Source organism: Aequorivita aquimaris (genome assembly GCF_001573155.1).
GTDB classification, from domain to species: domain Bacteria; phylum Bacteroidota; class Bacteroidia; order Flavobacteriales; family Flavobacteriaceae; genus Aequorivita; species Aequorivita aquimaris.
The window spans coordinates 288,358-403,700 of record NZ_JRWG01000001.1 but is presented as its reverse complement, the minus strand read 5'-3'; the positions used below and the strand labels follow the sequence as shown (position 1 = coordinate 403,700).

Below are 115,343 nucleotides of genomic sequence, written 5' to 3'. Positions count from 1 at the left end.
GGGTACCAGTGGTCAAATGGAAAATATCGATCTAAATGCAACCCTGCAAAAAATAAAGGACGATTTCGACACCGTAATCGAGGAACGCAGAATTATTCTTGAATATGAAACCCTTCCCGTCATTACGGGTTATAGAATGGAAATTAAGCAGTTATTCCAAAATCTTATTTCCAATGCCATAAAATTTACCGAACCACAAACCCAGCCCCATATTGTCATAACTTTTGAGGAAACCACTAATTATTATAACTTTCACATAAGCGATAACGGCATAGGGATTCCAGAAAAGGATTTTTCCAAGGTTTTTGATATGTTCAGCAGGCTTCACAGTACAAAAGATTATGAAGGCCAGGGCATAGGGCTTGCATTCTGCAAGAAAATAGTGGAACTCCATTTGGGTAATATCTGGGTAAGTTCTAAATTTGGAAAAGGAACTACCGTTCACTTCACCTTAAAAAAATAATAATGAAGAAATTAAAAAATGTACTCCTGATCGATGATTCGGAAAGTGATAATTTTTACCATGCCCGAAAAATAAAAAAATTGGGAATTACCGATAATATTCATATTTGTTTCAGTGGAGAGGAAGCATTGTCCTATCTTAAAAGTGAATTGGATGGTATCCATCCACAACCCACACTTATTTTTTTGGATATTAATATGCCCGGAATGAATGGCTGGGAGTTTTTGGAGGAATATGAAAAATTGGAACTCTCCCAACAGGGTGAGGTCGTGCTAACCATGTTGAGTAATTCCATTGACGAAAGGGATCGGTTGCGGGCACAACAATTCAAAAGTGTACATGGGTTTTATAGTAAACCATTAAACGAAAATTATCTTAACAATATTCTTGAAAGTCACTTTAAAAACTACTTATTGTAATTATTAAAGAATATAAAAAAAATATTAGAGGACCATTATTGGGCGGGATCATAGCTGCCGTTGTCATAGCGGGGGGCGTTTTTCTGTTGGGAAAGATTTCCAACTACGAGGCAAAAATATTGATTGCCATGTCAGTTGAGGGCATAAATATTTTATGTAATACCATAGTTCTTGCATCCGCTACAATTTTAGGCCTATTATTGACCTTATTGGGAATCAGTTCGGGAAGTGGGTCAAAATTAAAAAGCCAATATTATTATCAAATAGTAGTAATAGCTAAGTTAATTACCGTTCTCTTTGTGGCGACATTACTACTTTTTCAAATGCTTAATATTCCATTGACGCAAGCAGACAATGTTCCCGCCCATTGGTTTCCATATATTTATTGGTCAACCATATTGTTGTCTTCACTTCTAAGTGGTACCTTGATTACAGCTATATTAATGCTATATAAAACTGTTTTAGGTATAATCTGGATTATGGGAATATCAAAAAAACATCCGTTGGCGGTGAATGAAAAAGAAAATGAGGAATAGTATGTGCAATGGGGTGGTGAATAAAACGGTAATAATAAATCCTTATGGTTAAATTTATTTGTGCCTGGTTACTCTCCGTTACTACAATGACTTTGTTCAGTGGTATTGTCAATTTTTTTTCCAAAAAAGAGGTTCGTGAATATGTGCTTTTAAAATGGTTTGTGGATAAACACTCCAAGTTTCCAATTGCTCCCTTACTGATAGGTTGGTTATTACACTTCGGCTTTGGGCTAATATTTATGGCATTATTTGAGGTCCTGTGGTCAATTGTTAATATTAACAAATCACTTTTTTGGGGTTTGGGGGTTGGAAGTATAATGGGATTTTTAGGAATATGGGGATGGCAATTGTTGTTTTATTTACATCCGCAAAGACCCAATATAAATTATACGGTGTTTTACATCCAACTTTTTTTTGCCCATATTGTTTTTGGATTAACCGCGTTTGGAATATATATGTTATATTAAAAATTAAAATTATACCCTAATGTGCTACCATACCAAATTAACGACCCCCAAAGAAGAAATTCAAAAAGAGTTTAATGCCGAATTTTATGAACCGGAATTGTATGTTCCCAAAGAGGCCATCAATGGCTTTTCATTTTCTAAAAATCCCGTCATATTAGACGAGGATAAGGGGCATATAAGTATGGCTAATTGGGGTCTTATTCCTTTTTGGGCAAAAGATGATGGCATAAAAAAAATGACGTTGAATTCGCGTATTGAAACAGCAGCCACAAAACCCGCATTTCGAAATTCAGTAAAAAATCGTTGTCTTGTTATTGCCGATGCCTTTTATGAATGGCAATGGCTCGATGCCAAAGGAAAAAACAAACAGAAATATATTATTAAACCGACCGATCAGGAAATATTCGGTTTTGCGGGATTCTATAGTGAATGGACCAATCCAGCTAGCGGCGCGAATATCACCACCTATACTATCGCAACTACCGAGGCAAATGAACTTATGGCCGAGATTCATAACAATAAAAAACGAATGCCGATAATTGTAAAAAAGGAAGATAGAAATAAATGGTTGAACGGAGATGCCATCGAAAATTTTCGGTTTCCATATAGTGTAAATTTAACCGCCGCCCCCTTATAATAAAAATAACGCCCGATATTTCAGGCGTTATTCTAAATAAGAGTAAAATTTTTATTCCTTATAATTGACCATCCAATTTATTCCGTACTTATCCGTACATCTTCCATAATAGGCACCCCAGGAAGTTTTTTGAAAATTGGTGTGTACCTGCCCCCCTTTGGACAATTCCGTGAATGCAAACTTTGCACTCCCCTCAGTATCCATATCTACACCTAAATGCATATTGGTCCCGTCAGTTAACGGGGTGTCAGGAGCGGCATCGTATCCAAGTAGTGTAAAATTTTTCCCTATTAATTCCGCATGTTGCCACTTGGTCCTGTAATTTTCAGGAATATCAATTTCCTTGTCTTCGTATGTTTCAATATTTTGGATTTTTCCGCCAAAAATTTCCTTGTAAAAATTAAAGGCTTCCTGGCATTGACCCCTATATGATAAATATGCTTCAATTCTCATAATTGCTGTTTTAGATAATTTTAGTGGTGTTTCGATTTATCTTCTAAATAGGCGCGACAGTAACCCCAATACCAATAAAACCAAAAAGATGTAAAAAATAATTTGGGCTATATCCGTTGCCCCTTCCGCTATTCCTCCAAATCCGAAAATTGCAGCGATAATAGCAATTACAAGAAAAATAATAATCCATCGTATCATAATAAAAAGTTTTTTTGTTAATTAATTAATATGTATCCAAGATACCTATGTTATTAATTCTAGAAAATTTTTTATAGGTAGTTTAACGACGGTTGTTAATTATTTTAAAATTTCAACTTCCAATAAGTTCGCCGCCATTAATATGAATAAATTGCCCTGTCATATAACTACTGTCCTCACTGGCTAAAAAAACATAGGCAGGTCCCACCTCACTGGGTTGTCCTGCTCTTCCCATCGGGGTATCTTGACCAAAATCGGTTACATCATCAAATGTTGCGGGAATAAGGGGCGTCCAGATGGGACCCGGTGCCACCCCATTTACACGTATTCCCTTGGCAGCAAGATTGCTTGAAAGGGAGCGGGTAAAACTTACAATAGCGCCTTTTGTACTGGCGTAATCCATTAAATGATCACTGCCCCTATAGGCGGTTACCGAACTGGTATTAATTATAACATCTCCATCCTTTAAATGGGGAAGGGCCGCCTTGGCTATATAAAAATAAGCAAATATATTGGTGCGAAAAGTTTCCGCCAATTGTTGATCCGAAATTTGTTCCAGCTTGTCCTTTGGAAACTGTACGGCCGCATTATTGACCAAAACATTTAATTTTCCGTAGTGCTTTATACACGCAGCTATACTCTTTTTGCAAAATGTAGCATCCTTTAAATCTCCTGCCAATATTATACAATTGCTCCCTTCCTTTTCAACCAACCGTTTGGTTTCCTTTGCATCTTTGTTTTCCTCTAAATATACAATTGCCACCGAAGCGCCCTCCCTTGCAAAGTGAACGGCTACACTTCTTCCAATTCCACTATCTCCACCGGTAATAAAAGCGACCTTCCCTTTTAATTTATCACTGCCCTTATAATTATCTCTAATAATTTCAGGTTGTGGTTTCATCTTTCTTTCCTCCCCCGGTTGCGATTGCGATTGGGAAGGAAATTTTTTTGGTTTGGATTTGTCTGTTCCCATAGTATTTTTTGTTTTAAAATTATTAAACCCATAGCTATTAAAAACATAGTTTAAAATTGTTTTAACGAATATGTATTAAACCCAAAGCGAAAAAATCATTTCTTAAATACATTTTTAGTTAATTATTTTAAAAATAGATGCCAATGGAATGTTATAAGGTATTTACAATTAGAAATTTGACGCTACTTTTAATAAAAAAAGTTTAACTAAAATTGTATTGCTATGAAAAATGAAAGAAATCAAACAGGCAAGGAGAACAATCCACAATTTGCTGGAAATAATCCTTCACAAAATGACAGAAACCAAGATCCCACAAGAAAACAAGGGGATAATTGGAATCAAGAAGAAGAGTAGGTGATTAACTTGCTTATTTGAAGTGGCCTCCATCGTTGTGATGGGGGTTTTTTTATTATCAAAACAATATATCGATATCATTTCTTCTCGACATTTCATTTATTTTCTGAATTTCCATTTATATAAATTCTTTACAAATCTTATAGGTGTTTATAAATTTCCTATTGGAGTAATTCCAAAATAATGGAAATATTCCATAGTTTTGTAAAGATGAAAAAATCAATTCTCCATCTCGATCTTGATACTTTCTTTGTATCTGTAGAACGTTTACTGAACAGTGAATTGCTGAAAAAACCTGTCTTGGTAGGGGGAACGGGAAGCAGGGGCGTGGTAGCTGCCTGCAGCTATGAAACCCGAAAATACGGGGTTCGCTCGGGCATGGCAATGAAAATTGCCAAACAACTTTGTCCACAAGCAATTATCATTCGAGGCAATGCGGGTACCTATATGAAATACTCAAACCTTATCACCGATATTATTCGTGATTCAGTGCCCCTCTTTGAAAAAACAAGCGTGGATGAATTTTATGTGGACCTTACTGGAATGGATCGCTTTTTTGGCAATTATAAATTTGCTTCAGAGCTTCGAAAACGCATAATCAAGGAATCGGGTTTGCCAATATCTTTTGGGCTTTCCCAAAATAAAATTGTCAGTAAGGTGGCAACGGGAGAGGCTAAACCCAATAACCAGCTAAAGATTGATTACGGTTTTGAAAAGGCTTTTTTGGCGCCATTGCCAATCCGAAAAATACCGATGATTGGAAAGGCTTCTGCCCAAACTTTAATCCATCTTGGGATTGATCGCGTAAAACTGATACAGGAAATGCCTGTGGAAATGCTTACCTCCGTTATGGGAAAGAACGGCCAGATTATCTGGAACCGAGCCAATGGCATTGATAATACCCCTGTGGTTCCCTATTGTGAACGTAAATCCATTTCCAACGAACGCACTTTCAATTTAGATACCATAGATGTCCAAAAACTTCGCGATACCCTTACCGCTATGGCTGATACGCTTTGTTACCAGCTCCGGCTTGGCAATAAAATGACGGGTTGTGTTTCTGTAAAAATCAGATATTCCGATTTTCAGACTTATAACAAACAAATCCGCATTCCCTATACAAGTGCAGACCATATCCTGGTGCCTACAGTTATGGAACTTTTTAATAAACTTTATGAAAGAAGAATTTTAGTTAGGTTAATTGGAGTAAAGTTTTCCCATTTGGTAGGTGGGCATTATCAGATAAATCTTTTTGACGATAATGAAAAGACATTGAACCTCTATAAATCCTTAGATCATATCCGCAACCGTTTTGGGGCAGGCAGTGTTATGAAAGCGTCTATGCTCGATGTGCGGACTGTAATTTCTGGCCGTAACCCCTTTGATGGTGAACCACCAATTTTATTGGCGCATAGAAATCAATAATGTATATCAATTGCCATACATATTACTCCTTGCGCTACGGTGTACTTTCTGTACCGCAACTCTTGGAATTGGCAAAAAAATATACTATTAAATCTGTAGCAATTACCGATATTAACAGTACATCGGCCTGCTTGGAATTTAGTAGGGAAGCAGCAAAAGAAAAACTTAAGCCCGTGGTGGGAGCCGATATTCGTAACGGAAACAACAGATGCTATGTGTGCTTGGCAAAAAACAATAAAGGCTACTTGGAAATCAACCAATTTCTGTCCACCCATCTACATACAAAGAAGGACTTCCCTGAAATCCCTCCCTCTTTTTTAAATGTTATAACCATTTTTCCTTTCGAAAAAGTACTGGAATATGAACTGGAATCCTTTGCGCCCGATTGGTACATCGGAATTGCGGTAAATGATCTTAATAAACTAAAATTCTCCCATCTAAAACAATATACTGAAAAATTGGTGTTGTTACAGCCTGTAACTTTCTGCAGTCAGACGCATATAAATATACATCGTTTATTGCGATGTATAGACCTCAATATAGTTTTGAGTAAACTCCCGGAGGCTGAACAGGGTACTGCCAACGATAAAATGTATTCGCTAACCAAACTCAAAGACTTGTTTGAGGATTTTGAGCATATATTGTCCAACACCCAAGCTCTTTTAAATTCCTGTTCCATCGATTTTAAATTTGATGATATCCGAGAAAACCAAAATCAAACCACCTACCTCTCCAATGCACAAGATGATTATGGATATTTGGTTTCTTTGGTAAAACAAAATATACCCTCCCGATATAAAACGGTCAATTCCAAAATTACAGAACGTATTGAAAAGGAACTTAACGCCATTCGGCAAATGGATTTTGTATCCTACTTTCTCATTAATTACGATATTGTTCAATATGCCATAAAAAATAATTACCCATATATAGGGCGGGGCAGTGGGGCCAATAGTGTCGTAGCCTATATCTTAGGTATTACCAATGTTGACCCGATTGAATTGGATCTGTATTTTGAACGGTTCATCAACCTGTATCGTTCCTCACCGCCTGATTTTGATATAGATTTTTCTTGGAAGGATAGGGACGATGTTACCCGCTATATTTTTGAACGTTTCCCAAATACCGCCCTTATGGGTACTTATGTAACGTTTCAATTCAAAGCAGTTGTTCGGGAGCTTGCCAAAGTATTTGGACTGCCAAAAGCTGAAATTGATGCTTTTTTAAATGGCAATAGAGAGAACAAAAAAAACGATCATTATTTTAAATTGGTAATAAAATATAGTCATCTTATCCATGGTTTTCCAAATTACCTAAGTGTACATTCTGGAGGCATTGTTATAACAAAAAATCCTGTACAAGCTTATTGTGGCACTTTTATGCCCCCGAAAGGGTTTCAAACCTTGCAAATTGATATGCACATAGCAGAAGCTGTGGGTATTTTTAAATTTGATATTCTTGCCCAACGCGGTCTTTCAAAAATTAAGGATGCAATTCAATTGATCAGGGAAAATCAACCCAATGCACATATAAAAAATATAGACGATACTACATCTTTTAAAAATGATCCTGCAATTAACAATCTATTAAAAGTAGGGGATTGTATGGGCGTGTTCTATGTCGAATCCCCTGCAATGCGTACTTTGATGACACGCCTGCAAACACAGGACTATTTGGGATTAGTCGCTGCTAGCTCCATTATACGTCCCGGTGTAACCAATGGAGGAATGAAAAATGCCTATATAGAGCGCCATAGATTTCCCGAAAAAAAGGCAGAGGCACATCCCGTTCTTTTGAAGATTATGCCCGATACCTATGGTGTTATGGTTTATCAGGAAGACGTTTTAAAAGTGGCACACTATTTTGCAGGATTAAGTCTGGCCGAAGCAGACGTGTTGCGAAGGGGTATGAGTGGCAAGGGTAGGAGCAAAGAACAATTTGATGCCCTGGAAAGGAAATTCTATGAAAACTGTAAAGAAAAGGGCTACACCCAAAAAGTGATAGCGGAAGTCTGGGATCAGATCAAAGCTTTTGCGGGCTATGCGTTTGCCAAGGGACATTCCGCAAGTTATGCCGTGGAAAGCTATCAAAGCCTTTACCTTAAAAAATACTTCCCATTGGAATTTATGACCGCTGTTCTTAACAATGGGGGGGGCTTTTACAACCTGGATACCTATATCAATGAAATTTTTAAATGTGGTGGTGTAGTTGAAAATCCCTGTATCAACAATAGCGATCACAGTAATTATATTAAGGATAAAACTGTTTTTTTGGGCTTTGGGATGATAAAGGATTTAGAACATAGAAGCATTCAGAAAATTCTCACTGAGAGACAGCTTTTTGGCCCATTTAATAGCTTTGACGATTTTTTGGATAGATGTAAGCTCGGATTGGAACAACTGCTACTATTAATTCGTTTAAAGGCTTTTAGGACATTTGAATCAAATAAACATAAATTAATGTGGCTTGCCCATCTCAATACCCACGCAATTAAAAATCTAAATAACCAACCCCAATTATTTAAACCTAAACGGGTAAATTATAGCTTACCATCCTTAAAGAGCGAACAGATTATTGACGCCTATGACAATCTGGAGCTCTTGGGCTTTACGCTTCACAACGATTTTAATCTTATAAAACCGGGCAAGTATCCAATTACAATAGCAAGTGATTTAAGTACCTATGAGGGTAAGGAAATTACAATCCTCGGAAAATTGGTAACCTCCAAAACCACAAAAACATCTAAAGGCGATTATATGGCATTCTCAACATTCCTCGATAAAGACGGAAAATGTTTTGATACGGTACAATTCCCAAAAATAATGGTAAAATACCCTTTAACAGGTATTGGAATTTATTTTATAAAAGGAACGGTAACCGAAGATCTAGGCTATTACGCCATAACTACAACCCAATTGTTAAAAGTACCAAGACTTCCCGATCCCCGCTTTTCCGAAGAACAGAAAACACATAAGTCAATTGTGTGAGTACAATAATCACAAACCCACAACCGTCAACCATCAACCATCAACCATCAACCATCAACCATCAACCATCAACCCACCACCCACAACCATCAACCATCAACCACCAACCATCAACCATCAACCATCAACCCACAACTGAATATCGAAATCTACCAATCTACTCCTACATACCCCATTCAAAGCCATAGCAAAGCCATAGCAAAGCCATAGCAAAGCCATAGCAAAGCCATAGCAAGTTCATTAAAATGTAAGAAAAACAGTCATTTTTCCTACAAATTTATTTTTATCAATTACAACTTGTGTTCAACTTGGGAAAATCCATAAACTATTTCTCATTTTATAACTACAAGAATCCCTTAATATATAATGCTTCCCCCATTTATTTAAATAATATAAAGAGGATCAAAGTTTCTTTTCCTCATTTTTAAAAGTGCCTTTTCGCTCTTTTTTTAAGTCTTCCTCTTTCAAACGCATAAAATCTAAGATGCGTTATCCATTGCCCTAATTGTTATCGCGTTAATTCCTAAAAATAATCATACCCAAGTTGCTCCCCACTTGTGAATATTGGCTTATACCAGAACGCATCTTTGCAGCTCACTTTAAATCTTTTTATTATGGCTAAACAAGCTGGAATTATCAAGTTAAAAGGTACTATTGATGATATTGCCTTTTACAAAACGGCAGACGGTCACCTCGCTCGTGCAAAAGGCGGGGTAGATCGCGACAAGATCCTTCACAGTGCTGCATTTGCACGTACTCGTGAAAACAACTCTGAATTTGGTCGGGCAGGCCAAGGTGGTAAGCTTATCCGTAGTGCTGTTCGGTCTTTAATGCAAAATGCAAAGGATCGAAGGGTGGTTAGCAGATTAACAACCCAATTGCTTGCTATTATCAAAACCGATCCCGTTAATCCGCGTGGTAAGCGAAACATTGATGAAGGCAATATCAACCTTTTGGAAGGCTTTGACTTCAATATCAATGGTAAACTAGATGCTACTTTCTTTGGTCTTTTTACTACAGCTTTTGATCGGGTTAGTGGCGATGCGACCATCGCAGTGGATGCTTTTAGCGCTACAGAGCGTATTGCAGCTCCCTCGGGAACAACCCATTACAAATTAGCAATGGGGGCGACGGAACTTGATTTTGTAAACAAAACTTTTGTTTACAGTGAAATGGACATGGGTGTACTTCCCTACGATAATACTCAAGTTGCAGCTTCAACGTTAACCGCCGCGGTAACACCAAATTCTCCCTATCCAATTCTTAGTGTATTGGGTATTGAATTCTACCAGGAGGTAAATGGGGAGTTTTACTCCCTGAAGAACGGAGCTTACAATGCCTTAGGTATCGTAAATGTTGATGATGTATAAGTAGTTTTAAAGGGGGGGTATTCACCCTCCCTTTCTATAATGATAAAATTTATCCAAATGAATATTTTAGAAAGATATAGAAAACCGACCCCAAAATTTTTTAGGGTTCTTCGCAATATAGGAATAGCTATGGCCACAATCGGTGGTACCATATTATCCCTTCCCATCACTATCCCACAGCTATTAATAAACTTAGGGACAATTTTAACAATAGCAGGCTCCGTAGCTTCTGCAGTTAGTCAGGCAGTAGTGGAAAGTGTTGAGACATAAGTAAACTTTTAAAATCTATACCATGAGTTATAAAGAATTTCCAATCGCCATAGGTACTGTAAGTGGTACCGCACTGTCTGCTTTCGCGGTACTACCAGTTGAAAATATTGTCACTTCGGCTATTCTTGCTGTAATAGGTGCAATTATTAGCTTTTTAATGTCTTGTCTTTTAAACCTCTTTTTAAAACCAAGATTAAAAAAATTTAAAAAAAAGAAGGATAGAAAATAGAATTCTCGGCTGGCGCGCATTTGCAACACGTGACCAAATCAATTACCCATAAAACATATTAATCTCCGCAACAACCTGATCCCATAATCCCCCAAAAATCCGTATCTTAAACCTTCAATTTTAAAATCTACGGACTATGAAAAAACTTATGACTCTTTTCGTTTTGGCAGTGGCGTTCTCGGCTTTTGCCCAAAACAAGATCCTTCCAAAGGACATACAGATTAAGACCGCGGTCCTGGCCGCCCCCGAAATGTACCGCGAAGATGCCACGGTTCTGGGCTATAACCAAGAAGGAAAGCTCATTACCCTGCGCGAGGGCAACAATGGCATGGTATGCCTGGCAGACGACCCTAACAAGGCGGGCATTAGCGTAGCCTGTTACGGCGCCGAACTGGAACCCTTTATGGCCCGCGGCCGTGAGTTGGTGGCTGAGGGTAAATCAAACGAAGAAAAACGGGAGGTGCCCCTAGTTACCGCTAGCATTCCGTTTCTGTTTAAATTAGAGAGCTAAATTTTAAAATGCATATTTTTTGAAATTTTTAAAACATAAATTATGGCTAAATTTTTAAAAGGGAATGAATTGAATTCCGAACTGGAAAAAATATTTGATGACGCCAAAGGGGATATTATTTTGATTTCCCCTTATATAAAACTTCTCGATAGGTATAAAGCTTCCCTACTTACCAAACTTCAAGCCCACGATTTAAAAATTACGGTGCTGTTTGGAAAAAATGAAGATGATATGTCAAAAAGCATGAAGCAGGAAGATTTCGATTTCTTTAAACAATTTCCGAATATTGAAATTCGGTTTGAAAATAGACTTCACGCTAAATATTATGCAAATGAGAGTAAAGCAATTTTAACCTCAATGAATCTGTACGGTTTCTCTCATGACAACAATATAGAAGCTGGTATTTTAATGGAAAAAAGCACAATGGCAGCCTTTACTGGAAGTAAAAATTTAGAGGATGATACTTGGAAATATTTTACCACTGTTTTAGACCAGGCAGAACTCTTATTTGAAAAAAAACCTATTTATGAAAAAAGGAACATCTTGAGTTCTACCAAATACGTAAACTCAGAAATAACAGTAGATAAACTTTCTGATTTTTTTAATAATAAAGCCTACAGCAAAGTATTTAAAAAAAGTGCTTCAATAAAAAATGATCGCCCTGTGGAAGTCTTAAGAGAGAAAACCGGCTATTGCATTAGAACGGGAAAAAAAATACCCTTCAATTTAGAAAAACCTATGGATTATGAAGCTTTTAAAATGTGGAACAAATATAAAAACCCTGATTTTCCTGAGAAATACTGTCATTTTTCGGGGGAGGAATCTAATGGGGAAACCTCAGTGAAAAAACCAATTTTAAATAAAAATTGGAAGGCCGCAAAAGAAAAGTTTAATCTATAAAGCTATACTAGCCATTTTTTATAAATGCCACATAAGCCTTATCCAAAAACTCCCCTTCCTCGAAGGGAAGCAGTTTTGCCGCGAGTTCTAAGGTTTTTCTAATGTCGCGCTCGTGTTCCTTGATATGTGGGGGACAAAAGCCATCTCCTTGGGTTGCCAGTATACATACATTGAGAAGGGATTCGATGGTGGTAAATAAATCCAGATATCCTTCAAAATACAGAAAGCTGGCTCTAAATTTTTTAGAATTATCCCTTGCCGGCTGGAGAGTTACCAGCGAGTCCCTTGCAGATTTCCTTAAATGCTTTAATTGGGTTTTCTTGCTTTTCATAATAGCGGTTTTAAGTATTTGCCTTACAAGATGCTAAAGGGGAGGGGGATAAAAAATTCTTTGAAGCGGTAAATTAGGGGACGTACTAATTACCGTAGTTCTTTGCCTCGACGGTAGTAGCTCGTGCCAAAAGGAGAAAAGGCTGGAGGATAGAAGATGTGCAGATTATGCAAAGGAAAAAGGATTATTGGATGGTATTGTGGTATTTCGCTATTATGGTTGAGACGGAAAGGAACGCGATACAATCGCGCACTAGCGGGGGATAAAAAATTCTTGGAAGTGGTAAATTAGGGACGAGCCTCATATTCGTTCTGCGCATTTAGCCCCTCATACTTCGTCTATCGTACTTCGTCGTTCTATTGAGTTGTGGAGCAATAAAGTTATTTGGAAGCAAAATTAGTTATGTTCATAATAATCCTGTGGCTGCAGGTTTAGTCTATAAAGCTCACGATTATGTTTATGGCAATGCATCAGATTATGCAGATGAAAAAGGACTATTGGACGGTATGTAGTATTTCGCTATTATGGTTGAGTCGGAATGGAACGCGATGCTCCCGAAGTCTCGGGAGCGCACTAGTGAGGCACGCCTTTCAAAAGCGCGCCAGGAGGTATTATATATTCAAAATAATTTTTTCTTTCAAAGCCTTACAGGCTAGCTTATTCCTGCTTTATAAACTTCTTCGTACTACTGTTCTGGTCCAAATCTGTCAACTTCACAAAATACATCCCAGCGCTTAGTTGCTCAATATTTAGAAACTGAACACCTTTAGGATTTGCTACAGTAAAGAGCAATTGCCCCAAATTATTAAACACCTTCACGTCCACGATGGGTAGCGTGCTTTTTATATTTAAGATATCACTGCTAGGTACAGGGTAAAGCGCAATGGAATTTGTAGCGTTCTCTTCCACACCCAAATTGTCAATTACAGTTGTGATAACAGTATTAGTTATTACCGGCGGATTAAAGTCGAAGTAAATTGCTGCGCTGTTCAGCATAAAGTCGCCTACAGCTATATTATTTTTTGGTTTAATTTTATATTGAATATAACCGTGGGACTCGGGCTCATTGCTCGAGGCATCTGGTAGGTTGATATTGTTGAAAATAAATTCCACTTGATTGCCGTCGGTAATTTCTACCCTGTTTGTGTGGCTAATATTTTCAATCTGCAAGGTATTCCAATCCAAATTTGGATCAAGTTCATTGCTCACACTTACATTAATTGCCGATGCCGTACCCGTATTTTGAAAGCGGATGATGTAGTGCAAGTACTCCTCGGCTTCCTCTATAAAAATGCTTTCGCCTTCTAAAACTTGAATATCATTGGGATCGTGGGAGCCTATAACTGTTTGATTTAATGTGAAGGTATTATCAGCTTCCGTTATATCCCCGCTCACAGGTTCTATAATTGCATTATAAACCAATACATCATCAATCTGGGTGGTGGGAGGAATTGCAACTTGAAAATTAATATCTATGCTTCTTGTCTCAAAAGGCTTGAAGTTACTGTAATCAAAAGTTATCGTACTGTTAGTTTGTGAGCTAAGGGGTTCGCTTGCGCTTAAAAAGTCAAGGCGCACATCATCAAAATTAACGGTTATAGCGCCATCAAGAACAGTAGTTCCCACATTGTTATATACAATTTGATATTCGGCCTCAAAGCCCGGACGTGCATCACCCAAAGGGTAAAATGTAATATTTAGATCGTTGATTACAGCTGTAGGTTCAACACAAAAATCTGCTAAATCGCTATTGTTTTGACCCATAAACGTTGATGTATGAAAGGATGGGTTGGGGGAGTAGTAATTGGGCATTTCTGAATCCAGCGAAGTGATAAAGGTGCCTTCATTGGTATAAAGTTGGTAATCTCCGTTGGTTTGTGTAAACGTTGCAAAACTATGGGTACCGTTATCGGAAATAACCATAACCTGTTTCATGGGAGCATCATTGCTTGTACATCCATTGCTGTCCAGATCGAGGGTTACCGTACCTGAAATATTATTTCCCAAACGGCCGAAGTTTTCATACCACTTCATATTATCGCCCAAATAGGAGCTTGCAAATAGATCTGGAGTTCCATCATTATTAATATCTGCTACTGCCATTCCTTGAACGCCATTCATATGCAAATCAATAATCTGTTGTGGTCCAAAGGTTCCCAAACCATTGGTGTTTTCATACCACGAAATTGTATCAGCGCTATAATCGGAAACAATCACGTCCATATCGCCATCTTGATCGGCATCCATTGCTCTTATCAGCCATGGAGAGAGACAGGTGTCGGCAATAATGATTCGTGGGCCAAAAGTTCCAGCCCCGTCTGTGTTTTCATACCACATAACTATATTTTCCGAAATCGAAGTGCCCAGAATATCCATATCGCCATCACCGTCCAAATCAGAATAATAAATGTCTATCGCATTCAAAGGATCATTATCTATTATATTCTGGGAGCCAAAATTTCCTTGACCATCCATATTTTCATACCATCCCAAAAGTTGACTGCCATATGCAGCGACAATAATATCTTTATCACCATCGCCATCTAAATCAACAGTGTGGATAGATTCTGTGTAGCCCATATTTTCTTCAATTGTTCGCGCTGGACCAAAAGAGCCCAGTCCATTTATATTTTCAAACCATACTATTCCCAAATTAAAGTCAAAAACAACAACGTCCATATCGCCATCGGCATCCAAATCAGCCGCATTCACGACCATTGAACCACTAAGATCAATAGAAAAAGGCTGCTGTTCTATAAAATTTCCCTGTCCATCTGTATTTTTATACCAAGTAGCTTGATTATCGTCATTTGAAGATGACAAAATATCCATATCGCCATCGCCATCAAGATCGGCTGCAAAAACCGATTGCACTGAAGATAGTGTTTCCGCTACAATTCTTGGAGAGCTATAACTGCCCTGTCCATCTAGATTTTTAAACCAAGTAATGCTTCCTATATGTGAATTTGCCGAAACTACATCTATATTTCCATCCCCATCAAAATCGGCAGCCTGAAGACTGTAAGAGCCTTGCACACCATCAATGATGCTTATAATGACTTCACCGCCATAGCTGCCCAAACCTGTACTTGGATACCAAGCTATTTTATCAAAACCATTATTATAAGCAATGAGGTCAAAATTTCCATTTCCGTTTATATCTGCCAAATTAATTGCAACGTATGTTTCAGTAGTAGTAAGTGTCTGTCCACTACTAAAAGTTCCTTGTCCATTTATATTCTCAAACCATACAATTTCGTGATTCACATTGCCTATTATGTCCATATCACCGTCTTGGTCAAAATCTGCTGTAGCAAAATAAGTTACACCCGCTGTTATAATAGTTTGTGCGGTTGAAAAGTTTCCTTGGCCGTTTAAATTTTCATAATAAATAAGCTCACTATTCTTATTTGTTATAATGTCGTTATCTCCGTCGTTATCAAGGTCAAATTCATAAAGTCCATAAGTGGCTGATATATTGTCATCTATTATTTGTTTTGAACCAAAGGTTCCTTGTCCATTCATGTTTTCAAACCAGACAGTTTCATCACTATAAATAGTGGAAGCTACTAAATCAAAATCGCCATCTCCATCTAGATCGGAAGCAGAAATTTTATTGGGTCTATCTAATGATGTGGCTATTAAATTTTCTTGCCCAAATTGCCCTTGCCCATTTGTATTTTCAAACCAAGCTATTTTATTGTCGTCTGTAGAAGTAACCACCACATCCAAATCGCCATCCCCGTCAATATCTTCAGGTATGCAGTTAGTAATTCCATCTACATTATCTGTAATCAATCTTGGGGATCCAAAATGGGCAGTGCCATCATTCCGAAACCAAACTACTTTACTGTTTTCGGCAGAAGAAACCAAAAGGTCTTTATTTCCATCGTTATCAAAATCGGCAGCGTGTGCTGCTTTAGGGGCTAAAACATCCAAAGAAATAATTTGCTGTAATCCCAAGTTTTCAAGGCCATCATTTTTATACCATGCAAGCTTATTGTCATGTTCTGAAATTGAAACTAGATCTAAATGCCCATCGCCGTCAAGGTCGGCAGCAAAGGCAGCACTAGGGCTATTGGTGCTTCCTTGGTCAATTATAGTATGGGGTTGAAAGCCAACTTGGGCAGTTGTTTTAATAAAAATACCTATCAGTAAGCTATTGAAGAGTAAAGACTTTTTCATTCAATGATTTTTTTGAAACGCAATATATTAAAATTTTGTTAAGGGAAATAAATTATGGTAATCGCAATTGTGAGCGCAGCTTGGCAAATCGAAGATTCAAAGTAGTTAATCTCATGAAACTTCTTGCTATTAAACTTCTCACTTCGTACTTCGCACCTCCAATGTCCGGTCGAGCGCAGTCGAGACCTCCTTAATAATTCAAATAGCTATCCTAACCCAAATTTTTTGTTTGATATGGTTTTCCGTAAAGTATTCAACTCCGTTCGTGTTAGCTTTGTCTGGCGTATGGAATATTTGGAAGGGGCTCAAGTGAAACACTTATAATTAATTGGGTCGCATTGCAAATGCTATACGTAAAAGTATAAGCTTTGCAAAAGCGCGCTAGAGGGGGCACTCTATTTATAGATGGTATAAGATAGATAATGGAAACTGGTTTACAGAAACGATATTTATTCTGAAGAAGCAGAAAAAGAAAACCGGGAACGTAACTCTTACTCCCTAATAGGAATGTATCTTTTTGATGACAATTTTGAAAATGATGCTAAAGTGAAACCACTATTGGATGCATTGCTTGCATCTGACAAAGAGGATATAGAAAAACTTTACGGTTATCTATATTTAGGGGAATATTGGTTGTTGCAAAACGATCTTGTACAGGCTGAAGCAGCCCTTGAAAAACTGAAGGAACTTTTAAAGAATAGTAAAACCATTCCTAAAGGGTATTCATTAATTGCAAATATGGCGGCTACAGAATTAAATGATGAAAAGATTCAATAACTAGCACAAACCGGCTGATATAAAGATATATACTTTGCTTCTATTGGCGGGGGATAAAAAATTCTTTGAAGCGGTAAATTAGGGGACTTACTAATTACCGTAGTTCTTTGCCTCGACGGTAGTAGCTCGTGCCAAAAGGAGAAAAGTCTGGAGGATAGAAAGATGTGCAGATTATGCAAAGGAAAAAGGATTATTGGATGGTATTGTGGTATTTCGCTATTATGATTGAGACGGAAAGGAACACGATACAATCGCGCACTAGCGGGGGGATTTAAGTATTGGCATACAAGATGCTAAAGGGGAGGGGGATAAAAAATTCTTTGAAGCGGTAAATTAGGGGACGTACTAATTACCGTAGTTCTTTGCCTCGATGGTAGTAGCTCGTGCCAAAAGGAGAAAAGGCTGGAGGATAGAAAGATGTGCAGATTATGCAAAGGAAAAAGGATTATTGGATGGTATTGTGGTATTTCGTTATTATGGTTGAGACGGAAAGGAACGCGATACAATCGCGCACTAGCGGGAGACAGGGGAAGTGTCAAGGTAAGCAGGATGTCAGGGTGAGCCCTTCGCCTGCGCTCAGAATAAACTAAAGTCGAACCCCTCGGTTATAACGATATTGTTTTGGACTTCAAAGCACTTCGACTGCCCTTCCCTTCGGTAAACTCAGGGCAAGCTACCGCTCAGGACAGGCTGCTCAGTGTGACAGCAGTATGTTGATTTGGACTTCAAAGCACTGTTATTTGTAAATCGTATATCCCCACTTTCAAAATAGCCAAATATCATTATATTTGGCCTTTTGCTCAATGGAAATAAAACCTTTTAAGATTTTGGGAAATAGCCATAACGCTTATAGGCATAGTTGAAAATACTATTGGGTTTTAAAACAAACAAGCTAACCATTCATAGAATAAACCATACCCCAAATGAAAAAACCAATCAGCATAAGAACCAAGGCGCTTATTTATCTTGTTTTAATGATTCAGCTAGTAAGTGTGCAGGCCCAGGAATTTAACTGGGCAACCCCAGTAAGCGGAGATGGCTATGAATACGGTATAAAAATAGCAAAGGATGCGTTGGGAAACACTTTTATTTTAGGCTATACCACTGAGCACTTTTTTGAGTATGAGGGAGTAACCTATGCGTCAAATGGTGACGGGGACGCATTTTTTGCCAAACTAGACCCTAACAAACAATTGGTTTGGATGCGACCGCTGGGTGCAAATGACGCCATTTATTATGATGAGGCGCAAGATTTGCATATTGACCCTTTTGGGGATATCTACCTAAGCATTAGGGCAACGGGTAGCAGCTTTAGATATAACGGAATGGTTTTAAGTGGCATAAATTCTATTGGCCAATATGGTGGGGAAGCGGTACTGATTAAAGTTAATGGGGATGGGGAATATCTATGGCACGACTCGGGCACTGTAGGCAGTTCCTTTCGTGGCATTACCACAGATGTGGATGGCAATGTGTATATAACGGGGTACTTTCGCCAAACGATAACGCTTGGTGGTAGCATTACCTTAACAAATCCTTCTAGCGGTACTACCACCGACTATCTTTTAGCAAAATACCAACCCGATGGAACTATTATGTGGGGCAAACGTGCTGGGGGGCTTCCGCACAATACCTTTGCCTATGGGCATGATTTAGAAATTAACCCCCAAACCAATGAGCTTATTGTTTTGGCACTGGGGGAGGGCGAGGTGTTTTTTGACGGGGTGCCAATGCCCAGTAACGGCCTCACCGATAATGCTGCCTTACTTATTTCCTATGAGCTGGATGGAATTCAGAATTGGATGCAGCTAGTGCTGGTCGAGGACAATTATGGTTATTCAAGTTGTACTTCATTAGCTATCAGTGACTCGGGAATTATGGGAGTGTGTGGCACTACCGTGGGTATGGATCCCGAAGGATTGGTTGGTTTTTATAACAGTGACGGTTCGGTTATTTCCGAACATACCTATCCTGCACCCTATGACCTTAGGCTTTACTCCATAACTTTTAATGAATATGATATTGCATATGTATCAGGGTGGTGTCTAGATGGTGGTACCTTGGGGATAGCACCTGGAACGGTAACCCTTAACAACACCACAGGTTTTATAGTACGAATGGATAAGCACCAACAAGTGCGCTGGGTTACGGAATTTGCAGGATCTCATTTTACAAATTATATAGATTATAGCAATGGGGAGTTATTATATGCAGGTAGATTTGATGAGGAATTTATCTACAACTCAGGGCAAAACGTTCTTGTAAATAACTTAGGAGATGCTGTATATGCACAAATGATAGATGATTTTTTAGGTGTAGCAGAATATATAGCAGATGAAATTGCTGTGTACCCAAATCCTACTTCAGGGCTTTTAATGATTAAAAGCACTGCCTTACAAAAAATTGAAATTTATAATGTGAATGGCGTTTGTGTAAAAACCACCGATAAAAACGAAATTGATCTAAGCAGCAATTCCCCCGGAATTTATTTATTAAAGATTATTACAGACAAGGGAGTAGCTACAAAAAAAATAGTCCTAAAATAAACAACAAATATGTAGCCTTCCAACATTAGGGCTTCTGTAAATAACGCTTATACTTCCATCTAATCTACTTGGCACCCGTTTGCAAAGTGTCTGCAAATAGGGCATTTAACAGCATAGCTTTATTAACCTGTATAGTTATTTTAGAACGGGTAACACGATCACGATTCTCGAATAACAATTCACGATTCACGAATAACCATTAACCGTATAAAAGCATAAATAGGCCATGCCAAAGCCATAGTGTCTTTATAAACCAATGGGCATATAATTTCCAAGGGCAACCCACTCCCATAATCCCCCAAAAAATCCGTATCTTAAGCCTTCACTTTTAAAATCTACGGACTATGAAAAAACTAATGACTCTTTTCGTTTTGGCAGTGGCGTTCTCCACCTTCGCCCAAAACAAGATCCTTCCAAAAGACATACAGATTAAGACCGCCGTCCTGGCTGCCCCCGAAATGTATCGAGAAGATGCCACGGTTCTGGGCTATAATCAAGAAGGAAAACTCGTCACCCTGCGCGAGGGCAACAACGGCATGGTATGCCTGGCAGACGACCCTAACAAGGCGGGCATTAGCGTAGCCTGTTACGGCGCCGAACTGGAACCCTTTATGGCCCGTGGCCGTGAGTTGGTGGCCGAAGGAAAATCAAACGAGGAAAAGCAGCAGATCAGAAAGGCCGAAATAGAGGCGGGCATGCTTAAAATGCCCGAGGAACCCGCAATGGTCTATGTGCTGGCCGGCGAGGAAGGCGACTATAGCGCCGAAACGGGCGAACTTCTTAAAAGCAAGATACGCTACGTAATCTACAAACCTTATATGACAGGCGAAAGCACTGGCCTACCCACCAAACCCCAAGCCCCCGGCATGCCCTGGCTGATGGATGCGGGCACGCACCGGTCGCATATTATGATTACCCCGGCGAATTGAGGTTAGATGTTAGATTTGAGAGGTGAGACGTGAGACGTGAGACTTGAGACGGGAGATGTTAAATTTGAAATGTGAGTGTCTTGAAACAATACAATAGGTCTTAAGACGTAGGACTCGCTTTACCTATGAGAAATATAGAAAGAATCCATTTCGGCCCAAGTCCTACGTCCTACGTCCTATAGTCCTACGTCAAGAAAAGTTTACGTTGAACTTCCAAGACATCCTTAATAGGATTTATTCAACAAACAATTAAAAATCTTCGGTTGTGTAATCTTTGTTACAGAACTTCCCAAACAGCAATCTTACCTTTGTACCAGATTGTTCAAATAAATTAAATAATCTAAAGCTATGAGTTATTACATCAGTACAACATTAAAAAACACCACTTTTAAGGAGGCCATTGACAAGACAACGGCAGCTTTAAAGGAGGAAGGTTTCGGCGTGTTGACCGAAATAGATATAAAGGCCACCCTAAAAAAGAAGTTGGATGCCGATTTTTACAATTACACCATCCTCGGCGCCTGCAACCCACAAATGGCACATCAGGCATTACAGGCCGAAAACAAGATTGGCACTATGCTGCCCTGCAACGTGATAGTGCAGGAACGCGAGCCTGGCATTGTTGAGGTTTCGGCGGTAGATCCCGCGGCTTCCATGATGGCGGTGGAAAATGACTCCTTGGCGGAAATAGCCAAGGACGTACAAAAAAAATTGACCAAGGTTATTAAAAGTATTTAGGGACGTTTCGTGGTTGGTTCGTTCCTAATAAGTGCAGATTTATTTGGTTAGTGAAGAGGCTGTCTTAATAGGCAGTCTCTTTTTGATATAATAGGGTAGGGTTGAGAGATTAATTTTTAATATTCAATTATCAATTTTCAACATTCACTACCTACCACCTAATACCTAATACCTAATACCCACTACCCACTATCAATACTTCTTTGGTAACATTAGTTACTGACCAAGCTCGATTTCTAACGTATGTTTGCACCAAATTAATTATTAAAATGAAGATTAAAAATATAGTTACACTAATCGGGTTGCTGCCAGCGATGGTTTTTGCGCAGCAAACCGTTCCCATTTCCAAGGCCGAAGTGCTGGAAAAGGTGGTCCAACAAAACAACAAACTGAAGATAGGCGAACAGCAGGTGCTTGCCGCCAAGGGCGATTTCAACCAGACGAACGCCGTGTTCCTTCCCAATATTACAGCCTCGCACAGCGGAATGGCCACCACCAATCCGTTGATGGCCTTTGGGTTTAAACTGAACCAGGAAATAGTGACCCAAGCCGATTTTGACCCGAACAAACTGAATGATCCCTCCCAGATCAATATGTTTACCACAAAGCTTGAGGTGCAGCAGCCGCTGATAAATATGGATGGTATCTTCCAGCGAAAAGCCGCAAAGGCAAAATGGGAAGCTACCCAGATGCAGTTGGCGCGCACGGGCGATTACCTTGCCCTGGAAACCGAAAAGGCCTATATGCAGTTGCAGTTGGCGTATAAGAGCGTAGCCGTTTTGGAGACCGCTCTAAATGCGGCGAATGAAAACCTGCGCTTGGCAAACAACAGTTTTAAGCAGGGTTATCTGCAACAAAGCGATGTGCTTGCGGTGCAAGTACGAGTTACCGAAGTGGAAAATCAATTGCAATACGCCAAGAGCAACGTGATAAACGCTTCGGAATATCTTGCCGTACTTATGAACGAGGAAGTTGGGGGAGTTTTAAAACCAACGGATTCCTTAATGGTTGCTTCGGAATTGAATGCTGCGGAAACCCTATCCGATTCCAGGGCCGATATTCAGGCGATGGAATTTGCCGCCGAAGCCTACAAACAAAATTACAAGGCCGATAAAATGACGTTTTTGCCAAGACTGAATGCTTTTGGAAGTTATGAGCTTTATGATGATGAAATATTTCAGGCCGATGCCAATGGTTATTTATTTGGCGCATCCCTTAGCTGGAATCTCTTTGAAGGCTCAAAACGCTTCGGAAAGACCCAAAAAAGCAAGGCCGAATTCTATAAGGCAAATCTGGAATTGGAGCAATATAAGGCCGAAAGCCAATTGGAGTTGAACAAGGCCAAGCGGATGTTCCAAGATGCGCAAAACAATTTAAAATTGACCGAACTGGCATTGGAGCAATCAAAAGAAGCACTTAGAATCCGCACCAACAGATTTAAGGAAGGTCTGGAGAAAACCACAGATCTGTTAATGGCCGAGACGCAGTATTCGCAAAAACAACTGGAGTATTTCAATACCGTATTTCAGCATAATTACGCCTTGGCATACCTTCAATTTTTAACTAAAAACTAATGAAATTGATCCCGATAGCAATCGGAAGGAAATTAAAAATAATTTACATATGTACCCGAATAAAATTCCCCCTTTGGGGGCTAGGGGGACAGACGAAATCGAAACCCAAAAATCAAAATTAAATACAGTATCAAAAAAGATTTAAAAAATATTTATATGAAGTCACTATACACAAGTTTGTTTTTCCTCGGAGTTTTAAGCCTAGCCAGTTGCGGCAATGCTTCCGAAGAAAAAAATATAGATAATACTCCTGCAGTGTCGGTAACTGTAAGTTCGGTAGCTGCGGAAAATAATTCGCCGTTTTTAACCGCCAGCGGCAAGATTGAGGCCGCCAATAGCGCTACCCTCAGCACCCGGATGATGGGCTTTGTGGATAATGTGCACGTAAATGTGGGCGACAAGGTGGCAAAAGGACAATTGTTGGTCAGCATCAACAATTCAGACCTTTCTGCAAAACAAGCACAGACCAGTGCCGGGATTACCGAAGCGCAAGCTGCTTTTAACAATGCCCAAAAGGATTACCAACGTTTCCAAAACCTATTTGCTGAAAACAGCGCAAGCCAAAAGGAACTCGACGACCAACGCGCCCGATACGAAATGGCAAAGGCCAGATTGGAAGGCGCAAAACAGATGAAGAACGAAGTGCAATCGCAGTTTGCCTATGTAAACCTTCGCGCTCCTTTTAGCGGCGTGGTTACCAATAAATTCATTGAGGCAGGCGATATGGCAAATCCCGGGGTGCCATTGATTTCAGTGGAAGGACCAGGGAATTTTGAAGTAACGGCTTCGGTGCCAGAGAGTGAGATTTCAAAAATAAAATCTGGAACGGAAGTGCAAGTAATTGTAAAATCTTCAGATAAAACATTACCAGGAACGGTTACCGAGGTCAGCACTTCCGCTAAAAACACGGGCGGGCAGTACTTGGTGAAAGTGGTATTGGACAAAACCGATGCCGATATTCTTTCAGGTATGTACGCTACGGTTCAGTTTCCCATAGAAAAGAAAACAGATGTTACCACGGTTATGGTGCCAAAGGAGGCCTTGGTAAAACGCGGACAATTGACGGGCATTTACACGGTGAGCCAAAGCAATACCGCCTTACTGCGCTGGTTGCGCCTTGGTCGCACGTTTGGCGATAATGTGGAAGTGCTTTCGGGCCTTGCCGCTGATGAAAACTATATTATTTCTTCCGAAGGAAAACTTTTTAACGGAGCGAAAGTAACCATTAAACAATAACGATGAAGGACGGATTAGCAGGCAAAATTGCCAAGTTATTTATAGGCTCAAAGCTTACGGTACTGTTGATGATTGTGTTTATGGTCATTGGCGTTTACAGTTCGTTTTTGATACCGCGCGAGGAAGAACCGCAGATTGATGTGGCCATGGCCGACATCTTCGTGGGCTACCCCGGCGCCTCCCCGACCGAAGTGGAATCGAGGGTGGTAAAACCTTTGGAGAAATTGGTGTCCAACATTCCCGGGGTGGAGTATGTGTATTCCACTTCTTCCAAGGAAGGGGCGATGGTAATTGTACAGTTTTATGTGGGCGAGGATATTGAGCGCTCCTTCGTAAAACTTTACAACGAAATGAACAAGCATATGGACCTAATGCCTCCAGGCGTTACCATGCCGCTTGTAAAACCGCGTGCCATAGATGATGTGCCGATGCTCGGGATAACGCTGTGGAGCGAGAATTACGACGATTTCCAGCTTAAGCAGCTTGCCGATGAACTTACCCAAGAAATTGAAAAGGTAAATGAAGTTTCCCTGACCGATAAAATTGGCGGTAGAAACAGGCAGTTGCGCGTAGTGTTGGATAAGGACAAACTGGCTGCCAGCGGTCTCGACTTTTTGGGCGTTGCCGAAATGATAAAGGCAAACAACCAGCAACTGGGCTCGGGCAGTTTTGATAAGAACGATACGGAGTTTTTGGTTACAACGGGAAATTTCCTAAAATCCGCAACCGATGTTGAAAACTTGGTAGTGGGCGTACAGCAGAACCAACCCATTTATCTAAAACAAGTCGCGGCTATTTTTGATGGCCCCGAAATCCCAAGACAATATGTTTCGTTTGGGTTTGGAGGCGCTGGTGAAAATGCTTCAAAGTATCCTTCCGAATATCCCGCCATAACCATTTCGGTAGCAAAGCGGAAAGGTGCCGATGCAATGAAAATTGCCGATGTGATTATCGACAAGGTTGACCATCTGCGAAGCAACCTAATCCCCGACGACGTTCACGTAGAAATTACGAGAAATTACGGGGAAACCGCTTCCCAAAAAGTTTCGGAATTGTTGATGCACCTGATAGGCGCAATCCTTGCCGTTACCTTGATTGTAATGCTCGCAATGGGCTGGCGCGGTGGTTTGGTAGTATTTCTTTCAGTACCAATTACGTTTGCCTTGACACTTTTGAGTTATTATTTGCTTGATTATACGCTGAACCGGATCACACTTTTCGCTTTGGTGTTTGTAACGGGAATCGTGGTGGACGACTCCATCATCATAGCCGAAAACATGCACCGGCATTTTAAGATGAAACGCTTGCCGTTTAAGCAGGCCGCTATTTATGCGATAAATGAGGTAGGAAACCCGACCATTTTGGCAACCTTTACCGTAATCGCTTCCGTCTTGCCTATGGCTTTCGTTTCTGGGTTGATGGGGCCGTATATGTCGCCAATGCCAATTGGGGCTTCCATTGCAATGATACTTTCGTTGTTTGTGGCTTTAACGATAACACCTTATTTGGGCTACATTTTCCTAAGAGAAAAAGAAAAGCCTGCCCGCCGTGGTGGGAAAGGAAAAGCGCCAAAAGAAGAAAAACCTTTGGAAAGCACGCTTATCTACCGCATCTATTCAAAACTTGAAACCCCTTTGATTGAAAACAAAAAGACGCGCTGGCTGTTTTTGGGAGTTACCGTGCTGTTGCTGTTGGGGTCTGTGGCAATGTTCTTTACCAAATCGGTTGCCGTAAAAATGCTGCCTTTCGACAATAAAAACGAAATGCAGGTAGTGATCGATATGCCGGAGGGAACTACTTTGGAAAGAACAGCAGTGGTTGCCCGCGAAATTGGACAATACCTTTCCACACAGCCCTTGGTTGTAAATTATCAAAACTACGTGGGCACTTCGGCTCCGATAACCTTTAACGGTTTGGTCCGCCATTACGACCTTCGTGGGGGTAGCAATATGGCCGATATCCAAGTGAATTTGGTAGGCAAGGAAGACCGCAGCGACCAAAGCCACGACATTGCCAAACAACTGCGACCCGGTATTCAGAAAATTGGAAAGAAGTTTGGCGCCAATGTGAAGATCGTGGAAGTACCGCCCGGACCACCCGTGCTATCAACTATCGTAGCAGAAATTTATGGTCCTGACTACGACCAGCAGATTGCCGTGGCCAAAAAGGTAGAAAACATCTTGAACGAAACCCAGGATGTGGTTGATGTGGACTGGATGGTAGAAGCCGACCAAATGGAGTACGAATTTATCATTGACAAGGAAAAAGCCATGCGCTACGGCGTGGCACCACAGCAGATTGTCCATACGATGAATATGGCGCTTTCGGATAGGCCAGTAACCCATCTGTACGATGAAAACGCCACCAATCAGGTGGGAATATTGCTTGCTTTGGATGAAAAGGAAAAATCCACCATCCAGGATATTTCGCAGTTGAAGATTGCTTCCAAACAGGGCAATATGCTTTCTGTGGGCGATTTGGTTTCTGTTCAAGAAAGCACACGCGCCAAGAGTATTTATCGCAAAAACCAAAAACGGGTGGTTTATGTGTTGGCGGATATGGCGGGAGAACTCGAGAGTCCTGTTTACGCCATATTGGGAATGACGGACAAGCTTAATGAAATTGAGTTGCCCACGGGTTACAAAATGAACGAACTGTATTTACAGCAACCCGAACATGAAGACGATTTCACCGTAAAGTGGGATGGGGAATGGCAGATTACACTGGAAGTATTCCGCGATTTGGGGATTGCCTTTTTGGGTGTAATCATCATCATTTACATATTGATTGTAGGTTGGTTCCAAAACTTTAAGGCACCTGTTGTTATGATGGTTGCCATTCCACTTTCGTTGATAGGAATCGTGCTAGGCCACTGGATTATGGGCGCGTTCTTTACGGCCACCTCCTTTATCGGGATGATTGCACTGGCGGGAATTATGGTGCGGAACTCGGTGCTGCTGATAGACTTCGTTAACCTGCGAACCGCAGAGGGAATTCCGTTAAAACAAGCCGTAATAGAAGCGGGCGCCGTACGGACAACCCCAATTTTATTGACTGCGGGAACGGTGGTAATTGGCGCTTTTGTAATTCTTTTTGACCCAATTTTCCAAGGACTTGCCATTTCGCTGATGGGCGGAACTATTGTTTCTACAGTACTGACTTTGCTTGTAGTGCCGTTGGTTTATTATATGATTGAAAATAGACGGGAGAGGTGAGATTTGAGAGGTGAGATTTGAGATTTAAATAAGAAATAAAGAAAAAAGACTTAAGACATAAGACGTAGGACGTAAGACGTAAGACAGTCAGGTTTGTATGACTTTGAATAAATAATAACAATAAACAATAACAATAAACAATAACAATAAAAAATAGAAAATAACCCAATGAAACTACTAATAGTAACCGTTGTGGACGAATTTCAGAAAGACGTGCTGCGACTTTTTAAACAAGCGAATATTGAGAGCTATAGCGGTTCCGATATTGAGGGCTATAAAAATGCGTCTTCCTTTATGATGAATTCCAGTTGGTTTCCATCGGAAAAAGGAGGCGCGGACAGCAGTATGTTTTTCTCCTTCACTGAAGATGAAAAGATTGATTCTTTTTTCAGTTTGGTAAAAGAATTCAATAAAAATCTTGAAACCAACAACCCGATCCATGCGGTGGTAGTACCCATAGAACGGAGTATTTAATCAATTAGCAATTTACAATTAGCAATTAACAATTATGAGTTAGGGGTTCAGGCTTTTTCTTTTACGAATCCCGATTCACTAATCACTAAAATTCAATAGTATGATAAACAGGTATATCAGGGCAATTGCCGGAACTTTCATTTTAATCAGCCTTTTGTTGGCTGTATATGTAAACATAAACTGGTTGTGGTTTACAGGTTTTGTGGGCGTCAACCTCTTGCAATCGTCATTTACAAAATGGTGTTTGATGGAAAAAATCCTTAAAAAACTTGGCGTGAAGGACGAAGGGGATAGCTGCTGCGCTTAAAGTTTCGCTTTAAATTCAATAAATCCAAATCCCGCTGCAGAAAATTGTAAGCGGGTTTTTTTGTGAATACAGGTACAATATGACTTTGGTCATTTTAAAACCCGCAAATTCTGGATATATTTGAGATGAATAAAAAAATCAGAGTATCATGACTATAAACATTCAGTATGTGAAAATGCCCACCAGCGAGGCAATGAACGATTATGTTGAAAAAAAACTTCAAAAACTTGCTGAAAAGTATGATTGGCTAATTAGGGCCGACGTAAGCTTTAAGTTGGAAAACAACGTTTACGGCAAAGGCAATATTTGCGAAATGGAATTGAGCCTTCCGGGACCGAAAATTTTTGCAACATCAAAAGAGGCTACGTTTGAGGCAGCCGCAAAAGAAACAATTTCGGACCTTGAAAAACAGCTTAAAAAACGCAAGGCTAAATTCTCAACCCACTAAAAGATCAAAAACATGAAAAAAATATTAGTTCCCGTAGATTTTTCCGAACATTCAGACTATGCATTGGAAGTTGCAGCAAATATTGCGAAAAAACAAAATGCTGAAATTGTTGCGGTTCATATGATGGGTCTTAGCGACGCAGTCTTAACACGCGATGAAAGCAAGGAAGCTTTTGAGGCGATGTTTTACATGAAATTGGCAGAAAAGCGTTTTGCCGAATTTCTCGATAAAGATTATTTAAAAGACGTAACCGTAACCGATGCCGTCCACAATTATAAAATTTTTAGTGAATTGAACGATGTGGCCCGCGAGTTTGGAGCAGATTTAATTATCATGGGCTCGCACGGCAGTTCTGGTCTTAAGGAGGTTTTTGTGGGAAGCAATACCGAAAAAGTAGTCCGCACTTCCGAAATCCCCGTTTTGGTGATAAAGCACCGTCATGAATATTTCAACCCGGAAGTTGGGGTTTTTGCCTGCGACTTTTTGGAAAACTCAATTGGTCCCTACCAGCGCGCCCAAAAAATGTTTGAAGATTTGGGAATTGAAATGCAAATGCTCTATGTGAACCTGGCGGGCGATTTCCGCAGTACCCGCGAAATAGAAAAACGCATCCTCAACTTTTTAAAGAGCGCGGGCGAAGAGAACCCACTGGAAACTTTAAACAAGGTGGTACAGTATAACGAATATTCTGTGGAAGCGGGAATTTTCGGCTACAGCCAAGTGAGCAATGCCGATATTATCGCCCTGCCCACACAGGGCCGCCAAGGGCTGGCGCACTTCTTCTCAGGCAGCATAGGTGAGGATGTGGTAAACCATTCCGACTTGCCGGTAATGACCTTTAAAGTATAGTTAATTTAGTTAATTGCTATCGACAACAATTAACGATTTAAAACAGGAACTCTAATTTTGGGTTCCTGTTTTTTATTTTTTAAAGAACGGTATTCAAGGCAATTTCAATCATTTTTGAAAAACTGCCCTCGCGTTCATCGGCTGTGGTGCTTTCCCCCGTTACCAGACTATCTGATATGGTCAAAATGGCCAAGGCCTTCACATTGAATTTTGCCGCTATGGTGTAAAGTCCGGCAGCTTCCATTTCTACGCAAAGCACGCCGAACTCGGCCCATTTCTTATAATTGTTGAAGTCATCCTCATAAAACTGGTCGCTGGAAAGTATGTTTCCGGCCTTAATGGGAATGTTTTTTTCCCGTGCGTAAAGCGCGGCTTTCATAAACAGGTCAAAATCGGCGGTGGGCGAGTAGTCGCAGTTTACAAAGCGGGTGTTGTTGATGCCCGAAGTGGAGGATGCCGCCATCGCAATCACAATATCGCGAATATTGATATCTTTTTGATAGCTTCCCGCCGAACCAACGCGTATCAGGTTTTTTACGCCGTAATCGTTTATAAGTTCGTGACAGTAAATCAAAGCCGAAGGAATACCCATGCCCGTTCCCTGTACTGAAATAGGTTTTCCCTTAAAAGTTCCGGTATAGCCCAACATACCGCGCACGTCATTGTAACATTTGGGGTTTTCGAGAAAGGTTTCCGCAATCCATTTGGCGCGCAACGGGTCGCCGGGCAGCAGAACGGATTCTGCAATTTCTCCGGGCTTGGCTTCAATATGTGTGCTCATCTGTGTCTTTTTTGGTGGCCGTTACAATCTCGATTCCCGAGGAAGTGCCGATTCTGCTCACGCCCAATTTTATATATTTCTTGGCGGTGGCAGCATCTTTTATTCCGCCGGAGGCTTTTACTTTTAAACTATCGCCTACTTCGGCAACCATTATTTTCACGGCCTCTTCCGTGGCACCGCCGGATCCGAAGCCTGTGGAGGTTTTTACAAAATCGGCACCTGCCTTTTTTGAAATATGGCAGGCTGTCCGTATTTCGGCATCGGTTAAATAGCAGGTTTCCAGAATTACCTTTAAGGTTCGGTCGCCAATGGCTTTTTTTACACCGGCGATTTCATTCTGCACCTCGTCGTACCTTTCGGCTTTTAAAAAACCGATGTTCAGCACCATATCAATTTCATCGGCACCGTCCTTTATAGTTTGTTCGACCTCGCAAACCTTGGCGTGAAGGCTGCTTGCACCCAAAGGAAAACCCACGACCGAAGCTACTTTTACGTCGCTATTTTTTAATTTTTCTGCAGCTAAGGATACGTAACAACTGTTTACGCAAACCGCATAAAAGTTGTGTTCTTTTGCTTCATTGCAAAGGTTTATAATGTCTTCGGGCGTAGCAGTGGCTTTTAGTAGGGTGTGGTCTATATATTGGCTCAGTTCCATCAATTTTTATGTTGATTGATGATGGAAACCAGTTCGTTTTTCTGCAGGACGCCGCTCTGTCGCCAAAGTTGCTTGCCGTTTTTAAAAAGAATCATCGTGGGCACCCCACGCACCTGAAATTGGGCAGCCAGGGGCTGGTTTTTGTCAACGTCTATTTTTACGATTTTTACGTCGTCGCCTAATTCATCCTTCACCTGTTTCAGAATGGGCGCCAGCATTTTGCAAGGACCGCACCAATCGGCAAAAAAGTCGACAAGGACGGGCGTTTCCGAATTTATGATGTCTTTAAAATTGCTTTTCATTGGAACAATTATTATAAATTTTATTTCTTTTCTCTTTCCTCTTTCTTCTCTTTTCTAATAAATCAACCAATCAACGGATTCTTTTTATACTTTCGCAAAACGGGCATCAGCATTTCCATCGGAATCTGGATGGAATAGGTTCCCGTATAGGAGGGGCAGATTACGCAGTCGTCAAAATAGAACTCTACTACATCGTCGTTGATTACAAAATTGTTTTTTGCATCGAAGAAATCATCTGCGGAAATGGCCCAGCAATCGTAGTACATTTCGCCGGAATTGATTTTTTCCTTTAAAAGCGTATTTAAAATCTCGCGCAATTCTTCCTCGGAACCATTGTTGAAAAAATCCTCATAATTCATAAATACCGCCCTTTCCAGATCAAAATTCATGGTCTCAAACGTATAGGCCGCGTGGGCGGCACCTGTGTAGTGGTTTTCTTTGTAAAAAAGCACGCTGATGAGCCGGTCGTTGAGGTTGTATATTTTGTAATCCACCTTCCGCAATTCGTTCTGTTTGGGAATTCCCAAGGAATCGCAGAGCCGTTTTTCCTCTAAAATCTGTTTCTCCACACCTTTGGCATCCAGATAATATTTACTGATGTATTCGTTGAAATTTTCAAACTGCGGTTTGATCTTCTCGTTGAGGTAGGGGTATTTAAAATCCAAAAGATAATGGTCGCCCTGCTTTTTGAACGATTTGGAAATCAAAAGATTTTCCATTTCGGCGCGCGAATCTGTTTTTTCCAACAGTTCCTTGCGCTTTAGGATGAGCGTCTGTTGCTGACTTTCCAGGTTTTTGTCGGAAACTTTTAGGGAATCCGTTATTTCCTCAATTGAGTCGGTATCATTGTCCGGTTCCTCTTTTTTGGGATCGTTTTTACACCCAAAAAAAAGGAGGAGCAAGAGATAGGGCAGTAGGTTTTTCATTTTAATTCGATTTATCGTTTAAAAATACGCAAACCTTTTTTATACCGAAAACAGGCAGGAAATTTTTAGGATTACTGGCTCAGCAAGTTTTTCAATTTGGCGAGCATGATCAATTCGCTTTTGTTCTTCCCAGCGAACGAGCCCGCAATGGCGTTGGCCGTTTTCCAGATCAGTTTTTTCCGCTCGTCGGTAAAGAGTTGCGGATTGTCCTTTTTATAATCGGCAAAGCTGTAAAAGCAGTCGTTGGCGTCCAATTGTTCATAATCAAACCAGTCAAAGACCACTTCTATTTGGTAGGCGGCATCGGTATGGAAGGGGTCTTCATAATCGTCGAGGTCTTTCCATTGCTCGGAAACGATTTTCTTCAACATATCGTATTCAGTCTTCCGTACCACTTTGTCGGCGGCGGCTATGGCATAAAACAGCTCGCCCATTTTTTGGTAAAAAAGCAGTTGTGGCTTCTCCATGGTTCCCATAGGATTAAATTTTTCAAGGTTGTTTTAGAGGGTAAAAATAGAAGACCAAGCTGTATTAATCTATGATATAAATCAGTTATTCCAAAACTGTTTAATTTGCGTATTTTAGCGTCGTGAAAGTATTTGAGGAAAAAAAGGGAAATATTTTTAGGATTCTTTCCGAAGCCATTTCCGAAGGCATAGTCATCGTTAACGAAAAGCAGGAAATAGTAACCTCCAATGAGGCTGCCGACCGCATGTTTGGCTATGGCCCCAAAGAGCTTTTGGGCGAGAATATCAATCTGTTGATTCCGCGGGAATACAGGCACAGCCATACCCAACAAGTGGAAGAATACCTGGAAAAAAGCGACCCGCGCCAAATGGGCCACGGGCGCGACCTGTACGGACGGCGCAAAGATGGCAGCGTTTTTCCCGTGGAGGCAGGGCTTAACCCGTTTGAGATTTACGGGAGCAAATACGTGATGGCGCTGGTAACCGATATTTCCGTGCGCAAAGGCCAGGAGCGGGAAATTATTGAGCTCAACATGCAATTGGAGCAAAAAGTTGAGGCCCGCACAAAGGAACTGAAACAGACCATCAAAGAACTAAAGGAAGAAGTGGCCAAACGCAAGGAGGCGGAATACAAAATTCTGGAATCACTGCGCAAGGAGCGGGAGCTGAACGAATTGAAAACGAAATTCCTATCCTTGGTTTCCCACGAATTTAAAACGCCGTTGAGCGGCATTCTTACCTCGGCTACCCTTGCGGGAAAATACACCGAAACCGATCAACAGGACAAGCGTGAAAAGCACTTAAAAACCATCCAGAGTAAAGTTAAATACTTGAATAATATTTTGAATGACTTCCTTTCCATTGAACGTCTGGAATCAGGGAAGGCCACTTATAAATTTGATACCTTCCCGCTGAGCAAAGTGGTGAACGAGGTAATCTACAACGCAAACATGCTCTTAAAGGAAGGCCAGCGAATAAATTATCCGCAGAATATTGATGATATCTCGGTTAATTTTGATGAAAAAATCCTTGAGCTATCGCTTACCAATCTTATAAACAACGCCATAAAATATTCGCCTGCGCACACTTTGATTGATGTGGAAGTTATAAAGGAAAAGGAGGCGCTCACCATAAAGATTAGTGATGAGGGCATGGGCATTCCCGAAAAGGAGCAGAAATATATTTTCAACAGATATTTTAGGGCTGAAAATGCGTTGCTGGACCAAGGCACCGGCATTGGCCTGAACATCGTGAAAAGCCACTTGGAAAGTCTCGGCGGCACCATTATCTTTGAAAGCGAGGAGGGCAAGGGCAGCACGTTTACCATTACTTTCCCCAACAAAAACACTACCGAATAATATGAAGACAATACTTCTTATTGAAGACGACACTGCATTAAGAGAAAACACCGCCGAACTTTTGGAGCTTTCCGGATACAAGGTTTTTACGGCGCCAAACGGCAAAATTGGCATTCAAAAGGCTAAAAGCGAAAACCCGAACATTATTATTTGCGACATAATGATGCCGGAAATTGATGGCTACGGTGTGCTTGAGAGTGTTGCTTCGGAAGAAAAAACGAAACATATTCCCTTTATCTTTCTATCCGCAAAAACGGAGCATAAGGAAATACGCAAGGGCATGGACATGGGCGCGGACGATTACCTCACCAAACCCTTTGACGAGCAGGAATTGCTGAGCGCCATTGAAAGCAGGTTGGCCAAGGCAAGTATTCTGGCCATGCGCGAAAGCAATAAGGAAAAGGACAATGCCGAGGACGATGAAAACCCCCAAAACCTAAACCAGCTAAAGAACTTTTTTTGTGATGAAGGCGAAGTGTCCAACTATAAAAAGGGAGAAACAATTTACCGAAAAGGCGACCACTCAAACAGTATGTTCCTAATTTTGAAAGGCGTAGTAAAAACACATACGATGGATGCCAATGCAAAGGAACTTATTACGGGACTCTACAAAGCCGATGACTTTTTAGGCTTCACTTCCTTTGACGATAACATTCCCTATAACGAGACCGCCACTGCCGTGGAAGAAACCGAGGTTGTGGGAATTTCAAAAACCTATGTGCGCGATATTCTCAAGAAAAGTCAAGATGTTTCCTTGGAATTGATGAATCTTTTGACCGATAACCTTTCCGAGATAAAGCAGCAATTGGTTAAAATGGCCTACAGTTCAGTCAGGAAAAAGACGGCGAGCACCATTCTTCAATTTGTGGAGATTATGGATAAAAAGCCTGAGGCGCCGCTCCGAATTTCAAGGAACGACCTCGCCACTACTGCCGGGATTGCTACGGAAAGCCTTATCAGGACCCTTTCAGATTTTAAGAAAGATGGCATCATTGAAATTGAGGGCCGCGACATCCGCATTGTAGATTTGGAAAGTCTGCGCGATATAGATTGAGACTCCGAGCTCTTTTTTCCCAAAGCTGATTTTTATCATTTTCTGTCCCGACCCATAAAGATATTTTTGTCTGTAAGATTATGATGCTATGATGAATATACTAATCCCGACGGATTTTTCAGAAAATGCACAGAACGCCATTGCGTATGCACTTGCATATTTTTCCGATGTTGCGGTGAATTTTTATATCCTTCATGTTTCGCATACACATACAAGTACTAAGGAAGAGGAACAGGAGCTTTTTTCTGACTTTGATACTGAAATGCAGACGGTTCAAAGCACTTCTGCCACGTTGCGGGAAGAAATACGGAAATACCAAATCCGTTCCCAAAACCCAGCCCATAGCTTTTTCCCCCTTCACGAAAACCTTAACTTGCTAGAGGCCATTAGAAAAAATGTAATTGAAAAGGAAATCGATTATATTTTGATGGGCACCAAGGGAACTACTAAAATTAATGGCGGGGAAATGGGCAGCAATACCTGCGATGTGATTACCAAGGTGAAATGTCCCATTCTCGTGATTCCCGAAAACGCCAAGTTTAACGGCATTAAAAACATCGCCTTTTTAACCGATTACAACTGCATTTATCGTAACAAAATAATCACTAGACTTTCAGAGACGTTGGATCTGCATCGTTCGCCGCTGAGGGTGCTTCATATTAAAGCCCAAAATACGGGGCTTACCGCGGCACAGACCGACAACAAGGGGTTTTTGCATTACTTTTTCAAGGATAAAAAGCACAGCTTCCATTTTGTGGAAAATAAAGACTTGGAAATAGGCATACAGGATTTTGTGGAGACTTGGGATATCAGTCTTGTTTCCATCGTGGCAAAAAACTTAAACCTTATCCAGCGGTTACTGTTGCGGCCTGCCGTAAAATCGGTGAGCTATTCGGTGAATGTGCCTTTTTTGGTGCTCCACGAGTGAGTTGAAATTCAAAATTCAAAATACTGAATACCAAATCATTCCTCTTGGCCAATAGGATGGTCTTCATAAAAATCCTTAAAGGTTTTATCGGTGGTATAGCTGTCTCTTAAAACCTTAAAGACCGAGAAGATTAAAAGCGCTTGGCCCAAAACGGTCAAATAAAATACCCACCCGAACGGAAAATCCATAGCCGCAAAAATTGCGACCGTAACGAGCACGAATGTTGTTAGTACGAGATATGTGATAGCGGAAAGTTTCATAGCTTTTTAATTTTAAATTACGAAATAAACGGCTTGCGCACTCTTAAGGATTCCTTAAAAATCAGGCTGTTGATTGATATTTATCATAGTTTTACTGTACTGTAATGGTTATATTTACGTAATCATTCAAAAACAAACCGCCATGCGAAAAATATTGATTCCCACAGACTTTTCGGATAATGCAATGAACGCCATTAAATACGCTACTGAGCTATTTAAGCACGGCCCCACCGAGATATATTTGCTCCACGCTTTTTCCGATTCGGTGTATGAAGACAAGGCCCGCTTGGCCGATGCTGTTTTTGAGGAACTGCAGGAAAAAGCGCTTCAAAAAGCAAAGGAAAATCTTGAGGAAACCCGTAAACAGATTCTCAGCTTTTCCCCGAATCCAAAGCATACTTTGCATACCATTGCCGAATTTGGCCTGTTGGTGGATTCGGTAAACGATTGGGTGGAGAAGGAGAATATAGATGTGGTGGTTATGGGCACCAAAGGTGAAACCGCCGATAAAAAAATAACCTTCGGTAGCAACACGCTGCAGGTAATAAAATATGTGAAATGCCCCGTGCTCGCCATTCCTGCCGTTTATGGCGATGTGCATCCTAAAAACTTGTTGTTTCCTACAGATTATTTGTTGCCCTACAAACGCCGCGAACTGAAACTGGTGAGCACCATTGCAAAATGCTTCGCTACCAAAGTAGATTTTCTCTACGTTTCAACATTTCCAACCCTTTCCTTGCGACAGCAGGATAACAGGAAATTTTTGGAAGCGGCCTTCTGCGACAACCAAATAAATTTCCATCAAAAAGGCGGGACAAATGTTACCAAAGCCATCAACACTTTCATAATTGAAAATCCCATAGATATGCTGGTGATGGTCAATACGCGCCATTCCTATCTGGAAAACATACTTTACCAGTCAACCATTGAAAAGATTGGGTTGAAAATTGACATCCCCTTTCTAGTACTTCAAAATTTACCGAGATAAACCTTTTAAATACATATTGACAATGAAAAAAATCCTCGTTCCAACCGATTTCTCCAAAAACGCCTATGCGGCCTTGTTTTATGCCACAAAACTTTTTAGCGATGAAGCACTGCAAATAACCATTCTCCATTCTTTTGGGGAAGAAGTGGGGAAGCTAACGAGCCGTGTAGACATAGGCCGTTCTGAAAATATAATTGAAAAATTGTATCGACAATCTGATGAGGACGGCCAGCAATTGGTGCATCAAATAAAACTGGATTCTTCCAAAGTTGCACACAAATTTGAAGTGATTTCCACGCCGGCAACCCTGTCAAAAACCATCAATAAATTGGTTTCCACCGAAGGAATAGACCTCGTGGTTATGGGCAGCAAGGGCCGCACGGGTGCCGAGGATGTACTCGTGGGGAGCACAACGGTAAAAATCACCAAATCGTTGGAAGGTTGCCCGTTGCTCATTGTTCCGCGCGAAGTGGATTACGTAATCCCCACAAACATTGCGTTTGCAACGGACTTTAACGATTTTTACCAACTTTCAAAACTGCGGCCCATCGTTCGGTTGGTGCGACAGTACAATTCAAATTTGCACGTGGTCCACGTAGGTGCGGAAGGAGATTTGAACGTGCTGCAGCAGCAAAATCTGGAACATTATAAAAATGACCTTACGGAATATGATACCGAGTTCCATTTTATTCCGAAAAAGGATAATATCTCAAAAACCCTTCATAACTTTATTGATGGACGGAATATGGATTTATTGGCCCTCGTGTACCACAAGCACGCTTTCCTAAAGAAACTTTTTAGGGAACCTGTTGTAAGTAGGGTAGGGAAGCATACTCACGTTCCAACGTTGGTAATTCCTATTAAAAATTAAAATTTCAGAAGATGAAAAAGCGAATATTGATACCCACAGATTTTTCAAGAAACGCCTGGAACGCCATAAAATATGCCATGGAGCTCTATAAAAGGGAACCTGCGGAATTTTTTCTGCTGCACACCTATTATCTTTCCGGGTATTCAAAAGAGAACCTTTTGAGCCCCGAGCCTACGGAAGAAGCCCTGCAAAAAGTTCGGGAAGCTTCGGAGAAAAATATGGAGAAACTAAAGGTGCAAATGGCTTTTTACGAAGAAAATGACAGCCACAGCTTTCATTATTTAAGCGAATTTGGTTCCTTTTTCGACGTAATGAAGAAAACGGTTGAAAAACAGGACATAGAATTGGTAATTATGGGAACCCAGGGCGAAACGGACAATAAGACCGTGATTTTGGGCAGCAATGCGGTAAATGCGATGGAAAAAATCAGGAATTGCCCGGTACTCGCCATTCCTTCAAATGTGTTGTTCAAGGACCCGAATGAAATTGTCTTCCCCACAAGTTTTAGAACGCACTATAAAGAGAGGGAACTGGCCACTTTGGTAGATATTTCGCGCTGTACCAATTCCCCAATCCGTATCTTACATATTCAGAACAATAAAGGCTTGACCAAAGCCCAGCAGGAAAATAAGGTGTTGCTGGAGAAAATTTTGGAAGCCGCCAGTTTTACCCACCATACGCTCTACGACGTTGACATAAACGACGGGGTGCGCTGTTTTGTACAGAGCCGACAGAGCGAGATGATTGCCATTGTGAACAAAAAGCACAATTTCTTTGGGAGTGTTTTTTCCAACCCTATGGTCAAAGAACTCGGAAAGCACGCTAATGTACCGTTGTTGGCAATGCACGATTTGAGAAATTGAGTCCTTATAAAAATTTAATGTGAATCAAAACAAAAAAGTTGGTTATGCAAAAGCAAGTTTTAATCCCTACCGATTATTCAAAAAGTGCCTTCAATGCCATTGTTTATGCGTTCGAGCTTTTTGCGGAGGAAGATTGTACGTTTCACATTTTCCATTCCTATTTTTTAGCGCGTTCGGCCAAGGGCAACGTATTGTTTCCTGAACCCGAACCGGCTGATTATGACAGGGCGGCAAGGCTTTCGGGCGAAAGAATGGAATGGTTGAAAAAGAAGGTGGGCTTATTGGCAGACAATCCTAAACATACCATTTATTTCGACCACAAATTTGGAACCCTTATCGAGTTGTTGGAAGAAAAGGTAATGCGCGATAAAATAGACCTTATCGTTATGGGAACCCGCGGTATAACAGATGATACGAAGGTAGCCTACGGCCGAAACTCCGTAAACGTAATGGAAAACATCAGAGGCTGTGCCGTACTTGCCGTGCCCGCCAATGTTTCCTATAAAAAGATAGGTAGCATCGTTTTTCCCACCAACTTTAAGACCCATTTTAACAAGCGGGAAATGAAAACCTTTGTGAAGATTGCACAGCTCGGAAATTCAGAAATCCAAATCCTTCACATTGGCAAGGAGAAGGACCTTTCGGAAAGGCAAAGGAACAATCGGAAGGAATTGGAAAATCATTTCAGCGAAGTAAAATATACCTACCACTGGCTTGAACATAAGGGCGTAAAGGAGGGCGTGCTGTCCTTCGCAGACCAGCAAAATAGCGGGATGATAGCATTTGTGAATAGAAAACACTGGTTCTTTGGCAGTGTTTTTTCAAATCCGTTGGTTAAAAGTCTCGGCGTCCACTCCAAAGTACCCATCCTAGCACTCCACGATACCAGAAACTAACCTTAATTATGAAGAACAATGCCATTGAAGTAATAAAGCATTCGGGTGAACGGGCCATATTTTCAATTGAAAAACTGAAAAACTCCCTTCGGAAAAGCGGCGCAGAGGAAGCCTTGGTCAACGAAATAGCCAATAACGTCCGCGATGAGCTTTACCAGGGTATTTCAACCAAGGAAATCTACAATCGCGCCTTTGCACTTCTGAAGAAAAAGAAAAAAGGCTACGCTTCAAAATACAAGTTGAAGAAAGCAATTTATGAGTTGGGTCCCACGGGATTTCCATTTGAGAAGTTTGTGGGCGCCATCCTATATTACAGCGGTTATGATGTAAAGACGGGCCAATTTTTGAACGGTAAGTGCGTAACCCACGAGGTAGATGTGGTAGCGCACAAAAACGGCCAATATATAGTTGCCGAATGTAAGTTCCACAGTGATGAAGGGCGAAATTGCAATGTAAAGGTGCCGCTCTATATACATTCCCGTTATCGTGATATCCTCAACAATTACGGTGACGGCAACAAGGGGGAAAAGCCGAATGAAGGCTGGGTGGTCACCAATACCCGATTCACCGAAGACGCTTTGACCTACGGCAAATGTGTGGGCCTTTACCTTTTAAGTTGGGATTTCCCGAAAGATAACGGCATCAAGGACCGCATAGACCGTTTGGGGCTTTATCCTGTAACCGTTTCCACCTTGCTCAGTCAGCGCGAAAAGCAATTTCTCCTGAGTCGCGATGTGGTGCTTTGCAAACAGTTGATAGACGACCAATTTTATCTCGACCATTTGGGAGTTTCGGAAAAGCGGAAAGCGCGAATTTTAGAGGAAATAAACATTTTGTGCAAAAAGAACTGATTATGCAAAAAGTAAAAATACATTTCCTCGGAGCTGCGGGAACCGTAACAGGTTCAAAGTTTTTAATTGAAACTTCGGAAAAGAATTTATTGATAGACTGCGGCATGTTCCAAGGTCTAAAAGAGCTGCGCGAAAAAAATTGGGGACAACTGCCAATTGATGTTTCAGAAATAGATGTCGTATTGTTAACCCACGGCCATTTGGACCATACAGGCTATCTGCCGCGATTGGTAAAGCATGGTTTCCGCGGAAAAATTATTGGCACGGCACCCACGCTTGCAATCACTAAAATAATTTTGTTGGACAGTGCTAAAATCCACGAAGAGGAAGCCGAAAAAGCCAATGAGGAAGGCTATTCAAAACACAAACCCGCCGAACCGTTTTATAGCGTGCAGGAAGCCGAAGTGACTTTGGGATTTTTTCAATCTAACGCAAGAGATGAATGGTTTGAACTTTCGGAAAACATCAAATATCGTTTCAGGTATAACGGGCATATTATCGGCGCTACTTTTATCGAGCTGGAAATTTTCGGCAAAACTTTCGTCTATTCCGGAGATATTGGCAGGGAGCACGATTTACTGCTTTATCCACCCGAAAAACCGGAATGGGCAGATTATCTTTTTATGGAAAGCACCTACGGAAACAAACTCCATCCGCAGGAAAGCGTTTCAGATAAATTGGTGGAGCTCATCACCAAAACCATTCACAATCGTGGCAATTTGATAATTCCATCCTTTGCGGTGGAACGCTTACAGACGCTGATGTTTTTGCTTTGGAAATTATACAACGAAAACCGTATTCCAAATATCCCCATATTTATTGATAGCCCAATGGGCAATAATGTGCTTTCGGTATTTCAAAATTTTCCGGATTGGCATAAAATGTCGGTGAAGGAGTTCAATACCATGACCAATCGGATGACCATTATTTCTTCCTATAAAGATACTTGGAAAACCATTGACAATCCGCAGCCAAAAGTGGTGATTGCCGGTAGTGGAATGGTTACTGGCGGAAGGGTTTTGACCTATTTGAAACAGATGATTGACAAAGAAAATACTACTGTTTTATTAGTCGGTTACCAAGCTGAAGGCACGCGTGGAAGACAACTTTTGGAAGGTGCATATGAGTTGAAATTCTTCGGAAAATACTATCCCGTAAAAGCTGAAATACACCATATTGAAAGTCTTTCGGCACACGCAGACCAGCAGGGGCTTTTGGATTGGACAAGCAATATAAAAAACATACCCGAGGAAACCTTTCTTATTCACGGGGAACCCACGGCCCAGGATGCCCTGCGGGTTAAATTGCGGGATAGTTATGGTTGGAAAGTAAGTATTCCGAAGTTGTATGAAATAAGGGAAATTTTGGTTTAAGGCTTTTTAATTCACCTTTCTATAACTCCAAACCGCCAATACGTTCATAAGTATTGCAAAAAGCAGCGTCTTTAACAGTTGTGGCAAAATGTCGCCCAAGCCGGATCCTTTCAGCAGAACCATCCGCACGATCTCGACAAAATATTTTATAGGGTTGAATTCGGTAACGATCTGCGCCCATTTTGGCATGCTTTCAATAGGTGTGAAAAGGCCGCTCATCAAAATAAAGATAACGACAAAAAACCAGGCAATAAACATGGCCTGCTGCTGCGTGTCGGTAAAATTTGAAATGAGCAGTCCCATCCCGAGAATTACCAAAATATAAATGGAAGTATAGGTGTACAGCAGTAGCAGGCTCCCCAACATGGGCGTGTTGAAGATCAGTTTTGCGAGAATCAACCCTATGGTCAGCAGCCCCATTCCAATAATCCAAAACGGAAAAAGTTTACCGATAATAAACTGACTTTTGCGGATGGGCGTTACGTTTATTTGCTCCAAAGTGCCTATTTCCTTTTCGCGAACGATGTTCATCCCGGAGAGAAATAGGGTTATCATCGTTACCAACAAAACCAAAATCCCCGGTACCATAAAGGTTTTATAATCCAGCGTGGTATTGTACCAAAAGGAGGGAATCGCCTGAATGGTCACGGGCTGCGCCACTTTTTTTGAAGTGTCCAATATGGTCATTTTCACGCCTTGGTTAAAACTGTGCACAATCTGGTTTACGTAACCGCTTTCCACCCCAGCAGCGGCCCCATCGATGGCGTTTATGGTGATGGAAAGATCGGCGGTTTTTTCCTTTAGCAGATTTCGTTCAAAATGGTTGGGAATTTCCATTACCACATCCACTTCGCCTGAAAGCATCGCGGCACTGGCTTTTTCCTGCGAGGGAAAATCGGTCAGAACCTTGAAAAAGTTAGAGGCGTTAAATTTCTCAATAAGCGCACGGGAGGTTGAGGTACGGTCGTAATCTACGTACGCAAATTTTATGTTTTTCACCTCGTAGGTGGCCGCATTGGAGAGAATAACGAGCTGCAAAATCGGAAGGATAAATATAATAGGCAACATCCCTTTATTTCTAAAGATCTGCTTGAATTCCTTTTGTATTATGTAGCCGATGGTCTTCATTATTCCAGCCGTATTTTATATTTCTTTACACTCAAGCCAATAAAGAAAAGCGTCATCCCCATCAAGATCAGCGTTTCCTTCCAAATAAAGGCCATTCCCACCCCTTTCAGCATAATGCCTTTAATGATGATGATAAACCATTTTGCAGGAATTATGTTACTTATTATTTGAAGCGGAACCGGCATACTCGATATTGGAAAAATAAACCCAGATAGCAGTATTACGGGCAGCATCAAGCCCATCAGAGAAATCATCATGGCCGATTGCTGCGTTTCTGCGATGGTGGAAATTAATATTCCCAAAGCAAGGGAAGTGATAATAAACAGCACACTCTCCAGGGCGAGTAAAATCAGACTTCCTTGCAGTGGCATCTTAAAGATGAAAATGCTCAAAAGCACGATGACCACTGCATTTATAACCGATAGGAAAATGTACGGCACCACTTTCCCGATAATAACCTGAAAAGGTTTTAAGGGCGAAACCAAAAGAATCTCCATGGTGCCCAATTCCTTTTCGCGGGTGATGGAGATGGAAGTCATCATAGCCGAAACCAACATCAAAATAATTGTCATCACGCCGGGGACGAACATAAACACACTTTTGAGTTCCGGGTTGTAAACCATCCGTGCCTGCGGAATTATCTGATACTCCACAACTATCGCCCTATTTTTTTCCTGCTGATAATTTTGAAGTATTGCATTGATGTAATTGGTGATGGAATTGGCCGTGTTGGGGTCCGTGGCATCTGTAATAATCTGGATGGTTGCCTGGTTTTGCTTGATTAGATTTCTGCTGAAATGCTTTTCAAAATTCAGTACCGCTTTTATTTTTCCTTTTTTGAAGGCGGTCTCTATATCGGCTTCCCGGGTTAGAATCTGTTTTACGGTGAAATATTTTGAAGCTGAGATCTTATTGATGACCTCTTCGGTTGAAGCATCTTTTGAATGGTCCAAAATGGCGATATCCACATTGTTTATTTCATTGGTAATGGCGAAGCCAAAAAGCAAAATTTGCGCAATGGGCATCCCGAAAAGTATAAACAACGACCGCCTATCCCGAAAGATATGGTAGAATTCCTTTTTTATAAAACCTATAAATCGTTTCATTTTCCCCTCTAACTCCCCAAAGGGGAGAACTTATTTCACTGTTAATTTTTAATTGCAATCGGTATTTTCTCTTTTTCCTTTGGGAAGGGTCGGGGATGGGATTCTCGCTAATTTCAAAAACACATCGTTCATCGAATCAACTTTAAATTGTTCCTTCAGTTTCTTCGGTGTGTCCAGGGCTTCAATTTTTCCTTCCACCATTATTGAAACGCGGTCGCAGTATTCGGCCTCGTCCATGTAATGCGTGGTCACGAAAATGGTCGTGCCTTGGTCGGCGGCTTTATAGATCATTTCCCAAAACTGTCTTCGGGTAATGGGGTCCACACCGCCCGTGGGCTCATCCAAAAAAACAATCTTGGGGTCGTGCAAAAGCGAAACCGAAAACGACAGCTTTTGTTTCCAACCCAAGGGTAGGGAGCCCACCAATTTGTTGCTGATATTTTCCAGGCCCAATTCTGAAATCAATTGCTCCCTTTTCTCTTTTATTTTTTTTCTCGACAACCCATAGATCCCTCCAAAGAATGTGATGTTTTCCTTTACGGTTAAATCGTCGTAAAGCGCAAATTTCTGGCTCATGTAGCCAATGTTCTTCTTGATGGATTCCGGTTGGGAATACACGTCAAAACCCGCAACAGTAGCTTCACCCGAGGAAGGCTTTGAGATTCCTATAAGCATTTTCATAGCCGTGGTTTTTCCTGCGCCGTTCGCTCCCAAAAACCCAAAGATTTCACCTTTTTTGACTTCAAAACTGATTGTGTTTACAGCTGTGAAATCACCAAATGTTTTGGTTAATTGATTGACTTCTATTACATTTTCTTCTTTCATTACCGCGCTAACTCCATAAAGGCATCCTCTATATTTGCTTTGGTAGATTCTATGTGAATAGCTGTTAGGCCTTCTTTTTCCAGATAGGATTGCAAATCGGCCATTTCAAATGAATCCCTCTTGTCGGTGTAGTGCACAAATTCGCCAAACGGAAAGACGCTATATACGTGCTCGTATTGTTGCAGCGACTGTATCAATTTGTACATATTATCTGCGCCAACATTGTAAATGGTTTTTGGGAATTGGCTTACAATGGCTTTGGGGGTGTCGATTTCCAAAATCTCACCGCTCTGTATCAAGGCAATCCTATCGCATAATGCAGCCTCGTCCATATATGGGGTTGAAACCAATATGGTAATTCCCTTTTTTTGCAAGCGTTTCAACATTTCCCAAAATTCCTTTCGCGAAACGGGATCTACGCCAGTAGTGGGTTCGTCCAAAAAAAGCACTTTCGGTTTGTGGATCAAGGCGCAGGAAAGGGCGAGTTTTTGCTTCATCCCGCCGGAGAGTTTTCCTGCGCGCCTATCTTTAAAGGGTTTTATTTGAACGTAAATATCCTCGATCAGATCGTAGTTCTCTTCAATCGTTGTCCCAAAAATAGTGGCGAAAAACGTCAGGTTTTCCTCCACCGTCAAATCTTGGTAAAGCGAAAAGCGCCCGGGCATATAGCCCACGGCCTTGCGAATGACCTTATAATCTTTTACGACATCAAATCCGGCAACGGTGGCCGTGCCTTCATCGGGAATCAACAGCGTGGTCAAAATCCTGAAAATGGTGGTTTTCCCAGCGCCATCGGGCCCGATTAGGCCAAAGAGTTCGCCCGGATTCACATCAAACGAAATGTCCTGTACCGCTTTTACCTTTTTATAGGATTTGCTGATATTGCTGAGGGAAATACCCATTACGCTTCAACTTTGACGGTGACTTCCATCGTAACCTTCGATTTTATTGAATTAGAGATCAAACAAGCCGACTCCGATTTTTGAAGGATACGCTCCGCGCGTTCGCGATCCTTTTCGTCTTTAATGGTTACGGTGGGTTCCAGAATTACTTCGGTCATTGCATATTTACCGTCTACTCTTTCCAGTACGCCTTTCGATTTGCAGCTGAAACCCGAAAATTCCAATTTTGAGTTTTCGGCAATTGCCAAGAAAGTGGTCATCAAACAACTGCTCACAGAGGCTGTAAAAAGATGTTCGGGCGACCAGATATTGGGCATTCCCTTTGGGAATTCGGGTGGAGTGGCCACCTCGATGCAATTGGCCGAATGCGCATTGCCCTCAGCTAATTCGGGCGAGCACATCATTCCCTTCCGGTCCTCGTGCCAGGTAATATCTACGTTATAACTGTGTTTTTCCATCATTCTAAATATTTCTTATTGAAAATAATCGTAATATCCTTCCAGATTTTCTTGAATGTTCGCGGTAACTTCAGCCCCTTCATCTGTGCTTGAAACCTTTCCTAAAGCCTCAATTTTTTCGATAAGTGGATGTAGAAAAACGTGTAGGTTGTCGTGCGAGGGACCTTCCATGGTACATTTTTTTACCACATAATTTTTTTCCTCGTTCAGTTTTGAAGCAAGCGCGTGGTAATCTTCCACGGTTTTGGGGTCGCTGGATTTTACCAAATTGAGCATTTTGTCCACCCCTTCAGTTGTTTCCAGATTGGCTTCCCATTTGTTGCCATTGTTCAGTTTTATCTCGTTTACCCAGGCATTGCCCATCGCGTGGGTTTCAGCAGCCATTTCTTCCAATTCATGTTCGTGGACTCCTTCAGTCGTTTCAACGGTGTCAGTATTTTCGTGCTTGTGTTTTGTTTCGTTGCAGCTTATTAATAAAGCTGAAAGAATTGCTAATGATAAGATTGTTTTTTTCATAGTATAAATGTTTAGGGTTTATAGTTTAGGATTTATTTTTTTGTGGCGAAAGCGATTACATGCCCGTCCAAATCGGCGATGTATCCCACGGTATCGCCCCAATTACGTGCTTGCAGTTCACTAATCTTCTTTCCGCCCAATTGGATTGCCCGCTCAATAAAGTCTGCGGGGTTTGATACCTTTAAATATAATTCACAACGCGGGATGCCGTTAGCTTTTTTGGGATGCGGCATTGCCGGGCCAAGAATGTTCGAAATACCACTTTCCGGCATCACCCCCAGTTTGACGGTTTCCGAAAGGTTGAATTCCGTCATTCCCGGCACGTTCAAACTCGGACTTGTTTTGAGGAGTCCCTCGTAAAATTCCGCGCTCCGGGCCTGATCAGCGACATAAAGAATAAATTCAATTGTTTCCATAATTTTATATTTTCTCAACCGACTACCGACTATCAATCCACATCTCCGCCGGCATCCCGATTTTTAGACTACCGTCGTTTTTTACCGTTACCTTTACCGCATAAACCAAATTTACCCGCTCCTCCTTGGTCTGGATTATTTTGGGGGTAAACTCTGCCGAAGCCGAAATCCAACTTATGGTTCCTTGGTAATCTTTCATTTCTTCACCGGAATCAATTTTTACTTTTATTTCCTGCCCAATTTTAATGTTTGGGAGCTGCGTTTCACTTACATAAACGCGCAGGGTCATTTCTTCCAAATCGGCGATTTTGTACAGCGGTTTTCCAAAGGAGACAATTTCGCCCGGCTCGGCATATTTGGTCAGGACCGTGCCTTTTATCGGGTTTGTGATTTTGCTTTTAGCAATCTGCTCTTCAATTTGCGCTACTTTGGCATCTATGGATTTTACCTCATTCACGATAGGCGCATTTTGGGTTTCCACGTTTTGTATTTGCTTTTTCAAAACGTCCACTTGGCTGTTGGCCTGGTCCAATTGGCGCTTGGTGGCAGCGTTTTCGGCAAACATATTTTGGATGCGTTCCTGTTCGGTTTTGGCGGTCTGCAATTGCTCGTTCAAAACGCTTACTTGCGACCAAACGCCTCCCGATTTTGATGCCACCGTTTCTTTTTGGGCAAGCAGTTGTTGCTTGTTCAAATAAAGTTGAAGGGTATCAACAAGGCCTACCGCGGTTCCTTTTTCGAGAACCTGTCCTTCCTCCACGTTCAGATATTCCAGTTTTCCGTTTGCTTCGGAAGAGATTGTGATTTCCGTAGCTTCAAAATTGCCGTATCCATCGGCTTTTTCGCCGTTGGAGCAAGAGAATAAACTTCCGACCAAGCCTGCCAAAACCATTGTTTTTATATTTTTCACCCTAAATATTTATTTAAAATCCCCTTTTATTATTCTATAATTTGCCTTCGCCAGCGCCAGTTGTAACTCGTGCAATTGTTGGTCGATTTTTGCTTCGAATAGATTGTTCAGTTCCGTGATATATTCCGAAGAAGTGATGGCGCCATTTTGTAATTGTGAAGTGGTAGCCTGTAAAACTTTTTCGCGCAGTTCAATAATTTCTGAGTCTTTCCGAAGCATGGCCTCGTATTTATCGATATCGCTTTCGGCCTCTTTCTGCTGCATTTCGTTGTTGAGTAAAAAAGTTTCTTTTTCGGTGGAAACAATTTCCTTTGAAATATCGACGGTCTGTTTTTGTTCCTTGGTTTTGCCCCAATCAAATATGTTCCAATTCAATTTTAGACCGACCATATAGAAATCCTGAAAGGAATTGTCCAACATATTCAGTCCCGGATTGCCATAGCCAGCCTGTGCAAACCCCAACAATTTTGGGAAGTTGCTTTTTGAAATGACTTCTTTTGAAGTTTCCAGTTGCTTTTCCTGCAGATTGAAAAGCTCCAATTCGGGTCGCTGCGACTCGATTTCGGGAGCTATGAAAATGGCTGGCTTGGCCAAGATTGTGTTGCTGTCCAAATCCTGAAAAACCAATAGCGATAGGTTTTTCAACGCTTTTTGTTTATCGAAATTAATCTGCGAAAGTTGTTGCTCTAACTTGAGCTGTTCCGCTTTCAACAGTTGTTCGGAAGCGGGAAGGACCGCGCCGTATTTTACGCCTGTATTTATTTCTTTTAAACGCGCATCGAGCACCTCCATCTTTGAAAGGAGCAATTTTTCCTGTTCCTGAAAGAGCAAAACACTGAAATAATTTTGGTTGATGCGGTTTTTTAAAGTGTAAAGATTTACCGCTACCTGCTGTTGCTGTGCGGCGAGTTCGGCGGTTTTTAGTTTTGAGTTTGCGGCGATATTTCCGCCGTTATAAATCAATTGGTTGGCGTCCAGCGTGGCGCGGTACTGGTCTTTGTTGGGCGGCTCTATTGTGGAATTCGGTATTGCAAGCGGCAATTCAATAACATCCGATTGGTAGGTTGCCTGCGCGTTCAGGTCTAACTTTGGGAGTTTTCCTTTCTCCAAGATTGCAATTTCAGACTGTGTTTTTTCTTCCAATAAAACCGTCTGTTTTGCCAATGGATAATTTTTTTCCGCTAGAACGTAGCACTCTTGCAGGGTGAGTGTTTGCTGAGCAAATGCCACAAGGGGAGTGATAGCAAAAAATAGAAATAGAAAGTTTTTCATTTTTTAATTGAATTGATAATAAACTCCGAAACCGCGGTTTTGCGCTGCTCCATCAATTGTTTAAAGCCTTTATCGTCAAATTTTAAAAATCCTTTTATCAAAGGAGTAGCCACAAAAGGAAAAATATTCAACGATATAATATTGATGAAAAGTTGCTCTCCATTTATTGGTTTCAAAATGCCCTTTTCCACTTCTTCGTTCACTTGATTTTTAAATTTTTCCAGTGTTGGAAAAGCAGCGTTTTGTTGAATTTTTTCAAAAAACTTTGGGTTTCTGTTTAATTCCTGAATTATAAAATTTGGCAGGTAAGGATGCTTTATTATAAAAGAAATGTAATTGTGCGTGAAGTTTTTCACCTTCTCTTCAATCGAGGAATCATCGTTCAGAATTTTATTGAGCTGCGGTGCCAAAAGGGAAAAGGCATTGCTGAAAACCGCTTCAAAAAGCAATTGTTTGCTTCGGTAGTAATAGTGCAGCATCGCTTTGTTGATGCCTGCCGCATCCGCAATTTCCTGCATTCGTGCGCCGTCCATTCCCTTTTTTTGGAACACGTTTTTTGCAGCGTCCAATATCTGTCCTTCGGTGTCTTGATTTTTATTTGTCTTTGCCATATTTCAACTTTATGGTTTAACCATTTGGTTAACAAAAATACATAATATATCTTTACACAAGTTGTTTTCTAAAAAAAATTTAAAATTATTCGTTAGAGATTGATGAATGTCATATCTGAATTTTCTGAAATACTTTAAGTTTATAGCTTCTTTTGGGAATATTTCAAAATTTGAAAAAAGAGAAACGTATATTTACGAATAGGTTATTAAGAGGGTGTATAATACTGTTTATTAAATAATTAATAAAATATCATGAATAAATTATTGGCCACAGCATTTTTTATTTTTTCTCTATACGGTTGTTCCAGCAGCCGTTTGGTTGATGAATATAGAAATGCAGAAACTCCAAATTTTCAAGCCAATAAAGTGTTGGTGGTTGGTTTAACATCAGACCCGGTATTGCAGCGGCAATTTGAGTACAGCTTGCAACAAGCCTTGGAAACGGAAGATGTGATTGCGGTAAAAAGCGTTGATTATTTTGAAAGTACCTTTTCTGAAAATAATCAAACTGAAGAAAATTTAAAAAACATTGAAAATGAACTTCTCACCGCGGGGTTTGATGCTGTGCTCTTTTCAAAAGTTACCGGGCAGGAAAGCAAGGTAACCATTGGGCAATCCTACCGAAATCTTACAAAGTCATTTGAATCTTTCAGTGATTATTATACTGAAAATAGGCCCGTTTACGGTAATGAACAGATTGAGGATTACCCTGTTTATAATACGGAAACATCATTGTATTGTCTCTGCCCCGGCAAGGAGCGCGATTTAATATGGCGCGGAAAGATAGACATTGTGAATCCGCCCGGAGCTTCTTCCACCATTCGCGATTATGTAAAAACACTCGTGCAAACGCTTAAAAAGAATAATCTTTTGATTGTGAAATAACTACTCATGAAGTACCAAAAGCGGTACAAGGGAACCGTAATTTATTTTTGAAGTCTCTGAACCAAAGATAAAGCGGTCAAAAAAACTTTTGCGCTCCACAATCAAGGCGTGAAGTTGAACGGGAATTAACTGCTCAAAAGCATTGATGGCCATTGAGGCAGGAATATTTTTAATGGAATAACGTTCAAAACCTATTTCTTTAAAAACTTCCTCGGTATGGTTTCGTTGTGAGGATAGTTCTATATCTTCTTCCTCAATTTCAAGAATTTTCAACGAGGCATTGTTTTTCTTTAGTATTTCAGAAATAATGTTGAACGATTTGTTCGCTACATCATATTGATAGTTTAGCGAGAGCAAGATTGCATTAATTTTTTCAAATGTATAGGCTTCGGGAACTATGAGAACGGGACAATCAACGTTTCGTATAATTTTTAAGGTGTTACTTCCGAAAATAACTTCTGCAGCACCTGTGGCACCGTTAGAGCCCATCAGTATTAATTCAATATTGTTTAGCGCTACGGCTTGGTTAACAGCATCAACGATATTGTCAAAATCTATTTTAGGAATAAAAGTGAAATCCTCTCCTTCAGAAATTGATTTACAAAATTGGACCAATTTTTCAAGCTCCTTTTTATTGTCGTTCAAAATACCTTCATAGACCGATGTGCCGGGAGCGCCGTAAAGCACATCGGCAGTTATATACCCAGAAGGTTTTTGCGAATTGAGAACGTGAAATGTACACTTTTCGCCTTCAAAAAACTTCAGCGCATACTTAATTGCATTCTTTGAGTTTTTCGAAAAATCAGTGGGCAAAAGTATATTTTTCATCTTTTTAGGGTTTCTTCAAAATTAATTTTTATGGGTGACATGTAAAATGATTTTCCTCATATTTTAAACCGTAGAGTACAAGAATCTTTGTACTGCTAAGAGGATTTTTTAATAGCTTACTTCGAAGCAAAAAAAAGAGATTAAATTATCCCGTATATGACAAAAATCATATTATATCTCTCTCTTGCGTGCTAATTTTGTCCCATAAATTAATTCAAACAACTATGAAAATTATAATGAAATCACTGGCCGCAATTGCAATCGTAACCTTGATAAGCTGTGGCGGAAAAGAAGAAAAGAAAAGCAATGATATCCAGATTGGACAGAAGCCAGCGGCAACCGAAGCTTCTACTGAAACTACCAATGCTTCATCTGATGTAAAACCATCAGAATCGGTGGATCTTACCAACAAGGGGATTGGGCCTATTAAGAACTTAGAACTTCCCGCTGAAATTGATCAAGCGATGGCAGCAAAGGGAATGGAGGTTTACAAGACAAAATGTATGGCCTGCCATAAACCGGACAAAAAATTCATTGGTCCTGCGCCAACAGGTATTTTGGAAAGACGTACCCCAGAGTGGATTATGAACATGATCCTAAATCCTGAGGAAATGACCAAAAATGACCCACTGGCAAAAGCACTTTTGATAGAATTCAACGGATCGCCAATGGCCAACCAAAATTTGACGGAGGAAGAGGCAAGACAAGTATTGGAATATTTTAGAACTCTTTAATATATATACTTAAACAACCAACCCCCTTGCAGGGCTTACGGTCCTGCAAGGGTTAAAAACCAAGATCAAAATGAAAACAACAATTAAACTGCTATTTGTTTCAGCTGCAATGCTCGTGTTTTCAGCTTGCAAAAACGAAACTAAAACCGAAGGGGATACAACCGTTGTAGAAAATTCCGCAACTGCCAATTCCGCTTCTGAACGACAAGGTCAGGCCTTTATAGAAGGTGATGAATCTACGCCCAATATTCTTCAGATAGCCATTGACTCCCCAGACCACACCACACTTGTGGCAGCGGTACAGGCAGCCAACTTGGAAAATGCTTTGGTAAACGCAGGTCCGTTAATGGTCTTTGCGCCTACAAATGCTGCTTTTGAGGCACTTCCTGCGGGAACTGTTGAGAATTTGCTTAAGCCTGAAAATAAGGATCAACTTGCCGCTATCTTGAAAAATCACGTTACGCCAGGCAACTACTCCAAAGACTTTTTGAAAAAGTTTAAAAAATTGGGGCAGGCTGGAGGACATGATGTAACCGTTGAAACAAAAGGAGATGACGTATATGTAGGCGGCGCCAAGATTATAGCGAGCGTGCCCGCCGGTAACGGAATTATACATGTAGTTGATAAGGTAATCTTGCCTGCAAACTAAACAATCGAAAAACTTAAATTAAAACAATAGAAAAATGAAAAAAGCAATTAATATTTTAGTTTCCCTTGTTATGGTCGCCGGTTTGGTGAGCTGTAATAATGGGGAAAACAAAAAAGGCAGTAAGGGGCAAGGCGGTCTGGCCACCAATGCCGCTGAAAAAGTTTACGTAGCCCCGGGCGAACACGATGAGTACTACGCGTTCTTCTCTGGAGGGTATAGCGGTAACTTAACGGTTTATGGACTTCCTTCTGGACGTATGTTCAAGGAGATTCCGGTATTCTCGCAATTCCCAACCAGTGGTTACGGATATTCTGAGGAAACAAAGCCTATGTTTAATACATCATTCGGGTTTGTGCCTTGGGACGATTCCCACCACCCCGATATTTCACAAACTGGTGGTAAACTGGACGGCCGATGGATTTTTATCAACGGTAACAATACTCCACGTATCGCCCGTATTGATTTGGAAACTTTTGAAACAGTAGAAATTATTGAGTTGCCAAACAGTGCAGGTAACCACAGTTCTTCCTTCATTACTGAAAATACAGAATACGTTGTAGCCGGAACCCGTTTCTCAGTGCCGGTACCACAACGCGATATGCCGATTAAAGATTATAAAGGAAACTTTAAGGGAGCGCTATCTTTCATTAGCGTTGATCAGGAAACTGGTCGTATGGGTATTAAGTTCCAATTGATGATGCCCGGTTTTAACTATGACCTTTCGCACCCTGGACGTGATAAATCCCACGGTTGGTTCTTCTTTACTACCTATAACACCGAAGAAGCGAATACATTGATGGAGGTAAATTCATCACAAAATGATAAAGATTTCATTGCCGCCGTAAACTGGAAGGTAATTGAAGACTATGTGAATAACGGAGGAGGAACTAAAATGCCTGCCAACTACGCTCACAACGTGTACGATCACGACACACACTTGGCCACAAGTACTATGGAAAAAGAGGTGTTGACGGTAGATCCTACCAAGGTTCCCGGTGCAGTATTCTTTTTGCCAACACCAAAATCTCCACATGGTTGCGACGTAGATCCAACAGGAGAATATATAATAGGTAACGGTAAACTTTCTGCCGACCTTACAGTACACTCTTTCACCAAAATGCTTGATGCTATCGAAAACAAGAAATTTGACGGCGAAGCTTACGGCATTCCAATCTTAAAATTTGAGGACGTACTTGCAGGTACCGTGAAGCAGCCAGGCTTAGGCCCATTGCACACTGAGTTTGACGGCAAGGGAAATGCTTATACCACTTTCTTTATCTCTTCTGAAGTTGTAAAATGGAAACTCGGAACTTGGGAAGTATTGGACCGCCAGCCAGTTTTCTACTCCGTAGGTCACGGGATGATCCCCGGTGGAAACTCGAGGGAGCCATTTGGAAAGTATTTTGTTGCAATGAACAAGATTACAAAAGACCGTTACTTGCCTACAGGACCAGAATTAGAGCACTCCGCACAGTTGTTTGATATTTCAGGCGACAAAATGGAACTGTTGCTGGATTTCCCAACGCACGGAGAGCCACACTACGCTGCCGGTATTCGAGCAGACATCCTGAAGAAAAACTCTAAACAGTTTTACAAATTGGCAGACAATAAAAACCCATACGCCACACTTTCTGAAGCTGATGCTCGTGTAGAGCGCAAGGGCAATGAGGTTCACATTTATATGACTACCATCCGTAGCCACTTTACCCCAGACAACATTGAGGGCGTAAAAGTAGGGGACAAGGTATTCTTCCACATAACAAACCACGAACAGGATTTTGATGTACCACACGGGTTTGCAATGATAGGCGCAAATAACGCTGAATTGTTGATAATGCCTGGACAGACCAAAACCTTGGTTTGGGAACCAAAACAGGTGGGAGTATGGCCGTTCTATTGTACAGATTTCTGTTCTGCACTTCACCAGGAAATGCAAGGATATGTTCGCGTAAGCCCGGCAAATTCCAATATGGAACTGAGTTGGTCTTTAGGTGAAGATTAATTAAGAAGTTTTTAGTTGTGGAAATACTAGATTAGTGATTGATAGTATTTTCAAAGGAAAGACGGGGGTTGTTGATTTCCCCCGTCTTTTAAAAAAAATTGACGAAGCAGTCTTTCTTCCATTCAATATAAAATCAGCATCGCACTATCTGCACAAATGCTTAAACCCAAAAACCAACCGCACGGACGTTTAAGATTTAAAATTCAAAAAAATGAAAAAAGCAGGAATAATAATGATAATTGGCTCCTTGCTGCTATTGGGTCTCTTTAAATTTCCATTGTGGAATATTATGCTGGGCGCCCCCCAATATCCCGAACCGCTGGGAATGGATATTTATATTGAAGGAATAGAAGGCGTAAAGGAATTTGACATTCAGAACATTGATGGCCTAAACCATTATATCGGAATGAAGACCATCCCAAAAGCAGAAGATATGTGGGAATTTGAAGTCTTTCCTATCGTAATAGGCGCGATGGTCGCTCTGGGCGTAATTATAGGAATACTGGGTTTCTTCGGAAAAATCAGTTATAAATGGTTCCTTGGCTGGTTCGTGTTAATGTCTGTATTGGGCATTTTAGGAATGTACGATTTTAACCAATGGCTTTTGGAATACGGAACTGATCTAGATCCAAAAGCAATCATGAAACTTTTGAATCCCGATGGCACACCAATGACCTACAAACCACCCTTATTAGGGTATCAAAAAATGCTGAATTTTGATGTGGATTCGTGGCCAGGAACAGGTGCCTATATGATCTTTGCGGGAATGATGCTTACCGTAGTAGCCTTTTTTGTTGGAAAAAAGGAATATAAAAAAGCTTAAAAATTCAGCACTAAAACAATAGTATTATGAAATATTTCATTTTCTTGGGTATAATCTTTTCTTCAATCTTGGTTTCGTGCAATATAAGCCCGCAACAGATTGAATACGGAACAGATGCCTGCCATTACTGCAATATGACAATCGTGGACAGGCAACATTCCGCTCAGTTGGTAACAACAAAGGGCAAGGCCTATAAATATGACGCCATAGAGTGTATGGTCCATTCCTTACAGGATGAGATGAAAGACACCGAAATGGCCCTGTATCTGGTTGCAGATTTCAACCAACCCGGACAATTGATGGACGCCACAATGGCCTCCTACCTTGTGAGCGATCAGATTGCGAGCCCGATGGGTGCGAATCTTTCGGCTTTTGAAAATGAAAATTCTGGACAAAAAGCACAGGAAAAATTCACGGGAGAACTTTTCTCTTGGGAAGAAATCCAAATTCACTTAAAGCAATAACAATTAGTAAAGTTAGGATGTCAGCGAGTTTCTTCAAAACTTTATTCCCCGAAGAAACTTGCTGGAATCTAACAGTCCGTCTATTGCGCGGAACGTTTTTTCAACTTGTTCCGTTTCCTTTAAATTCAGTATCTTCCGTTATTTTTATAAAACCCGTTCACGGCAAATGCTCCGGTATTGCCAAATTTTGAAACTATTTTGAAAAAAACACTTCACATATTTACGCTGGTTATTTTGCTTTTTGCAACCGCTGCCGCTATGGGCAAGACCATAAATGTTTGCAGTACCTGTGAGGCTAAAACAATTCAGGAAGGTATAAACCAAGCCTCAGATGGCGATACAGTTTTGGTGAAAAAGGGAATTTACAAGGAAGTAAATATTATAGTGGACAAAAGCATTATTCTACTAGGCGAAAACCTGCCAACCATCGACGGAGAAGACAAAGGTGAAATCATTAAGATAGTGGCCGACAACGTTACGGTGGACGGTTTCAAAATTATAAATGTCGGCACCAGCTATACCTCGGATTACGCCGCCATTCGCGTAATTAAAAAGAATGGGTATCTCATCCAAAATCTCCAGCTTGAGAAACTTTTCTTCGGAATTTATCTGGAAAGGTCCGATAACGGAAAAGTGTTAAACAACACCATAAAAGGCGATGCCATTAACGAATACAATTCCGGCAACGGCATCCAACTTTGGTATTGCAACGATGTTGAGGTGCGCGGTAATGACGTGCAGAACGTTCGCGACGGGATTTATTTGGAATTTTCAGACAATATAAGAATCAGCCACAATCTCAGTCGGAACAACCTGCGATATGGGCTGCACTTTATGTTCAGCAACAACGATATTTACGAGTACAATACTTTTGAGAACAATGGAGCGGGCGTGGCCGTGATGTTTTCGAAGTTTATAGAAATGAAGAACAACGTCTTTAAGGAGAACTGGGGCACCGCAGCATTCGGTCTTTTGCTAAAAGAAATAAACGATGCCACTATCTCCAACAATGTTTTTAAGGAAAATACCGTGGGAATCAATCTTGAGGGCAGCAACAGGGTAACCTATCACAACAACGATTTTATAAGCAACGGTTGGGCCATAAAGGTGCGTGGTGCTTGTTATGCCAATTCCTTTAAAGAGAACAACTTTCTTTACAACTCTTTCGATATTTCCTATAACAGCAATATAAACGACAATGAGTTCGACAATAATTATTGGAGCAATTATACGGGTTACGACCTTAACAAAGACGGAATTGGCGATGTGCCCTACCGTCCGGTAAAACTGTTTTCATATATTGTTAACCGTACTCCGGAAACCATCATTCTATTGCGAAGCCTTTTTATAGACATTATTGATTTTTCAGAAAAAGTTTCCCCCGTTTTCACGCCCGATAATTTGGTGGATGAAAACCCAAAAATGAAGCCCATAAAACATGATAGAAGTTAAGGATTTACATAAAAAATTTGGCAAGAACGAAGTGCTCAAGGGCATCGACCTCAATATTGAGCGCGGTGGAATTTTCTCTGTCCTTGGGCCAAACGGCTCGGGAAAGACCACCCTCATCAAATGTATTTTGGGAATGGTACTGCCAGATTCCGGAGCGATTTCCGTAGATGGAAAACCGTTGAAAAACAATTTCAAATACCGAAATGAAATTGACTATTTACCGCAAATAGCCAATTTCCCCGGCAACCTGAAAGTGAATGAGCTTATCGCGATGATCAAGGATCTGCGCGATTCAAAAGCTACCAAGGATGAAGAGTTGATTGAGCTTTTCAAGTTGCAACCCTTTCTCAATAAAAAATTGGCAAACCTTTCGGGCGGCACAAAACAGAAAGTGAATTTGGTGCTTACGTTTATGTTTGACAGTCCTCTGATAATTCTCGATGAACCAACGAGCGGCCTCGATCCCATCTCGCATCTGCGGTTGAAGAACTTGATTTTTTCCGAAAGGGAAAAGGGAAAAACCATTTTGGTCACCTCGCACATTTTGAGTTTTGTAGAAGAAATTGCCGACGAGATAGTTTTTCTTTTGGAAGGAAAAATTTATTTTAAGGGAACCATTACCGAACTGAAAACCAAGACCGAACAACCCGATTTTGAACACGCCATAGCCTCCATTTTATCCTCAAGTTATGCTTAAGATACTAAAATACAGTTTTTACGATTTAATGCGAAGCCGCTGGAGCTACGTATATTTTCTGTTCTATTTACTGCTGGGCGTGGTGCTCTTATTTTTGAACAACGACCTCTCAAAAGCGGTGATAACCCTAATGAACGTAATTATCATTTTGGTACCGTTAATCGGCACTATTTTCGGGGTGATGTATTATTACAATTCCCGTGAATTTACGGAGCTGCTCTTGGCACAGCCCGTAAAACGGAGCTCCATCTTTTTGGGGCAATATTTTGGAGTCGCCACCTCGTTGGCGATGAGCTTGGTGATTGGCTTGGGCCTCCCTTTTGTTTTCTACGGAATTTTCAACAGCAATGCCATTTGGGATTTTACACTTCTGCTGGTTACAGGCGGATTTCTAACCTTTATTTTTACCGCACTGGCTTTCGTTATAGCCCTTTCCAATGAAAACAAAATCAAAGGTTTTGGTTATGCCATTCTGCTTTGGTTGTTTATGGCCGTAATTTATGACGGTATCTTTTTGATGTCGCTTTTATATTTTGAGGATTATCCGCTGGATAAGTTTTCACTCATCGCAACCATGCTGAACCCAGTAGATCTGTCGCGGGTTTTGATACTTTTAAAACTCGACATTTCGGCATTATTGGGCTATACCGGTGCGGTATTCCAAAAATTCTTCGGCACCAGTTTTGGACTGTTGCTTTCCTTTGCGATGCTAATTGTTTGGGTAGTTGTGCCGACCTTCTTTATTTGGCGCATAGCGAAGCGGAAGGATTTTTAAGAAGCGCGATAAATTTAGTTTGGCATAGATTGCCGTCATTATTTTGGTATTGTAATTTTTAAATTTATTGGCGTGGCATTCTTTTTTATGGAGCTTAAAAAGGCGAATGCTTTTTGGAAGGTGCTGCTCGTGGCGTTTTTGACGCTATTGCTTGTTGTGGTTTGGGCGGTTTAGAAATTATTATCCATTAAAATGCCATCTTATTGAACCGGATTAATCTGTATCTGTCCTCCAATCGCTTTTAATACTTTCATAACCGTTGCAAACTGTGGTTTGGCTCCATCTGATAACGCCTTGTACAGGCTGGGTCTGCTCAGGCCAGTTTCCTCGGCTATTTTTGTCATTCCAATAGCTTTTGCAATTTGTCCGATCGCGGTAATCATATCGTCTGTATCTCCTTCTTCCAATACAGTATTGAGATATTCCGCAATCATCTCGTTATTGTCTAAATAATCTGCAATGTCAAATCGTGAAGTGTCCATTGTGCTACTGGTTTAATTTTTTCCAAATTGTTTTTGCCTTTGCAATATCTCTTTGTTGGGTTGATTTACTGCCACCGATAAGTAAAAGAATTATTTTGCCATCGACTTCTTTGAAATAGACCCTGTAGCCTTTCGCGTAATTTATCCGCATTTCCATTATTCCTTCGCCCACAGATTTACAATCGCCAAAATGGCCATCGCTTTCAATTTTTTGAATTCGGAAAAGTATTTTTGACTTAGCTTTAAGGTCTTTCAACTATCCAAGCCATTTATCAAATTCAATAGTCTTTTCAATAAAATACATCTTGAAAACAGTGTATCTATTCGGATACAAAACTACAAAATTTTTATTGAATAATTTGCTGAATTTATTTAATGACCCACCCGCACCCGCGCATCCACGGCAACAATATTTTTCCGGGTGCCAATCAACGGATTGATGTCCATTTCGGTAATTTCCGGGGCGGCCTCCACCAAAGCCGAAAGCCGTTGGATGATTTCCACAAACTGGTTTTCGTTAACGCCCTCTCGGCCCCTCGCACCCTGAATGAGTTTATACCCGCGAAGCGATTGTACCATTTGCTGGGCTTCGTTGTTTGAAATAGGGCTTAAACCTGCCGAAACATCGTTTAGCACTTCTATAAAAATCCCGCCCAAACCGCATAGAATGGTGTGGTTGAAACCCGGCTCCTTCATTACGCCCACAAACAATTCCAGTCCCGCCAGTTGCGGCTGCACCATTACCGCCGTTGCTGAATCTATTTGCATTAGCCTATCAAAGGTTTCCGAAACTTCTTCTTTTGAAGTAATGTTCAGCACCACGCCTTTTGCGTCGCTTTTGTGGAGCGGGCCCACGACCTTCATCACCACAGGAAATTCCAGGGAATCCATCGCGGCGAGCATTTTTTCCTTTGAATTTTCCACCAGTTCCGTAACCCGTGGAATTCCTGCCGCATCCAACAGCTTCTGCGTTTGGGCGGCATCCAAATAACCTTCGGAAGCCGTATTGATAACGCCTCGTATTTTTTCGATGTCAATTTTCGGGAGTGAAATTGCTTCGGAAACAGGTTCGGGCGTATTGAAAACCTGGGAGAGGGCTTTCCCCAAAACCACTTCATCGGGGAAGTTGATGTGTCCTTTCTTCAAAAACGATTGGATTTCGCGCTGTGCGTTTATCACGGAAGGCAGCACGGGAAAAATGGGCTTGTTGCAGATTTCGAGCTTCACGCTCAATACATTATAAACATTTTCCACATCAAAAAGTCCCGGACTGCCGAAAACCACGGCCATCGCGTCTATGTTGTCAAATTTGTGTTCGCAATAATCGATGATGATGCCCAATTGTTCGGCAGTGCCCGTGGCCAAAAAATCGATGGGGTTGGCTACGGAAGAGCCGGGGTAGAGGAAGGTTTTCAGCTTTTCGGCATCAGGCCCGGATATTTCGGGAACTTTTAGGCCGCCTTTTGAAAGCTCATCGGCCAGCATCACCGCCGAACCGCCGGCGTGGGTAATGATGGCAATGTTTTTCCCCTCCAGTTTTTTGTAGTTGAAAATGGAGGCCACGCTCAGCAGTTCCTCGCGGCTGCTGCAATACACAATCCCCGCTTTGTGGAACAGCGCGCGCACCGTCATATCGCTACTGGCAATGGCGCCCGTGTGCGAAGTGGCGGCGCGGCTGCCTTCGGCGGTGCTTCCTGCTTTAATTGCTGCAATTTTCGCACCTTTTTTTATGAGGGACGAAGAGTGTTTCAACAGCTTTTGCGGGTTGGAAATGGTTTCGAGATACAACAGTTTTATAAACGGGTCTTTTTCGGCATCGAAGTTTTCGTCCATATATTCCAAAATATCCTCAACGCCCGTCTGGGCTGCATTTCCAACGGAAAATACGTTCGCGAAGGAAACGCCAAGCGCCATGCCTGCCTCCATAATAAAGACTGCCGTGGCGCCCGACCCCGAGATGAGGTCGCATCCCTTTGGGTTGAATTGCGGCACGGGAGCGGTAAAAACGCCTTTGTAATTTTCGGTGATTACGCCGATGCAGTTTGGGCCAATCAGGCAACCATCAACCGAATTGACCGTAGAAACTATCTGCTGCTCCCATTGTTTTCCTTGTTCACCAGCTTCGCCAAAACCTGCGGAAATGATTATAAAAGCCTTCGTATTTTTTTCTTCAGCTAAAATTTTAACCGTTTCGGGACAGTATTTTGCGGGAATGGCAAGAATGGCGAGGTCGGTTTGGGGAATTTCCATTACTTCAGAAAAACTTTTTATGCCCTGAACTCTTTCTTCCTTTGGATTCACCGCGTAAAGATTTCCCGCAAACCCTCCGGCGAGAATATTTTTAAGCATATTGCCACCGGGTTTTCTGGTGTCATTCGAAGCACCGATTATGGCGATACTTTTCGGATTTAGTAGTTGGTTGTTGACCATATTTTTTTAGAAATGAAGTTGAAATGCAAAGTGAATTCGAGGGATTTTTGGGAAGTACGAAATTAAAAGATGTTTAAGTCCTAAAAACTGATAAATATCATATTTCGCACAGCAGTGAAAAGGTATTTTTATGCCCAAATAATTCAAATTGAAATGGTCTCCAATCCAAGGCCTTATATTTTTATTATGGCGATTTTGCTCGCCCTTTTCGGCTTTTATAACTATGTAATCTATAATACCGACGGCTACGTGGCCGTCGAAAAGTTATCCCCAGTGGCAGTGAAAGGCCAGCAGCTGTTCCAAAGCAACCGTTGTTGGTCCTGTCACCAATTGTACGGTTTGGGCGGGTATTTGGGCCCCGATTTAACCAACGTTTATTCTACAGAAGGCAAAGGCCCAAATTATATTAAAGCGTTTTTGAACAGCGGAGTGAAGAGTATGCCGCAGTTTCATTTTACCGAAGAAGAAAAGGATGCCCTCGTGGAATACCTGAAACAGGTGGATGAAACGGGCATTTACCCCAATTATGACGCCGAGATCGAGGCCACGGGCTGGGTTAAAATAAAGTATCGAAATGAAGAATAAAGTGCCGCTCTATTTCTTGTTGTTTGCGCTAACGGCCCTGTTTTTGGGGATGCTTTTTGGGTTAACCGCATCGTTTCAATACCTCTTGCCCGATTTTTTAAAGGAAACGGTGCCCTTCTCCAAACTGCGGCCCTTTCACGTTACTTCGGAAACTTCGTGGATTGTGCTCGCCGCCACTGGCAGCATCTATTTCTTTATCGCTTCGGTTGAAAAATTTGAGCTTTTTTCGCGCAAATTGCAATCGCTGCATTTCATACTTTTCCTGTTGACGGGTGTTGCCATTTATTTCTCTTTTGCTTTCGATTATACCGAGGGGCGCGAATATTTCGCATTTAAACCCATTTTGATGATCCCGATTTTACTGGGCTGGGTACTTTTCGGCATCAATTATTTCAAAACGCTTTACACCAATATGAAAGGCTGGCCCGTCTATTTTTGGATGTGGGGCACGGGCATCGCCTTTATGTGCTACCATTTGATGGAGGCGCATTTTTGGCTGTTCGATTTTTTTAGGTTGAATTTCATCAAAGATTTCGCCGTACAATGGAAATCAACCGGCTCGTTTACGGGTTCGTGGAATATGCTGGTTTACGGTATTTCAATTTATTTGATGTCCAAAATCAAAAAGGATACCGACGTGGCTACCAATAAAATGGCGTTTTTCTTCTACTTTTTGGGACTCACCAATTTGATGTTCGGCTGGGCGCACCACACTTATTTACTGCCCACACAGCCGTGGATCCGCTACGTTGCCTATGCGATAAGTATGACCGAGTGGATTGTTTTGGCGTCGATCATTTACAATTGGAAACGCTCTGTTTTAAAGGTAGAAAAGGAAAACCACCCCATGGCCTATCGGTTTTTGCTGGCCACCGATTTTTGGATTTTTATAAACATTATTTTGGCGCTGTTGTTCTCCATTCCCGCCATCAATTTCTTTACCCACGGCACGCATATTACGGTGGCGCATTCTATGGGGACCACGATCGGCATCAACACGACGATACTTTTTTCGGCGCTGTTCTTTATCGCGCAACATTTGCGGCCAAAGCTGAAAATGGACACCCGTTGGGTAATGCGGGGTTTTGTGGCCTTTAACATTTCGCTGTTTATCTTTTTCGTTTCCTTGATAATTGCTGGGGCCAAGCGCAGCTACTGGATGTACGTTTCTAAGGAAGGATCGTTTGCGGAAATGCAGGATTCAATCGTGCCGTACTATATTTCATTTTTCATCTTTGGAATAGGGATTTTTGTTTCGCTATTGATTGTTGCAACGCCTATTTTCAAAGCATTTCTTCAAAAAATTAAAACTTGATTCCCGATGGATTTACATCAAAAAATAACCGAATTGAAAAAGCAGAAAAACGCCGTAATCCTAGCGCACTACTATCAAGTGCCCGAAATTCAGGAAGTGGCAGATTATGTGGGCGACAGTTTGGGCCTTTCGCAAAAAGCTGCGGAAACGGATGCCGAAATGATAGTTTTTGCTGGCGTACATTTTATGGCCGAGACGGCAAAAGTTTTGAACCCCGACAAAAAAGTTTTGTTGCCCGATTTAATGGCCGGTTGCTCGCTGGCAGATTCGTGTCCGCCAGACGCTTTCCGGAAATTGGTGGAGGCGCATCCGGACCATGTGGTGATAACCTATGTGAATTGTTCTGCGGAAGTGAAGGCCTTGAGCCATATTATCTGTACCTCTTCCAATGCCGAAAAAATCGTGAATTCCGTGCCGAAGGACGTTCCGATTATTTTTGCGCCCGATAAAAATCTGGGAAAATACATTCAGAAAAAAACCGGTCGGAAAATGCTGCTTTGGGACGGCGCCTGCATTGTGCACGAAGCGTTTTCGATGGATAAATTGCTGAAACTTTACAAAGAGCACCCCGGTTCGAAAATCATTGCGCACCCCGAAAGTGAGAGCCATATTTTGGAGACCGCTACCTATATCGGTTCCACGGCGGGCATGATTGATTATGTGAAAAAACACCCTGCGGAAAAATTTATAGTCGCCACCGAAGCAGGAATCCTTCATAAAATGCAACAGGAAGTACCGCAAGCCGTGTTGATTCCCGCGCCTGCGGAAGAGGACAACACCTGTGCATGCAGCGAATGTGCGTTTATGAAGATGAATACTTTGCAGAAACTCTACGACTGTCTGTTGCACGAAACCCCGCAGATAGAAGTTTCGGAGGAAATACGGAAAAAAGCCATTCTGCCCATTGAGCGGATGCTGGAACTATCGAAATAATGCTGGAAACCAATTTTTTGATTATCGGTTCGGGCGCTGCGGGCTTGACGCTTGCGGTGAAACTTGCGGCGGAATTTCCAAAGAAAAAAATCACCGTTGTAACCAAAGCGCACCAATCGGAATCGAACACCAAATATGCGCAGGGCGGTGTGGCGGCAGTTTTCGACTTAAAAGAAGATTCCTTTCAAAAACACATTGAGGATACGCTGATTGCGGGCGACGGACTTTGCGACAGAGCTGTTGTGGAAATGGTCATAAAAGAAGGCCCAAAAAGGTTGCGGGAACTGATGGCGTGGGGCGCCAAATTTGACACCGACGCCGACGGCGAACTGACGCTCGGCAGGGAAGGGGGCCATTCCGAATTTAGGGTAATACACCATAAAGACACCACGGGCAACGAGATAGAGCGCACGCTTTTGGAACGCGCCAATCAACTGCCGAATATAACTTTGCTGCCACATCATTTTGCGATAGATTTGATTACGGAACACCATTTTTCAGAAAACAAAACTGAGAACCTTTCGTGTTACGGCGCCTATGTTTTGGACCAGATTTCCGGGAATATTTTTACGATAAAGGCCGACTGCACCACGCTGGCTTCCGGCGGAATGGGGCGGGTTTATGGGCACACCACCAATCCGGCCGTTGCAACGGGCGATGGCATAGCGATGGCCTATCGCGCAAAGGCGCGCATCCAAAATATGGAGTTTATACAGTTTCACCCCACCGCGCTTTACGACGGAAACAACGGCGCTTCCTTTTTGATTTCGGAAGCGGTGCGTGGCTTTGGAGCATTTCTTCGGAATAAAAAGGGCGAACGGTTTATGTTGAAATATGACGAACGCGGCGAATTGGCTTCCCGCGATATCGTTTCGCGCGCCATAGATTCCGAGATGAAAAAATCGGGCGACGAGTGTGTTTTTCTGGATTGTACGCATTTGGATAGTGACGATTTCAAAAAACACTTCCCAACTATTTACGAAACTTGTTTGCAGCGAACCATCAATGTGGCAAATGATTGGATTCCCGTAGTGCCCGCATCGCATTATTTGTGCGGCGGGGTGGTTGTGGATATGGATGGAAAGACTTCGGTGAAAAATCTTTTTGCCTGTGGCGAATGTTCATATACAGGTTTGCACGGCGCCAATCGGTTGGCATCCAACTCGTTGCTGGAAGCTTTGGTATATGCGGACTGCATTTTTCAGTATCTTTGTAAACATAAGCCATCCCGCACGACCAAAGCCATTCCGGAATGGAATGACGAAGGCACAGTTTTATTGAAAGGCTCTGAAATCCTTCAGCAAAAAACGGAGCAATTGCAACGGTTGATGCGAAGATATGCAGGCGTGGTTCGGAACAATAGCGATTTAGAAAAAGCGTCGGCACAACTGGAAATTTTGTATTTCGAAATGGAAGCACTCTACCAAAAACACAAATTGAATACGGCGCTCTCAGAGCTTCGCAATATGGTAAATGTGGCGCATTTGATTATTCAGCAATCCCTGAAACGAAAGGAAAATCGTGGGGGATATTTCAATGAAGATTATAAAAAAGTAAAAAAATAAGATGAAAAATTTAATAGAAAACTCCGTAAAAAAAGCAATGGATTATTCCGAATACAACTTGCTTTTCAAACAATTGGTGGCGGAAGACCGCACCACTGGCGAAGAAACCCAAGAAAAGATTGATTATACAAAACTGAATTTTAGCCGAACCAAGCGACTGGACAAAACCGCTGAAATTCCAGAAGAAAGTTTGGAGGTTTTCAAAAACATTTCTGAAAAACAGACGTGGCTGGTAATCAGCGAATCGTGGTGCGGGGATGCGGCGCAAACGCTTCCATTCCTAAACAAGATTGCGCAACTTTCGGAAAACATCGAGTTGAAAATCGTACTTCGCGATGAAAATCCGGAATTGATGGATGAATTTTTGACCAATGGTTCGCGTTCCATTCCCGTGGTTATTATCCTTGATGAAGATTTCAACGTAATTAATACTTTTGGTCCGCGCTCGAGGGCTGCGACAAAATTGGTTGCTGATTACAAGGAACATCATGGAAAAATTGACGACGCCTTTAAGGAAATGCTACAGGTGTGGTACAATAATGATAAGGGAATTTCAATAGTAAATGAACTTACCGAGTGCATCAAGGTTTCGGTCTGATTTTACAAGAACATTTGGGTGTTCTCCGTGCCTCCCTCTGTGAACTTTGTGGTTAAAAGTATCGACGAAAAAAACCACAAAGAACGCCAAGAATTGCACAGAGGGCACAGAGTGATATTGCGTTTTAAATCGTTAAAATCTGACTAAAATCATTTTAGAAGCAGATAAGATTCCCAACCTTTGCATAAAAATAAAATTATGCAAATCGTTTCCGCCCAAGAGGCCGTATCCATAGTAAAATCAAATAATCGCGTATTTTTTCAGGGCGCGGCAATGACGCCCAACTTGTTGATAGACACTTTGTGTGAGCGTTATCGCGAGCTGAAAAATGTTGAAATAATCCAAATCCATACCCACGGGGAAGCCAAATACACCCAAGCGCCTTACACGGAGGCTTTTAAGCTTTCCAGTTGTTTTGTGGGCAATAATGTTCGCAAAGGGGTCAACACGATTCACGGCGATTATATTCCAGTCTTTTTAAGTGAAATCCATTGGCTTTTCAGAAGAAATATTCTTCCGTTGGATGTAGCTTTCATTCAGGTTTCACCGCCGGATAAGCACGGGTATTGTTCGCTTGGCGTTTCGGTTGATGTTACCCTGCCCGCTATCCAGACTGCAAAACGTGTGGTTGCCCTCATCAATCCGAACGTTCCAAGAACCCATGGCGATGGCATTATTCATATAAATAATGTAGATTTCGGGGTCGAAATAGATACGCCTATTTACGCTTCAATTTTAGGAGAAACTTCTGAAATCGAGGCTACCATAGGAAGAAATGTTGCTGAATTGGTGGAAGATGGCGCCACTCTGCAAATGGGCATCGGCAATATTCCCAATGCGGTGCTACACAACCTGGGCAACCATAAACGATTGGGAATCCATACTGAAATGTTCAGCGACGGCATCCTTCCTTTGGTAGAAAAAGGAATAATTACCGGAGAGGATAAGGAAATAAAAACCGGAAAAATAGTTACCTGTTTCGCAATGGGAACCAAAAAATTATACGACTTTATTGACGACAACCCGATTGTGCATTTCAAGGAAGCAGGTTATACCAATGATACTGCCATTATTCGCCGAAACCCGAAAGTTACGGCCATCAACAGCGCCATTGAGATTGATTTGACTGGCCAGGTCTGTGCCGATAGCATCGGGATGTACCAATATTCCGGGGTGGGCGGACAGATGGATTTTATCCGTGGCGCCTCGCTTTCGGAAGGCGGAAAACCTATAATTGCGATGCCTTCGATTACCAATAAAGGAATTTCCAAAATCACCCCCTTTTTAAAGGAAGGCGCCAGCGTTACAACCACTAGGGCACACGTGCATTATGTGGTTACGGAGTACGGAGTGGTGAATCTCTTCGGAAAGGGATTGGAGCAACGTGCCAAAGCGCTTATTTCCATAGCACACCCAGATCATCGGGAAGCCTTGGAGCGCGAGGCTAAAAAGCGTTTTCACAATTAGAAAATTCAACCTGCTTGCCAAACCGAAAGAGGGGGCTGGCATTTTTTAAGATAGATTTATCCTTGAATAAATTTGTTATTACTTACTTTTGAAAAAAATAAATCTGTATGTTTTCAAAAGCGTGTGAATATGGTATAAGGGCGGTGCTCTTTATCGCAAAACAATCACAAAAGGATTTGCGTCCCAATATTACGGAAATAGCCAAAGCAGTTGATTCACCCGAACCTTTTACGGCCAAAGTTTGCCAACAGTTGGCGCGGGCCGGAATAATCCTATCCAAGAAGGGGCCGAATGGTGGATTTTATTTGGAAAAGGATTCAACTTTGAGATTGGCCGATATCGTTTCTGAAATAGACGGTGACCAAATCTTTACCGGGTGCAGCCTCGGCCTGCGCGAATGCTCATCGGAACATCCCTGTCCTGTTCACGATCAATTCATGGACGTGCGGAATGGTTTGAAGCAAATGTGCGAAAATACCTTGGTGATGAAACTTGCGGCTAATTTGGAAGAAGGCGAAACATTTTTGAAAATTTAGAATTATACAATGACGAAGGATATACTGAAATTAGATGACGTAAAGCATTTGGTAGATTCCTTTTATGGAAAAATACGAGAGGATAAGTTACTGAAAGAAATTTTCAACAGTAATATCCAAGACCGCTGGCCGCAACATTTGGAAAAGATGTACACTTTTTGGCAGACTGTTTTATTGAGTGAGCATACTTACTATGGCAGTCCATTTCCACCACACGCAAAAATGCCCATTGATAAAGAACACTTTGACCGGTGGCTGCAATTATGGTTTGAAACCATAGACGAAAATTTTACGGGTGAAATAGCCGACGAGGCAAAATGGCGGGCATCAAAGATGGCTGAAATGTTTCAGTTTAAAATTAATTATATCCGCGAGAAATCTGGGTCTAAATACGTTCAATAATGGAAAAGAAAAAACCGATTAAAAGACACAAAGCCTTGCAGCCCTTGAGCCGCCAGCATCATTTTGGCCTACTTTTTAGTTGGAAATTGCGCAAAGGTTTCAGCAAGAATATTGCTCCGGAAAGACTTCAAAAATATGCCGCCTGGTTTTTTGAGGAAGAAATAAAGCCACATTTTGAAGCCGAGGAAAAGTATGTCTTTCCCGTTTTGGATGAAAACAATGAGTTGATAGTGCGCGCCTTGAAGGAACACAGGCGCTTGGAACGGCTTTTTAAAGAAGCAGACAATCCCGAGAAATCCCTGAGCCAACTGGAAGAAGAACTGGATGCGCACATTCGTTTTGAGGAACGTATCCTCTTCAATGAAATCCAAAAAGTGGCTACCGAAAGCCAACTTGAAAAAATTGCGGAAATCCATTCCGAAACCGAAACGCCCCCGGAATATTCCGATCCATTTTGGGAGAATTGATCTTTTTTCAAATATTTTAAGATAAAAACATCCTTTTATGATTTAGGTCATATTTTGGGTGTTATTTTATACTGAAATTTGCCCCATACTATTCATAAAAAGATTGATACCATGACAACACTTCAAGAAAAAACCGTAGCCGATGTGGTTACAGAGAACATAAAGGCAGCCCACATTTTCAAAAAACACGGCATCGATTTTTGCTGTGGTGGTGGCATTAGCATTAAAAGAGCTTGTGAAAAGGCAAAAATAGATCCCGCTATTCTGGAAGCTGAGCTTTTGAGCCTTGATGCGGTACAGGACCGGGCCAAAGACTACAACAGTTGGAAACTGGATTTCTTAACAGACCATATTATAAATGTACACCATACTTACGTGGAGGAAAACAGCCCAATGCTGTTACAATACGCGCAACGAGTAAACCATGTTCACGGCCATCATTATACCGAACTTGGAGAAATCGAGGCTTTGGTAAAACAAGTTGTGCAAGAATTGGCTTCGCATATGAAAAAGGAAGAATTGATTCTTTTCCCCTTTATCAAAAAGCTGGTCAAGGCTGAACGCGAAGGTGGAGACATTCCTGCAATCCATTTCGGAACCGTTGAAAATCCTATAAAAATGATGGAGGCGGAACACGAGGAAGCCGGGGAAATACTTAGACATATAGCGAAGTTAAGTAACAATTTCACCCCGCCCCAGGGCGCTTGCAATACCTATCGTGCATTTTACGCGAAACTTGATGAATTTGAACAGGATCTGCACCAGCACGTACATTTGGAAAACAACATTCTGTTTCCAAAAGCCTTGAATTTGGAGAAAAAGCTTAAAAAAAATTAACCTGCTTTTAAAATTATCCCCGGCCCCAAATCGTAGATTTTTTTATTTGATTGGTTTTTAGGACAGTTCGGAAAATTGGCAACTTTGAATGTTTGCTGCCAAAAATCCGGACTGTTTTTTTAATTTTGAAGCTTGATGGATTTAAGAAAACACATAGCCACAGCGCTCCTATATTTTTTGCTCGTGGCGCTTATGGGCGTATTGTTGCGGTTTTTCTTTGTAACACCCATTTCGCTTAACTATAAATATATACTCCACGCACATTCCCACACGGCTTTGCTGGGCTGGATTTATTTAGGGCTGACCACTTTAATCTATAAAATTTTCCTTTCCGAAGCAAAAAAGCCGAAACTGTATAAACGCATTTTTTTATTTACAAATCTTTGTATTGTGGGAATGCTTGTAACTTTTCCCATTCAGGGGTATGCGTTGTATTCCATCATTTTTTCCACGTTGTTTTTGTTCGCTTCCTATTGGTTTGCCTGGTTTGCAATGAAATATATTCCGCATTATTTTAAACAGCGATTTTCCTGGAAACTCATAAAAACCGCGCTGTGGTATTTGGTCATTTCCAGTATTGGCCCGTGGGCAATTGGCGGCGTGATGGCAACTCTCGGCCCGGAATCCATTTGGTACAAATCCTCTATTTATTTTTATCTGCATTTTCAGTATAACGGTTGGTTCCTAATTGCTTTGTTGAGCGTTTTGTTCTATGTTTTTGAGGAAAAGGGAATCCACTTCAACTCCGAAAAATTGAAATCGTTTTTTCTGCTTTTGAATTTTGGAGTGATACTTACGGTCTTTCTTTCTTTCCTTTGGTTTGTACCGCCCACGGTCATTTATATTTTGGGACTGGCCGGCGCCGTGGCCCAGCTTTTGGCATTTTTTGAACTTTATTCATTATTGAAAAACCATTTTTCGGTTTTGAGAACTGAGTTTGGCCCAGCTTGTTTTTTTCTTTTGAAATTTGCCGGAGCCTTGCTCGCTCTTAAGATTTTGATGCAGGTTTTCTCCGCTTTTCCCTACATCGCAAACTTAGCTTTTCGATTGAAGGATTTTGTAATCGGCTATTTGCATATGGTTTTCCTCGGCATCGTAATCATGGCAATGCTCGCCTTTTTGGAATATTTCAAATTGATAAAACTGTCCAAAAGCTTTTTGTGGATTTTCTTTTTCGCTTTCATCAGCACCGAGCTGCTTATTTTCTATAAAGCCTTTGCGCTTTGGCTGGGCCTGCCTTTTTTCGCTGAATATTATTGGCTGTTGGCCATTTTAAGCTTTGCCTTTCCGCTGGCGGTGGGAATTTTATTTTTCAGAAACATTAAAAGTTCATATCTTTCTGCTTAAGGCAAAATAATCGTGCGAACGGTTATTTCAGAATAAGATAAAAGCTGATAATTGTCATTTCTCGAAACCAAATCTCTTGCAACCTTTGCAACAGGTATAACGAGCAATTTTTTAGATTGATGGTAAACTGTTTCCATTGTGGTGATGCGTGTTTGGACGTTGAAATCAAACATGAGGAAAAATCCTTCTGCTGTCACGGCTGCAAGACGGTTTTTGATATTCTGCACGACAACCATTTAAGCTATTATTACGATCTGGAAAATACGCCCGGCATTTCCCCAAAAGAAATTGCGGGGAAATTTGATTTTTTAGACAATGAGGCAATTGTGGAAAAATTGCTGGAATTTAACGACGGCAATACGCAGATTGTTTCTTTTTTGATTCCTTCCATCCATTGTAGTAGTTGCATTTGGATATTGGAAAATCTCAATAAACTAAATCCTTCCGTTAAATCCTCACAGGTTAACTTTCCCGAAAAAACGGTACGGATTACTTTTTCTACTGAAGAGAATTCGCTTAAAAATTTAGTAATTCTTTTAAGCCGAATAGGTTACGAACCCTATATTTCGCTGGACGATTCCGAAAAAAAGGAAAAATATATCAACCGAAGCCTTATCTACAAACTTGGCATAGCGGGATTTGCCTTTGGAAATATTATGTTCCTCTCATTTCCCGAATATTTTGAGCATTCCGAATTCTGGCTGGACCAATTCAAGCCGTTTTTCCGCTGGTTGATGTTCGCGTTTTCGCTGCCCGTGGTCTTTTACTCAGGAAGCGGGTATTTTACTTCTGCATATAAAGGACTTCGTTCTAAAATCCTAAACATAGACGTTCCCATCGCTTTGGGCATCGCGGTGCTTTTTATACGAAGCACGATAGACATAGTATTCGACTTGGGCACTGGCTTTTTTGACAGTCTCTCGGGCTTGGTTTTCTTTTTATTGCTTGGGAAATTTTTTCAGCAGAAAACCTACAGCTATCTTTCCTTTGAGCGCGATTACAAATCGTATTTCCCAATTGCCGTTACAAGACTTTTTAAAAATGCCGAAGGAAATACCATCGAGGAACAAGCAGAGGTTTATACCGTACAGAAAGGCGACCGCTTGTTGATTCGCAACAACGAAATAATTCCCGTAGATGCTATTTTAATTAAGGGAAATGCACTCATTGATTACAGTTTTGTTACCGGTGAAGCGGAGCCTATTTCAAAACAGAGTGGTGATAAACTTTTTGCGGGCGGCAAGCAACAAGCCGGTATTTTGGAAGTGGAAGTTCTGAAACCCGTAGCCCAGAGCTACCTTACCCAACTGTGGAGCAACGACGTTTTCAGCAAGGATAAATTCGGCATTTTTGAATCGATTACGGATAGTATCAGCAAACGATTCACTGTCGTTCTGCTTACCATAGCATTTATTTCTACCATTTTTTGGCTTGTGGTCGATCCTTCCAAAGCCTTTAATGTGTTTACCTCGGTTTTGATTGTGGCCTGTCCGTGCGCTATTGCCCTTGCTGCGCCATTCACTTTGGGCAATGTGCTGCGCATCTTCGGAAGGGAAAAACTCTATTTGAAGGAAGCCTCAGTAATCGAACAAATGGCGAAGCTGGATACCGTGGTTTTTGACAAAACGGGAACCCTCACTACCAACCAAAAAAATATGATTAGCTATGAAGGCATTGCGCTTTCAGAGGAAGAAAAACAATTGCTCACGAGTACGCTTCGGGCGTCGAGCCATCCCTTGAGTCGCTCGCTTTATAATATGCTCGACAAAAATAATATCCAAACCTTGGATGAATTTGAAGAAGAAGTAGGGAAGGGGATTTCCGCAACTGCTAAAAACAATTCCATAAAAGTGGGATCCTATGAATTTGTGGGGTATTATGATGAATTGACTTCGGAAGTAAAAAATAGAACTACGGTACACATCAGTGCGAATCAAGTTTACAAAGGCTGTTACATTTTTAACAGTGAGTACAGAAAAGGTGTTGCCGAAATTTTTGAACAGTTGGGTATCGATAAAGATGTGGTTGTCCTTTCGGGCGACAACGAAGGCGAGCGTGAACGGCTTGAAGAATTACTGCCCAAAGGCACAAAACTATATTTCAACCAAAAACCGGACGACAAGTTGAATTTTATAAAAGCCCTTCAGCAAAATGGAAAGCAGGTACTTATGATTGGTGACGGTTTGAACGACGCCGGTGCCTTAAAACAGAGCGATGTAGGTTTTGTTATTTCGGAAAACACAAACGTTTTTTCCCCCGCTTGCGATGGGATCTTGCACGCTACCCGATTTAATAAAATAGGTGATTTTTTGAATTTTTCGAAAAAGGGTATAAAGATTATCAAATGGGCATTTTTATTTTCCCTATTTTACAATCTAATAGGGTTGACATTTGCGGTTACGGGACATTTAAAACCAGTGGTTGCTGCTATTTTGATGCCCCTAAGTTCAATAAGTATTGTTATTTTTACAACAATAGCTACTCAATATGTGGGAAAGAAATTAAGAACGAATATAAATAAGTAAAATTGACGAATGTCATATTTTAAGGGCGTTTGCAATAATATTTTTGAATCATAATTTTCAGGTATGACAATAATTTATATGCTATTGGCAATCAGCGTTTTTGTGGCGCTCATTTTTTTTGCGCTATTTATCTATTCCGTAAAGAAAGGCCAGTATGACGATACCTATACGCCTTCCGTCCGTATGCTTTTTGAGGATGAACTGGTAAAGGAAGGCAGCGCGAACATAAAAAACACTTCAAAAAAAACCATAACCAAACCAGAAACCGAGCCTGCCACCTGGCAGGAATAATTCTATTAAAACTATGCAAACAGAACAGTTTTACTACGACAACCAGATTGTCAAAAAATTCATCAATGCAACCATTTTTTGGGGCCTCATTGGTATGAGCGTGGGCTTATTGCTCGCTTTTATGTTTTTGTTCCCAAACCTGACCGATGGTATTTCGTGGCTCAGTTTCGGGCGTTTACGTCCGCTGCATACAAACGCGGTGATCTTCGCCTTTGTGGGTAACGCCATTTTTGCAGGGGTTTATTATTCCACCCAGCGTTTGCTGAAAGCGCGAATGTGGAGTGATTTTCTAAGTAACCTAAACTTTTGGGGTTGGCAGGCGATCATTGTTGGCGCTGCGATAACGCTTCCGTTGGGCTATACAACTTCAAAGGAATATGCCGAGCTTGAGTGGCCAATTGATATTGCCATCGCAATAATCTGGGTAGCCTTTGGTATCAACCTGATTATGACGATGGTAAAAAGACGCCAACGCCATTTATACGTTGCCTTGTGGTTCTATCTGGGAACTTGGGTAACGGTAGCAGTTTTGCATATCGTGAACAGTATGGCCATTCCGGTGAACGCCCTGAAGAGTTATTCCATGTATTCCGGTGTACAGGATGCGCTGGTGCAATGGTGGTACGGGCATAATGCGGTTGCGTTCTTCCTTACCACGCCTTTCCTTGGTTTAATGTATTATTTTGTGCCGAAAGCGGCCAATAGACCGGTATATTCCTACCGACTATCCATTGTACACTTTTGGTCGTTGATTTTTATTTATATCTGGGCAGGACCGCACCACTTGTTGTATTCCGCACTGCCGGAGTGGGCCCAAAACTTGGGCGTTGCGTTCTCCGTAATGCTTATTGCTCCATCTTGGGGAGGTATGATAAACGGGCTTTTAACCCTGCGCGGCGCTTGGGATAAAGTTCGGGTTGACCCCGTATTGAAATTTATGGTAGTGGCAATTACCGGTTACGGGATGGCAACTTTTGAAGGTCCAATGCTTTCGCTTAAAAACGTAAATGCAATTGCCCACTTTAGCGATTGGATTATTGCCCACGTTCACGTTGGGGCACTGGCCTGGAACGGATTCCTGACCTTTGGTATGATCTATTGGTTGGTACCGCGACTTTTCAAAACAAAATTATATTCCGTGAAATTGGCAAACGCCCATTTCTGGATTGGAACATTAGGTATTATAATGTATGCCCTTCCTATGTATGTAGCAGGTTTTATGCAAGCTTCTATGTGGAACCAATTCAACCCAGACGGTACGCTTACCTACGGAAACTTCCTGGAAACCGTTACCCAAATTATCCCAATGTACTGGATGCGCGCCATAGGTGGAACGCTCTATATTACGGGAGCCTTCATTTTACTTTATAACGTTGTAATGACGGCAAGAAAAGGTAGCAAGGTTACTGATGAATTGGCCGAAGCTGCGCCACTCGCCCCGGTAACGAAAAGGCAGGCTGCCGGTGAAGGTTGGCACACTTGGCTTGAGCGTCGCCCTGTTAAATTGACCATTTACGCAACCATTGCCATTTTAATTGGAGGTATGGTGCAAATTATACCTTCGCTAATGGTAGATGATTATGTGCCGAAAATTTCAAGTGTGAAACCATACACACCTTTGGAATTGGAAGGTAGGGATATCTATATCCGTGAAGGTTGCGTAGGCTGCCATTCGCAGATGATTAGACCATTTAGAAGTGAAGTGGAACGTTATGGTGAATATTCAAAATCTGGGGAATATGTATACGATCACCCATTCCTATGGGGAAGTAAGCGTACCGGTCCTGATTTGCATCGCGTGGGTGGAAAGTATTCAGATAACTGGCACTTGAACCATATGTACGATCCGCAGAGTACTTCCTCAGGTTCAATTATGCCTTCCTATAAATGGTTGATAAATTCAGAATTGGATAAATCAGACACCGAAACAAAAATGCGCACGATGGTAACCTTGGGAGTTCCCTATACCGAAGAGGAAATAGCGAATGCGCAACAATGGATGGATGAGCAAGGTGCAAAAATTGAACAGAATCTATACAGCGATCCAGATTTTGTGGCTACGTATGAAGCCAGCAAGAAATACGCTGAGGAAAATGGGGAAGCATTTGTAGAAATGAAAAACCGTGAGATAGTTGCCGTTATTGCTTATCTGCAACGTTTGGGAACTGATATTAAAGTACAGAACACCGAAGATGCTTCGGCTAAAAACGAATAGTTATGTTGAAATTTGTAAAAGGAAACCTCGAGAACATAGACAACGTTCAAATATATCCATTGATTTCGCTATTAATATTCTTCATCTTTTTTGTGGTACTCTTTTATTGGGTAATTACAGCCAAAAAAGAACATATAAAGGAAGTAAGCAATATTCCATTGGACTTAGATACTAACAACCAAAACGAAGAACTACTATGAAAACCACAGCATCATATTTAAGAGTTATCGGCTTTATCATCCTCGCCTTTTTTCTCTTGGAATTAATCATTGACTCCGGTGACCAATGGGCCATCGTAAAATATCCTATTATTTGGGCTGTTCTGGGCATGTTGTTCTTCTTCGCAATTGCATTGGAAATTATTGTTGCTGCCCTTCAACGTGTATTATTTGACGGCTTGACCGGTGAAGCCCAAGAACGGTATCTTTTAGCGGAGAAAATGCGGGAAGATAATCGTTTCGGTTGGTTCAAAAGAAAATACAAGGAAATGCTCGATGCCAAACCTGTGGCAAAAGAGCAGGAAATTGTATTGGACCATAACTATGACGGTATTCGTGAATTGGACAATAACCTTCCACCGTGGTGGGTGTATATGTTTTATGCGACCATCATCTTCGCAGCTGTTTATTTAGTTCGGTACCACATTTTTGATGGCACGAACCAAACAGAGGAATATGAAATAGAAATCGCGCAGGCCAAGGCGGAGGTAGATGAATATAAAAAGAACAATAAAGACTTAATCGATGCCAATACCGTAGAATTACTTACCGATGCGGGCGATATTGAGGCAGGAAAAAGCATATATATTGCCAATTGTGTAGCTTGTCACAAGGATTCCGGGGGAGGAGGTATAGGTCCAAACCTTACCGATGACTATTGGATTTTAGGTGGTGGAATAAAGAATATTTTCCATACCATAAGCGAAGGTGGTCGTGCCGGAAAAGGGATGATTGCTTGGAAGACCGACCTTAAACCAAGCGAAATGGCCCAAGTGGCAAGTTATGTTATGACGCTTCACGGCACCAATCCGGTGGATGCCAAGGAGCCTGAAGGAGACATTTGGGTAGATGAAAATGCCCCCGTTGATAACGTAGATGTAAAAGTTATAGACTCTACTACCATTAAAATTGAAATGACCAACGATCCGGTTATTGATGATATACAGGCAGAAGGAAAGTAACTTTATATATATAGGAACCATTAAAAATTAAATTTTGGATACCCCCGAAAACGAACGTTTCCGCGATAGTATAGGCACCATCGATGAAGAAGGCAAGAGAGCATGGGTTTACCCAAAAAAGCCTTCCGGAAAACTGTATCAGTACAGAAAATATGTAAGCTATATCTTGCTCGCGTTTCTGTTCGTAGCACCGTTTGTGAAAATTAACGGGAACCAATTTCTGCTCTTCAACGTTTTGGAGCGCCGTTTCAATATTTTTGGATTTCCATTCTGGCCGCAGGATTTTTATCTTTTTGTGATCATGATGATTATAATGGTCGTATTCATTATTTTCTTTACGGCCGCCTTTGGAAGAATTTTCTGCGGATGGATCTGTCCCCAGACCATTTTCATGGAAATGGTTTTTCGAAGAATTGAATATTGGATAGATGGAGATCGCGGGGCACAGATCCGCTTGGATAAGCAACCCTGGAATGCCGATAAAATAAAAAAGCGTGCCCTTAAGTGGTTTATCTTTTTTATCATTTCATTCCTCATTGCCAATATTTTTCTTGCCTATTTGATAGGTAGCGATCGGTTGGTTCAATATATTGTTGATGGACCGTTGGAGCACATTAGTACCTTAATATCATTGTTGATATTCACGGCGGTGTTCTATTTCATCTTTGCTTGGTTCCGAGAGCAAGTCTGTATTATAGCTTGTCCCTATGGAAGATTACAGGGCGTGTTGCTGGACAATAAGTCAATAATTGTGGCGTATGACCACAAACGGGGGGAAAAGGAAGTAGGTCGCGCAAAGTTTAAAAAGAACGAAGATCGCGAAGCTTCCGGAAAGGGAGATTGTATAGATTGCTTTCAATGCGTTCACGTTTGTCCTACCGGCATCGACATACGGAACGGTACACAACTGGAGTGCGTAAACTGTACGGCTTGTATTGACGCTTGCGACAGTATTATGGAGGCCGTTAACTTACCCAAAGGCTTGATTCGCTATGCAAGTGAGGAAAATATTGAAAAGAAAGCACCTTTCAAATTTACTCCCAGATTGAAGGGATACACCGCAGTTTTGGTTATCCTAATCGGCGTGCTTACCGGGATGTTATTTTTAAGAAGTGATGTGGAAGCAAATATTCTGAGACTGCCAGGACAGCTTTACGAACACAAGGATAACAATATTATCAGCAATGTTTTCACCTATAAATTGCTCAACAAAACCACGAAAAATATTGATAACATCCACTTTAAGTTGAAATCGCCTAAGGGAACCATCCACAGCGTAAAACAAGGAGAAATAGTAGTTCCCGCACAGGGATTGGCTGAGGGAACACTTTTTATTGAAATTAACAATGCAGCTTTGAGCGGCGATAAAAACCGTGCGGTAATCGAGGTTTATAGTGGTGAGGATCTAATAGAGACCACAAGCGTCACTTTCCTTGGGCCTAGAAGTTACAATTAATTAAGAACGAGCTATGAAAATAAATTGGGGAACAGGATTGGTGATTGGGATGGTACTTTTTATAGGCTTTATCCTATTTTTCGTAATAAAAATAAGTACCGATAAGCAGTACGATTACGATCTGGTTACCGAAGAATATTATAAGAAGGAATTGGTCTATCAAAAGGAAATTGATGATAGAGCCAATTCAAACTCCCTAACGGTCAATATTACAGGTGAAAAAACGGACCAAGGCTGGATGCTCACGTTTCCCGGAAACTTGGATTATTCCAAAATTACAGGTACTGTTTTTCTGTATAGACCGTCCAATAAAAAGCTTGATTTTCAAGAGCCTTTAAAGCTTTCGTCCAACAGACTTTTGATCCCCGATGAACGATTGGTAGCCGGACGATGGAACACAATTGTACAATGGAGTTATGAAGGAAAGGATTATTTATATAAAAAGGAAATAGTTTATTAGTGGATGAGTTGAGAAGTTTAAAAGTTTAGGTTTCATTCAAATTTTGAAAATGTATTAAATTAACCCTTAACCCTTAACCCTTAACCCTTAACCCTTAACCCTTAACCCAGAAACCTGAAACAAAAAAATGCTATACACCGCCCTCATATTTGGATTATTGGGAAGTTTTCACTGCGTGGGAATGTGTGGTCCCATAGCATTTCTGTTGCCGGTGGACAGAAGTAATAATGTGAAGAAAGTTGGGCAGATTTTTCTCTATCATTTCGGAAGAATTTTCGCTTACAGTATTATTGGGCTCGTTTTCGGATTGGTGGGAAAAAGTTTGAATCTCTTCGGTTTTCAGCAGCAACTTTCTATTTTTATAGGAGTTTTGATGCTTGCGGTAATATTTATTCCGCAGAAAGCTTTCAACAATTACAATTTTTCTAAACCAATTTATCGTGTCATTCCCAAAGTAAAATCGGCGCTGGGAAAGGAACTCAAAAAGAAAACCCCAGATACTTTCCTTACAATTGGTTTCTTAAACGGTTTCCTGCCGTGTGGTCTAGTTTATATGGCAGTTTTTGGAGCTATCGCTTCAGGCAATGCCCTACAGGGAAGTTTGTATATGGCCGTCTTCGGACTGGGCACCATTCCCTTAATGACTTCCGCCATATATTTGGGCAATTTTTTAAACGCTCAGGTAAGGCAGCGCATCCGTCGTGCCATTCCTGTGTTGGTGGTAATTATAGGCTGTCTTTTTATAGTTCGAGGCTTGGGGCTGGGAATTCCCTATGTATCACCCAAACCAATGACCGAAAACGTTGAGGCCAATTATGAATGTAAGACAGTAGCCTCAGAAAATAAAACAATCAGTAACCAATAAAATATTCAAATTATGATAAGTGCAATGATTCCTTTAGCAAATTGGGGCATAGGTACCGCACTAATAATCGTTTTCGCGGTGGTTTGTGTAGTGCTGAGCGCGATGGTAATAAACTTTGTGATGAAAGGGAAAAAGAATGAGTAATTCTCTTTATTTTTTAGTAACTTAAATTTAAAATTACCGTTATGCAAAATATAGACAGTATCTACTTAGTGGACTATTCCGGAGGGGTAATTGCTACCATTATCTCCATAATTGTAGCTTTTGCTATTATTGGCGGACTGCTTTTTTATGTTAAGAAAAAGCGCAGGAACAAAAAAGGGATGGTTCATAACAAGCCTAAAAAGAACGATCACCCGGAGAATTTGAAGTAAAAAAAGTCTGCTTCATAATGGAAACAGACTTTTTTGACGGATTGCCAATAATTTTTATTTTGCCAATTCAATAATTGCTGCAATGGTTTCTTTGTTGTCCACGCCCAGCCCTTCTTGCTGATGAACCATTTCGCCGCGCTGGTCAAAAACACTTATAATGTTTGAGTGCGAAAAATCCATTGGCGAAATCTCTTTGTAATTAACCGCTAAGACAGCCGCAAATTCGCGCGTGTCGGCTTCTGTGCCTCGCAGGAATAGCCATTTTTCATCTTCCATTTCATTTTCTTTACTAAAAGCTTTAAGTCTTTCAGGCGTATCGGTTTCTGGATCTATACTTACAAAAACATATTGTACGTCGTCCTTTTTTTCCTCAGGCACTTGTTTTTCAATATTTCGCATATCTGCAACCAAACGCGGGCAAGCGGCCTTACAGGTGGTATAGATCATAACCATAACCACAACTTTTCCCTGCAAATCCTTTAGTTCAATTTCTTCACCATTCTGTGTAGTCCAGTGGGAGGGAAGGTTATAGATGGACATTTCCGGAATAGCTTCATTCTCTGCCTTTTTTACTTTAGAAGCTGTAATGGCTTCAGCATCTTTTTCTGAATTGTTATTGCAGGAAAATAAACCCACCAATGCAATTATAATTGCGATATATCTTAAATATTTCATCTTGCTATTTTTTAGTTTTCAACATCCTTCGCACAACGAAAGCCTAAGTTTTGGGAAGAATAGCGCGCTTTCATACTTCCGCGAAAGGCATAGCGCATAAAAGCTGCGTAATTCATTAAGTCTGAAGCACCGATGGCCGCGCTTCCGCAGAATAGATTTGAGTCTTTGTCTCCGTCTTTTCGGGATTCCCCTGAGATTAGGACAGAATTAAAATCCAATGTCCATTCCCATACCAAACCGTGAAGATCATAGATTCCCCAATAATTTTTGAAGGTTTCACCTATGGGGTTTTTAAATGTTTTTGGGGTTTCATACCAGTTTAAAATAAACTGGTTGTAGGATTCTATCCTTCGCGCATCCTGCACTTTTTCATTGGCCATGGCGGCGAATTCCCATTCGTCCATGGTCGGTAAACGTTTGCCTTGGCATTCGCAGTATTTTTTGGCAGCAAACCACGAAATGTTAGTTACTGGGGCATTTGGTAGCCCTTGAAAAGTTTCGTCATTTTTCCAATTGGTCAAATAACTTTTATCGGCAAATAGGGGTTTTACGTTGCTCTTTTTCCATTGCGGATTTTCTTCAACGAATTTTAGAAAATCTTCATTGGTTACTGGATATACGTCCATTAAAAATGGCTCCACTTTTACAGTTCTGTCCTCGGCACCGTAGAGCGGTAAATAAACACCGCCCTTCACTAAGCTCATCTTATTATTTTGTGCGGTAACTCCACAAAATATTAAAGAAAAGACTACGGAAAGGGCGGCGCTATTAAACTTCAATTTGATCAAATTTATTATTTATTTCTAACGGCTTTAACCATTTCTGGAGTAACCTCTTTTTTGGAGTTGCCCCAACTATTATAAACGTAAGTAAGTACGTTTGATACTTCTTCATCTGTAAGTGCCTGAGCAGTCATCACGCTATTGTATTTTTTGCCGTTTACGGTTATTTCGCCCGATTTTCCGTGCAAAACAATATCAATAGCCCTGTCCACATCAGCATTTAAATAGTCTGAATTTGCCAATGGAGGAAAGGCGTTTTCAATACCTTTACCATCAGCTTGGTGACAGGCAGAACAGGTAGCCATATATTTATCTTTACCAAAGGTCATACGCTCCTCAAAACTTAAGGCTTTTACTTCTTCCTTGGGTTCTTTTCTCGCTCCGTTTGGCATAGACTGGATAGCTCCACCTTCCGGCAGGTAAATTCCATCGTGAATTTCACCAGAATAGATACGCTTGTCTTCTTCACCTTCTACTTTTAACATAGCTAAAGCACCTTTATTAAAGGCTCTGAAAATGGAGTGGTCCACAAGTATAAATGTACCGGGAACATCCACGCGGAATTCCACAATTGCCGCGCCACCCGCAGGAATTAGTGTGGTCTGTACATTATCGTTTACTAAGTCACCGCCTTCCACATATACTTTGTCAAAAATTTCTCCAATAACGTGGAAAGATGAAACCAAGTTAGGCCCGCCATTTCCAACAAAAAGACGGACTTTTTCACCAACCTTCGCGGTAATGGCATTGTCGCCTGTCATTGCACCTACGTGACCATTGAATACCACATAATCTGCCTTTTCATCGATGGCTTTTTGCATATCGAACGCCTGTAGGCCACGATCGCCGTATTTGCCTTCGGTATAGAAATCACCCTGCATAATGTAATATTCTTTGTCCACTGGAGGTAAGCCACCTTCCGGCTCTACCAAAATAAGCCCGTACATTCCGTTGGCAATGTGCATTCCCACGGGCGCGGTAGCACAGTGGTACACATAAAGTCCTGGGTTAAGCACCTTAAAGGAGAATACTTTTTCGTGGCCGGGAGCTACAAAGGAAGATTCTGCACCCCCACCGGGACCATTCACGGCGTGAAGGTCAATGTTGTGCGGAAGTTTGTTGTCAGGGTGATTTTTCAGGTGAAATTCCACCTCGTCGCCCACGCGGGTTCTGATAAAACTTCCCGGAACAGTTCCCCCGAAAGTCCAATAAACATATTTTACGCCATTGGTCATTTCGCCCTCACGTTCTTGTATTTCCAAGTCCACGATTAGTTTTTTGGCCATTCGTTTTCCTACGGGAGTAGGTACGTTGGGTGGGGAGGTAAGTTCCGCAATCATTTCCTGATTTACGGGAATTTCCACCGTGTCGTTATATTTTTTGTCTGACTGGTCGTTCACGCAGCCCGAAAGAAATGCCACCGCGCCAAGGCCCAGAAGCATATTGGTAATTAATTTTTGTTTGATAACTAATTTCATAGGTTCGGTTTTTAAAATGTGGTTGTTTTATTGGTTATTATTATCAGTTTCTGGTTTTTGCCAAGTGAATAGTACAGGGTCTATGGTCACCATTACCCAACCCCAATTATTTGTATTCTTGTCAAAATTATTTTTTACGATTTCTATACCTTCTGCCGCAAAAAAGTGTGAATACCCAGCTTGGATACCCACGAATTGGCTCAATTTGTGCGAAGTTACCAAATCTAATTCAAAGCCCAAATCTTTTGACGTATTGTCATCTATTTCCGCGGCAGCGAAAAACTGGTGAAATGCCAATTGAACGTTAGACTGTTTATTGAAAGCATATTTCACATTTCCATATAAGTCCAGCAAGCCAACATTGTTGATGTGGTTGCCTACATAGAAGTAATCCATAAACCCATTAAATTTATGATTAGTGCCATACAATGGGTTAAAAGCTTTGTTTTCTCCATCGGAAGGGGCGCCGTAATCATTTCCACTCTGTAACTCGCCGCCTAAGCCAATTTTTAAACTTTCCAATGCGGAATAATTTGCTTCAAGTGAAAGGAGGTAAGCGCTCAAATCATTATTTGCCACATCCTTTCCGAATTGATAGTAAAGATTTGAGGCAAAATTGAATTTACTCAAATTAGCCTTTAAATGTAGTCCCGCAGTTTGGCTATAGCGCGTATCGTTTTTTGATTCGTCTATTTCGTCTATATATTGCAAGCCATTGTTCACAAATAGGAAGCTCGCCGAAAGTTGCTCCCACTCCTTGTGAAACCATAGATATTGAAGACTTTTATAGGTATTTGTGGTAAGGATATTTCCAGTCAAGGCCTCCCCATCCTGATTGTATGCTGCGCCAAAATGAAACTTCAAAAAGTTGGGTTCATATTTTAAAATAGCGGCATCGTGGCTTCTGCCTTGCTGTGCCCAACCCACATTTCCGAAGAAACGCTGGTCATCGTATATAATTTCCTGGCGGCCAATTTTTAGGGAAAGCTCTGAAATCAACAAGACATCTGCCCAGGCTTGGTGCAATGAAAATCCGTTTTCGTCTGCAACGTTCAGCTGTGGCACATCGCCCCAAACCCTCACGTCCTGGGGACTTAAATAGAAATGAAGCTTTTCGGTTTTGTAACCGAAGTTCAATCGCGTGCGCTGCGAAACGAAGGTCGCGGGGTCTGCATTATCTGGAAAGAGGGTTTTGTAACCGTGCCTGTATTCAAAGCGGGGACGCAATTCGGCGTCAATGGTAAACTGTGAAAATCCCTTGGTGAAACTAAGTATCAGTAGGAAGAGAAACACACTTTTTGAAACCTTCATAAAATGTTTTTTTTGATTTCTGATACAAAGGTCAGGATTGTGTTTGCGGTAAAATATGACGTAAGTCACAAAATGAAAAAAAACTCAATCTTTTGTAAAATTGACTAAACCGTCATTGAAAACAACTGTGTTTCGGGCTGGCTTCGTTGCAGGAGCACATCAAACGCCATGCAGATGTTTCGCACGTAAGGCCTTCCTTTTTCGGTAATCTGAAGTTGATTGGAACCTACTTTTACCAGGCCGTCGTCTTCCATTTCCTTGAGTTTGGAAAGTGCTGCGGGCAGTTCCTCAAATTGCATTGCCTTTTCTTCCCAAGAAGTTTCCAGCCTGCACATCATATTGAGAATGTGTTTGCGGATAATTAAATCCTCAGCATTCAGGATATGTCCGCGATATACAGGAATAATATTTTGTTCCACCAATTCCTGATATTCCTCTACGTTTTTCACATTTTGACCAAAACTGTACCAACTGTCGCCAATGGCAGAAACGCCAAGCCCCAGCATGAGTTGGGTCTTGCTATCGGTATAGCCCATAAAATTGCGGTGCAGTTTTTTGCTTTCCACGGCTTGGTAGAGGCTATCGGTTTTAAGGGCAAAGTGGTCCATCCCGATTTCAATATAACCAGCCTCTTCCAGCATTTTTTTGCCGGTTTCGTACATTTCGCGCTTTTCAGCAGCACTGGGCAAATCTTCCTCTTTAAAGCCGCGCTGGCCATTTCCTTTTATCCACGGCACGTGGGCGTAGCTGTAGAAAGCAATGCGGTCTGGCATCAATTCCTTGGTTTTTTCTATGGAATAAATAACGTGTTCCTTTTTCTGAAAGGGAAGCCCGAAAATAATGTCGTGGCCCACGGAAGTGTAGCCAATTTCGCGGGCGGTTTCGGTTACATTTTTTACGTTTACAAAGGGTTGCAGCCTATGGATGGCTACTTGCACCGTAGGGTTGTAATCCTGCACGCCATAGCTTACACGGGTAAAACCACAATCGTAAAGCGTCTGTAGATGGTCGCCCTTGGTATTGTTGGGATGGCCTTCAAAACTGAAGGAGGGATTTTCGGCCATGGTGGCGTCGCGAAAAATTCCTTTTATGAGCAGTCTTAAATTTTCGGAAGAAAAAAAAGTAGGCGTGCCACCGCCAAGATGTAATTCCTTTATAATTGGGCGTTCGGGGAACATTACCAAATAAAGTCGCCATTCCTTTAAAACCGATTCGAGGTAGGGGGTTTCTACATTATGGTTTTTTGTAATGCGCTTGTTGCAGCCACAAAATGTGCAAAGACTTTCGCAGAAGGGCAGATGAATATATAGACTTATGCCTTCTTTGGAATTGCTCTCCGAAAAACTCTGGATTACCCCTTTTTTCCATTCATTCAGGGAAAATCCTTCGTTATTCCAATAGGGAACCGTTGGATAGCTGGTGTATCTTGGGCCCGCGACATTATATTTTGAAACTAAACTGTTTTGCATCTTTTGTCAATTCTGGGGTCAAAAGTACTTTTGAAGCATTTAATATAAAATGATAAATATCAGTTTAAAAGATTGTCGACTTCAATAAAAATCCCCGAAAATCATTGGATTAACGGGGATTTGTGAAATAGGAAATGTCACTATTATAATTATTTCTCTGTATTGTCCAATTATAAAAATATTATGTCTCGTCAGAAGGTTTTGGCGCCCATTTGTTATAGGGCGTCATATCGAAGCTGTTTACTTCTTCCATACTTAATCCCAGTGCCTTTGCCACGCCTTCTCCGTATTCGGGATCGGCTTTATGGCAATTTCTGATATGGCGTATCTGAATAAATTTTTCGGCACCGCCAATTTGGGCGGCCGTATTGTCAAACAATTGTTGCTCTTTTCCATCGGCCTTAATGATTCGGAACAGATCGCCCGGCTGGGTGAAGTAGTCCTCATCGTCATCCCTGAAATTGTGCGCATAGGCAGTGCCGTCCAATTCCAGCGGCGGCTCCTTTGCCTTTGGCTGTTCCTGCCATTCGCCATAGCTGTTTGGTTCATAATGTTTGGTGCCGCCATAGTTGCCGTCCACGCGCATTGCCCCATCGCGATGGAAGGCGTGGTACGGACAAGTGGGTTTATTTACGGGAATTTGATAATGGTTTACGCCCAATCTGTACCGTTGCGCATCTCCGTAGGAAAACAACCTTCCCTGAAGCATTTTGTCTGGTGAAAAGCCTATGCCGGGAACAATATTGGTCGGGTTGAAGGCAGCCTGCTCCACATCCTGAAAATAATTTTCGGGATTTCTGTTCAACTCAAATTCACCGACCGGAATCAGCGGAAAATCTTTTTTGGACCACACTTTGGTCAAATCGAAAGGGTGGAAGCGGTAGGTCTTTGCCTCTTCTTCAGTCATTACTTGAATGAACATTTTCCATTTAGGAAAATCTTTATTTTCAATGGCATCAAAAAGGTCTCTTTGAGAAGACTCGCGGTCGATGCCCACCAATTCCACTGCTTCTTTGTCAGTTAGGTTCTCGATACCCTGCTGGGTTATAAAATGAAATTTTACCCAATGCCTCACATTATCTTTGTTGATGAAGCTATAGGTATGGCTCCCAAAGCCGTGCATATGCCTGTAACCTTTCGGGATTCCGCGGTCGCTCATTACAATGGTAACTTGGTGCAAGGCTTCTGGAAGGAGTGTCCAGAAATCCCAGTTGTTGTTTGCGCTTCTCAGATTGGTTTTGGGGTCGCGCTTTACCGCGTGGTTCAAGTCTGGGAATTTCATTGGGTCGCGGAAAAAAAATACGGGGGTGTTATTGCCCACCATATCCCAAATACCTTCCTCGGTATAAAATTTTAGAGCAAACCCCCTGATATCGCGTTCCGCATCGGCTGCGCCCCTTTCTCCCGCAACGGTGGAAAAGCGGCTGAACATTTCGGTCTTTTTCCCCACTTCGCTAAAAATCTTAGCCTTGGAGTATTTGGTAATATCGTGTGTAACGGTAAACGTGCCGAAAGCACCTGAGCCCTTGGCGTGCATCCTTCTCTCGGGAATTACCTCTCTGTCAAAATTTGCCATTTTCTCAAGAAACCAGGCATCCTGCATCAGCATCGGGCCGCGAGGTCCTGCGGTTTGTGAGTTTTGGTTATCACCAACTGGGGCGCCGGTCTGTCTTGTGAGTTTTGATTTTTTATCCTCCATTGCTTTTGATTTTAAAGTTATTAAATAGCTTATCAATTTACGAAATTTCTTAGTCAATCGGTATGACCCTTCTCAATATTTGCCAAAGGATTAAGGTTTACAGCCTTCTGAAATGAGACTTTTTGTTGAATTTTTCATGAGTTTGAAAAGTAAGTGCAGAAGGGGAGGTCTTTAATTAATCGAATTTTAAAAAACGCAAGGTTTAGCATCTTGCCAGTTTACGACCGATTCCAGGTTTACTTTTTCTGACCCAATTTTATAACTTAAAGGTCATCACCGGAAGTTTTGATTGGTTGGCCAAATCTTCAGAAATACTTCCTCTCAAAAGCCTATTCAATCCTTTTCTGGCGTTGGTGCTTATGGCGATTACGTCGGCATTGGTTTCTTCAGCATACTGCATTAGCCCATCCTCGATGGAATGTCCGGCAATAAATTTCACCTCATTTGCTCCCCCGGCTTCGGAAAACTTTTTCAATTTGGCGGAAAATTGCTTGGAACTGAGAAAATCATTGAACGGACGGTTTACATAAACGGGTTGTATTTCACAGCCCAATTTTGTTAGAAGGGACTTCGCCTTTTTGTAGGCGGGTACACTTTCTACGCTCATATCCGTCGCGAAAATTACTTTTTTAAGGCTGAAATCCGCTGGCGGCGATTTTATAATGAGCACTGGAGTACTACTGTTCCGCACCATTTTTTCGGCATTGGACCCTGCGAAAATTCCGTCCTGTAACGAAAGACCTTGAGACCCCATAATTATCAAATCGGCATTTATTTCGTGGGCCAAGGCATCCACTTCGTTGTAAACTTTGTGGCGCTTTATTACGGGTATTACGTTAACGCCTTCCAAATACTTTTTGTCCAAAAACGGCTCGAGCTGCTTTTCTGCCAATGCCAGCATAAACATCATTTTGTTCATATTTTGGGAATCAGATTTTGAAATAATGGATTCAGATAGCTCCAACATATGCAAAACGTGAAGCGTTGCACCGTGTTCTTTTGCCAAAATGGCGCCGGTTTCCAGCGCAAATTCTGATTGTTTTGAAAAATCCACAGGAATAATAATGTTTTTCATTTTTTATATTTTTTATGGTTTATACTTTAATAAATTTAGATTGCTCTATTTAGCTCATTCTTAGTTTTCAATTGCTTTAAATTACAGGAATGGCGACGTCAAGCGCACCAACTTCTCCCATAAATGGATATAGGTCGGTCTAGCCAGCCAGGTTTTGGCATCAATGAGTTCAGACTCTTGTAAATCTTTTTCAAAAGCCTCCCTCAGTTGGGCGGCGGTAGCTTTACTGTAAACCATTGCGTTTACTTCAAAATTTAGGTCAAAACTGCGGTAATCCATATTTGCGGAACCCACGATGGCCAAATCGTCGTCAATGACCATCGTCTTTGCGTGAACGAAGCCTTTGTTATATCTATAAATTTTTGCGCCGAATTGCAGCAATTCCGAATAATAGGAATTTGCCGCGGCATTCACCATTCTTGAATCTGAAACCCCCGGAATAATAATCTTTACATCTAGCCCCCCTTGCACGGCAATAATCAAGGCATCCATAAGGCTTTCGTCGGGAATAAAATAGGGACTCGTTATAAAGATACTCGATTTCGCGGAGCTAATGGCCTCCAAAAGGGAGTAAAAGATGACGGGTTGCTCGCTGTCTGGCCCGGAGGCTGCAAACTGTACAATCTTATCGTCTAAGTTTTCCTGGTTCGTATTGTCCGGGAAATAATATTCTGAATATTCCAAATGCGACGCACTGCAAAAATTCCAATCGCACATAAATAGATATTGCAGATAGGCACTGGCCTGGCCTCTTATCATTAAATGCGTGTCCCTCCAAAACAGATGGTTTTCCCTGTTTAAATCGTTTCTATATTTGTCGCTCATGTTGATGCCCCCGATAAAGCTGACCATTCCGTCAATGATGACTATTTTTCTATGGTTTCTATAATTGATGCGGCTGGCAAAGGCGTACCAAATTATTTTGTAAAAAGGAGCGGTCTGCACCCCGGCATCGCGCAATTTTTTAATGAACTTTTTTCCCAGCCGGTGGCTTCCAAAATCATCGTATAAAAAACGTACTTCCACCCCTTGCTTTGCTTTTTTGATTAGCAGGTCGGCCACTTGTTTTCCAGTTACATCATTCTCATAAATATAGTATTCAATGTGGATGTGGTATTTGGCGTTTTCTATGGCTTTTAATAATTCCGGAAATTTTTCTTCGCCATTTATCAGGAGTTTCACATCGTTATTTGCGGTAAGCGGACAGTTGCCGGCATTCCGTAAATATTCAACCAAAGTCTTACTCTTTCTTTTGATTAATCCCGAATTGCTTATCGTTTCAGAATAGGCGTTCATTCGGTTTTTGATGCTTTGCCGAAGCGGCTCATCCTCTACAATTTTTTTGGAATACAGTTTTCGTTTTCTATAATTAATTCCGAAGGAAAAATAGAAGATTATTCCTACGAAAGGAATAAATAAAATAAACAGAATGTAAGCCAATGCCTTGGTACTGCTGCGCGTATCATAAAGCACCCGAAGAATGACCAAAATGACCAAAATTATATAAGCAATCTCGAAGAGTAAAATCCACTTCATAAAACGTGATAAATGGGTTTCAAAAAAGCTGTCAAAATTCTACATATTTCAAAAATTGTTAAACTAATGATTAATCATCCCACTCGGCACGGATTTCTTTCACAATCGCATCATACCGTTCTACCAAATTGGCTGATATTCTTTTGGAAGATTTGTGGAGTTTTCTCAATTGAAAAGCCAATAGAATGCTGAAAAGTCCTGCAAACAGGAAGCTTAGCGCTACTAAAATTACAACACTGAGGCCTGCGAATAACGGATTCCATATCAAGATGAATGATACAATTGTACCGATTATGCCCAATACCAAAAGACCGCCCCAATTTTTGCTGCCATATTTTTTGACATCTATGGCAAAGCCGATTGTGGAAATGGAGCGGAAGAGAATTACAAAACCGATATAGAACGCGAGAACGGTTAACGACAAAGTGGGATTTAAGAATAATAGAAATCCCACAATCAACGTTATAATGCCCAATGCGAGGGACCAGCCCCAGTTGTCCAAATGGTCCTTGTTGGCAAGCGCGAATATGCTTTCAGACAGGCCGCTGAACAAAAAGGAAAGCGCAAACAGCAACGATAAGGCCACGAGCGAACCCGCCGGCGAGGAAAATACCACGATGCTCACCACCACAAAGAAAATACCCACGAGCAACGGAATATACCAGTGTTTAATGGTTTGTTTTAAGCTCTTTAAAAATGATGTTTCCATAATTATATTTTTTAATTGTTAAGTTAAAATCGCAAAGGGGGCATTTAATTTTCTTGTGCCCTACCAAAATACCTTTATGCCATTTTTTTAATATTGTGGACCACGCCGCCATCCAACAAAATATCGGTACTTGTAATAAAGCGTGCGGCATCACTCGCCAAAAATTGGACTACGTCGGCGATGTCCTCGGGCTGTCCGTTGCGTTTTAGGGGAGTGGCCTGTTTAATCATTTCCATTCTTTCGGGATGTTCCTCTGCGGCTTTTAGCGCCATTGGGGTTTCAATAACTCCGGGCGAGACCGATACAATTCTGGCACCTTTTTCTCCCCATTTATCGGCGTTTTTATGTGTGAGAAGTTGCACGCCCCGTTTAGCGAAATTGTACATAGTGTCGGAATCGTCATTCACAAATTTGGCTACGGTTTCTAAAGAACCCGATGCCTGTGGGTTTGCGAGCGCCGCGTCGTATTCCTTGTTTTCGGGCACCGTGTGCGCCATCATGGAAGAAAGCAGGATTGCAACCGAACCCGTGTTGGCAAGTTCGTAAAAAGCATCAATCAAAAGTTCAGTCGCCACCAAATCTATGGTATATACTTTTTTGATGTCCTTTACCGTTCCGCTAACGCCGGCGGTATGGACCAGGGCTTTTAAGCGGCCTTTTTGGGCAACGTAGTCCGTCAGTTTTTTTATATCGTTCTTATCGGTTATATCGCAGGCAATCCCCGAAACATCAAAACCTTCCTTTGAAAATTTTGCTACGGCTTCATCCACTTTTTCCTGCGAATAATCGGTTAGGATTATAGAGTGGTCCTTAAAGGCTTTTGCACAAGCTTGACCTATGCCTCCGGCGCCTCCGGTAATTACAATCAGTTTTTTAGAATCTTTCATTTCTTACATTTCTTAATATCTCGTTATAGCTCCAAAGCCGTTGAATTTTGCCAATTCTCCCTTCGGAAGAAAGACTACATCGCCGCCAAAATCCATGTTCATCTCAATCATTTCGTCATATATATCATCAATCACATCCTTGTCATTTCGTTCGGCATCTGATACATATTTAATTTTGCCGTTTTCCAAAACTGCCGGTTGGAACAGGCCTTTTTCTACAAAGAGCGTCTGGATTCGACCTTCATTGATCGCCTTGAAAATTTCATTAGTATCGCTCAAAAATTTGTTGTGGGTAACCGCTTTCAGCAATTCCGATTTTCTTTCCGCATTTCTTTCTTTGATATGGGCTTCCATTGTTTTCCAGGCATCAGATACAATCGCTTGGGCCTTGTCGGCAATTCTGTTGTTATTTAAAAAGGTGTCGAAAATACTGTCCTTTTGATCGGCGATCTTCAGGTATTCGGGATAATTTTCCCCTACCGTACAGATCAGAACCGGAAGCGGGTTCTGGTTTCTTATGGCATTCACTTCCTTATCCACTCTGTTAAAGAACTCGGCAATCAGATTGCGCTGCCTGGAGGAAACCACGGGTTCCATGGTGTTTATATTATCGAATTGGGTGTTTTGCATAGGAAACGGCGCCCCAAACTCCTTTACCACCTTGTCGTTCATTGCTTCTATCAACCGCACTTTGTCCTGGCTCAAAACCAGTACATAATAATTGGCTTCCATATGCATAGCCCTCACTAAATCTCTGGTGGTAAAGGTGTTGTCAATTATAACGCGGTCTGTTACCTGTATGGGCAGTCGGGTAAATTCGGCGATGTCGTGGTTTACGAAAAGCAACAAACTTTCCAGGTTATGGCTATGGTCAATCTGAGCGGCAAGTGTTTTTAGCCTGTCTGCCAGAGCGGTGGTATCCTTTTTTAAAGTATCTGCCATAAGCCTGTCTTCGGCTTCTTTTATTAGATTTTTAAGGGTTAATTCGTCCTTTAGGTATCCCGGTTTGGTTCTGTGGGTATTTAGGATTATGGTAATGCAATTTTCAGAATTTATATTCTTCAGTTTTTTTAATGTTGTATTCATAGTGACAATTTTTTAATGGTTGATCTTTTTTGGAATTAATGGACTTCAATTTTTCCTATTAAAAAAGGGACTGAAATAATTCAACCCCTTCAATTTTAAATTTACGGTTATGAATTTAGTCTCGCATAGCCTTTAAAATCTGCCCATTTGTGTTGAAGGTAATTACAATACTTTCGTTCCAGCTTTTTTCCAATTCAACTACATAAGTTGTATCTCCTCCTTTTTCTACGGATTCAACGGAGTCAATTTTATAGTTGGGATAATCTCTTTTTATGATTTCCATTAAATTTGCTGGAATCTGGGCTCGTGTAATGTTTTTTTCCACCTTTACCATATTGCCGTCTTTGTTGAACCATATTTCGTGCTCCATTTTGCCAACTTCAAACTCTACTTTATAATCCGTTCCGCTTCTTTCCCATTCAATATCGGTAGCGTTGGGATAGACCTTTAAAAGACCTTCGGTAAAACTTTTTGGGACTTCGCTCGATTTTAAATCCTGCGCATTCATTACCACCGTGGCAAGCATTGCGAAAAGTACTAATGTCAATTTTTTCATATTCATAGTTTTATCGTTATTTGTTAAAGATACGAAATGTTTACCTGACAATTAATGACTTATATCATATTGCGCGATTGGACTTTTATGCTGAGATTTCTATTCTTTTTAAAATTACTATGAAGAATATCCTAAATTTGTAAAAAGAGAAATTAATCCATTTAGGCGTTTGGAAGACTCATGGGCACTTCCATCAAAAGTATTTCGGAGTTTTCAAGCGCTTCAATTTTGAATGAATTGGTATCGCTGATGCCGAGGCCGTCCCTTCTTTCCAAAATTTGTTCGCCAATTTTTGCCTTTCCCTCAAGGATAAAAACATACACGCCATTTCCTTCTTTTTTGAGGAAATATTCCTTTGAAATACCCTTTTCAAATTTTGCCAAATGAAACCACGCATCTTGATGTATCCAGACGCCGTCATCATCCTTATTTGGAGAAACGATCTGTTGAAAGTCATTCGGTTTTGCATTGGCTGCGGCGTTTATTTGTCCATAGCGTGGCGTAACGTTCATTTTATTTGGAATTACCCAAATCTGCAGAAACTTTACGGGCTTGTCGGGATCGTTATTGTATTCGGAATGCATCACTCCGGTGCCGGCGCTCATAACTTGGATGTCGCCAGCCTTTATGATGGTTTCGTTTCCCATATTGTCCTTGTGCCTCAGATCGCCTTCCAAGGGTATGGAGACAATTTCCATATCCTTATGCGGATGGGTACCAAACCCCATATTTCCTGATACCGTATCGTCATTCAGGACGCGCAATACGCCGAAGTTCATACGTTCCGGATTGTAATAATTCGCAAAGCTAAAGGTGTGATAGGAATCTAACCAACCGTGATTGGCGTGGCCTCTGCTGTCTGCTTTATGATAAATGGTTTTCATGATTTTTTTTATTAATTGTTTTTGAGGTCTGCTCTATGCAAGTACGTCAGAAAGGCTATCGTCCCTATCGAAAGTTTTCTTTGCATAAGGGCAAAGTGGGATAATCTTTAAATCGTGCTTCCGTGCGTAATCCACTCCAGTCATTACCAATTGCTTGGCAAGGCCTTTTCCGCCAAACGCTTCTTCAACGCCCGTATGGTCAATTATGAATTTATTCTTGCCGGCCCAGGTGAAGGTCATTTCACCGGCAAATTCATCGTTTTCATAAATTACAAAGCGTCCTTTCTTTCCGTTGTCTTCGCGTTCTATTTTAGTCATAATTATCTGTGTTTTTAAGTTATTGAAAGTGTTGAATACGCAATTACATTTCCTTGAGATCTGGAACCTTGAGTTTTTCAATATCCCAGTTCGCCTTTTTGGCACCCGCGAGATACGTAGATTCCAAAAACGATAGCAATTCCTCTCTGGGGTCATCAGTGCTCACTAAATCCTTGTATTTTAGAAGCGCCATGGGGCTGCCATTGTTGTCAATCCATTGTGCCGATGCGGGTTTTATGGTTTCTTTCTCCAAACCATCCGGTGCAGGGAATGTATAGGAATAGAAAGCGGGTTCGGGTACATTTTCGTCGCCAGCCCAAAATCCAAAACTTATACATTCGTGCGAGTATGCATCTTTATCTGAAATTCTCGCGTCTGCGGGCATTGGTGGGGCTTCGTTTCCGGAAAATCGCGTTACCACCAAGTCTAAAGAGTGCCAATAAAGATGGACGGGACAGGTTTTGCCGTAAAAGCGTCCACTGAATTCTTTAAAGACATTACTGATCCAAAGCATAGTTTTCCATAGCTTGTGGGTGTAATCTTCGTCATAGTGATGGTATTCGGTGATTTCATCAAAAGGTTTGTCGATATCCAAATCAAACGGTAAATCGACAATGGATACGGAAACATTCACCTTTTTCAACATCTTCATGAGATTTTGATAAAAGTCAGCAACGGTAAGCATATTGTTAAGCGGAAAATGTTCCGATTGGCCTTCGCTTGTGTTCACTTCCAGTTGGTGTTTCTTCACATTTAAGGTAATATCAAATTGTTCCGTTCCTGATTTAAAGGGAATGGGGCCCGTGGTAAACCCAGTGGTACCGATATATTCCGTAATGTACCACCAGTGGTTTTTTCGGGGCGTCATTTTTAACCGGACCTTTCCCATAATCTGCAAAAAAATATGCAGGGTCATTTTCTTTTCTACATTTCCTTTATAATGAAGGCTTGGCAATTGAATTTGATTTTGCATACTCTTTTGGTTTTGGATTGGAACTCGTTTAAAATAGTGGGCTTTGGTCTAATCGTTTCGTGTTATTTAGGAAATTTTCCATCGCCAAAGTTTATATAAACCCTTCGTAACTTTTAAAGTTAAGAAATTCAAACCTAAGAACTGATTAGACCAAAGCCTTTTCTATTTTTACTGCTTGATAAATTGAAGATTGGCAATAAGTCTAACCTTATCGCTCACCACAATGCTTCCCGCTTCGGTTACCGCGTTCCAGTTTAGGTTGAAATCTTTTCGGTTAATGGTTCCAGTAGCCTCAAAACCAGCTTTGGTCTGCCCGTAAGGGTCCACGGCTATTCCATTAAAATCTACGTCAAGTGTAATTTCCTTGGTTACGTCTCTTATAGTCATATCGCCGACCATTTTCTCACCGTCAAAGGATTTTGATTCAAAAGTGAGTTTTGGGAATTTTTCGGCATTGAAAAAATCATCCGACTTTAAATGCGTGTCTCTATCCTTATTTTTTGTGCTGATAGAATCAATTTTTGCGCTAAAGCGGAATTTAGCATTTTTAAAGCTGTCATCAGCCGCTTCGATAGAGGCGTCAAAATCGCTAAAACTTCCGGTTACTGTTGAAATCATCATGTGCTTTACTTTGAATTCGATTTCAGAATGTGCGGTGTCTACTGACCAATTTGTTTTCTTTTCCATTTTTTTAAGTTTTAATTATTATTTGTTTGAATTAATTTTTTGTTTCTCAATAACAGGTAATCCATAGAATACTTACCAGCACCCATTACCATAATCGTGATGTAGATTGCTGCGTAGAGTAGCGGCAATTCCTGTTTTGCGAACCCATCGTTACTATGGATTATAAAGGTTGCGACCAGCATGGTAATTAGTAATGGTAGGGCGGCCAGGCGGGTTCCCAATCCAAAGATTAATAGAATGGAACACGCTACCTCTGCAAAAACCGTAAGTGCAAGCGAAGCTGTGGCTCCTAAGCCGAGAGGGTCTAAAAATTGTATTGGCTCACCGCCGAATAAAGTTTGAAATTTCCCCATGCCGTGGGTAAGCATGAAAATACCTGCCGTCAACCGAAGTATAAAAAGCAATAAATCAAGTTGTTTAGAATAAGTGCCGGACGTAAAAATGTGTTTCATCATTTGTCTTAAAAGGTTTTGTTATGCTAAGAATTTTTATTTGATACAAAACTACGGCGCAAAATAGACCTGCGCATTGATGTATGATAAGAAGATAAGGTTTTGTAAAACAGACCTTTAATAAGAGGTTAGTATTGGGTGTCGCTGTTCCCAATGCTCTCTTTGAAATGAAGTCGGGATGACAGGATTTTCATAATCCTTGAGAAATCCTCGGTGCAAATGGCAAATGAACGCTTTTCACGTTCCCATCCATCCACTTACAAAAGCAATACTTTTGACATTACTGAAAATAAAAAATGACCTGGCCAGGCCAGATCATTTTCCGTTAAGTCGGGATGACAGAACGACCACCCTGTAAATTGTATATTGATAATCAGTTACTTATGCTTATTTTTTAATAAGGGTAACCGATTAGGGTACATTTATTTTAATGAGCGTTGAATTGATTTGACTTCGAATTCTTAATAAAGATAGGATTTTATAAGGAGATTTTCAAGTTTAAATTGGGGTATTTGCTATTAGTCGATAAGGAATTCTTTTACTGTTTCTATGTTTAATCCTGTGTATTCTGCGAACTCTTCTGGGGTGATGAAATGGTGAGGTTCTTTGTCAAAATGCTTTCTAATTTGGTGTAAAAGGAGTCTGCCATAGCGCTCACTTCTTCCAGTGATGCGTTGGACGTCTTTTGGAAATATACATACTCTATCTGACTTCATAATATAATTTTCATACACTATCCATACTTCATCCATACACTATCTATGCTTTATCAATACAGCATCAATATTTTTTTTTACCGGAAATTTCGGTAAAAGAGGTTGTTTTCGGAATAGTTGTAGGGTCAAAATCGTGAAGTTTTGTAAAAATACGGTGATTTGTTGAGAACTTAAAATTTTATTGAAATGGCAAGACAAAAAGGTATTATCAAATTAAAAGGGACTATCGGAGATATTTCTTTTTACAAAACAAGTGACGGACATCTCGCTAGAGAAAAAGGCGGGGTTGAGAAAGAACGTATTTTGACGGATGACGCATTCCAGAGAACGCGCGAGAACGGTTCTGAATTTGGAAGGGCCGGAAAAGGTGGAAAGCTTATTCGCAATGCTATTAGGGTGTTGTTACAGAACGCTAAGGACAAACGGGTTACTAGTAGACTTACTAAGGACCTTGTTGCGGTAGTGAAAACCGATCCTGTGAACGAGCGTGGATTGCGTACAATTCAAGATGGGGATATGGCCCTTTTGAATGGATTTAATTTTAACCTCAACGGGAAATTAAATACTACGCTTTTTGCTCCTTATGTTGTGGGTTATGACCGTGTTACAGGAGATGTAACCGTGGATTTGGATCCATTTAGCCCTACGCTTAGAATTGCAGCTCCAGGTGGTACTACCCATTTTAAATTGGTTATGGGAGGATCTGAGTTGGATTTTGAAAACGAAATTTTTGTTTTCGAGATGGCGGATTCTGGAATTTTGCCCTACACTGCTGCAGATACTGCTGCCATTAATTTGGCCGGGGTATTAACCCCTAACTCTGTGCTGCCTGTAATTGAAGTGCTTGGGGTAGAGTTTTACCAAGAAGTCAATGGGCAAATGTATCCCTTGAAAAATGGAGCATTTAATGCACTGGCCGTAGTTACTGTTGACACCCCATAAGTTATGGAATTGGTATTACAGCGAAGTTATCACAAGGAGGGTACCAATGGTGCCCTCTTCTTAAATAATAAATTTCTGTGCTTTACAATTGAGCTTACTTTGTTTGCAAATAGGCGCTCTGAATCTTGCATTCCAGAATACACCTATGAATTAGTGGCTCGGCAATCAAAAAAATTCGGAAATCATCTTTTAGTAAAAGGTGTTTTTAAAAGGAGCTTAATTTTGATTCATCCAGCCAATTATGCTAAAGAGGAACTCCGTGGATGCATTGCTCCGGTTAGCCAATTGACAGGTGTTGGACGAGGTTCCAATTCACGACAGGCGATGCAGAAAGTATTGTCTTTATGCCATCAGGCATTTGAAAGAAAAGAACAAGTACTATTAACCATTAAATCTTAGCGTTATGAATATAATAGAGAGATATAAAAAACCTACACCTAAATTTTTTAAGATAATAAGAAACTTAGGTATTGGGATGATTATATCTGGAGCGACTATATTGGCAGCTCCAGTGGCATTGCCAGCGGTGCTATTGACAATAGCAACCTATATAACTGTTGCCGGAACAGTAGTAACTGCTGTCAGCCAAGCTGTAGTGAGTGATGCTAGCGGTGAGGAAAATAAGTCTAATCAAGATTTAAATTAAAAAAAATGTCTTTTAAATCTTTTTCTACAATAGTTGGAACCTGCGGAGGAACAGTTTTGGCCACCGTACCCGTTCTTGGATCGGATGATTTTATAAGAACTGCAATATTGGCTTTTATTGGCGCGGTGATTAGTTTTTCGGTTTCATTTTCGTTGAAAATAGTAGTGAAAAATGTATTTTCTGCAAAGATTAAGTCATATTTCAGTGCTTGGAAGTCCAAGGATAAAAACACTAATCAATAATTATGTAAATTTCCTTATATGAGCACATCAAGCCCGAAAATTAATTCGGGCTTTTTTTATGGCTAACTGTTTTGTGTCAATTTCTATCAAGGTTATAAGATTGCATCAAAGCAATTTGATATTCTTTGAGGCATCTTTCTTGATATTTAAGATGTTCACTAATATTTTGTAGTTTTTTAAGGGCTTTAAACCTGCCATTCCAATGATGGCCATCATAATTTTTGCTTGCTTTTTTCAATAAGTAATGAATTTGTCCAATGTGGATAAATGGAATAACGGAACCGACCAATCTTGGTTTAAAATATTGACCTGTAAACAAAATGTTGCAAATCCAGAAAAGCTGCTCATTTTCTTCCTTTGAATTTGCAAAGACTACAAATGAATTTGAAACTGGTCCATAGCTTGGTCTGCCGGTGTTGTTCCCTTTATTAAGGATAAAGAAGTGTGGCGTTTTGTAATGTGCTCCGGGTCTGTGGGTTTTGATTTTGAAAGTTTTCATAATACATCATTTTTAAAGATTAAACTTTCTTTGTTTCGCTTCGCTCCACCAATATTTTTTTCGGAAAAAGGAAAAGAAAAAAGAAAAAAAGAAAGCTGTATCCCAGTGGGTGCGCCGAAGCTGTCAAGGTTTTTGGAAAAAATACTACCCGGGTTAGTAGGACGAGGTTGTCAGTGAGCAGTATTCAGTTTATATGAAGGATTATGAGGATATACAGATGTAGGGTGGAGATTTTTTTCAAAACCCGGAGGGCCTGACCTTTACAGCTTCGATAAGCGTGCCTACTACCTTTGCTTCCTTTTTTTATTTTTTTTGAAAATATTATCTGTTATCTGTTATCAGTTATCAGTTATCGGTTATCGGTTATCGGTTCTCGGTTCTCGGTTCTCGGTTCTCGGTTGTCTGCTGAATGGAGTTGTTTCTGGGCTGTGTATTGTGTGTTGTTTGTAGCTTATTTTTGACGGAATTCGGGACAACTCGCGCAGGAATAGGTGATGTTTGTTGAGGGGAAGGAGGATTTTGATAGGGAAGGGTGCAGGGTTTTTGGGGCTGTAGGATGTTGAAAGTGCTCCGCGGCCACCGGGAAAGGTTTTATAATCATAATCTGTTTAGACATAAGGATTGTTTCTAAATATTGAATTAGTTGTTACAGTGGCTGCGGGGCGCTTTCTTTTGAAGATGGAATATGATAGCACCAGAAACCCTGCACTCTTCCTTTAGGGGCGTGGAAGGCTGGTAGCCCTAAGGTTATTGGGTATTAGGGATTTGAGGATTAGTAGCGTTTTTTTTGAAGGGCACTGGATACCTGCCTGGAGTGCCCTCATTTGATTGTAACAGCACCTATTCCTGCAACCGCTAAATGGGGCGGGTGGGCACTTTACAGACGGATTTTGAATTTTAGGTATTTGGCGGTTGTTTGTTTTTAACGGAATTCGGGACAACTCACGAAGGAATAGGTGATGTTTGTTGAGGGAAAGGAGGATTATGATAGGGAAGGGTGCAGGGTTTTTGGGGCTGTAGGATGTTGAAAGTGCTCCGCGGCCACCGGGAAAGGTTTTATAATCATAACCGGTTTAGACATAAGGATTGTTTCTAAATATTGAATTCGTTGTTACAGTGGCTGCGGGGCGCTTTCTTTTGAAGATGGAATATGATAGCACCAGAAACCCTGCACTCTTCCTTTAGGGGCGTGGAAGGCTGGTATCCCTAAGGTTATTGGTATTAGGGATTTGAGGATTAGTAGCGTTTTTTTTTGAAGGGCTCTGGATACCTGCCTGGAGTGCCCTCATTTGATTGTAACAGCACCTATTCCTGCAACCGCTAAATGGGGTGGGTGGGCACTTTACAGACGGATTTTGAATTTTAGGTATTTGGCGGTTGTTTGTTTTTAACGGAATTCGGGACAACTCGCGCAGGAATAGGTGATGTTTGTTGAGGGGAAGGAGGATTTTGATAGGGAAGGATGCAGGGTTTTTGGGGCTGTAGGATGTTGAAAGTGCTCCGCGGCCACCGGGAAAGGTTTTATAATCATAATCTGTTTAGACATAAGGATTGTTTCTAAATATTGAATTCGTTGTTACAGTGGCTGCGGGGCGCTTTCTTTTGAAGATGGAATATTGATAGCACCAGAAACCCTGCACTCTTCCTTTAGGGGCGTGGAAGGCTGATATCCCTAAGGTTATTGGGTATTAGGGATTTGAGGATTAGTAGCGTTTTTTTTTGAAGGGCTTTGGATACCTGCCTGGAGTGCCCACATTTGATTTTACCAGCACCTATTCCTGCAACCGCTAAATGGGGTGGGTGGGCTTTGGCGACGACTGTTTCCTCCTTCGCTGAAGCTTCGGAGGTCGAATTATGGAGAAAGCTATTTTGGGAAGGTAATTTAATAGCCGAATGTGAGCGGCTGGGGGAGGAGGAATTTGACAGAAGGATAATTTTTATGGAGGTGTGGAAACTTGGTTGTGGGACGAATGTGAGCGGCTTGGGCTATTTTACATAATGGCGTTATAGAACCACCGCAGCAGGATTTTGTTTTTTTATCTTATTTCTTACGGTTGCTTCTATAACAGACCATTATGTAACATAGCCCTGGGGTGGTTTTCTCTGGCGGACTTTTTGTTTTTATGATAATGAACTAATTGTTAGCTAATTTCTAGGGAAGACGCAGCCCTTACGAATGTACCTTATAAAGACGGATTTGTGGCTCTTTGCTTTTTTTTGTTTTTCCTATTACTTAAATATACTTGTTAAACAAAAAAGCAATGGGCCACACTTAGTTATGACGGGTTTTACAAAAAGTGTGACAGAGAAAACCACCCTACTCCTGATTGTTTTGACTTGATCTATATTTGATTTTGGAATTTGAGAATTATTTTTAAAGACATAGTTTGTAATGAGGTAGAGATTACTAGTAGAGAATGGCTTTAAAAGGGTTATATTAAAAAATTAAATTCCCCATGTTTGAACGATTAAAATAAAAAGCTAAGTATCTGTACCGATGGCTAAGGGGTTATGATGTGCGTACAGCTCTATATTTTAAATAAGCAAACCCAAATATCCCTTAATTGAAAATTATCCAAAAATTCCTTTGGGCAATTATCAACTTAAGCATGGCTATGCTCTACAGGCACAAATATATCTAGAAATCAGTATTATAAATGCTACTGAAAATAAACATAAAACCCAAACCGCTCCCATTTTAATGTAACCAGACCTTGATTTCTTAATCCAATAGCTAAACACAAACGGGTTGAACTATGAGCGGTTTTATTTTTCCATACAGAGTCAAGATCTTACAAAAGAAAAAAATTAATCAGAGTGTAATTCGTTTTCAAATAGAAAAACCTTACGGATATAAATTCGAGCCAGGACAGGCTATTGATTTGAGTATCGATCAAAAGGGATATGAACTTGACGTCGCTCCATTTACCATAACAAACACAAACGACAATTCTTTTTTGGAGTTATATATTAAAATAAGTCCAAATCGCGATAGCTTGAGTTATGGCTTGGCTTCTTTAAACACAGGCGCGGTATTACAAATTACCGAACCTTGGGATACCTATAAATATCAAGGAAGTGGTGTTTTTATTGCAGCAGGAACCGGTATAATGCCTTTTTTGCCCATTTTAAAATCGCTTGTAACAGAGAGTAAAATACTTAAAGATCACAAATTGATTTATGCTAACAAAAGACAAAAAGACATTCTCTTTAAAAATCAGTTAACCCGTCTTTTGGGCAAAAATTATATTAATATATTGAGCACCTCAAAAGCGCGGGACATGATTTCTGGGAGAGTGGATCTACCTTTTCTCAAAGAGCAGATCAAAAATTTTAATCAACATTTTTACATCTGTGGCCCGAAAAAGTTTGAAGGAGATGTTCGAAAATACTTGATACAATTAGGGGTTAAAAAAGGTTATATCCAGACGGGGTATAACTTTTAAGAGTGCACCAGCAGTATCTTCAACCATCAATTAAAAAAAATATATTCTACTTTAGTAAAAATCAATATGGAGATAAAAAAAAATAAAGGATATACGGACGGAGAATTTCCATTAGAGATAGACGGCCCAAAACGAAAAGTAGTTCATAAAGCGATATTGGATTTCACCAATGATTTTTTAAATACAATTGATGATGCAAAAGCTTTTCACTTTAACACACATGCCAAAACAGAACAGGATGATTTATTTGAAATTGGAGAAGGCACCCTAAAATTGGACAAATTACTTGATTTAATCAAAGAACGTGTTGTCAACACTGGCTTAAACCCTGCTTCGGGCGGTCATATGGGTTATATCCCCGGTGGTGGGATATATACCGCTGCTTTAGGCGATTATCTCGCGGCAGTAACCAATAGCTATGCCGGCGTATTCTATGCTTCCCCCGGTGCTGTGAGAATTGAAGATGCCCTTATTAATTGGTGTGGCAATTTGATAGGTTACAACGAAGGTTTTGGAGGAAATTTAACATCTGGTGGTAGTATAGCCAATTTAATAGCACTATCAACTGCCAAGAAAACTAAAAATATTACCTCTAAAAATATTCAGAAAAGTGTAATTTATTGCTCACAACAAGCACATCACAGTATTTACAAGGCGATTAGTATTGTTGGACTAGAGGAGTGTGTGGTGCGTCAGATCCCATTGGATAAAGATTTTAGGTTATCATCGCCACATTTCAATGAGCAAGTTGAAAAAGACATCAATAATGGTCTTAATCCATTTTTATTAATTGCCAATGCTGGTTCTACGGATGTAGGCGCTATAGACCCCTTACAAGAGCTTGGCGCCATTTGCGAATGGAATTCCATTTGGTTTCATATAGACGCCGCCTATGGAGGTTTTTTTACATTAACTGCTTATGGTAAAAATAGACTTCAAGGTTTAAAATTAGCCGATTCGGTAATTTTAGACCCCCATAAAGGTATGTTTATGCCCTATGGTTCTGGTATGGTATTGATAAAAAATATAAACCATTTACTCAAAGCCAACAGCTACTCAGCTAATTATATGCAAGATGCCGATAAGGAAGCCCATTATTCTCCAGCTGATTTATCTCCCGAATTGAGTAAACATTTCAGGGGCCTGCGTATGTGGTTACCTCTAAAGCTATATGGAGCTGAAGTTTTTTCTGATTATCTTGCAGAAAAGCTCAATCTAACTACATATTTACATAAAAAGTTAATACAAATGGGGTTTACGATTGTCTGTGAACCAGCGCTTACTATCATCGCTTTTAGGTACAATTTCAATGACAGCAATAACGACGACTTAAACAAAGCACTCTTAAACCATATACTGGAAGACGGGCGTATCTTTATTTCCTCAACTATTCTCAACAATCATTTCACCTTACGTGCAGCTATTTTAGCTTTTAGAACACATAAAAAGGAAATTGATATCCTAATCCAACTTCTGAAAAGTAAATTAGAAGATTTATCAGCTTAATTTTTTTTTTGTTTAGCAAACAGTATTGGAAATGAAGGGGATTCATTTTATAAGTATAGGATGCTTTACTAAAAAATAAAGAGTGCAGCTCAAATACCCTTATCATATTTAGGATCATAAGAACACGAAAATCACGGTCTCTTTTCAATTTATGAGGTGTAATAACTTATACGCTATTAATTTTCCTTTTTAACAGCAAGTTCCTTTTATTTATTTCAAGACTCAATCCATTTTGTCTTTTATAAAGCACAGTTAACCCAATTATTAATCCTATGGTCACAAAACGGAAAATATTTGAATAAACATTGCCGAGGGCGGTTTCACTGACTGAGAATAGCTCCCAAGATAAATTCATAAATATGTGTAGAAAAATTGGGATATAAATATTGAATTTCCATTCGGTATAGACCCAGGCGAATAAAATACCCCCTAAGAAAGTAATTGAGAATACACCTATCATTTCTAACAAATCAGTACTTTGATACAGATGTAATACACCAAAATAAACTGCGCCAAAGAATACGGACGGTATAAAGCCAAGAGTAGTCTTTCTAAAAACTAGACCAAATAAGAATCCTCTAAAAAAAAGTTCTTCAAAAAAACCTGCTGAAATAATTGAAATTAAAATTGAATTTATCGAAATTTCGGTATTGAAGTCAAAAATAAAAGCAAACCCTATATACATAGGTAGTGTACAAATTAATGCAAATAAAAATCCATTAAAAATGGACTTATCTAACCCCAAACTCTTTAAAATTCCTGATCGACGAGATATAAGTAATGTACCCAATATTAGGGGTGTTGCAGAAATTGAATAGGTTATTATATGGCTTACACCAAGTTGATTTGTGAATTCAAATATCCATTTTCTAAGCGAGTTGAAGTATAAATCATCAAGAATAAAATATACTCCGAATGAAATTAAAACTATTAAAAGGGTTTTAGTTGAATTCTTCATTTAAAAATAATTATTGGTTTATACAGTAGTTCTTATTAAAAAGGCTCATTTGCGGAAATTTATAATTTTATAATTGTGCTGTTTAGTATTAGGTTTTATTAATTGTCCCCTGCCAAGATTTCATAAATGATTACCTCAAAAATTGACGCTAAAAATACTTTTCATATTGCTATTTATTAAAATATGGAGAATTTCCGTAAACTTTGAGAATATTGAACATACGCAAAATATTCAACTCGATTAAATTGTAACAAAACTAGAAATTTACCAATAGTCGTGCGGAGTTGGTTAAAGCCAAACCTTAATTAGGTACTTTCTCTACCACAAATTTTATGGAAATAACACAAAAATTTTAAAATGCTTCGGTCACAATTTTTTTCGCACCTACATTTAATTGTTTTAATTGTTTTAGAACAGCATCCATCATAGGCGGTGGGCCACATAGATAAAAAATTGTATTTGGTAAATCTGCGTTCTTTTTTATTATATCTTCGGAAACACGTCCATGTGCATATCCTTCTGTTTTTTCATCGGAAAGAATATTGATGAAGTTTTCGCCCAACATCTCATTAAATTCATCTTCAAGAATAATGTCTCTTTTTGTCTTATTGGCAAAAATCAGTTTGTTATTACCCAGTTTATTCTTTTCTTTTAAATCCCTTAAAATGGAAATAAAAGGCGTAACCCCGGCCCCACCAGCAATAAAAATTCCTTCTCCTTTATAGGAAATGGCGCCAAAAATGTCGTTTACAATGAGCCCATCCCCCTCTTTTAATGTAAGGAGCTCTTTAGTCATACTTTTGTGGGAAGGATAGGTTTTTATCATAAATTCTAAATAATCGTCAGATGGCAAACAAGTAAAAGTAAACGGTCTACCTTCGTTTTGCCATCCTTTTTTATCAATGAAAATTTCGGTGGCTTGGCCAGGTGTAAAACTGACATCTTCCGGTTTTTCAGTTACAATATGTAACACATTGTGTGTGATGTGTCGTATTGATATGATTTTTACAAGTTGATTTTTCATAATTTTTAAAGTTTATATGTAATACCTAATTTTCTGGTTAGTTGAACAGTTACCTCTCGCCGATCTTCCTCTTATTCTATAGCATTTAAATTTCTCCGAATAACTAGAAATGGTTTTTAGTTATCTCGATTAATTAAAATATTCTTTAAGACTTTTACGCTACTATGAATACACTTCATTAATTGTGTGTCTTCATTTTTTTAATGATTGGAAAAATCCCTAATACTAATAGCTTTCAACGGTTTGGGTTTTTATTTTAGATTAAAAAAGACAAAAAAAGTTACAAAGTTTTGTATCGTTTTTTAAAATTCCGCATCAAAAGGAAGTAAAAGAATTATTAACGTTTAAAAAAAAATTATGAACTCAAACGTACAATTAGTAAAAACCTTGTTGAAATATACTTTTGGATTAGTTCCAATTGTTGCGGGATTAGACAAATTTTCGAACATCTTGACCAATTGGTCGCAGTATATTTCAGAAGGATTTGCAGCAATGCTTCCTTTTGAGCCCATTACATTTATGATGATAGTAGGTGTAATAGAAATTATTGCGGGTGTCTTAGTTCTAACCAAAACAAAAATTGGTGCTTATGTAGTTTCGGCATGGTTGGTAGCAATTGCATTGACCTTAATTTTTAGTTGGAATTATGTAGATGTTGCCGTAAGAGATTTAGTAATGGCAATTGGGGCTTTTTCCTTGGCAAAACTATCTGAAAATAAAATATAAAAAGCCAACAATTAATTTTATGAAGCTAAATGGAAACGCACTTTTGTTAGAAAATAAAATAGTTAACTCGATTGATCACGTAGTAGCTAGAAATCCACTACGTGACGATGCTTTTGATAAAGACGAAGCCCTAAAGATTAAATTAATTAGAAAAAAATTTAAAGATATTATTGAAATCTTGGGATTTGACATAACCCATGATAGCATCAAGGACACTCCTGATCGAGTAGCAAAAATGTATGTAAACGAAATATTTAAAGGCATAAATCCAGTAAACAAGCCAAAAGTAACCGTATTTAAAAATGAGTATGGTTATCACACGCCTTTGATGGAATTGAACATTCCCTTCACTTCATTTTGTGAACATCATTTTGTTCCAATTCAAGGTAAAGCCAATATAGGTTATATCCCAAAAGATTATGTTATTGGATTATCTAAGATTCACAGGCTTGTTGATTTCTATGCACGACGGCCTCAAGTACAAGAGCGATTGACAATGCAAATTCTGCAAGAAATTTCTTTGATACTTGATACAGAAGATGTAGGAGTCGTTTTAAAAGCGAACCATAGTTGTATTTCTTGTAGAGGCGTAAAAAATATGGGAAGCTCAACGCTCACTTCAGTCTTTCGGGGCAAAATGGACAATGACCCTAACTTAAAGGCTATTTTGCTTGATAAAAATTATCAATAACCTTAATTTATCTCGCAAAACAAATACGACTTTGTGTTTTATTTGTAAATATGGATTAATAACAGCAAACTATTTTATGCCTTTTATTTATAATTAAAACCACACACAGTTAGGAGAAATAAAATAAAATATCCCCATTAATTAATGACTATTTTTTCTAACTGTGTTTTTATAATGTGCCACTATTGACAAAATGAACATTGCTGTCGCAGTTATATAAATCCAAATTGGAATAGGCAAAGGATCACCGGCAGCGTAAGAATGTAATCCGGTTAAATAATAGTTTACGCCAAAATAAGTAAAAATAATCGACCATATTGCCCATAAACTGGCAATATTAAAGGTTAGTTTCCCGCTAAGTTTCGGTACTAATCTTAAGTGTAGCACTACGGCATAAAATATAACCGATATAAATGCCCAGGTTTCTTTGGGATCCCAGCTCCAGTATCTTCCCCAGCTCTCGTTGGCCCACATTCCACCTAAAAAAGTACCTACAGTAAGTGCAAAAATACCCACAGTCAATGCCATTTCATTAACTATGGTTAATTCCTTGATGGAATTCTTGATTTTTTGAGTGGGTTTTGCTATGAACAGTAGTAATGAAATAGCGCTCAATACAGCCGATAAGCCAAAGAATCCATAGCTGGAGGTTATGATGCCCACGTGCACCATAAGCCAATATGATTTTAGAACAGGTTCCAAAGGTGTTATCTGCGGATCGAGCATGGAGCCTCCGTGTGCAAACCCCATCATAATCATTGCAACCAAAGCACCTGCTGCAGGAATGAATGCATTTCTATTTTTGTAAAGCAACAGTCCGGAGAGTACACCAATCCCAGAAATAAATATAATCGCCTCATAACCGTTGCTCCAAGGAGCATGTCCTGAAAGATACCAGCGAATTGCCAAAGCAATTGCGTGAAGACCCAAGGCGAAGACCATTATCCCCAACAATATTTTGGTTAATAGGAGAATTATATTATTGTATTTTGAGCCCCATGAAAATACCTCTGCAAAACCAAGAATGACCATAAAGAACCCCAATAAACTGTAAACTATCATCAGCCAAAAGAAAATATTGGACTGATTATAAAGAATCTCTAAACTGATTTTTGATTTGGAAGGCACAATATCCTTGCCCCATATTTGCTGAAATTCATCTATGTTTTCAATTTGCTCATTCGCTTTTTTCCAATTATTGGTTTTAAGGCCTTCTTTTACACCGTTGAAATATGGGGTTAGAAGTTCATAAGCTGTCTCGTCTATCACCACTGGTTTTTCTTCAGAGCTATAAATCCAACTTCTCCAGATTTGTGCGGAATCATTTTTTAGAGGAATGATATTGGTGTAATAACCGAAAGCAACATTGCTAAAAATATTAAATCGTTCTGTCACTTCAATTACAGCTTGGTCATACTTAGTTTGGTCAGCTTTTGGTTTACTAAAAGCGTTTTTATCCTGTTCTTGTAATTTATAAATTCCAGTATCGGGATCAACAAGATTAGAATATGATGTATATCCCTCGGCGTTGGCAGCAGTTTCCATTAAAAGTCTGTCACCTCCTTTTGCACCCACTTTTATTAAAGGTTCGTTGGCCCAATAAGCAGGATTAACTTGCATTGAGATAAACCACTGTTCTGGAGTAATTATACTATACTCTGTTCGGTATTTATCCTTTTTATAAATCTTTCGAAGCAGCTCGAGTGCGTGTGTATTTATAGGTTTAATTCGCCCTTGAAAATCCTGAACTAAAAGACGGCCAAACTTGGCGGCGTGATTTGGGTCGATAATTCTATTTGATTCAATTTCATTCGAAGTTAAAAACTGAGCATTGGGGCCAATCTTTTGTTGTAATATTGATTTCGTATTTAGTGCTCCTTCTGTTTGATTCTGGGCAAAAGAGGGATTTGTTTGCAAACCAAACCCAAGTAGCAATAGCAAAAGGACAGTTAGGCCCTTTTTTTTATGCATTTTCTTCAACGTATTGTTTAATTTCCAAAAATGAGTGCCTTTCCAAAATAATGTGAAGAACATTCCTATGAATAATAGCAAATATCCAAAATAGGTTACAGTCGTTCCCCACCAGTCTGCATTGACTGAAAGTATGGTTCCGCTTTCATCTGGGAAATAACTTGATTGAAAGAATCGGTAACCACGATAATCCATTACGTTATTCATATAAATGTGATGCTGTTCCTCTTCATCCGCATCGATTACCGTAATCATACTCTCATATGAAGAAGGGTTATTTGAACCGGGATAATGGTCAAGTATAAAATCGTCACAACGCAAAGCAAAATCTGTTTTAAATATTTTGGAACCAAATCCTAAAGAAACATTGAGCCCGTTAATTTTTAAAGATTTGCTCAGTTCGGTTACGCCTTTGCCGCCTTTCACCAATAATGTGTCAATTTCATTTCCGGATCTTAACTCTACTTGAATGAGGTCTAAAAGATTTTTATCCATTGGGACGTTTTTGACTCCACTATAATAAACTATCCTACCTCTGAAGGCACCTTCGGGAATGATAAAATTGGTATTATTTACAGTGTATAGTGTTCTAAAATTAAGAGTATCAATCACATTCGCTTTTACACTTCCCGATTGTTGCGCCAATAAAGAAGTGTCGGTTATTACACCTTTTTGCTGTCCTACCATAGACATATATTTGCCATCAGCTGGAATGGTAAGCATTAAAATCCCATTCTTTTCCAATATTTGAACAGCGTTTTGAACTGGCTTATTATAACTAAATTTTGTGCCATTAATACTTTTAATTGTACCTTCTGTAATATAATTATTGATCCTACCTTCATTTCCTATGGATACAATGTTAAGTATCTTTTTACCCAACTTTGTTTTTTGAAGGGAATCTTTGGCCAATGGAATATAATCAAGAGTTCTGAGAGAAATAATTTTATTATCAAACAGGTAATTTTGTTCATAGGTTTTTTTAAATGGCCATCTAGCGTCTTTTGAATTTAAATAAGACATCATATATGGGTTTTTGTCATATATACGCGTTACATTTCCGTCAGTGATATTTAACTTGAAATACGTGAGATCACTAATTATCTCATTAGTGGTTTGTCCTTCCTTTATAGGCATTTGGCCTTCAAAGCTGACGAAGCGTGTAATAGCTCCCCCTATAAATATGAATATAAACGCTATGTGAAATAATAAAATCGGCCATTTCTCTCTTCTGACAAGTCTGTAAGTTTTAATATTTGCAACAAATAATACAATAAGCCAAAACATCAAAATTTCAAACCAAGTAGCATTATAAACCAACACCTTAGCAGTAGGAGTGCCGAAAGCATTCTCTACAAAAGTCGCCATGGCCATGGAAATACCATATAACAATAAAAGAACCGTCATGGTTCTGGTGGAAAACAGAATTTTTTTGAGAGATTTCATCTTAAATTTCAAATTAAATGCTACCCAGTTTTAATGGTTAAACTCAGTCATTTTTTCTTTTTCCCTTCAGATGTTTGAAAGTGTAATTTAGAGTTAATAGGCTTTTATAGGATAGGGTTAAGTTCCACATATTTTATGTTAGTTGTTTATTTGGTAATAAAAACTGTCATATTTCAAAAAATAAAATAAAAGCACCTCCCCAGCGATTTATTCTTATAGAATTTATCTCACCAAAAAGATGCTTAGAAAACAAACAGAACATCCAATTTAACTTAACTTATGAATAAATACCTATATGGATTTTAGATATTCTGTAAGATCGGCTTTTTCAGAAGTACTCAAATTAAGATTTCTTTCTTGGTTATATCTTGATACAACATCAGCCAAGGTAGCTGAAGACCCATCATGGAAATATGGAGCGTGCTGCCATATACCTTTTAATGGGGTAACTCTCCATTTTTTGGTTGCAGATCGTTTAACATAATCTTTATCGACTGCTACTGAAGCGCTTTGCGGATGTAGTTTTCCTCCATCAATAACATCAGAAAATAGGGGTCCTGAATGGCAAGTTGCACATGCTGCTTTGCCTGAAAAAAGTTCTTTACCTCTTGTTGCGGCGGCAACGTCAAATGAGCCAACTGGAGGAGTTGGTGCAGAGAGGGAAAATTGATATGCTTGTAAAGCCGGAAGCTTATCGGTTACCAGGTCGTCACCTTCTCTATAGTCCCTTTCCAAATTAAGACGTGAATCAGCAAAATAGCCATGACCGTGCATTTGAGTAACAGCAACGTATCTATTCCAATACGCTACAGGACCTGCAGGCTCATGTTCAACATCGCCATCTCCCGTAAAGATAGCTTTAGGCAACCCGTATAGACCATATGCAGGAGGAATAACGACAGGGTTGTTTAAACCATCAATACTGTATCTTGGATCATAAATACCAGGACCCCAAGACGCGTATACATCCTTAGTCTGTTGATCTAAGGCTGGGGATAAGGAAATAATAAGGCCTGGATCCAGATCCCTATTAGGCCAGCCGTCCAGGCGGCTTCCTATACCTGGAGCAAATGAGTCATCCACAGTTGAATGGCAGAGCGCACAAGTAATTCCCATTCTGTCAAGTTTTAATGTACCATCCGAGTTTTCACTTACTTCTCCTTGCACCCCAACAACAGCATTAAGCTGCAAAAGAACTAAGGTGGTTTGGGGGTCATCTAAATCAACCTCCCCATTTTGAATCGCTTCAACTACAGCGGGAGGTAAAGCTTCAGCATCAACTTTTAGACCGACGCTTAAAGCAGTGGCTGGACTTACAGCACTTTCAATTACTTCGTTCATCTGTAATACATCTGTCCAAAACGTTTCATCACCAAAGGTGTCATATCTAAATATTTCTTGGCCTTGTTGGACTAATTGTGGATCTAAAGGCGGTAAATCTAAGCTCCCTTCACCGGGTGCTAAGCGACCAGTATCGCCATTATCATCGTTGCTACAACTATAAAGCCCAAAAAAAGCAATTACAGCCATAAGCAAACTAAAAGTCACATATTTTTTTTTCATTATCAATGGTTTTAAGTTTATATCTTAATTTTTTATTTATTAACTCTTATAGTTCCTTTCATTGTTTTGTGTAAATCGCAAAAATAATCCTCGTCTTTAGTGATGACTTTGCTCCAGGTTTCATTTTGACCAAATTGTTTCGAGCTCCAAGCTCTGTTTTTTTCATCCGTAACATCGTGAGGGTAAAAGTCTTTATTTATCCAAACGATGGTATCTCCTTTTTTTACACTGAT

Annotated in this window: 122 protein-coding genes (2 of these 122 only partly in view); 71 read left to right on the top strand and 51 right to left on the bottom strand. The window is 40.6% G+C overall.

The features are described from left to right. The 5 genes from LS48_RS01875 to LS48_RS01855 form a co-directional block, all read left to right on the top strand. On the top strand, positions 1–463 hold the 3' portion of the coding sequence (locus LS48_RS01875; protein ID WP_062619393.1) for a sensor histidine kinase. The gene continues 974 nt to the left of window position 1, outside the view; 463 of the gene's 1,437 nt are visible here — the last part of the coding sequence; its start codon lies off the left edge, out of view; it ends in the stop codon at positions 461–463. 2 nt (positions 464–465) lie between these two features. Then, entirely contained in the window at positions 466–882 is a 417-nt protein-coding gene (locus LS48_RS01870) for a response regulator (RefSeq protein ID WP_062619390.1), read from the top strand. A gap of 128 nt (positions 883–1,010) precedes the next feature. Then, the gene (locus LS48_RS01865) at positions 1,011–1,418 is read left to right on the top strand and encodes a hypothetical protein (protein ID WP_235810996.1); all 408 of its coding nucleotides are present in this window, start codon (positions 1,011–1,013) and stop codon (positions 1,416–1,418) included. A 44-nt stretch (positions 1,419–1,462) separates the two neighbouring features. After that, positions 1,463–1,885 (top strand): hypothetical protein, encoded by a 423-nt coding sequence (locus LS48_RS01860; protein ID WP_131807679.1) that lies wholly within the window; start codon positions 1,463–1,465, stop codon positions 1,883–1,885. A gap of 19 nt (positions 1,886–1,904) precedes the next feature. After that, positions 1,905–2,522, top strand: coding sequence for an SOS response-associated peptidase (locus LS48_RS01855; RefSeq protein WP_062619383.1), 618 nt, complete (start codon positions 1,905–1,907; stop codon positions 2,520–2,522). A 51-nt stretch (positions 2,523–2,573) separates the two neighbouring features. On the opposite strand, the gene LS48_RS01850 is transcribed toward LS48_RS01855, so the two are convergent. The 3 genes from LS48_RS01850 to LS48_RS01845 form a co-directional block, all read right to left on the bottom strand. Then, on the bottom strand, positions 2,574–2,975 hold the full coding sequence (locus LS48_RS01850; protein WP_062619380.1) for a VOC family protein: 402 nt from the start codon (positions 2,973–2,975) through the stop codon (positions 2,574–2,576). Between the two features lie 36 nt (positions 2,976–3,011). Continuing rightward, entirely contained in the window at positions 3,012–3,173 is a 162-nt protein-coding gene (locus tag LS48_RS14835) for a DUF1328 family protein (RefSeq protein WP_076692395.1), read from the bottom strand. Between the two features lie 112 nt (positions 3,174–3,285). Then, positions 3,286–4,146, bottom strand: a complete 861-nt coding sequence (locus LS48_RS01845; RefSeq protein WP_062619378.1) for an SDR family oxidoreductase — start codon at positions 4,144–4,146, stop codon at positions 3,286–3,288. Positions 4,147–4,368: 222 nt separating this feature from the next. Between LS48_RS01845 and LS48_RS15635 the strand changes: the two genes are divergently transcribed. The 9 genes from LS48_RS15635 to LS48_RS01810 all read left to right on the top strand — a co-directional run bounded on the left by LS48_RS15635 (position 4,369) and on the right by LS48_RS01810 (position 12,192). Beyond that, a complete protein-coding gene (locus LS48_RS15635) occupies positions 4,369–4,500 on the top strand; it encodes a hypothetical protein (RefSeq protein ID WP_262480958.1) in 132 nt (43 codons plus the stop codon). Between the two features lie 210 nt (positions 4,501–4,710). Then, positions 4,711–5,925, top strand: a complete 1,215-nt coding sequence (gene dinB / locus LS48_RS01840) for a DNA polymerase IV (protein ID WP_062619767.1) — start codon at positions 4,711–4,713, stop codon at positions 5,923–5,925. Further along, positions 5,925–8,912, top strand: a complete 2,988-nt coding sequence (locus LS48_RS01835) for a DNA polymerase III subunit alpha (protein ID WP_062619376.1) — start codon at positions 5,925–5,927, stop codon at positions 8,910–8,912. The genes dinB and LS48_RS01835 overlap by 1 nt, the downstream gene beginning before the upstream one ends. Continuing rightward, a complete protein-coding gene (locus LS48_RS15275; protein ID WP_157881709.1) occupies positions 8,909–9,100 on the top strand; it encodes a hypothetical protein in 192 nt (63 codons plus the stop codon). Before LS48_RS01835 ends, LS48_RS15275 begins: the two co-directional genes overlap by 4 nt. 426 nt (positions 9,101–9,526) lie before the next feature. After that, entirely contained in the window at positions 9,527–10,282 is a 756-nt protein-coding gene (locus LS48_RS01830) for a hypothetical protein (RefSeq protein ID WP_062619373.1), read from the top strand. A gap of 57 nt (positions 10,283–10,339) precedes the next feature. Beyond that, positions 10,340–10,552 (top strand): hypothetical protein, encoded by a 213-nt coding sequence (locus tag LS48_RS01825; RefSeq protein ID WP_062619765.1) that lies wholly within the window; start codon positions 10,340–10,342, stop codon positions 10,550–10,552. A gap of 22 nt (positions 10,553–10,574) precedes the next feature. Next, complete coding sequence (locus tag LS48_RS01820) at positions 10,575–10,781, top strand: hypothetical protein (protein WP_062619371.1); 207 nt, start codon at positions 10,575–10,577, stop codon at positions 10,779–10,781. A 136-nt stretch (positions 10,782–10,917) separates the two neighbouring features. Further along, the gene (locus LS48_RS01815) at positions 10,918–11,292 is read left to right on the top strand and encodes a hypothetical protein (RefSeq protein WP_193392781.1); all 375 of its coding nucleotides are present in this window, start codon (positions 10,918–10,920) and stop codon (positions 11,290–11,292) included. A 42-nt stretch (positions 11,293–11,334) separates the two neighbouring features. Next, a complete protein-coding gene (locus LS48_RS01810; protein ID WP_062619369.1) occupies positions 11,335–12,192 on the top strand; it encodes a phospholipase D family protein in 858 nt (285 codons plus the stop codon). Between the two features lie 7 nt (positions 12,193–12,199). On the opposite strand, the gene LS48_RS01805 is transcribed toward LS48_RS01810, so the two are convergent. Together LS48_RS01805 and LS48_RS01800 are read right to left on the bottom strand one after the other, a co-directional pair. Then, complete coding sequence (locus tag LS48_RS01805; protein WP_062619367.1) at positions 12,200–12,523, bottom strand: hypothetical protein; 324 nt, start codon at positions 12,521–12,523, stop codon at positions 12,200–12,202. A gap of 657 nt (positions 12,524–13,180) precedes the next feature. Continuing rightward, positions 13,181–16,708 (bottom strand): T9SS type A sorting domain-containing protein, encoded by a 3,528-nt coding sequence (locus tag LS48_RS01800; RefSeq protein WP_062619365.1) that lies wholly within the window; start codon positions 16,706–16,708, stop codon positions 13,181–13,183. Between the two features lie 546 nt (positions 16,709–17,254). On the opposite strand from LS48_RS01800, the gene LS48_RS01795 reads away from it, so the two are divergent. From LS48_RS01795 to LS48_RS01745, 11 genes are all read left to right on the top strand, one after another. After that, the gene (locus tag LS48_RS01795; protein ID WP_131807678.1) at positions 17,255–17,485 is read left to right on the top strand and encodes a hypothetical protein; all 231 of its coding nucleotides are present in this window, start codon (positions 17,255–17,257) and stop codon (positions 17,483–17,485) included. A 923-nt stretch (positions 17,486–18,408) separates the two neighbouring features. Continuing rightward, on the top strand, positions 18,409–20,031 hold the full coding sequence (locus tag LS48_RS01790; RefSeq protein WP_062619360.1) for a T9SS type A sorting domain-containing protein: 1,623 nt from the start codon (positions 18,409–18,411) through the stop codon (positions 20,029–20,031). A gap of 536 nt (positions 20,032–20,567) precedes the next feature. Further along, positions 20,568–20,960 (top strand): hypothetical protein, encoded by a 393-nt coding sequence (locus LS48_RS01785; RefSeq protein ID WP_235810995.1) that lies wholly within the window; start codon positions 20,568–20,570, stop codon positions 20,958–20,960. Positions 20,961–21,308: 348 nt separating this feature from the next. Continuing rightward, a complete protein-coding gene (locus tag LS48_RS01780) occupies positions 21,309–21,698 on the top strand; it encodes a DUF302 domain-containing protein (RefSeq protein ID WP_062619356.1) in 390 nt (129 codons plus the stop codon). Positions 21,699–21,967: 269 nt separating this feature from the next. Continuing rightward, positions 21,968–23,272, top strand: coding sequence for a TolC family protein (locus tag LS48_RS01775; RefSeq protein WP_062619354.1), 1,305 nt, complete (start codon positions 21,968–21,970; stop codon positions 23,270–23,272). Positions 23,273–23,428: 156 nt separating this feature from the next. Next, positions 23,429–24,508 (top strand): efflux RND transporter periplasmic adaptor subunit, encoded by a 1,080-nt coding sequence (locus tag LS48_RS01770; protein ID WP_062619352.1) that lies wholly within the window; start codon positions 23,429–23,431, stop codon positions 24,506–24,508. A gap of 2 nt (positions 24,509–24,510) precedes the next feature. Further along, positions 24,511–27,723, top strand: a complete 3,213-nt coding sequence (locus LS48_RS01765; protein ID WP_062619349.1) for an efflux RND transporter permease subunit — start codon at positions 24,511–24,513, stop codon at positions 27,721–27,723. 168 nt (positions 27,724–27,891) lie between these two features. After that, positions 27,892–28,197 carry a hypothetical protein gene (locus LS48_RS01760; protein WP_062619347.1) on the top strand — a complete coding sequence of 102 codons (306 nt, stop codon included), beginning with the start codon at positions 27,892–27,894 and terminating at the stop codon, positions 28,195–28,197. A gap of 100 nt (positions 28,198–28,297) precedes the next feature. Then, the gene (locus LS48_RS01755) at positions 28,298–28,504 is read left to right on the top strand and encodes a YgaP family membrane protein (RefSeq protein WP_062619344.1); all 207 of its coding nucleotides are present in this window, start codon (positions 28,298–28,300) and stop codon (positions 28,502–28,504) included. Positions 28,505–28,652: 148 nt separating this feature from the next. Further along, positions 28,653–28,952 carry a ribosome hibernation-promoting factor, HPF/YfiA family gene (gene hpf / locus LS48_RS01750; RefSeq protein WP_062619342.1) on the top strand — a complete coding sequence of 100 codons (300 nt, stop codon included), beginning with the start codon at positions 28,653–28,655 and terminating at the stop codon, positions 28,950–28,952. Positions 28,953–28,964: 12 nt separating this feature from the next. Continuing rightward, positions 28,965–29,801: a universal stress protein gene (locus tag LS48_RS01745; RefSeq protein WP_062619340.1), complete on the top strand. Its 837-nt coding sequence runs from the start codon at positions 28,965–28,967 to the stop codon at positions 29,799–29,801. A gap of 79 nt (positions 29,802–29,880) precedes the next feature. On the opposite strand, the gene deoD is transcribed toward LS48_RS01745, so the two are convergent. The 5 genes from deoD to LS48_RS01720 form a co-directional block, all read right to left on the bottom strand. Further along, on the bottom strand, positions 29,881–30,582 hold the full coding sequence (gene deoD / locus LS48_RS01740) for a purine-nucleoside phosphorylase (protein ID WP_062619338.1): 702 nt from the start codon (positions 30,580–30,582) through the stop codon (positions 29,881–29,883). After that, positions 30,566–31,237 carry a deoxyribose-phosphate aldolase gene (deoC, locus tag LS48_RS01735; RefSeq protein ID WP_062619336.1) on the bottom strand — a complete coding sequence of 224 codons (672 nt, stop codon included), beginning with the start codon at positions 31,235–31,237 and terminating at the stop codon, positions 30,566–30,568. Before deoC ends, deoD begins: the two co-directional genes overlap by 17 nt. Beyond that, on the bottom strand, positions 31,237–31,539 hold the full coding sequence (trxA, locus tag LS48_RS01730) for a thioredoxin (protein ID WP_062619334.1): 303 nt from the start codon (positions 31,537–31,539) through the stop codon (positions 31,237–31,239). Before trxA ends, deoC begins: the two co-directional genes overlap by 1 nt. A gap of 62 nt (positions 31,540–31,601) precedes the next feature. Next, on the bottom strand, positions 31,602–32,465 hold the full coding sequence (locus LS48_RS01725; RefSeq protein WP_062619332.1) for an RsiV family protein: 864 nt from the start codon (positions 32,463–32,465) through the stop codon (positions 31,602–31,604). Between the two features lie 71 nt (positions 32,466–32,536). Then, on the bottom strand, positions 32,537–32,941 hold the full coding sequence (locus tag LS48_RS01720; protein WP_062619330.1) for a hypothetical protein: 405 nt from the start codon (positions 32,939–32,941) through the stop codon (positions 32,537–32,539). 113 nt (positions 32,942–33,054) lie between these two features. On the opposite strand from LS48_RS01720, the gene LS48_RS01715 reads away from it, so the two are divergent. The 3 genes from LS48_RS01715 (at position 33,055) to LS48_RS01705 (ending at position 36,272) form a co-directional block, all read left to right on the top strand. After that, positions 33,055–34,290 carry a sensor histidine kinase gene (locus LS48_RS01715; protein WP_062619327.1) on the top strand — a complete coding sequence of 412 codons (1,236 nt, stop codon included), beginning with the start codon at positions 33,055–33,057 and terminating at the stop codon, positions 34,288–34,290. A gap of 1 nt (position 34,291) precedes the next feature. After that, on the top strand, positions 34,292–35,344 hold the full coding sequence (locus LS48_RS01710) for a response regulator (protein WP_062619325.1): 1,053 nt from the start codon (positions 34,292–34,294) through the stop codon (positions 35,342–35,344). 88 nt (positions 35,345–35,432) lie between these two features. Further along, the gene (locus LS48_RS01705) at positions 35,433–36,272 is read left to right on the top strand and encodes a universal stress protein (RefSeq protein WP_076692394.1); all 840 of its coding nucleotides are present in this window, start codon (positions 35,433–35,435) and stop codon (positions 36,270–36,272) included. A gap of 35 nt (positions 36,273–36,307) precedes the next feature. On the opposite strand, the gene LS48_RS01700 is transcribed toward LS48_RS01705, so the two are convergent. Then, positions 36,308–36,532 (bottom strand): hypothetical protein, encoded by a 225-nt coding sequence (locus tag LS48_RS01700; protein ID WP_045080031.1) that lies wholly within the window; start codon positions 36,530–36,532, stop codon positions 36,308–36,310. A 73-nt stretch (positions 36,533–36,605) separates the two neighbouring features. Between LS48_RS01700 and LS48_RS01695 the strand changes: the two genes are divergently transcribed. Genes LS48_RS01695 through LS48_RS01670 form a run of 6 tightly spaced genes read left to right on the top strand, consistent with a single transcriptional unit; the run spans position 36,606 to position 42,374 of the window. Continuing rightward, positions 36,606–37,520, top strand: coding sequence for a universal stress protein (locus LS48_RS01695; RefSeq protein WP_317038828.1), 915 nt, complete (start codon positions 36,606–36,608; stop codon positions 37,518–37,520). Between the two features lie 22 nt (positions 37,521–37,542). Then, positions 37,543–38,391, top strand: a complete 849-nt coding sequence (locus tag LS48_RS01690) for a universal stress protein (RefSeq protein ID WP_062619318.1) — start codon at positions 37,543–37,545, stop codon at positions 38,389–38,391. 11 nt (positions 38,392–38,402) lie between these two features. Then, the gene (locus LS48_RS01685) at positions 38,403–39,254 is read left to right on the top strand and encodes a universal stress protein (protein ID WP_062619317.1); all 852 of its coding nucleotides are present in this window, start codon (positions 38,403–38,405) and stop codon (positions 39,252–39,254) included. Positions 39,255–39,298: 44 nt separating this feature from the next. Beyond that, positions 39,299–40,150: a universal stress protein gene (locus LS48_RS01680; protein WP_062619314.1), complete on the top strand. Its 852-nt coding sequence runs from the start codon at positions 39,299–39,301 to the stop codon at positions 40,148–40,150. 8 nt (positions 40,151–40,158) lie between these two features. Next, positions 40,159–41,001 carry an ATP cone domain-containing protein gene (locus tag LS48_RS01675; RefSeq protein ID WP_062619312.1) on the top strand — a complete coding sequence of 281 codons (843 nt, stop codon included), beginning with the start codon at positions 40,159–40,161 and terminating at the stop codon, positions 40,999–41,001. A 2-nt stretch (positions 41,002–41,003) separates the two neighbouring features. Next, a complete protein-coding gene (locus LS48_RS01670) occupies positions 41,004–42,374 on the top strand; it encodes an MBL fold metallo-hydrolase RNA specificity domain-containing protein (protein ID WP_062619310.1) in 1,371 nt (456 codons plus the stop codon). 6 nt (positions 42,375–42,380) lie between these two features. On the opposite strand, the gene LS48_RS01665 is transcribed toward LS48_RS01670, so the two are convergent. The 10 genes from LS48_RS01665 to LS48_RS01620 are packed head-to-tail and all read right to left on the bottom strand — an operon-like array spanning position 42,381 to position 50,518. Next, positions 42,381–43,502 carry an ABC transporter permease gene (locus LS48_RS01665; RefSeq protein WP_062619308.1) on the bottom strand — a complete coding sequence of 374 codons (1,122 nt, stop codon included), beginning with the start codon at positions 43,500–43,502 and terminating at the stop codon, positions 42,381–42,383. After that, entirely contained in the window at positions 43,502–44,608 is a 1,107-nt protein-coding gene (locus LS48_RS01660; protein ID WP_062619306.1) for an ABC transporter permease, read from the bottom strand. The genes LS48_RS01665 and LS48_RS01660 overlap by 1 nt, the downstream gene beginning before the upstream one ends. Positions 44,609–44,656: 48 nt before the next feature. Beyond that, entirely contained in the window at positions 44,657–45,433 is a 777-nt protein-coding gene (locus LS48_RS01655) for an ABC transporter ATP-binding protein (protein WP_076692393.1), read from the bottom strand. Next, positions 45,433–46,335, bottom strand: coding sequence for an ABC transporter ATP-binding protein (locus tag LS48_RS01650; RefSeq protein WP_062619302.1), 903 nt, complete (start codon positions 46,333–46,335; stop codon positions 45,433–45,435). Before LS48_RS01650 ends, LS48_RS01655 begins: the two co-directional genes overlap by 1 nt. After that, complete coding sequence (locus tag LS48_RS01645; RefSeq protein ID WP_062619301.1) at positions 46,335–46,796, bottom strand: OsmC family protein; 462 nt, start codon at positions 46,794–46,796, stop codon at positions 46,335–46,337. Before LS48_RS01645 ends, LS48_RS01650 begins: the two co-directional genes overlap by 1 nt. Positions 46,797–46,808: 12 nt before the next feature. Continuing rightward, positions 46,809–47,309 (bottom strand): hypothetical protein, encoded by a 501-nt coding sequence (locus tag LS48_RS01640; protein ID WP_062619299.1) that lies wholly within the window; start codon positions 47,307–47,309, stop codon positions 46,809–46,811. A 32-nt stretch (positions 47,310–47,341) separates the two neighbouring features. Next, positions 47,342–47,725 carry a VOC family protein gene (locus LS48_RS01635; protein WP_062619297.1) on the bottom strand — a complete coding sequence of 128 codons (384 nt, stop codon included), beginning with the start codon at positions 47,723–47,725 and terminating at the stop codon, positions 47,342–47,344. 22 nt (positions 47,726–47,747) lie between these two features. Continuing rightward, positions 47,748–48,635 carry an HlyD family secretion protein gene (locus LS48_RS01630; protein WP_076692392.1) on the bottom strand — a complete coding sequence of 296 codons (888 nt, stop codon included), beginning with the start codon at positions 48,633–48,635 and terminating at the stop codon, positions 47,748–47,750. Between the two features lie 9 nt (positions 48,636–48,644). After that, positions 48,645–49,907 carry a TolC family protein gene (locus LS48_RS01625; protein WP_062619293.1) on the bottom strand — a complete coding sequence of 421 codons (1,263 nt, stop codon included), beginning with the start codon at positions 49,905–49,907 and terminating at the stop codon, positions 48,645–48,647. Then, positions 49,904–50,518, bottom strand: coding sequence for a TetR/AcrR family transcriptional regulator (locus tag LS48_RS01620; protein WP_062619291.1), 615 nt, complete (start codon positions 50,516–50,518; stop codon positions 49,904–49,906). Before LS48_RS01620 ends, LS48_RS01625 begins: the two co-directional genes overlap by 4 nt. Before the next feature lie 252 nt (positions 50,519–50,770). On the opposite strand from LS48_RS01620, the gene LS48_RS01615 reads away from it, so the two are divergent. Next, the gene (locus LS48_RS01615; protein ID WP_062619289.1) at positions 50,771–51,403 is read left to right on the top strand and encodes a putative periplasmic lipoprotein; all 633 of its coding nucleotides are present in this window, start codon (positions 50,771–50,773) and stop codon (positions 51,401–51,403) included. On the opposite strand, the gene LS48_RS01610 is transcribed toward LS48_RS01615, so the two are convergent. Beyond that, entirely contained in the window at positions 51,404–52,231 is an 828-nt protein-coding gene (locus LS48_RS01610; protein ID WP_062619287.1) for a universal stress protein, read from the bottom strand. Between the two features lie 224 nt (positions 52,232–52,455). On the opposite strand from LS48_RS01610, the gene LS48_RS01605 reads away from it, so the two are divergent. The 8 genes from LS48_RS01605 (at position 52,456) to LS48_RS01570 (ending at position 59,827) form a co-directional block, all read left to right on the top strand. Further along, positions 52,456–52,965, top strand: coding sequence for a c-type cytochrome (locus tag LS48_RS01605; protein ID WP_062619284.1), 510 nt, complete (start codon positions 52,456–52,458; stop codon positions 52,963–52,965). Between the two features lie 70 nt (positions 52,966–53,035). Further along, on the top strand, positions 53,036–53,614 hold the full coding sequence (locus tag LS48_RS01600) for a fasciclin domain-containing protein (protein ID WP_062619282.1): 579 nt from the start codon (positions 53,036–53,038) through the stop codon (positions 53,612–53,614). A gap of 34 nt (positions 53,615–53,648) precedes the next feature. Then, the gene (gene nosZ / locus LS48_RS01595) at positions 53,649–55,616 is read left to right on the top strand and encodes a Sec-dependent nitrous-oxide reductase (RefSeq protein WP_062619280.1); all 1,968 of its coding nucleotides are present in this window, start codon (positions 53,649–53,651) and stop codon (positions 55,614–55,616) included. Positions 55,617–55,827: 211 nt separating this feature from the next. Continuing rightward, positions 55,828–56,439 carry a hypothetical protein gene (locus LS48_RS01590; RefSeq protein WP_045080011.1) on the top strand — a complete coding sequence of 204 codons (612 nt, stop codon included), beginning with the start codon at positions 55,828–55,830 and terminating at the stop codon, positions 56,437–56,439. A 26-nt stretch (positions 56,440–56,465) separates the two neighbouring features. Then, a complete protein-coding gene (locus LS48_RS01585; protein WP_045080010.1) occupies positions 56,466–56,903 on the top strand; it encodes a nitrous oxide reductase accessory protein NosL in 438 nt (145 codons plus the stop codon). 258 nt (positions 56,904–57,161) lie between these two features. Further along, positions 57,162–58,355 carry a nitrous oxide reductase family maturation protein NosD gene (locus LS48_RS01580; protein WP_062619762.1) on the top strand — a complete coding sequence of 398 codons (1,194 nt, stop codon included), beginning with the start codon at positions 57,162–57,164 and terminating at the stop codon, positions 58,353–58,355. Then, positions 58,342–59,052, top strand: coding sequence for an ABC transporter ATP-binding protein (locus LS48_RS01575; RefSeq protein WP_045080009.1), 711 nt, complete (start codon positions 58,342–58,344; stop codon positions 59,050–59,052). The genes LS48_RS01580 and LS48_RS01575 overlap by 14 nt, the downstream gene beginning before the upstream one ends. Further along, a complete protein-coding gene (locus LS48_RS01570) occupies positions 59,045–59,827 on the top strand; it encodes an ABC transporter permease (protein ID WP_045080008.1) in 783 nt (260 codons plus the stop codon). Before LS48_RS01575 ends, LS48_RS01570 begins: the two co-directional genes overlap by 8 nt. A 200-nt stretch (positions 59,828–60,027) precedes the next feature. Here LS48_RS01570 and LS48_RS01565 read toward each other — a convergent pair whose 3' ends face one another. From LS48_RS01565 to LS48_RS01555, 3 genes are all read right to left on the bottom strand, one after another. Next, positions 60,028–60,309: an addiction module antidote protein gene (locus LS48_RS01565; RefSeq protein WP_062619278.1), complete on the bottom strand. Its 282-nt coding sequence runs from the start codon at positions 60,307–60,309 to the stop codon at positions 60,028–60,030. Between the two features lie 4 nt (positions 60,310–60,313). After that, positions 60,314–60,565 (bottom strand): type II toxin-antitoxin system RelE/ParE family toxin, encoded by a 252-nt coding sequence (locus LS48_RS01560; protein ID WP_235810994.1) that lies wholly within the window; start codon positions 60,563–60,565, stop codon positions 60,314–60,316. Positions 60,566–60,681: 116 nt separating this feature from the next. After that, on the bottom strand, positions 60,682–62,739 hold the full coding sequence (locus LS48_RS01555; RefSeq protein WP_062619275.1) for an acetate--CoA ligase family protein: 2,058 nt from the start codon (positions 62,737–62,739) through the stop codon (positions 60,682–60,684). A gap of 114 nt (positions 62,740–62,853) precedes the next feature. On the opposite strand from LS48_RS01555, the gene LS48_RS01550 reads away from it, so the two are divergent. From LS48_RS01550 to LS48_RS01455, 20 genes are all read left to right on the top strand, one after another. Then, a complete protein-coding gene (locus tag LS48_RS01550; protein ID WP_062619272.1) occupies positions 62,854–63,324 on the top strand; it encodes a c-type cytochrome in 471 nt (156 codons plus the stop codon). Next, positions 63,314–64,639: a cbb3-type cytochrome c oxidase subunit I gene (locus LS48_RS01545; RefSeq protein ID WP_062619270.1), complete on the top strand. Its 1,326-nt coding sequence runs from the start codon at positions 63,314–63,316 to the stop codon at positions 64,637–64,639. The genes LS48_RS01550 and LS48_RS01545 overlap by 11 nt, the downstream gene beginning before the upstream one ends. 6 nt (positions 64,640–64,645) lie before the next feature. Then, positions 64,646–65,572 (top strand): quinolinate synthase NadA, encoded by a 927-nt coding sequence (gene nadA, locus LS48_RS01540; protein ID WP_062619268.1) that lies wholly within the window; start codon positions 64,646–64,648, stop codon positions 65,570–65,572. Then, positions 65,572–67,137 (top strand): L-aspartate oxidase, encoded by a 1,566-nt coding sequence (gene nadB / locus LS48_RS01535; protein ID WP_062619266.1) that lies wholly within the window; start codon positions 65,572–65,574, stop codon positions 67,135–67,137. The genes nadA and nadB overlap by 1 nt, the downstream gene beginning before the upstream one ends. Before the next feature lies 1 nt (position 67,138). Beyond that, positions 67,139–67,735, top strand: a complete 597-nt coding sequence (locus tag LS48_RS01530) for a thioredoxin family protein (protein ID WP_062619264.1) — start codon at positions 67,139–67,141, stop codon at positions 67,733–67,735. A gap of 198 nt (positions 67,736–67,933) precedes the next feature. Further along, positions 67,934–69,202, top strand: coding sequence for an acetyl-CoA hydrolase/transferase family protein (locus LS48_RS01525; RefSeq protein ID WP_062619262.1), 1,269 nt, complete (start codon positions 67,934–67,936; stop codon positions 69,200–69,202). A gap of 107 nt (positions 69,203–69,309) precedes the next feature. After that, a complete protein-coding gene (locus LS48_RS01520) occupies positions 69,310–69,738 on the top strand; it encodes an RrF2 family transcriptional regulator (protein WP_062619260.1) in 429 nt (142 codons plus the stop codon). 9 nt (positions 69,739–69,747) lie between these two features. After that, positions 69,748–70,140, top strand: coding sequence for a group III truncated hemoglobin (locus LS48_RS01515; RefSeq protein WP_062619257.1), 393 nt, complete (start codon positions 69,748–69,750; stop codon positions 70,138–70,140). Next, complete coding sequence (locus tag LS48_RS01510; RefSeq protein WP_062619255.1) at positions 70,140–70,607, top strand: hemerythrin domain-containing protein; 468 nt, start codon at positions 70,140–70,142, stop codon at positions 70,605–70,607. The genes LS48_RS01515 and LS48_RS01510 overlap by 1 nt, the downstream gene beginning before the upstream one ends. A 111-nt stretch (positions 70,608–70,718) precedes the next feature. Then, a complete protein-coding gene (gene ric / locus LS48_RS01505) occupies positions 70,719–71,444 on the top strand; it encodes an iron-sulfur cluster repair di-iron protein (protein ID WP_062619253.1) in 726 nt (241 codons plus the stop codon). Positions 71,445–71,579: 135 nt separating this feature from the next. Next, positions 71,580–72,791, top strand: coding sequence for a hypothetical protein (locus tag LS48_RS01500; RefSeq protein WP_062619251.1), 1,212 nt, complete (start codon positions 71,580–71,582; stop codon positions 72,789–72,791). 119 nt (positions 72,792–72,910) lie between these two features. Continuing rightward, the gene (locus tag LS48_RS01495; protein WP_062619249.1) at positions 72,911–75,316 is read left to right on the top strand and encodes a heavy metal translocating P-type ATPase; all 2,406 of its coding nucleotides are present in this window, start codon (positions 72,911–72,913) and stop codon (positions 75,314–75,316) included. A gap of 63 nt (positions 75,317–75,379) precedes the next feature. Then, complete coding sequence (gene ccoS, locus LS48_RS01490) at positions 75,380–75,607, top strand: cbb3-type cytochrome oxidase assembly protein CcoS (protein WP_062619247.1); 228 nt, start codon at positions 75,380–75,382, stop codon at positions 75,605–75,607. Between the two features lie 13 nt (positions 75,608–75,620). Beyond that, a complete protein-coding gene (ccoN, locus tag LS48_RS01485; RefSeq protein ID WP_062619244.1) occupies positions 75,621–77,822 on the top strand; it encodes a cytochrome-c oxidase, cbb3-type subunit I in 2,202 nt (733 codons plus the stop codon). A 2-nt stretch (positions 77,823–77,824) separates the two neighbouring features. Next, entirely contained in the window at positions 77,825–78,022 is a 198-nt protein-coding gene (locus LS48_RS01480) for a cytochrome c oxidase subunit IV (protein WP_045079983.1), read from the top strand. Then, positions 78,019–79,002 carry a cbb3-type cytochrome c oxidase N-terminal domain-containing protein gene (locus tag LS48_RS01475; RefSeq protein WP_062619242.1) on the top strand — a complete coding sequence of 328 codons (984 nt, stop codon included), beginning with the start codon at positions 78,019–78,021 and terminating at the stop codon, positions 79,000–79,002. Before LS48_RS01480 ends, LS48_RS01475 begins: the two co-directional genes overlap by 4 nt. Before the next feature lie 34 nt (positions 79,003–79,036). Next, positions 79,037–80,458, top strand: a complete 1,422-nt coding sequence (gene ccoG / locus LS48_RS01470) for a cytochrome c oxidase accessory protein CcoG (protein WP_062619240.1) — start codon at positions 79,037–79,039, stop codon at positions 80,456–80,458. A gap of 13 nt (positions 80,459–80,471) precedes the next feature. Continuing rightward, complete coding sequence (locus tag LS48_RS01465; protein ID WP_045079980.1) at positions 80,472–80,918, top strand: FixH family protein; 447 nt, start codon at positions 80,472–80,474, stop codon at positions 80,916–80,918. Between the two features lie 127 nt (positions 80,919–81,045). Further along, positions 81,046–81,783, top strand: coding sequence for a sulfite exporter TauE/SafE family protein (locus LS48_RS01460; RefSeq protein ID WP_062619237.1), 738 nt, complete (start codon positions 81,046–81,048; stop codon positions 81,781–81,783). A 185-nt stretch (positions 81,784–81,968) separates the two neighbouring features. Continuing rightward, entirely contained in the window at positions 81,969–82,157 is a 189-nt protein-coding gene (locus tag LS48_RS01455) for an LPXTG cell wall anchor domain-containing protein (protein ID WP_045079978.1), read from the top strand. A 54-nt stretch (positions 82,158–82,211) separates the two neighbouring features. Here LS48_RS01455 and LS48_RS01450 read toward each other — a convergent pair whose 3' ends face one another. The 18 genes from LS48_RS01450 to LS48_RS01365 form a co-directional block, all read right to left on the bottom strand. Continuing rightward, complete coding sequence (locus LS48_RS01450; RefSeq protein ID WP_062619236.1) at positions 82,212–82,832, bottom strand: SCO family protein; 621 nt, start codon at positions 82,830–82,832, stop codon at positions 82,212–82,214. 11 nt (positions 82,833–82,843) lie between these two features. After that, on the bottom strand, positions 82,844–83,536 hold the full coding sequence (locus LS48_RS01445) for a formylglycine-generating enzyme family protein (RefSeq protein ID WP_078056360.1): 693 nt from the start codon (positions 83,534–83,536) through the stop codon (positions 82,844–82,846). A gap of 89 nt (positions 83,537–83,625) precedes the next feature. Continuing rightward, on the bottom strand, positions 83,626–85,092 hold the full coding sequence (nirK, locus tag LS48_RS01440; protein ID WP_045079976.1) for a copper-containing nitrite reductase: 1,467 nt from the start codon (positions 85,090–85,092) through the stop codon (positions 83,626–83,628). A gap of 27 nt (positions 85,093–85,119) precedes the next feature. Beyond that, positions 85,120–86,403 (bottom strand): alginate export family protein, encoded by a 1,284-nt coding sequence (locus LS48_RS01435; RefSeq protein WP_062619234.1) that lies wholly within the window; start codon positions 86,401–86,403, stop codon positions 85,120–85,122. A 104-nt stretch (positions 86,404–86,507) separates the two neighbouring features. Next, the gene (gene hemN / locus LS48_RS01430; protein ID WP_062619233.1) at positions 86,508–87,872 is read right to left on the bottom strand and encodes an oxygen-independent coproporphyrinogen III oxidase; all 1,365 of its coding nucleotides are present in this window, start codon (positions 87,870–87,872) and stop codon (positions 86,508–86,510) included. 181 nt (positions 87,873–88,053) lie between these two features. Continuing rightward, entirely contained in the window at positions 88,054–89,571 is a 1,518-nt protein-coding gene (locus LS48_RS01425) for a catalase (protein ID WP_062619759.1), read from the bottom strand. Positions 89,572–89,827: 256 nt separating this feature from the next. Then, positions 89,828–90,646 carry a universal stress protein gene (locus tag LS48_RS01420; RefSeq protein ID WP_062619232.1) on the bottom strand — a complete coding sequence of 273 codons (819 nt, stop codon included), beginning with the start codon at positions 90,644–90,646 and terminating at the stop codon, positions 89,828–89,830. Positions 90,647–90,727: 81 nt separating this feature from the next. After that, positions 90,728–92,182, bottom strand: a complete 1,455-nt coding sequence (gene cls, locus LS48_RS01415) for a cardiolipin synthase (RefSeq protein ID WP_062619231.1) — start codon at positions 92,180–92,182, stop codon at positions 90,728–90,730. A gap of 70 nt (positions 92,183–92,252) precedes the next feature. Further along, the gene (locus LS48_RS01410) at positions 92,253–92,891 is read right to left on the bottom strand and encodes an HdeD family acid-resistance protein (protein ID WP_062619230.1); all 639 of its coding nucleotides are present in this window, start codon (positions 92,889–92,891) and stop codon (positions 92,253–92,255) included. Between the two features lie 74 nt (positions 92,892–92,965). Next, entirely contained in the window at positions 92,966–93,778 is an 813-nt protein-coding gene (locus tag LS48_RS01405; protein WP_062619227.1) for an SDR family oxidoreductase, read from the bottom strand. Positions 93,779–93,790: 12 nt separating this feature from the next. Beyond that, positions 93,791–94,864: an AOC03_06830 family ribosome hibernation factor gene (locus tag LS48_RS01400; protein ID WP_062619225.1), complete on the bottom strand. Its 1,074-nt coding sequence runs from the start codon at positions 94,862–94,864 to the stop codon at positions 93,791–93,793. Between the two features lie 115 nt (positions 94,865–94,979). After that, positions 94,980–95,420: a PepSY-like domain-containing protein gene (locus LS48_RS01395; protein ID WP_157881707.1), complete on the bottom strand. Its 441-nt coding sequence runs from the start codon at positions 95,418–95,420 to the stop codon at positions 94,980–94,982. Positions 95,421–95,581: 161 nt separating this feature from the next. Next, positions 95,582–96,304 (bottom strand): pirin family protein, encoded by a 723-nt coding sequence (locus tag LS48_RS01390; RefSeq protein ID WP_062619220.1) that lies wholly within the window; start codon positions 96,302–96,304, stop codon positions 95,582–95,584. A gap of 33 nt (positions 96,305–96,337) precedes the next feature. Next, entirely contained in the window at positions 96,338–96,622 is a 285-nt protein-coding gene (locus LS48_RS01385; RefSeq protein ID WP_062619217.1) for a GNAT family N-acetyltransferase, read from the bottom strand. A gap of 43 nt (positions 96,623–96,665) precedes the next feature. Continuing rightward, positions 96,666–97,595, bottom strand: a complete 930-nt coding sequence (locus tag LS48_RS01380) for a DUF5996 family protein (protein WP_062619215.1) — start codon at positions 97,593–97,595, stop codon at positions 96,666–96,668. A gap of 168 nt (positions 97,596–97,763) precedes the next feature. Continuing rightward, complete coding sequence (locus tag LS48_RS01375) at positions 97,764–98,282, bottom strand: YceI family protein (RefSeq protein WP_062619213.1); 519 nt, start codon at positions 98,280–98,282, stop codon at positions 97,764–97,766. Positions 98,283–98,293: 11 nt separating this feature from the next. Then, positions 98,294–98,737: a DoxX family protein gene (locus tag LS48_RS01370; RefSeq protein WP_078056359.1), complete on the bottom strand. Its 444-nt coding sequence runs from the start codon at positions 98,735–98,737 to the stop codon at positions 98,294–98,296. A 515-nt stretch (positions 98,738–99,252) separates the two neighbouring features. After that, positions 99,253–99,450 carry a hypothetical protein gene (locus LS48_RS01365; RefSeq protein ID WP_062619756.1) on the bottom strand — a complete coding sequence of 66 codons (198 nt, stop codon included), beginning with the start codon at positions 99,448–99,450 and terminating at the stop codon, positions 99,253–99,255. Positions 99,451–99,636: 186 nt separating this feature from the next. On the opposite strand from LS48_RS01365, the gene LS48_RS01360 reads away from it, so the two are divergent. The 4 genes from LS48_RS01360 to LS48_RS15070 are packed head-to-tail and all read left to right on the top strand — an operon-like array spanning position 99,637 to position 101,280. Further along, a complete protein-coding gene (locus LS48_RS01360) occupies positions 99,637–100,392 on the top strand; it encodes a hypothetical protein (protein WP_062619209.1) in 756 nt (251 codons plus the stop codon). Between the two features lie 3 nt (positions 100,393–100,395). After that, positions 100,396–100,791 (top strand): DUF5675 family protein, encoded by a 396-nt coding sequence (locus tag LS48_RS01355; RefSeq protein ID WP_062619207.1) that lies wholly within the window; start codon positions 100,396–100,398, stop codon positions 100,789–100,791. 4 nt (positions 100,792–100,795) lie between these two features. Next, positions 100,796–101,038, top strand: coding sequence for a hypothetical protein (locus LS48_RS01350; RefSeq protein ID WP_062619205.1), 243 nt, complete (start codon positions 100,796–100,798; stop codon positions 101,036–101,038). A 5-nt stretch (positions 101,039–101,043) separates the two neighbouring features. Continuing rightward, positions 101,044–101,280 (top strand): hypothetical protein, encoded by a 237-nt coding sequence (locus LS48_RS15070; protein WP_078056358.1) that lies wholly within the window; start codon positions 101,044–101,046, stop codon positions 101,278–101,280. A gap of 76 nt (positions 101,281–101,356) precedes the next feature. Here LS48_RS15070 and LS48_RS01340 read toward each other — a convergent pair whose 3' ends face one another. The 3 genes from LS48_RS01340 to LS48_RS15260 form a co-directional block, all read right to left on the bottom strand. Continuing rightward, entirely contained in the window at positions 101,357–101,779 is a 423-nt protein-coding gene (locus tag LS48_RS01340; protein WP_062619200.1) for a DUF6943 family protein, read from the bottom strand. Positions 101,780–102,230: 451 nt separating this feature from the next. Continuing rightward, a complete protein-coding gene (locus tag LS48_RS15265; protein WP_157881706.1) occupies positions 102,231–102,395 on the bottom strand; it encodes a hypothetical protein in 165 nt (54 codons plus the stop codon). 771 nt (positions 102,396–103,166) lie between these two features. Further along, the gene (locus LS48_RS15260) at positions 103,167–103,325 is read right to left on the bottom strand and encodes a hypothetical protein (RefSeq protein ID WP_157881705.1); all 159 of its coding nucleotides are present in this window, start codon (positions 103,323–103,325) and stop codon (positions 103,167–103,169) included. A 1,210-nt stretch (positions 103,326–104,535) separates the two neighbouring features. Between LS48_RS15260 and LS48_RS01330 the strand changes: the two genes are divergently transcribed. Both LS48_RS01330 and LS48_RS01325 read left to right on the top strand, forming a co-directional pair. Then, the gene (locus LS48_RS01330) at positions 104,536–105,225 is read left to right on the top strand and encodes a ferredoxin reductase domain-containing protein (RefSeq protein WP_062619198.1); all 690 of its coding nucleotides are present in this window, start codon (positions 104,536–104,538) and stop codon (positions 105,223–105,225) included. Between the two features lie 66 nt (positions 105,226–105,291). Next, complete coding sequence (locus tag LS48_RS01325; RefSeq protein WP_062619192.1) at positions 105,292–106,731, top strand: pyridoxal phosphate-dependent decarboxylase family protein; 1,440 nt, start codon at positions 105,292–105,294, stop codon at positions 106,729–106,731. A gap of 166 nt (positions 106,732–106,897) precedes the next feature. On the opposite strand, the gene LS48_RS01320 is transcribed toward LS48_RS01325, so the two are convergent. Next, positions 106,898–107,689 carry a CPBP family intramembrane glutamic endopeptidase gene (locus tag LS48_RS01320; protein ID WP_062619190.1) on the bottom strand — a complete coding sequence of 264 codons (792 nt, stop codon included), beginning with the start codon at positions 107,687–107,689 and terminating at the stop codon, positions 106,898–106,900. Between the two features lie 352 nt (positions 107,690–108,041). Then, positions 108,042–108,713, bottom strand: coding sequence for a ferredoxin reductase domain-containing protein (locus LS48_RS01315; protein WP_062619187.1), 672 nt, complete (start codon positions 108,711–108,713; stop codon positions 108,042–108,044). Positions 108,714–109,070: 357 nt separating this feature from the next. Between LS48_RS01315 and LS48_RS01310 the strand changes: the two genes are divergently transcribed. After that, entirely contained in the window at positions 109,071–109,439 is a 369-nt protein-coding gene (locus LS48_RS01310) for a DoxX family membrane protein (protein ID WP_062619184.1), read from the top strand. A gap of 19 nt (positions 109,440–109,458) precedes the next feature. Further along, positions 109,459–110,130, top strand: coding sequence for a GTP cyclohydrolase I FolE (folE, locus tag LS48_RS01305; protein WP_062619754.1), 672 nt, complete (start codon positions 109,459–109,461; stop codon positions 110,128–110,130). 141 nt (positions 110,131–110,271) lie between these two features. Here the strand turns inward: folE and LS48_RS01300 are convergent, their stop codons facing one another. From LS48_RS01300 to LS48_RS01290, 3 genes are all read right to left on the bottom strand, one after another. After that, the gene (locus tag LS48_RS01300) at positions 110,272–113,508 is read right to left on the bottom strand and encodes a cytochrome c biogenesis protein (protein ID WP_235810993.1); all 3,237 of its coding nucleotides are present in this window, start codon (positions 113,506–113,508) and stop codon (positions 110,272–110,274) included. A 330-nt stretch (positions 113,509–113,838) separates the two neighbouring features. Further along, the gene (locus LS48_RS01295; RefSeq protein ID WP_062619179.1) at positions 113,839–115,110 is read right to left on the bottom strand and encodes a c-type cytochrome; all 1,272 of its coding nucleotides are present in this window, start codon (positions 115,108–115,110) and stop codon (positions 113,839–113,841) included. A 32-nt stretch (positions 115,111–115,142) separates the two neighbouring features. Beyond that, on the bottom strand, positions 115,143–115,343 hold the 3' portion of the coding sequence (locus LS48_RS01290; protein ID WP_078056357.1) for a plastocyanin/azurin family copper-binding protein. It continues 132 nt past the right edge of the window; only the last 201 of its 333 coding nucleotides appear in the window; its start codon lies off the right edge, out of view; it ends in the stop codon at positions 115,143–115,145.

What these genes read in the sequence shown, in the direction of transcription:
- LS48_RS01870 (WP_062619390.1), top strand. Translation starts at nt 466, where the DNA reads ATGAAGAAATTAAAAAATGTACTCCTGATCGATGATTCGGAAAGTGAT.
- LS48_RS01865 (WP_235810996.1), top strand. Translation starts at nt 1,011, where the DNA reads ATGTCAGTTGAGGGCATAAATATTTTATGTAATACCATAGTTCTTGCA.
- LS48_RS01860 (WP_131807679.1), top strand. Translation starts at nt 1,463, where the DNA reads ATGGTTAAATTTATTTGTGCCTGGTTACTCTCCGTTACTACAATGACT.
- LS48_RS01855 (WP_062619383.1), top strand. Translation starts at nt 1,905, where the DNA reads ATGTGCTACCATACCAAATTAACGACCCCCAAAGAAGAAATTCAAAAA.
- LS48_RS01850 (WP_062619380.1), bottom strand. Translation starts at nt 2,975, where the DNA reads ATGAGAATTGAAGCATATTTATCATATAGGGGTCAATGCCAGGAAGCC.
- LS48_RS14835 (WP_076692395.1), bottom strand. Translation starts at nt 3,173, where the DNA reads ATGATACGATGGATTATTATTTTTCTTGTAATTGCTATTATCGCTGCA.
- LS48_RS01845 (WP_062619378.1), bottom strand. Translation starts at nt 4,146, where the DNA reads ATGGGAACAGACAAATCCAAACCAAAAAAATTTCCTTCCCAATCGCAA.
- LS48_RS15635 (WP_262480958.1), top strand. Translation starts at nt 4,369, where the DNA reads ATGAAAAATGAAAGAAATCAAACAGGCAAGGAGAACAATCCACAATTT.
- dinB (WP_062619767.1), top strand. Translation starts at nt 4,711, where the DNA reads ATGAAAAAATCAATTCTCCATCTCGATCTTGATACTTTCTTTGTATCT.
- LS48_RS01835 (WP_062619376.1), top strand. Translation starts at nt 5,925, where the DNA reads ATGTATATCAATTGCCATACATATTACTCCTTGCGCTACGGTGTACTT.
- LS48_RS01830 (WP_062619373.1), top strand. Translation starts at nt 9,527, where the DNA reads ATGGCTAAACAAGCTGGAATTATCAAGTTAAAAGGTACTATTGATGAT.
- LS48_RS01825 (WP_062619765.1), top strand. Translation starts at nt 10,340, where the DNA reads ATGAATATTTTAGAAAGATATAGAAAACCGACCCCAAAATTTTTTAGG.
- LS48_RS01820 (WP_062619371.1), top strand. Translation starts at nt 10,575, where the DNA reads ATGAGTTATAAAGAATTTCCAATCGCCATAGGTACTGTAAGTGGTACC.
- LS48_RS01815 (WP_193392781.1), top strand. Translation starts at nt 10,918, where the DNA reads ATGAAAAAACTTATGACTCTTTTCGTTTTGGCAGTGGCGTTCTCGGCT.
- LS48_RS01810 (WP_062619369.1), top strand. Translation starts at nt 11,335, where the DNA reads ATGGCTAAATTTTTAAAAGGGAATGAATTGAATTCCGAACTGGAAAAA.
- LS48_RS01805 (WP_062619367.1), bottom strand. Translation starts at nt 12,523, where the DNA reads ATGAAAAGCAAGAAAACCCAATTAAAGCATTTAAGGAAATCTGCAAGG.
- LS48_RS01800 (WP_062619365.1), bottom strand. Translation starts at nt 16,708, where the DNA reads ATGAAAAAGTCTTTACTCTTCAATAGCTTACTGATAGGTATTTTTATT.
- LS48_RS01790 (WP_062619360.1), top strand. Translation starts at nt 18,409, where the DNA reads ATGAAAAAACCAATCAGCATAAGAACCAAGGCGCTTATTTATCTTGTT.
- LS48_RS01785 (WP_235810995.1), top strand. Translation starts at nt 20,568, where the DNA reads ATGGTATGCCTGGCAGACGACCCTAACAAGGCGGGCATTAGCGTAGCC.
- LS48_RS01780 (WP_062619356.1), top strand. Translation starts at nt 21,309, where the DNA reads ATGAGTTATTACATCAGTACAACATTAAAAAACACCACTTTTAAGGAG.
- LS48_RS01775 (WP_062619354.1), top strand. Translation starts at nt 21,968, where the DNA reads ATGAAGATTAAAAATATAGTTACACTAATCGGGTTGCTGCCAGCGATG.
- LS48_RS01770 (WP_062619352.1), top strand. Translation starts at nt 23,429, where the DNA reads ATGAAGTCACTATACACAAGTTTGTTTTTCCTCGGAGTTTTAAGCCTA.
- LS48_RS01765 (WP_062619349.1), top strand. Translation starts at nt 24,511, where the DNA reads ATGAAGGACGGATTAGCAGGCAAAATTGCCAAGTTATTTATAGGCTCA.
- LS48_RS01760 (WP_062619347.1), top strand. Translation starts at nt 27,892, where the DNA reads ATGAAACTACTAATAGTAACCGTTGTGGACGAATTTCAGAAAGACGTG.
- LS48_RS01755 (WP_062619344.1), top strand. Translation starts at nt 28,298, where the DNA reads ATGATAAACAGGTATATCAGGGCAATTGCCGGAACTTTCATTTTAATC.
- hpf (WP_062619342.1), top strand. Translation starts at nt 28,653, where the DNA reads ATGACTATAAACATTCAGTATGTGAAAATGCCCACCAGCGAGGCAATG.
- LS48_RS01745 (WP_062619340.1), top strand. Translation starts at nt 28,965, where the DNA reads ATGAAAAAAATATTAGTTCCCGTAGATTTTTCCGAACATTCAGACTAT.
- deoD (WP_062619338.1), bottom strand. Translation starts at nt 30,582, where the DNA reads ATGAGCACACATATTGAAGCCAAGCCCGGAGAAATTGCAGAATCCGTT.
- deoC (WP_062619336.1), bottom strand. Translation starts at nt 31,237, where the DNA reads ATGGAACTGAGCCAATATATAGACCACACCCTACTAAAAGCCACTGCT.
- trxA (WP_062619334.1), bottom strand. Translation starts at nt 31,539, where the DNA reads ATGAAAAGCAATTTTAAAGACATCATAAATTCGGAAACGCCCGTCCTT.
- LS48_RS01725 (WP_062619332.1), bottom strand. Translation starts at nt 32,465, where the DNA reads ATGAAAAACCTACTGCCCTATCTCTTGCTCCTCCTTTTTTTTGGGTGT.
- LS48_RS01720 (WP_062619330.1), bottom strand. Translation starts at nt 32,941, where the DNA reads ATGGGAACCATGGAGAAGCCACAACTGCTTTTTTACCAAAAAATGGGC.
- LS48_RS01710 (WP_062619325.1), top strand. Translation starts at nt 34,292, where the DNA reads ATGAAGACAATACTTCTTATTGAAGACGACACTGCATTAAGAGAAAAC.
- LS48_RS01705 (WP_076692394.1), top strand. Translation starts at nt 35,433, where the DNA reads ATGATGAATATACTAATCCCGACGGATTTTTCAGAAAATGCACAGAAC.
- LS48_RS01700 (WP_045080031.1), bottom strand. Translation starts at nt 36,532, where the DNA reads ATGAAACTTTCCGCTATCACATATCTCGTACTAACAACATTCGTGCTC.
- LS48_RS01690 (WP_062619318.1), top strand. Translation starts at nt 37,543, where the DNA reads ATGAAAAAAATCCTCGTTCCAACCGATTTCTCCAAAAACGCCTATGCG.
- LS48_RS01685 (WP_062619317.1), top strand. Translation starts at nt 38,403, where the DNA reads ATGAAAAAGCGAATATTGATACCCACAGATTTTTCAAGAAACGCCTGG.
- LS48_RS01680 (WP_062619314.1), top strand. Translation starts at nt 39,299, where the DNA reads ATGCAAAAGCAAGTTTTAATCCCTACCGATTATTCAAAAAGTGCCTTC.
- LS48_RS01675 (WP_062619312.1), top strand. Translation starts at nt 40,159, where the DNA reads ATGAAGAACAATGCCATTGAAGTAATAAAGCATTCGGGTGAACGGGCC.
- LS48_RS01670 (WP_062619310.1), top strand. Translation starts at nt 41,004, where the DNA reads ATGCAAAAAGTAAAAATACATTTCCTCGGAGCTGCGGGAACCGTAACA.
- LS48_RS01665 (WP_062619308.1), bottom strand. Translation starts at nt 43,502, where the DNA reads ATGAAGACCATCGGCTACATAATACAAAAGGAATTCAAGCAGATCTTT.
- LS48_RS01660 (WP_062619306.1), bottom strand. Translation starts at nt 44,608, where the DNA reads ATGAAACGATTTATAGGTTTTATAAAAAAGGAATTCTACCATATCTTT.
- LS48_RS01655 (WP_076692393.1), bottom strand. Translation starts at nt 45,433, where the DNA reads ATGAAAGAAGAAAATGTAATAGAAGTCAATCAATTAACCAAAACATTT.
- LS48_RS01650 (WP_062619302.1), bottom strand. Translation starts at nt 46,335, where the DNA reads ATGGGTATTTCCCTCAGCAATATCAGCAAATCCTATAAAAAGGTAAAA.
- LS48_RS01645 (WP_062619301.1), bottom strand. Translation starts at nt 46,796, where the DNA reads ATGATGGAAAAACACAGTTATAACGTAGATATTACCTGGCACGAGGAC.
- LS48_RS01640 (WP_062619299.1), bottom strand. Translation starts at nt 47,309, where the DNA reads ATGAAAAAAACAATCTTATCATTAGCAATTCTTTCAGCTTTATTAATA.
- LS48_RS01635 (WP_062619297.1), bottom strand. Translation starts at nt 47,725, where the DNA reads ATGGAAACAATTGAATTTATTCTTTATGTCGCTGATCAGGCCCGGAGC.
- LS48_RS01625 (WP_062619293.1), bottom strand. Translation starts at nt 49,907, where the DNA reads ATGAAAAACTTTCTATTTCTATTTTTTGCTATCACTCCCCTTGTGGCA.
- LS48_RS01620 (WP_062619291.1), bottom strand. Translation starts at nt 50,518, where the DNA reads ATGGCAAAGACAAATAAAAATCAAGACACCGAAGGACAGATATTGGAC.
- LS48_RS01615 (WP_062619289.1), top strand. Translation starts at nt 50,771, where the DNA reads ATGAATAAATTATTGGCCACAGCATTTTTTATTTTTTCTCTATACGGT.
- LS48_RS01610 (WP_062619287.1), bottom strand. Translation starts at nt 52,231, where the DNA reads ATGAAAAATATACTTTTGCCCACTGATTTTTCGAAAAACTCAAAGAAT.
- LS48_RS01605 (WP_062619284.1), top strand. Translation starts at nt 52,456, where the DNA reads ATGAAAATTATAATGAAATCACTGGCCGCAATTGCAATCGTAACCTTG.
- LS48_RS01600 (WP_062619282.1), top strand. Translation starts at nt 53,036, where the DNA reads ATGAAAACAACAATTAAACTGCTATTTGTTTCAGCTGCAATGCTCGTG.
- nosZ (WP_062619280.1), top strand. Translation starts at nt 53,649, where the DNA reads ATGAAAAAAGCAATTAATATTTTAGTTTCCCTTGTTATGGTCGCCGGT.
- LS48_RS01590 (WP_045080011.1), top strand. Translation starts at nt 55,828, where the DNA reads ATGAAAAAAGCAGGAATAATAATGATAATTGGCTCCTTGCTGCTATTG.
- LS48_RS01585 (WP_045080010.1), top strand. Translation starts at nt 56,466, where the DNA reads ATGAAATATTTCATTTTCTTGGGTATAATCTTTTCTTCAATCTTGGTT.
- LS48_RS01580 (WP_062619762.1), top strand. Translation starts at nt 57,162, where the DNA reads ATGGGCAAGACCATAAATGTTTGCAGTACCTGTGAGGCTAAAACAATT.
- LS48_RS01575 (WP_045080009.1), top strand. Translation starts at nt 58,342, where the DNA reads ATGATAGAAGTTAAGGATTTACATAAAAAATTTGGCAAGAACGAAGTG.
- LS48_RS01570 (WP_045080008.1), top strand. Translation starts at nt 59,045, where the DNA reads ATGCTTAAGATACTAAAATACAGTTTTTACGATTTAATGCGAAGCCGC.
- LS48_RS01565 (WP_062619278.1), bottom strand. Translation starts at nt 60,309, where the DNA reads ATGGACACTTCACGATTTGACATTGCAGATTATTTAGACAATAACGAG.
- LS48_RS01555 (WP_062619275.1), bottom strand. Translation starts at nt 62,739, where the DNA reads ATGGTCAACAACCAACTACTAAATCCGAAAAGTATCGCCATAATCGGT.
- LS48_RS01545 (WP_062619270.1), top strand. Translation starts at nt 63,314, where the DNA reads ATGAAGAATAAAGTGCCGCTCTATTTCTTGTTGTTTGCGCTAACGGCC.
- nadA (WP_062619268.1), top strand. Translation starts at nt 64,646, where the DNA reads ATGGATTTACATCAAAAAATAACCGAATTGAAAAAGCAGAAAAACGCC.
- nadB (WP_062619266.1), top strand. Translation starts at nt 65,572, where the DNA reads ATGCTGGAAACCAATTTTTTGATTATCGGTTCGGGCGCTGCGGGCTTG.
- LS48_RS01530 (WP_062619264.1), top strand. Translation starts at nt 67,139, where the DNA reads ATGAAAAATTTAATAGAAAACTCCGTAAAAAAAGCAATGGATTATTCC.
- LS48_RS01525 (WP_062619262.1), top strand. Translation starts at nt 67,934, where the DNA reads ATGCAAATCGTTTCCGCCCAAGAGGCCGTATCCATAGTAAAATCAAAT.
- LS48_RS01520 (WP_062619260.1), top strand. Translation starts at nt 69,310, where the DNA reads ATGTTTTCAAAAGCGTGTGAATATGGTATAAGGGCGGTGCTCTTTATC.
- LS48_RS01515 (WP_062619257.1), top strand. Translation starts at nt 69,748, where the DNA reads ATGACGAAGGATATACTGAAATTAGATGACGTAAAGCATTTGGTAGAT.
- LS48_RS01510 (WP_062619255.1), top strand. Translation starts at nt 70,140, where the DNA reads ATGGAAAAGAAAAAACCGATTAAAAGACACAAAGCCTTGCAGCCCTTG.
- ric (WP_062619253.1), top strand. Translation starts at nt 70,719, where the DNA reads ATGACAACACTTCAAGAAAAAACCGTAGCCGATGTGGTTACAGAGAAC.
- LS48_RS01500 (WP_062619251.1), top strand. Translation starts at nt 71,580, where the DNA reads ATGGATTTAAGAAAACACATAGCCACAGCGCTCCTATATTTTTTGCTC.
- LS48_RS01495 (WP_062619249.1), top strand. Translation starts at nt 72,911, where the DNA reads ATGGTAAACTGTTTCCATTGTGGTGATGCGTGTTTGGACGTTGAAATC.
- ccoS (WP_062619247.1), top strand. Translation starts at nt 75,380, where the DNA reads ATGACAATAATTTATATGCTATTGGCAATCAGCGTTTTTGTGGCGCTC.
- ccoN (WP_062619244.1), top strand. Translation starts at nt 75,621, where the DNA reads ATGCAAACAGAACAGTTTTACTACGACAACCAGATTGTCAAAAAATTC.
- LS48_RS01480 (WP_045079983.1), top strand. Translation starts at nt 77,825, where the DNA reads ATGTTGAAATTTGTAAAAGGAAACCTCGAGAACATAGACAACGTTCAA.
- LS48_RS01475 (WP_062619242.1), top strand. Translation starts at nt 78,019, where the DNA reads ATGAAAACCACAGCATCATATTTAAGAGTTATCGGCTTTATCATCCTC.
- LS48_RS01465 (WP_045079980.1), top strand. Translation starts at nt 80,472, where the DNA reads ATGAAAATAAATTGGGGAACAGGATTGGTGATTGGGATGGTACTTTTT.
- LS48_RS01460 (WP_062619237.1), top strand. Translation starts at nt 81,046, where the DNA reads ATGCTATACACCGCCCTCATATTTGGATTATTGGGAAGTTTTCACTGC.
- LS48_RS01455 (WP_045079978.1), top strand. Translation starts at nt 81,969, where the DNA reads ATGCAAAATATAGACAGTATCTACTTAGTGGACTATTCCGGAGGGGTA.
- LS48_RS01450 (WP_062619236.1), bottom strand. Translation starts at nt 82,832, where the DNA reads ATGAAATATTTAAGATATATCGCAATTATAATTGCATTGGTGGGTTTA.
- LS48_RS01445 (WP_078056360.1), bottom strand. Translation starts at nt 83,536, where the DNA reads ATGAGCTTAGTGAAGGGCGGTGTTTATTTACCGCTCTACGGTGCCGAG.
- nirK (WP_045079976.1), bottom strand. Translation starts at nt 85,092, where the DNA reads ATGAAATTAGTTATCAAACAAAAATTAATTACCAATATGCTTCTGGGC.
- LS48_RS01435 (WP_062619234.1), bottom strand. Translation starts at nt 86,403, where the DNA reads ATGAAGGTTTCAAAAAGTGTGTTTCTCTTCCTACTGATACTTAGTTTC.
- hemN (WP_062619233.1), bottom strand. Translation starts at nt 87,872, where the DNA reads ATGCAAAACAGTTTAGTTTCAAAATATAATGTCGCGGGCCCAAGATAC.
- LS48_RS01425 (WP_062619759.1), bottom strand. Translation starts at nt 89,571, where the DNA reads ATGGAGGATAAAAAATCAAAACTCACAAGACAGACCGGCGCCCCAGTT.
- LS48_RS01420 (WP_062619232.1), bottom strand. Translation starts at nt 90,646, where the DNA reads ATGAAAAACATTATTATTCCTGTGGATTTTTCAAAACAATCAGAATTT.
- cls (WP_062619231.1), bottom strand. Translation starts at nt 92,182, where the DNA reads ATGAAGTGGATTTTACTCTTCGAGATTGCTTATATAATTTTGGTCATT.
- LS48_RS01410 (WP_062619230.1), bottom strand. Translation starts at nt 92,891, where the DNA reads ATGGAAACATCATTTTTAAAGAGCTTAAAACAAACCATTAAACACTGG.
- LS48_RS01405 (WP_062619227.1), bottom strand. Translation starts at nt 93,778, where the DNA reads ATGAAAGATTCTAAAAAACTGATTGTAATTACCGGAGGCGCCGGAGGC.
- LS48_RS01400 (WP_062619225.1), bottom strand. Translation starts at nt 94,864, where the DNA reads ATGAATACAACATTAAAAAAACTGAAGAATATAAATTCTGAAAATTGC.
- LS48_RS01395 (WP_157881707.1), bottom strand. Translation starts at nt 95,420, where the DNA reads ATGAAAAAATTGACATTAGTACTTTTCGCAATGCTTGCCACGGTGGTA.
- LS48_RS01390 (WP_062619220.1), bottom strand. Translation starts at nt 96,304, where the DNA reads ATGAAAACCATTTATCATAAAGCAGACAGCAGAGGCCACGCCAATCAC.
- LS48_RS01385 (WP_062619217.1), bottom strand. Translation starts at nt 96,622, where the DNA reads ATGACTAAAATAGAACGCGAAGACAACGGAAAGAAAGGACGCTTTGTA.
- LS48_RS01380 (WP_062619215.1), bottom strand. Translation starts at nt 97,595, where the DNA reads ATGCAAAATCAAATTCAATTGCCAAGCCTTCATTATAAAGGAAATGTA.
- LS48_RS01375 (WP_062619213.1), bottom strand. Translation starts at nt 98,282, where the DNA reads ATGGAAAAGAAAACAAATTGGTCAGTAGACACCGCACATTCTGAAATC.
- LS48_RS01370 (WP_078056359.1), bottom strand. Translation starts at nt 98,737, where the DNA reads ATGATGAAACACATTTTTACGTCCGGCACTTATTCTAAACAACTTGAT.
- LS48_RS01365 (WP_062619756.1), bottom strand. Translation starts at nt 99,450, where the DNA reads ATGAAGTCAGATAGAGTATGTATATTTCCAAAAGACGTCCAACGCATC.
- LS48_RS01360 (WP_062619209.1), top strand. Translation starts at nt 99,637, where the DNA reads ATGGCAAGACAAAAAGGTATTATCAAATTAAAAGGGACTATCGGAGAT.
- LS48_RS01355 (WP_062619207.1), top strand. Translation starts at nt 100,396, where the DNA reads ATGGAATTGGTATTACAGCGAAGTTATCACAAGGAGGGTACCAATGGT.
- LS48_RS01350 (WP_062619205.1), top strand. Translation starts at nt 100,796, where the DNA reads ATGAATATAATAGAGAGATATAAAAAACCTACACCTAAATTTTTTAAG.
- LS48_RS15070 (WP_078056358.1), top strand. Translation starts at nt 101,044, where the DNA reads ATGTCTTTTAAATCTTTTTCTACAATAGTTGGAACCTGCGGAGGAACA.
- LS48_RS01340 (WP_062619200.1), bottom strand. Translation starts at nt 101,779, where the DNA reads ATGAAAACTTTCAAAATCAAAACCCACAGACCCGGAGCACATTACAAA.
- LS48_RS15265 (WP_157881706.1), bottom strand. Translation starts at nt 102,395, where the DNA reads ATGTCTAAACAGATTATGATTATAAAACCTTTCCCGGTGGCCGCGGAG.
- LS48_RS15260 (WP_157881705.1), bottom strand. Translation starts at nt 103,325, where the DNA reads ATGTCTAAACAGATTATGATTATAAAACCTTTCCCGGTGGCCGCGGAG.
- LS48_RS01330 (WP_062619198.1), top strand. Translation starts at nt 104,536, where the DNA reads ATGAGCGGTTTTATTTTTCCATACAGAGTCAAGATCTTACAAAAGAAA.
- LS48_RS01325 (WP_062619192.1), top strand. Translation starts at nt 105,292, where the DNA reads ATGGAGATAAAAAAAAATAAAGGATATACGGACGGAGAATTTCCATTA.
- LS48_RS01320 (WP_062619190.1), bottom strand. Translation starts at nt 107,689, where the DNA reads ATGAAGAATTCAACTAAAACCCTTTTAATAGTTTTAATTTCATTCGGA.
- LS48_RS01315 (WP_062619187.1), bottom strand. Translation starts at nt 108,713, where the DNA reads ATGAAAAATCAACTTGTAAAAATCATATCAATACGACACATCACACAC.
- LS48_RS01310 (WP_062619184.1), top strand. Translation starts at nt 109,071, where the DNA reads ATGAACTCAAACGTACAATTAGTAAAAACCTTGTTGAAATATACTTTT.
- folE (WP_062619754.1), top strand. Translation starts at nt 109,459, where the DNA reads ATGAAGCTAAATGGAAACGCACTTTTGTTAGAAAATAAAATAGTTAAC.
- LS48_RS01300 (WP_235810993.1), bottom strand. Translation starts at nt 113,508, where the DNA reads ATGACGGTTCTTTTATTGTTATATGGTATTTCCATGGCCATGGCGACT.
- LS48_RS01295 (WP_062619179.1), bottom strand. Translation starts at nt 115,110, where the DNA reads ATGAAAAAAAAATATGTGACTTTTAGTTTGCTTATGGCTGTAATTGCT.